The sequence below is a fragment of the Pseudomonas fildesensis genome (genome assembly GCF_001050345.1).
In the GTDB taxonomy this organism is placed as follows: Bacteria; Pseudomonadota; Gammaproteobacteria; order Pseudomonadales; family Pseudomonadaceae; genus Aquipseudomonas; species Aquipseudomonas fildesensis.
Genome location: NZ_LFMW01000013.1, coordinates 1 through 113493, shown reverse-complemented (window position 1 = coordinate 113493; position 113493 = coordinate 1). Strand labels below are relative to the sequence as shown.

The 113493-nt window shown below is 60.8% G+C and carries 106 protein-coding genes, 1 tRNA gene and 5 pseudogenes (1 of these 112 only partly in view); 60 read left to right on the top strand and 52 right to left on the bottom strand.

Annotated elements, in window-relative coordinates:
- The 4 genes in view from ACR52_RS20155 to tusD are tightly spaced (at most 1 nt apart) and all read right to left on the bottom strand, a layout consistent with a single transcriptional unit that may run on beyond the window.
- Window positions 1-216 carry the 5' portion of a TusE/DsrC/DsvC family sulfur relay protein gene (locus ACR52_RS20155; protein WP_048728503.1) on the bottom strand. The gene continues 120 nt to the left of window position 1, outside the view, so only the first 216 of its 336 coding nucleotides appear in the window; it begins with the start codon at window positions 214-216; its stop codon lies off the left edge, out of view.
- Window positions 213-491: a sulfurtransferase complex subunit TusB gene (gene tusB, locus ACR52_RS20150; RefSeq protein ID WP_048728500.1), complete on the bottom strand. Its 279-nt coding sequence runs from the start codon at window positions 489-491 to the stop codon at window positions 213-215. The genes ACR52_RS20155 and tusB overlap by 4 nt, the downstream gene beginning before the upstream one ends.
- Window positions 491-841 carry a sulfurtransferase complex subunit TusC gene (tusC, locus tag ACR52_RS20145; RefSeq protein WP_048728498.1) on the bottom strand — a complete coding sequence of 117 codons (351 nt, stop codon included), beginning with the start codon at window positions 839-841 and terminating at the stop codon, window positions 491-493. Before tusC ends, tusB begins: the two co-directional genes overlap by 1 nt.
- Before the next feature lies 1 nt (window position 842).
- The gene (tusD, locus tag ACR52_RS20140) at window positions 843-1235 is read right to left on the bottom strand and encodes a sulfurtransferase complex subunit TusD (protein WP_048728496.1); all 393 of its coding nucleotides are present in this window, start codon (window positions 1233-1235) and stop codon (window positions 843-845) included.
- Window positions 1236-1393: 158 nt separating this feature from the next.
- On the opposite strand from tusD, the gene ACR52_RS20135 reads away from it, so the two are divergent.
- Entirely contained in the window at window positions 1394-2575 is a 1182-nt protein-coding gene (locus ACR52_RS20135) for a CaiB/BaiF CoA transferase family protein (protein WP_048728494.1), read from the top strand.
- A 37-nt stretch (window positions 2576-2612) separates the two neighbouring features.
- Here the strand turns inward: ACR52_RS20135 and ACR52_RS20130 are convergent, their stop codons facing one another.
- Both ACR52_RS20130 and ACR52_RS20125 read right to left on the bottom strand, forming a co-directional pair.
- A complete protein-coding gene (locus ACR52_RS20130; protein WP_048728492.1) occupies window positions 2613-3107 on the bottom strand; it encodes a SprT family zinc-dependent metalloprotease in 495 nt (164 codons plus the stop codon).
- Window positions 3108-3236: 129 nt separating this feature from the next.
- The gene (locus tag ACR52_RS20125; protein WP_048728490.1) at window positions 3237-3839 is read right to left on the bottom strand and encodes a Yip1 family protein; all 603 of its coding nucleotides are present in this window, start codon (window positions 3837-3839) and stop codon (window positions 3237-3239) included.
- 362 nt (window positions 3840-4201) lie between these two features.
- Here ACR52_RS20125 and ttcA point away from each other — a divergent pair, with 362 nt between their 5' ends.
- Entirely contained in the window at window positions 4202-5026 is an 825-nt protein-coding gene (ttcA, locus tag ACR52_RS20120; protein ID WP_048728487.1) for a tRNA 2-thiocytidine(32) synthetase TtcA, read from the top strand.
- A gap of 67 nt (window positions 5027-5093) precedes the next feature.
- Window positions 5094-5765: a DNA-3-methyladenine glycosylase I gene (locus ACR52_RS20115; protein WP_010209632.1), complete on the top strand. Its 672-nt coding sequence runs from the start codon at window positions 5094-5096 to the stop codon at window positions 5763-5765.
- Window positions 5766-5936: 171 nt separating this feature from the next.
- Here the strand turns inward: ACR52_RS20115 and ACR52_RS20110 are convergent, their stop codons facing one another.
- From ACR52_RS20110 to arsC, 3 genes are read right to left on the bottom strand one after another with little or no spacing between them, the layout of a single operon-like run.
- On the bottom strand, window positions 5937-6356 hold the full coding sequence (locus ACR52_RS20110; RefSeq protein WP_048728482.1) for a DUF2069 domain-containing protein: 420 nt from the start codon (window positions 6354-6356) through the stop codon (window positions 5937-5939).
- On the bottom strand, window positions 6340-6954 hold the full coding sequence (gene wrbA / locus ACR52_RS20105) for an NAD(P)H:quinone oxidoreductase (RefSeq protein WP_048728480.1): 615 nt from the start codon (window positions 6952-6954) through the stop codon (window positions 6340-6342). Before wrbA ends, ACR52_RS20110 begins: the two co-directional genes overlap by 17 nt.
- Window positions 6951-7304: an arsenate reductase (glutaredoxin) gene (gene arsC / locus ACR52_RS20100; protein ID WP_048728477.1), complete on the bottom strand. Its 354-nt coding sequence runs from the start codon at window positions 7302-7304 to the stop codon at window positions 6951-6953. Before arsC ends, wrbA begins: the two co-directional genes overlap by 4 nt.
- A 115-nt stretch (window positions 7305-7419) precedes the next feature.
- On the opposite strand from arsC, the gene ACR52_RS20095 reads away from it, so the two are divergent.
- Window positions 7420-7881, top strand: coding sequence for a TlpA disulfide reductase family protein (locus tag ACR52_RS20095; protein WP_048728473.1), 462 nt, complete (start codon window positions 7420-7422; stop codon window positions 7879-7881).
- Window positions 7882-7997: 116 nt separating this feature from the next.
- On the opposite strand, the gene ACR52_RS20090 is transcribed toward ACR52_RS20095, so the two are convergent.
- From ACR52_RS20090 to ACR52_RS20070, 5 genes are all read right to left on the bottom strand, one after another.
- Window positions 7998-8402, bottom strand: a complete 405-nt coding sequence (locus ACR52_RS20090) for an META domain-containing protein (RefSeq protein WP_048728470.1) — start codon at window positions 8400-8402, stop codon at window positions 7998-8000.
- Window positions 8399-8839, bottom strand: coding sequence for a hypothetical protein (locus ACR52_RS20085; RefSeq protein WP_048728467.1), 441 nt, complete (start codon window positions 8837-8839; stop codon window positions 8399-8401). The genes ACR52_RS20090 and ACR52_RS20085 overlap by 4 nt, the downstream gene beginning before the upstream one ends.
- 71 nt (window positions 8840-8910) lie before the next feature.
- Window positions 8911-9900: a 2-hydroxyacid dehydrogenase gene (locus tag ACR52_RS20080; RefSeq protein WP_048728463.1), complete on the bottom strand. Its 990-nt coding sequence runs from the start codon at window positions 9898-9900 to the stop codon at window positions 8911-8913.
- A gap of 19 nt (window positions 9901-9919) precedes the next feature.
- Window positions 9920-12673, bottom strand: coding sequence for a response regulator (locus tag ACR52_RS20075; protein ID WP_048728459.1), 2754 nt, complete (start codon window positions 12671-12673; stop codon window positions 9920-9922).
- Window positions 12674-12932: 259 nt separating this feature from the next.
- Window positions 12933-13448: a DUF2062 domain-containing protein gene (locus tag ACR52_RS20070; protein ID WP_048728456.1), complete on the bottom strand. Its 516-nt coding sequence runs from the start codon at window positions 13446-13448 to the stop codon at window positions 12933-12935.
- A 135-nt stretch (window positions 13449-13583) separates the two neighbouring features.
- Between ACR52_RS20070 and ACR52_RS20065 the strand changes: the two genes are divergently transcribed.
- From ACR52_RS20065 to murB, 8 genes are all read left to right on the top strand, one after another.
- Window positions 13584-15809 carry a DNA internalization-related competence protein ComEC/Rec2 gene (locus tag ACR52_RS20065; RefSeq protein ID WP_236692168.1) on the top strand — a complete coding sequence of 742 codons (2226 nt, stop codon included), beginning with the start codon at window positions 13584-13586 and terminating at the stop codon, window positions 15807-15809.
- A 109-nt stretch (window positions 15810-15918) separates the two neighbouring features.
- Complete coding sequence (locus tag ACR52_RS20060) at window positions 15919-16554, top strand: MotA/TolQ/ExbB proton channel family protein (RefSeq protein WP_048728452.1); 636 nt, start codon at window positions 15919-15921, stop codon at window positions 16552-16554.
- Complete coding sequence (locus ACR52_RS20055) at window positions 16551-16979, top strand: ExbD/TolR family protein (protein WP_048728449.1); 429 nt, start codon at window positions 16551-16553, stop codon at window positions 16977-16979. Before ACR52_RS20060 ends, ACR52_RS20055 begins: the two co-directional genes overlap by 4 nt.
- The gene (lpxK, locus tag ACR52_RS20050) at window positions 16979-17989 is read left to right on the top strand and encodes a tetraacyldisaccharide 4'-kinase (protein WP_048728443.1); all 1011 of its coding nucleotides are present in this window, start codon (window positions 16979-16981) and stop codon (window positions 17987-17989) included. The genes ACR52_RS20055 and lpxK overlap by 1 nt, the downstream gene beginning before the upstream one ends.
- 24 nt (window positions 17990-18013) lie before the next feature.
- Complete coding sequence (locus ACR52_RS20045; RefSeq protein WP_003174668.1) at window positions 18014-18199, top strand: Trm112 family protein; 186 nt, start codon at window positions 18014-18016, stop codon at window positions 18197-18199.
- A complete protein-coding gene (gene kdsB / locus ACR52_RS20040; RefSeq protein ID WP_048728426.1) occupies window positions 18196-18960 on the top strand; it encodes a 3-deoxy-manno-octulosonate cytidylyltransferase in 765 nt (254 codons plus the stop codon). Before ACR52_RS20045 ends, kdsB begins: the two co-directional genes overlap by 4 nt.
- The gene (locus tag ACR52_RS20035) at window positions 18960-19424 is read left to right on the top strand and encodes a low molecular weight protein-tyrosine-phosphatase (RefSeq protein WP_048728424.1); all 465 of its coding nucleotides are present in this window, start codon (window positions 18960-18962) and stop codon (window positions 19422-19424) included. Before kdsB ends, ACR52_RS20035 begins: the two co-directional genes overlap by 1 nt.
- A complete protein-coding gene (murB, locus tag ACR52_RS20030; protein WP_048728422.1) occupies window positions 19421-20440 on the top strand; it encodes a UDP-N-acetylmuramate dehydrogenase in 1020 nt (339 codons plus the stop codon). Before ACR52_RS20035 ends, murB begins: the two co-directional genes overlap by 4 nt.
- Before the next feature lie 75 nt (window positions 20441-20515).
- Here murB and ACR52_RS20025 read toward each other — a convergent pair whose 3' ends face one another.
- On the bottom strand, window positions 20516-21187 hold the full coding sequence (locus ACR52_RS20025; RefSeq protein WP_048728419.1) for a Bax inhibitor-1/YccA family protein: 672 nt from the start codon (window positions 21185-21187) through the stop codon (window positions 20516-20518).
- Between the two features lie 152 nt (window positions 21188-21339).
- Here ACR52_RS20025 and ACR52_RS20020 point away from each other — a divergent pair.
- Window positions 21340-21430: transfer RNA gene (locus ACR52_RS20020), tRNA-Ser, on the top strand.
- Window positions 21431-21545: 115 nt separating this feature from the next.
- Here the strand turns inward: ACR52_RS20020 and ACR52_RS20015 are convergent.
- From ACR52_RS20015 to ACR52_RS19990, 5 genes and pseudogenes are all read right to left on the bottom strand, one after another.
- Window positions 21546-21980: a site-specific integrase gene (locus ACR52_RS20015; protein ID WP_177330523.1), complete on the bottom strand. Its 435-nt coding sequence runs from the start codon at window positions 21978-21980 to the stop codon at window positions 21546-21548.
- A 10-nt stretch (window positions 21981-21990) separates the two neighbouring features.
- Window positions 21991-22269 carry a hypothetical protein gene (locus tag ACR52_RS30975; RefSeq protein WP_053221252.1) on the bottom strand — a complete coding sequence of 93 codons (279 nt, stop codon included), beginning with the start codon at window positions 22267-22269 and terminating at the stop codon, window positions 21991-21993.
- A gap of 580 nt (window positions 22270-22849) precedes the next feature.
- Window positions 22850-23536: pseudogene (locus ACR52_RS20005) on the bottom strand (DNA cytosine methyltransferase); the annotation flags it as partial.
- A gap of 230 nt (window positions 23537-23766) precedes the next feature.
- Window positions 23767-23946 (bottom strand): hypothetical protein, encoded by a 180-nt coding sequence (locus tag ACR52_RS31335; RefSeq protein WP_048728414.1) that lies wholly within the window; start codon window positions 23944-23946, stop codon window positions 23767-23769.
- Window positions 23947-24485: 539 nt separating this feature from the next.
- Window positions 24486-25361 (bottom strand): hypothetical protein, encoded by an 876-nt coding sequence (locus tag ACR52_RS19990; RefSeq protein ID WP_152687652.1) that lies wholly within the window; start codon window positions 25359-25361, stop codon window positions 24486-24488.
- An 82-nt stretch (window positions 25362-25443) separates the two neighbouring features.
- Between ACR52_RS19990 and ACR52_RS19985 the strand changes: the two genes are divergently transcribed.
- From ACR52_RS19985 to ACR52_RS19970, 4 genes and pseudogenes are all read left to right on the top strand, one after another.
- Window positions 25444-25635, top strand: a complete 192-nt coding sequence (locus tag ACR52_RS19985; RefSeq protein WP_048728404.1) for a hypothetical protein — start codon at window positions 25444-25446, stop codon at window positions 25633-25635.
- Window positions 25632-25883 carry a hypothetical protein gene (locus tag ACR52_RS19980; protein WP_048728400.1) on the top strand — a complete coding sequence of 84 codons (252 nt, stop codon included), beginning with the start codon at window positions 25632-25634 and terminating at the stop codon, window positions 25881-25883. Before ACR52_RS19985 ends, ACR52_RS19980 begins: the two co-directional genes overlap by 4 nt.
- Before the next feature lie 140 nt (window positions 25884-26023).
- Complete coding sequence (locus ACR52_RS19975) at window positions 26024-26557, top strand: NADPH-dependent FMN reductase (protein ID WP_048728397.1); 534 nt, start codon at window positions 26024-26026, stop codon at window positions 26555-26557.
- Between the two features lie 4 nt (window positions 26558-26561).
- Window positions 26562-26831, top strand: a pseudogene (locus ACR52_RS19970) (phage tail tube protein); the annotation flags it as partial.
- Here ACR52_RS19970 and ACR52_RS29585 read toward each other — a convergent pair.
- The 6 genes and pseudogenes from ACR52_RS29585 to rraA form a co-directional block, all read right to left on the bottom strand.
- A pseudogene (locus ACR52_RS29585) lies at window positions 26828-27097 on the bottom strand (Y-family DNA polymerase); the annotation flags it as partial. The pseudogenes ACR52_RS19970 and ACR52_RS29585 overlap by 4 nt on opposite strands.
- A 284-nt stretch (window positions 27098-27381) precedes the next feature.
- Window positions 27382-28632, bottom strand: a complete 1251-nt coding sequence (locus ACR52_RS19965) for a PrpF domain-containing protein (RefSeq protein WP_082143188.1) — start codon at window positions 28630-28632, stop codon at window positions 27382-27384.
- A 30-nt stretch (window positions 28633-28662) separates the two neighbouring features.
- The gene (locus ACR52_RS19960) at window positions 28663-29976 is read right to left on the bottom strand and encodes an MFS transporter (RefSeq protein WP_048728392.1); all 1314 of its coding nucleotides are present in this window, start codon (window positions 29974-29976) and stop codon (window positions 28663-28665) included.
- Window positions 29973-30860 carry an amidohydrolase family protein gene (locus tag ACR52_RS19955; protein WP_236692167.1) on the bottom strand — a complete coding sequence of 296 codons (888 nt, stop codon included), beginning with the start codon at window positions 30858-30860 and terminating at the stop codon, window positions 29973-29975. Before ACR52_RS19955 ends, ACR52_RS19960 begins: the two co-directional genes overlap by 4 nt.
- 25 nt (window positions 30861-30885) lie before the next feature.
- Entirely contained in the window at window positions 30886-31716 is an 831-nt protein-coding gene (locus ACR52_RS19950) for an alpha/beta fold hydrolase (RefSeq protein WP_048728387.1), read from the bottom strand.
- 42 nt (window positions 31717-31758) lie between these two features.
- Window positions 31759-32292, bottom strand: a complete 534-nt coding sequence (rraA, locus tag ACR52_RS19945) for a ribonuclease E activity regulator RraA (protein ID WP_053221251.1) — start codon at window positions 32290-32292, stop codon at window positions 31759-31761.
- A 115-nt stretch (window positions 32293-32407) separates the two neighbouring features.
- Here rraA and ACR52_RS19940 point away from each other — a divergent pair, with 115 nt between their 5' ends.
- Window positions 32408-33151, top strand: a complete 744-nt coding sequence (locus tag ACR52_RS19940; protein WP_048728384.1) for a GntR family transcriptional regulator — start codon at window positions 32408-32410, stop codon at window positions 33149-33151.
- Window positions 33152-33443: 292 nt separating this feature from the next.
- On the opposite strand, the gene ACR52_RS19935 is transcribed toward ACR52_RS19940, so the two are convergent.
- Window positions 33444-33758: a hypothetical protein gene (locus tag ACR52_RS19935; protein ID WP_048728380.1), complete on the bottom strand. Its 315-nt coding sequence runs from the start codon at window positions 33756-33758 to the stop codon at window positions 33444-33446.
- A gap of 734 nt (window positions 33759-34492) precedes the next feature.
- Complete coding sequence (locus ACR52_RS30790) at window positions 34493-34657, bottom strand: hypothetical protein (RefSeq protein WP_161799310.1); 165 nt, start codon at window positions 34655-34657, stop codon at window positions 34493-34495.
- 346 nt (window positions 34658-35003) lie between these two features.
- Between ACR52_RS30790 and ACR52_RS19930 the strand changes: the two genes are divergently transcribed.
- A complete protein-coding gene (locus tag ACR52_RS19930) occupies window positions 35004-35321 on the top strand; it encodes a hypothetical protein (RefSeq protein ID WP_048728376.1) in 318 nt (105 codons plus the stop codon).
- Between the two features lie 475 nt (window positions 35322-35796).
- Here ACR52_RS19930 and ACR52_RS19925 read toward each other — a convergent pair whose 3' ends face one another.
- Entirely contained in the window at window positions 35797-36222 is a 426-nt protein-coding gene (locus ACR52_RS19925) for a glycine zipper domain-containing protein (RefSeq protein ID WP_048728373.1), read from the bottom strand.
- 203 nt (window positions 36223-36425) lie between these two features.
- Here ACR52_RS19925 and ACR52_RS19920 point away from each other — a divergent pair, with 203 nt between their 5' ends.
- The 3 genes from ACR52_RS19920 to ACR52_RS31330 all read left to right on the top strand — a co-directional run bounded on the left by ACR52_RS19920 (window position 36426) and on the right by ACR52_RS31330 (window position 38117).
- Window positions 36426-36620, top strand: a complete 195-nt coding sequence (locus tag ACR52_RS19920) for a hypothetical protein (protein ID WP_048728369.1) — start codon at window positions 36426-36428, stop codon at window positions 36618-36620.
- Between the two features lie 188 nt (window positions 36621-36808).
- The gene (locus ACR52_RS19915) at window positions 36809-37558 is read left to right on the top strand and encodes a hypothetical protein (protein WP_048728364.1); all 750 of its coding nucleotides are present in this window, start codon (window positions 36809-36811) and stop codon (window positions 37556-37558) included.
- Between the two features lie 289 nt (window positions 37559-37847).
- Complete coding sequence (locus tag ACR52_RS31330) at window positions 37848-38117, top strand: hypothetical protein (RefSeq protein ID WP_048728361.1); 270 nt, start codon at window positions 37848-37850, stop codon at window positions 38115-38117.
- 323 nt (window positions 38118-38440) lie between these two features.
- On the opposite strand, the pseudogene ACR52_RS31325 reads toward ACR52_RS31330, so the two are convergent.
- Together ACR52_RS31325 and ACR52_RS30960 are read right to left on the bottom strand one after the other, a co-directional pair.
- Window positions 38441-38536 (bottom strand): annotated as a pseudogene (locus ACR52_RS31325) (helix-turn-helix domain-containing protein); the annotation flags it as partial.
- A gap of 65 nt (window positions 38537-38601) precedes the next feature.
- Window positions 38602-38760 (bottom strand): hypothetical protein, encoded by a 159-nt coding sequence (locus tag ACR52_RS30960; RefSeq protein WP_173439300.1) that lies wholly within the window; start codon window positions 38758-38760, stop codon window positions 38602-38604.
- A 247-nt stretch (window positions 38761-39007) separates the two neighbouring features.
- Here ACR52_RS30960 and ACR52_RS19905 point away from each other — a divergent pair, with 247 nt between their 5' ends.
- The 3 genes from ACR52_RS19905 (at window position 39008) to ACR52_RS19895 (ending at window position 42886) form a co-directional block, all read left to right on the top strand.
- Window positions 39008-41125 carry a TonB-dependent receptor family protein gene (locus ACR52_RS19905; protein ID WP_048728360.1) on the top strand — a complete coding sequence of 706 codons (2118 nt, stop codon included), beginning with the start codon at window positions 39008-39010 and terminating at the stop codon, window positions 41123-41125.
- 277 nt (window positions 41126-41402) lie between these two features.
- The gene (locus ACR52_RS19900) at window positions 41403-41945 is read left to right on the top strand and encodes a sigma-70 family RNA polymerase sigma factor (protein WP_048728357.1); all 543 of its coding nucleotides are present in this window, start codon (window positions 41403-41405) and stop codon (window positions 41943-41945) included.
- The gene (locus ACR52_RS19895; protein WP_048728355.1) at window positions 41942-42886 is read left to right on the top strand and encodes a FecR family protein; all 945 of its coding nucleotides are present in this window, start codon (window positions 41942-41944) and stop codon (window positions 42884-42886) included. The genes ACR52_RS19900 and ACR52_RS19895 overlap by 4 nt, the downstream gene beginning before the upstream one ends.
- Before the next feature lies 1 nt (window position 42887).
- Here ACR52_RS19895 and ACR52_RS19890 read toward each other — a convergent pair whose 3' ends face one another.
- Complete coding sequence (locus tag ACR52_RS19890) at window positions 42888-44705, bottom strand: sigma-54-dependent Fis family transcriptional regulator (protein WP_048728352.1); 1818 nt, start codon at window positions 44703-44705, stop codon at window positions 42888-42890.
- A 351-nt stretch (window positions 44706-45056) separates the two neighbouring features.
- Between ACR52_RS19890 and ACR52_RS19885 the strand changes: the two genes are divergently transcribed.
- The 6 genes from ACR52_RS19885 (at window position 45057) to ACR52_RS19860 (ending at window position 51185) form a co-directional block, all read left to right on the top strand.
- The gene (locus tag ACR52_RS19885) at window positions 45057-46151 is read left to right on the top strand and encodes an ABC transporter ATP-binding protein (protein WP_048728350.1); all 1095 of its coding nucleotides are present in this window, start codon (window positions 45057-45059) and stop codon (window positions 46149-46151) included.
- Window positions 46151-47248, top strand: coding sequence for an ABC transporter ATP-binding protein (locus tag ACR52_RS19880; RefSeq protein ID WP_048728347.1), 1098 nt, complete (start codon window positions 46151-46153; stop codon window positions 47246-47248). Before ACR52_RS19885 ends, ACR52_RS19880 begins: the two co-directional genes overlap by 1 nt.
- Complete coding sequence (locus ACR52_RS19875) at window positions 47245-48111, top strand: carbohydrate ABC transporter permease (protein ID WP_048728343.1); 867 nt, start codon at window positions 47245-47247, stop codon at window positions 48109-48111. Before ACR52_RS19880 ends, ACR52_RS19875 begins: the two co-directional genes overlap by 4 nt.
- A gap of 10 nt (window positions 48112-48121) precedes the next feature.
- Window positions 48122-48922, top strand: a complete 801-nt coding sequence (locus ACR52_RS19870; RefSeq protein ID WP_003232361.1) for a carbohydrate ABC transporter permease — start codon at window positions 48122-48124, stop codon at window positions 48920-48922.
- A 10-nt stretch (window positions 48923-48932) separates the two neighbouring features.
- On the top strand, window positions 48933-49205 hold the full coding sequence (locus tag ACR52_RS19865; RefSeq protein WP_048728336.1) for a DUF2160 domain-containing protein: 273 nt from the start codon (window positions 48933-48935) through the stop codon (window positions 49203-49205).
- Between the two features lie 237 nt (window positions 49206-49442).
- Entirely contained in the window at window positions 49443-51185 is a 1743-nt protein-coding gene (locus ACR52_RS19860; RefSeq protein ID WP_048728333.1) for an ABC transporter substrate-binding protein, read from the top strand.
- Between the two features lie 44 nt (window positions 51186-51229).
- Here the strand turns inward: ACR52_RS19860 and potE are convergent, their stop codons facing one another.
- The 4 genes and pseudogenes from potE to ACR52_RS19840 form a co-directional block, all read right to left on the bottom strand.
- A complete protein-coding gene (gene potE, locus ACR52_RS19855; RefSeq protein WP_048728330.1) occupies window positions 51230-52537 on the bottom strand; it encodes a putrescine-ornithine antiporter in 1308 nt (435 codons plus the stop codon).
- A 93-nt stretch (window positions 52538-52630) separates the two neighbouring features.
- Window positions 52631-52723 (bottom strand): annotated as a pseudogene (locus ACR52_RS30465) (AraC family transcriptional regulator); the annotation flags it as partial.
- Between the two features lie 87 nt (window positions 52724-52810).
- Window positions 52811-56047: a DEAD/DEAH box helicase gene (locus ACR52_RS19845; protein ID WP_048728324.1), complete on the bottom strand. Its 3237-nt coding sequence runs from the start codon at window positions 56045-56047 to the stop codon at window positions 52811-52813.
- Window positions 56048-56192: 145 nt separating this feature from the next.
- Window positions 56193-56624, bottom strand: coding sequence for a hypothetical protein (locus ACR52_RS19840; protein WP_048728321.1), 432 nt, complete (start codon window positions 56622-56624; stop codon window positions 56193-56195).
- 166 nt (window positions 56625-56790) lie between these two features.
- Here ACR52_RS19840 and ACR52_RS19835 point away from each other — a divergent pair, with 166 nt between their 5' ends.
- Complete coding sequence (locus tag ACR52_RS19835) at window positions 56791-57804, top strand: ABC transporter substrate-binding protein (protein ID WP_048728319.1); 1014 nt, start codon at window positions 56791-56793, stop codon at window positions 57802-57804.
- A gap of 46 nt (window positions 57805-57850) precedes the next feature.
- Here ACR52_RS19835 and ACR52_RS19830 read toward each other — a convergent pair whose 3' ends face one another.
- A complete protein-coding gene (locus tag ACR52_RS19830; RefSeq protein ID WP_048728315.1) occupies window positions 57851-58639 on the bottom strand; it encodes an AraC family transcriptional regulator in 789 nt (262 codons plus the stop codon).
- A gap of 86 nt (window positions 58640-58725) precedes the next feature.
- On the opposite strand from ACR52_RS19830, the gene ACR52_RS19825 reads away from it, so the two are divergent.
- The 5 genes from ACR52_RS19825 (at window position 58726) to ACR52_RS19805 (ending at window position 64252) form a co-directional block, all read left to right on the top strand.
- Complete coding sequence (locus ACR52_RS19825) at window positions 58726-59724, top strand: bile acid:sodium symporter family protein (RefSeq protein WP_048728310.1); 999 nt, start codon at window positions 58726-58728, stop codon at window positions 59722-59724.
- Window positions 59725-60837: 1113 nt separating this feature from the next.
- Window positions 60838-61083, top strand: a complete 246-nt coding sequence (locus tag ACR52_RS19820) for a hypothetical protein (RefSeq protein ID WP_408003347.1) — start codon at window positions 60838-60840, stop codon at window positions 61081-61083.
- 142 nt (window positions 61084-61225) lie between these two features.
- Window positions 61226-62410, top strand: coding sequence for a sugar transporter (locus ACR52_RS19815; RefSeq protein WP_048728306.1), 1185 nt, complete (start codon window positions 61226-61228; stop codon window positions 62408-62410).
- 250 nt (window positions 62411-62660) lie between these two features.
- Complete coding sequence (locus ACR52_RS19810; RefSeq protein ID WP_048728304.1) at window positions 62661-63356, top strand: hypothetical protein; 696 nt, start codon at window positions 62661-62663, stop codon at window positions 63354-63356.
- Complete coding sequence (locus ACR52_RS19805) at window positions 63353-64252, top strand: hypothetical protein (RefSeq protein ID WP_048728301.1); 900 nt, start codon at window positions 63353-63355, stop codon at window positions 64250-64252. The genes ACR52_RS19810 and ACR52_RS19805 overlap by 4 nt, the downstream gene beginning before the upstream one ends.
- A gap of 41 nt (window positions 64253-64293) precedes the next feature.
- Here ACR52_RS19805 and tal read toward each other — a convergent pair whose 3' ends face one another.
- The 7 genes from tal to ACR52_RS19770 all read right to left on the bottom strand — a co-directional run bounded on the left by tal (window position 64294) and on the right by ACR52_RS19770 (window position 71441).
- Entirely contained in the window at window positions 64294-65217 is a 924-nt protein-coding gene (gene tal / locus ACR52_RS19800; RefSeq protein ID WP_048728298.1) for a transaldolase, read from the bottom strand.
- 24 nt (window positions 65218-65241) lie between these two features.
- Window positions 65242-66195: a sugar-binding transcriptional regulator gene (locus ACR52_RS19795; protein WP_048728294.1), complete on the bottom strand. Its 954-nt coding sequence runs from the start codon at window positions 66193-66195 to the stop codon at window positions 65242-65244.
- A gap of 45 nt (window positions 66196-66240) precedes the next feature.
- Window positions 66241-67041, bottom strand: coding sequence for an SDR family oxidoreductase (locus ACR52_RS19790; protein WP_048728291.1), 801 nt, complete (start codon window positions 67039-67041; stop codon window positions 66241-66243).
- Between the two features lie 18 nt (window positions 67042-67059).
- Window positions 67060-67824 carry an SDR family oxidoreductase gene (locus tag ACR52_RS19785; RefSeq protein WP_048728288.1) on the bottom strand — a complete coding sequence of 255 codons (765 nt, stop codon included), beginning with the start codon at window positions 67822-67824 and terminating at the stop codon, window positions 67060-67062.
- 102 nt (window positions 67825-67926) lie between these two features.
- A complete protein-coding gene (locus tag ACR52_RS19780; RefSeq protein ID WP_048728286.1) occupies window positions 67927-69435 on the bottom strand; it encodes a sugar ABC transporter ATP-binding protein in 1509 nt (502 codons plus the stop codon).
- 15 nt (window positions 69436-69450) lie between these two features.
- Entirely contained in the window at window positions 69451-70383 is a 933-nt protein-coding gene (locus tag ACR52_RS19775; protein WP_048728283.1) for a sugar ABC transporter substrate-binding protein, read from the bottom strand.
- A 50-nt stretch (window positions 70384-70433) separates the two neighbouring features.
- Entirely contained in the window at window positions 70434-71441 is a 1008-nt protein-coding gene (locus tag ACR52_RS19770; RefSeq protein WP_048728279.1) for an ABC transporter permease, read from the bottom strand.
- Between the two features lie 387 nt (window positions 71442-71828).
- Here ACR52_RS19770 and ACR52_RS19765 point away from each other — a divergent pair, with 387 nt between their 5' ends.
- The 3 genes from ACR52_RS19765 to ACR52_RS19755 are packed head-to-tail and all read left to right on the top strand — an operon-like array spanning window position 71829 to window position 75068.
- Complete coding sequence (locus tag ACR52_RS19765) at window positions 71829-72665, top strand: transketolase (protein ID WP_048728276.1); 837 nt, start codon at window positions 71829-71831, stop codon at window positions 72663-72665.
- Window positions 72655-73587 carry a transketolase family protein gene (locus tag ACR52_RS19760; RefSeq protein WP_048728272.1) on the top strand — a complete coding sequence of 311 codons (933 nt, stop codon included), beginning with the start codon at window positions 72655-72657 and terminating at the stop codon, window positions 73585-73587. Before ACR52_RS19765 ends, ACR52_RS19760 begins: the two co-directional genes overlap by 11 nt.
- Before the next feature lie 5 nt (window positions 73588-73592).
- Window positions 73593-75068: an FGGY family carbohydrate kinase gene (locus ACR52_RS19755; protein WP_048728268.1), complete on the top strand. Its 1476-nt coding sequence runs from the start codon at window positions 73593-73595 to the stop codon at window positions 75066-75068.
- Between the two features lie 138 nt (window positions 75069-75206).
- Here ACR52_RS19755 and ACR52_RS19750 read toward each other — a convergent pair whose 3' ends face one another.
- Window positions 75207-76151, bottom strand: coding sequence for an aliphatic sulfonate ABC transporter substrate-binding protein (locus tag ACR52_RS19750; protein ID WP_048728266.1), 945 nt, complete (start codon window positions 76149-76151; stop codon window positions 75207-75209).
- A 198-nt stretch (window positions 76152-76349) separates the two neighbouring features.
- On the opposite strand from ACR52_RS19750, the gene ACR52_RS19745 reads away from it, so the two are divergent.
- The 7 genes from ACR52_RS19745 (at window position 76350) to ACR52_RS19715 (ending at window position 85477) form a co-directional block, all read left to right on the top strand.
- Window positions 76350-77288, top strand: coding sequence for an aliphatic sulfonate ABC transporter substrate-binding protein (locus ACR52_RS19745; RefSeq protein ID WP_048728263.1), 939 nt, complete (start codon window positions 76350-76352; stop codon window positions 77286-77288).
- The gene (locus tag ACR52_RS19740; RefSeq protein ID WP_048728260.1) at window positions 77285-78610 is read left to right on the top strand and encodes an LLM class flavin-dependent oxidoreductase; all 1326 of its coding nucleotides are present in this window, start codon (window positions 77285-77287) and stop codon (window positions 78608-78610) included. The genes ACR52_RS19745 and ACR52_RS19740 overlap by 4 nt, the downstream gene beginning before the upstream one ends.
- Window positions 78611-78848: 238 nt before the next feature.
- Window positions 78849-79916, top strand: coding sequence for an ABC transporter substrate-binding protein (locus ACR52_RS19735; RefSeq protein ID WP_048728255.1), 1068 nt, complete (start codon window positions 78849-78851; stop codon window positions 79914-79916).
- Complete coding sequence (locus ACR52_RS19730) at window positions 79903-80892, top strand: ABC transporter permease (RefSeq protein ID WP_048728252.1); 990 nt, start codon at window positions 79903-79905, stop codon at window positions 80890-80892. The genes ACR52_RS19735 and ACR52_RS19730 overlap by 14 nt, the downstream gene beginning before the upstream one ends.
- Entirely contained in the window at window positions 80886-81674 is a 789-nt protein-coding gene (locus tag ACR52_RS19725; protein WP_048728249.1) for an ABC transporter ATP-binding protein, read from the top strand. The genes ACR52_RS19730 and ACR52_RS19725 overlap by 7 nt, the downstream gene beginning before the upstream one ends.
- A gap of 2 nt (window positions 81675-81676) precedes the next feature.
- Window positions 81677-83950 (top strand): molybdopterin guanine dinucleotide-containing S/N-oxide reductase, encoded by a 2274-nt coding sequence (locus ACR52_RS19720; RefSeq protein WP_048728247.1) that lies wholly within the window; start codon window positions 81677-81679, stop codon window positions 83948-83950.
- Between the two features lie 174 nt (window positions 83951-84124).
- Window positions 84125-85477, top strand: coding sequence for a Fic family protein (locus ACR52_RS19715; RefSeq protein WP_048728244.1), 1353 nt, complete (start codon window positions 84125-84127; stop codon window positions 85475-85477).
- 6 nt (window positions 85478-85483) lie between these two features.
- Here the strand turns inward: ACR52_RS19715 and ACR52_RS19710 are convergent, their stop codons facing one another.
- Window positions 85484-86026 carry a thioesterase family protein gene (locus ACR52_RS19710; RefSeq protein ID WP_048728240.1) on the bottom strand — a complete coding sequence of 181 codons (543 nt, stop codon included), beginning with the start codon at window positions 86024-86026 and terminating at the stop codon, window positions 85484-85486.
- 107 nt (window positions 86027-86133) lie between these two features.
- On the opposite strand from ACR52_RS19710, the gene ACR52_RS19705 reads away from it, so the two are divergent.
- Window positions 86134-87093 carry a GlxA family transcriptional regulator gene (locus ACR52_RS19705; protein WP_048728998.1) on the top strand — a complete coding sequence of 320 codons (960 nt, stop codon included), beginning with the start codon at window positions 86134-86136 and terminating at the stop codon, window positions 87091-87093.
- 1 nt (window position 87094) lies between these two features.
- Here the strand turns inward: ACR52_RS19705 and ACR52_RS19700 are convergent, their stop codons facing one another.
- Entirely contained in the window at window positions 87095-87958 is an 864-nt protein-coding gene (locus tag ACR52_RS19700) for a LysR family transcriptional regulator (RefSeq protein WP_048728238.1), read from the bottom strand.
- A gap of 102 nt (window positions 87959-88060) precedes the next feature.
- Here ACR52_RS19700 and ACR52_RS19695 point away from each other — a divergent pair, with 102 nt between their 5' ends.
- Complete coding sequence (locus tag ACR52_RS19695) at window positions 88061-89065, top strand: quinone oxidoreductase family protein (RefSeq protein WP_048728236.1); 1005 nt, start codon at window positions 88061-88063, stop codon at window positions 89063-89065.
- Window positions 89046-89654: a hypothetical protein gene (locus ACR52_RS31815; RefSeq protein ID WP_161799309.1), complete on the top strand. Its 609-nt coding sequence runs from the start codon at window positions 89046-89048 to the stop codon at window positions 89652-89654. Before ACR52_RS19695 ends, ACR52_RS31815 begins: the two co-directional genes overlap by 20 nt.
- Before the next feature lie 121 nt (window positions 89655-89775).
- Here the strand turns inward: ACR52_RS31815 and ACR52_RS19685 are convergent, their stop codons facing one another.
- Entirely contained in the window at window positions 89776-90498 is a 723-nt protein-coding gene (locus ACR52_RS19685) for a pirin family protein (RefSeq protein WP_048728232.1), read from the bottom strand.
- A 180-nt stretch (window positions 90499-90678) separates the two neighbouring features.
- Here ACR52_RS19685 and ACR52_RS19680 point away from each other — a divergent pair, with 180 nt between their 5' ends.
- Both ACR52_RS19680 and ACR52_RS19675 read left to right on the top strand, forming a co-directional pair.
- Window positions 90679-91629, top strand: coding sequence for a GlxA family transcriptional regulator (locus ACR52_RS19680; protein WP_048728227.1), 951 nt, complete (start codon window positions 90679-90681; stop codon window positions 91627-91629).
- A gap of 149 nt (window positions 91630-91778) precedes the next feature.
- Window positions 91779-93248 carry a winged helix-turn-helix domain-containing protein gene (locus tag ACR52_RS19675; protein WP_408003346.1) on the top strand — a complete coding sequence of 490 codons (1470 nt, stop codon included), beginning with the start codon at window positions 91779-91781 and terminating at the stop codon, window positions 93246-93248.
- Here the strand turns inward: ACR52_RS19675 and ACR52_RS19670 are convergent.
- Together ACR52_RS19670 and ACR52_RS19665 are read right to left on the bottom strand one after the other, a co-directional pair.
- The gene (locus tag ACR52_RS19670) at window positions 93195-95957 is read right to left on the bottom strand and encodes an ATP-binding protein (protein WP_048728224.1); all 2763 of its coding nucleotides are present in this window, start codon (window positions 95955-95957) and stop codon (window positions 93195-93197) included. The genes ACR52_RS19675 and ACR52_RS19670 overlap by 54 nt on opposite strands.
- A 58-nt stretch (window positions 95958-96015) precedes the next feature.
- Window positions 96016-96411 (bottom strand): helix-turn-helix domain-containing protein, encoded by a 396-nt coding sequence (locus tag ACR52_RS19665; protein ID WP_048728221.1) that lies wholly within the window; start codon window positions 96409-96411, stop codon window positions 96016-96018.
- 215 nt (window positions 96412-96626) lie between these two features.
- Between ACR52_RS19665 and ACR52_RS19660 the strand changes: the two genes are divergently transcribed.
- From ACR52_RS19660 to ACR52_RS19630, 7 genes are all read left to right on the top strand, one after another.
- Window positions 96627-97535, top strand: a complete 909-nt coding sequence (locus ACR52_RS19660; RefSeq protein WP_048728994.1) for a LysR family transcriptional regulator — start codon at window positions 96627-96629, stop codon at window positions 97533-97535.
- Between the two features lie 99 nt (window positions 97536-97634).
- Window positions 97635-98864 (top strand): formamidase, encoded by a 1230-nt coding sequence (gene fmdA / locus ACR52_RS19655; RefSeq protein WP_048728217.1) that lies wholly within the window; start codon window positions 97635-97637, stop codon window positions 98862-98864.
- A gap of 2 nt (window positions 98865-98866) precedes the next feature.
- A complete protein-coding gene (locus ACR52_RS19650) occupies window positions 98867-99214 on the top strand; it encodes an FmdB family zinc ribbon protein (RefSeq protein WP_048728214.1) in 348 nt (115 codons plus the stop codon).
- 10 nt (window positions 99215-99224) lie between these two features.
- Entirely contained in the window at window positions 99225-100268 is a 1044-nt protein-coding gene (locus ACR52_RS19645) for an aliphatic amidase (protein WP_048728211.1), read from the top strand.
- A 3-nt stretch (window positions 100269-100271) separates the two neighbouring features.
- Window positions 100272-100880, top strand: coding sequence for an AAA family ATPase (locus tag ACR52_RS19640; RefSeq protein WP_048728208.1), 609 nt, complete (start codon window positions 100272-100274; stop codon window positions 100878-100880).
- Window positions 100881-100950: 70 nt separating this feature from the next.
- The gene (locus ACR52_RS19635; protein ID WP_048728205.1) at window positions 100951-102306 is read left to right on the top strand and encodes an MATE family efflux transporter; all 1356 of its coding nucleotides are present in this window, start codon (window positions 100951-100953) and stop codon (window positions 102304-102306) included.
- A 28-nt stretch (window positions 102307-102334) separates the two neighbouring features.
- Entirely contained in the window at window positions 102335-103507 is a 1173-nt protein-coding gene (locus ACR52_RS19630) for an MFS transporter (protein WP_048728201.1), read from the top strand.
- Here the strand turns inward: ACR52_RS19630 and ACR52_RS19625 are convergent, their stop codons facing one another.
- Both ACR52_RS19625 and ACR52_RS19620 read right to left on the bottom strand, forming a co-directional pair.
- Complete coding sequence (locus tag ACR52_RS19625; RefSeq protein ID WP_048728198.1) at window positions 103508-103873, bottom strand: type II toxin-antitoxin system HicB family antitoxin; 366 nt, start codon at window positions 103871-103873, stop codon at window positions 103508-103510.
- A complete protein-coding gene (locus ACR52_RS19620; RefSeq protein ID WP_048728195.1) occupies window positions 103870-104121 on the bottom strand; it encodes a type II toxin-antitoxin system HicA family toxin in 252 nt (83 codons plus the stop codon). The genes ACR52_RS19625 and ACR52_RS19620 overlap by 4 nt, the downstream gene beginning before the upstream one ends.
- 209 nt (window positions 104122-104330) lie before the next feature.
- Here ACR52_RS19620 and ACR52_RS19615 point away from each other — a divergent pair.
- On the top strand, window positions 104331-113493 hold a 9163-nt coding region (locus tag ACR52_RS19615; protein WP_048728190.1), incomplete at its 3' end, for a non-ribosomal peptide synthetase.

Genomic DNA, 113493 nt, shown 5'->3' with positions numbered 1-113493 from the left:
GGTGTACTTGATCAGCGGGCGCGTGGCGGGGGACAGCTGGAATTCGGCGTAGAACCCGCGCAGCAGTTCGAGGATTTCCCAGTGGGACGGGGTCAACGCCAGGGATTCGGCGGCGGCCAGGGCGTTGGCCACGTCGACGGACCAGTCATTCAGGTCGACGAGGTAGCCGTCCTTGTCCAGTTCGAAGGTGCGCGCGCCTACGGTCAGGGTGTTCATAGCCAGGTGTTGACCTTGTCGTGGTCGAGCGACAGTTGCACAAAGCCCGGGTAATCCACGCTGTCGGCCCAGTCGGGCAGCGGTAAATTACGCGCCTGGCTGTCTTCGGCCAGCACAAAGACCTTCACGCCCTTGAGTTGCAGAGCCGGGTGGCGCAGCCCATAGGCGCCGTCGCCGCAGAGCAGGATTGCATCCTCGCTGCCGCAGATACGCAGGCAGCTGTCGAGGCGGCTATCAGTAAACGGGGAGTGGGACACCACATGTAAAGTCGACATCAGAGGGTTATCACCTGGTCGTAACGGTCAATCAGCTTGGAGATATCTTCACTGCTCAGCGGCTGTGCATTGACGGGGTGCGTCAGCCCGCGGGCGGTCAGGCTATGGTGGCAGGCAAACACGTCGTCGATGCCGAACAGCCCCAGCGCCTGCAGGTTGGCACCCAGGTCTTTTTGCTGCACGGCCTTGGCGTCCTGGTGCGGCGCCAACTGGAACACGCCGTCATCCATGAACAGCAGGCCGATCGGCAGATCGAACGCGCCGCCCGCCAGCACGATATCCAGCGCTTCGCGCGCGCTCGGCCCGGACCACGGGGCCTGGCGGCTGATCACCAGCAAGGATTTGGACATGTCATGGCCCTCCAAAACAAATCAGGCGGTCGGCGGTCTGGGTAGCGTCATGCAATTGCCCCAGGCCCGACAGCGCCCACGGTGCATCCAGGTTGACCGCGCTGCGTTGGTAGCGGGTGGCTTCTTCGCTGTTGAGCACGCCACGGCGCAGGGCGGCGGCGATGCACACCACGCCGTCAAGCTGGTGCGTGCTGACAAACTCACGCCATTGGCGAGCGATGTCTTGCTCATCCTGGGGGGTGACGATGTTGTTGGCGGCGCTGTACACGCCGTCCTGATAAAAAAACAGCCGCACAATCTCATGCCCGCCCGCCAGCGCCGCCTGGGCGAACAGCAGGGCGCGGCGCGAGGAGGGCGCGTGGGCGGCGGAAAACAGGGCAATCGCGAACTTCATGGAACACTCGGCAAGCAAACGTGGGCCAATGATAAAGCCGCCGCCGCGAAAAAGCCCGCCGTGATCAAAACGGTCACTGCCGGTGATCGTTCTGACGATTGCCGATCAAGGCCAACGCTGTCTACGCTGTGGGTATTCGAATCGGAAATGGAGTCTCCATGTCAGGTCCCTTGGCGTCCCTCAAAGTGTTGGATTTTTCCACCTTGCTGCCCGGCCCGTTTGCCTCGCTGATGCTGGCGGACATGGGCGCCGAGGTGTTGCGCATCGAATCGCCCACGCGCATGGACCTGCTGCGCGTACTGCCGCCCCATGACCAGGGCACTTCGGCCAGCCACGCTTACCTCAATCGCAACAAGCGCAGCCTGGCCCTCGATTTGAAGCAGGCCCAAGCGCTGGAAATTGTGCGGACGTTGGTCAAGGACTACGACATCGTCCTGGAGCAGTTTCGACCCGGCGTGATGGAACGCCTGGGCCTGGGGTATGAGGCGTTGAAGGCGATCAACCCCAAGCTGATTTATGTATCAATCACCGGCTACGGCCAGACTGGTCCCTATAAGGACCGTGCCGGGCACGATATCAACTACCTGGCGCTCGCTGGCGTTGCCAGTCACACCGGCCGTCAGGGCAGCGGGCCATTGCCGCTGGGCGTGCAGTTGGCAGATGTTGCAGGGGGTTCGCTGCACGCGGTGGTGGGCCTGCTCGCGGCGGTCATCGCTCGACAGCAGACCGGCGTCGGCCAATACCTGGATGTGAGCATGACCGATTGTTCATTCAGCCTGAACGCGATGGCCGGCGCAGGTTACCTGGCCTGTGGGGTGGAGCCGGGTTGGGAAACCCATGTGCTCAACGGTGGCAGCTTCTACGATTACTACCGTTCCCGCGATGGGCGCTGGATGTCGGTCGGCAGCCTGGAGCCTGCGTTTATGCAGCAGCTGTGCGCGGCGCTGGGGCGGCCGGAGTTGGCGGCGCAGGGCTTGTCGCAAAAGCCTGAGCAGCAAAAAGCCCTCAAGCAGGCGCTGCAGGTCGAATTTGAGAAACGTAGCTTCGAGGAGTTGTGCGCATTGTTTGCCGGGGTGGATGCGTGCGTCGAGCCGGTCTTGCGCCTGAGCGAAGCCGTGGAGCATCCGCAGTTGAAAGCGCGGGAATTGGTCAGCCAGGTGCCCCGGGGTGATGGCTCGACCCAGGCGCAGATCGCCTGCCCGCTTAAATTCTCGGAGGGCCTGCCAAAGCCCCGGCATATTGGCGTTGCCGTGGGCGCGCACAGTGATGAAGTGCTGGGTGAGCTGGGGTTTAGTGTTCAGCGGATAGCGGATTTGCGGCAGATCAAGGTTGTCGGGTGACTTGCTCCCGATGAGGCCCTAACAGGCACCGAAAATTTCACTCGACGCGGGTTTCGCCGCTGAACACCAAGGTTTGCCGACAACGCCTGCATAAATACCGCCGCCCCTGGCTCACCATCCCATGGCGCTGTGACGAAAACGGGAAGTCGCTGTCGGCGCACGGGCAGCGGTAGATGTAGCGGGTCACCTGACGGCGTTTGATTTCATAGGTATGGCATCGGTCCGGCGGTAATTCATAAACCCCGCGCATGATCAGTTGCCACTCCTCGCCATGGGGCTGGATACGTTCGCCAAACAATTGATGGGCAATCAGGTGCGCCACTTCATGGGCCACGGTCTGTTTCAGGAAGTGTTGGCTGTTTTCACGGTACAACTGTGGGTTGAAGCGCAGCAGGTTCTCGTGCAAATGCGCGACACCGGCCTTCTGGCCCCGTAGCTTGAGGCTGACCTGGGGGCGTTTGAAGCTTCGTTTGAAAAAGGATTCTGCTTGTAGGAAACACTCTTCGACGCGGGTATTGAGTTGCTCGGGCATGCTGTACAAATCTCCAGAGGTGCCCAGTATGCCGCAAAGCCGGGTGTTTCCGAATCTGTCAGGCGCCGAATGGTCATGCATCACGCACAAAGCCACCTTGCGGTGGCCTTGCCTCAGGGTGGAAACGGCTTAGCTGGTGTAGATCGGGCCTACGCCCAGGCCCCAGACGATCACGGTAAACGCCATGATAGCCACCAGTACCACCAGGCCCACGGCCAGCACCGAGCTGGAAAACAGGAAGCCTTCGTCCGGGTCGATGCTCATGAAGGTCGGCAAACCCACATAAAGCAGGTACACCGTGTAACAAATGGCCGCCGTACCGACGACCATTCCCAGCCACATATGCGGGTAGAGCGCCGCCAGTCCGCCGATAAACAGCGGTGTCGCGGTGTAGGTGGCAAAGGCCACGCACCGCGCCATGCTGGGGCAGGCGTCGTAGGTTCGGGCCATCCAGTGAATGAACGCGCCCATCACCGCTACGCCGCCGAGCATGGCTGCGTATGACATGAGCGTCATCCACAGCGCGCTTTCCTGCGTCAGCATGACCGGGGAGCGGTTGCCGATGACCCAGCCGACCTGGGTGGTACCGATAAAGGCTGATACGGCGGGGATCGCCGCGAGAATCAGCGTGTGAGTGAGGTACATGTGGCCGATGCTTTCTTCTTTATCGCCACGAATTTCCCGCCATTCCTGGTCGGGATGGGTAAAAAGCCCCACGACGTGATGGATCATGCCAGTCACTCCTGTCGTTATTACCATCGCCCCCCATCGGAGCGCCCACGGGCCAAATGGCCTGAAAGGTCTGGATAGATATGTGCGACCTCATGTCGCAGTATAGGAAGTGATGACCGGAAAAACTGTAGGGCCTTAGAGCAAATTGCGCTGTAAACATGGGCCCTAATCGCGCGCAGGTCTGTCACATCCCTTGTAGAAGCCGGGTTGCCGGCGAGGGCATCACCTCGGTGTACCTGATGAGCCGAGTCGCCTGCATCGCCAGCAGGCTGGCTCCTGCATTGGATCGCCGTCGCCCATTGCCGTATTTTTGCGTAAAATACCGCGCTTTTCGTCACACACCTCTAGCGGATCCAAGCGCCATGGGCACTCTTACGGTCAACCAGAACAAACTGCAAAAACGCCTGCGTCGCCTGGCCGGTGAAGCGGTCGCTGATTTCAACATGATCGAAGACGGCGACAGGGTCATGGTCTGCCTCTCAGGCGGCAAAGACAGCTATACGATGCTCGATGTGCTGCTGCACCTGCAAAAGGTCGCGCCGATCAAGTTCGAGATCGTTGCCGTCAACATGGACCAGAAACAGCCAGGCTTTCCCGAAGGCGTGCTGCCGGCCTACTTGAAAGCGTTGGGCGTCGAGTACCACATTGTCGAGAAAGACACTTACTCGGTGGTCAAGGAGCTGATCCCGGAGGGCAAGACCACCTGCTCGCTGTGTTCGCGCCTGCGCCGTGGCACGCTCTACACCTTTGCCGATGAGATCGGTGCGACCAAGATGGCCCTGGGTCACCACCGGGATGACATCGTCGAGACCTTTTTCCTCAATATGTTCTTCAACGGTGCCCTCAAGGCCATGCCGCCCAAGCTTCGTGCCGATGACGGGCGCAACGTGGTGATTCGCCCGCTGGCGTATTGCAACGAGAAAGACATCCAGGCCTATTCCGACTTCAAGCAATTCCCGATCATCCCGTGCAACCTCTGCGGTTCCCAGGAAAACCTGCAGCGCCAGGTGGTCAAGGAGATGCTGCTGGATTGGGAGCGCAAGACCCCAGGGCGCACCGAAAGCATCTTCCGCAGCCTGCAGAACGTGATGCCGTCGCAGTTGGCTGACCGAAGCCTGTTTGACTTCACTAGCCTGCGTATCGACGAAGCGGCGGCTTCGCGCTTCGTCAGCGTAGTGAACCTCTAACGCTGTTCAACGCTCTGAAAGACGGCGCTCACGGGCGCCGTTGTCATTTCAATCCCCAGGAGAGGGCATGCGCGATTACAAGTGGCTGCACGAATATTGCCTGAACCGCTTCGGTTCAGCGGCCGAGCTGGAAGCCCATCTGCCAGTCCCCAAGACGCCGGCGCAATTACGCAAGATCAGCGATGACCGTTACCTGTCGACATTGGCGCTGCGCGTCTTCCGCGCAGGGCTCAAGCACAGTGTGGTCGACGCCAAGTGGCCGGCGTTCGAGCAGGTGTTTTTCGGCTTTGACCCGGAAAAGGTTGTGCTGATGGGCGCCGAGCATCTGGAGCGCCTGATGCAGGACACGCGCATCATCCGCCATCTGGGCAAGCTCAAGAGCGTGCCGCGCAATGCGCAGATGATTCTGGACATTGAGCAGGAGAAGGGCAGTTTCGGTGCATTTGTCGCCGATTGGCCGGTGACCGATATCGTCGGGTTGTGGAAGTACCTGAGCAAGCACGGCCATCAGTTGGGCGGGCTGTCGGCGCCACGCTTTTTGCGGATGGTCGGCAAGGATACGTTTGTGCCGAGTTATGACGTGGTCGCGGCGTTGAATGCGCAGAAGATCGTCGACAAGGCACCGACCAGCCTGCGCGACCTGGCGACGGTGCAGGGCGCGTTCAACCAGTGGCACGCCGAGAGTGGGCGGCCGATGTGTCAGTTGTCGATGATGTTGGCGTACACCGTTAACCACTGACGGACTCTTTCTGTGGCGAGCGGGCTTGCCCCGCGTTGGGCTGCGAAGCGGCCCCAAAACCTGGCGACCGAATTCCGACTGGATGAACTGGGGGCCTGTCTTGGGGGCCGCTTCGCAGTCCAACGCGGGGCAAGCCCGCTCGCCACAATAAGTACGAGAATCCTTGGGTGATTAGGCTGGCAGGGGATCTGCGGCCAACCGCCGATTCAACTGATGCCGCCAACGCACATACAGCAACGCCGTGCAAAACACCGCCAGACTCGCGAGCATCTCGAGCACCCCGAACCACTGCCGGTTCGGGTCGTACGCCGCCAGTGCGCCCTTGATGAAGTACAGGTTCACCACAAAACACATCCACGAATGCCCGCGCGCGCTGCCGATGATCATCCCCGGCGCCAACAACAGCAGTGGCACCAGTTCGATTAGCAGGATCACCCACGGGCGCGCACCGTGCAGATCAGCGATGAACAGGTAGTACACGCACAACAGTCCCACCAAACTGAAAAACGCCAGCAGGCTCAATGCCCGTGCGACTTTTACCCGCGGTTCCAGCCATGCCTGGGGCGGCAGTACCTTAGGCTTCCTGGCCACGGCCGTTCTCCAGCAGCGTGGCGGTTTTCGCCAGGCGCAGGCCGAGGGCCCGGCACAGGGTGATCTCATGTTGATCGAGCATGCGCTTGCCGTCAGGCCCTGCGTGGTGACTGGCGCCGTAGGGCGTGCCGCCGCCCTGGGTGTCGAGCAGTGCCTGCTCGCTGTAGGGCAGGCCGGTGATCAGCATGCCGTGGTGCAGCAATGGCAGCAGCATCGACATCAGCGTTGTTTCCTGGCCGCCGTGCAGGCTGGCGGTGGAGGTGAACACGCCGGCCGGCTTGCCGACGAGCGCGCCGGTGAGCCACAGGTTGCTGGTGCCGTCGATAAAGTATTTCAACGGCGCGGCCATGTTGCCGAAGCGGGTCGGGCTGCCCAGGGCCAGGGCCGAGCAGTTTTTCAAGTCATCAAGGCTTGCGTACAGCGCGCCTTCGTCTGGAATGCTTGGCGCTACAGCTTCACACTCGGTGGAGATCGCCGGCACGGTGCGCAACCGCGCTTCCAGGCCGCCCTGCTCGATGCCCCGGGCAATTTGCCGGGCCATTTCGCTGACCGAGCCGTTGCGGCTGTAATACAACACCAGCACATAGGGTGCAGTCACGGCAGAATCTCCAGCACTTTTTCTGGCGGGCGGCCAATGATGGCTTTTTCAGCCGTTTCCAGGATCGGGCGTTCCATCAACTTCGGGTGCGTGGCGATGGCAGTGATCAGTTGCGCTTCGCTCAGGCTGGCATCGGCGAGGTTGAGGGTTTTGTATTCGTCTTCGCCGGTGCGCAGCAGTTGGCGCGCGCTGATTCCGAGTTTGCCGAGCAGGGCCTTTAATTGCGAGGCGTTCAGCGGGGTTTCCAGGTAGCGAACCACTGTGGGGGCGAGGTCGCGTGCTTCCAGCAGTTCGAGCGCACCGCGGGATTTCGAGCAGCGCGGGTTGTGATAAAGCGTCAGATCGGTCATGTGCGGGTCGCATCTTGCGTAAGGTGGCGGGTATTCTACTCGCGCTGCGCCCGGTCCTTAAACCGTAAGAGGCGATAGGTCGCAGCCAACGTTCATTTTTGCGAAGGATTACCCCATGACAAGGCGACTGATCGGTGCATTGGCGATCATCACAACCCTGCTGCTCAGCGGCTGCGGCAATGACTACGGCGTTGACCAGAACGGCCAGAAAGTGGCGGCCGAACGCCTGGACAAGCAGTGGCTGGTGGTTAATTACTGGGCGGAATGGTGTGGCCCGTGCCGCACGGAAATTCCGGAACTCAACGCTTTGGCGCAACAGTTGAAAGCACAGAATGTGGGCGTGTTCGGGGTCAACTTCGACAATGTGCAAGGTGTGGAGCTGAAGGACGCCAGCGACAAGCTGGGCATCAAGTTCACGGTGCTGGCGCAGAACCCGGACGTGATCTTCGATATTCCGCGCAGTGAAGCATTGCCGGTGACCTACATCATCGATGACAAGGGCAAGGTGCGCGAACAGTTGATGGGCGAGCAGACAGCGGAAGGGGTGTTGGCCAAGCTCAAGGCCTTGCGCGGTTGATTCTGTAGGCGCTGGCTTGCCGGCGTGCAGGCGACTCGGTGTATCTGTGGCGCCGAGGTGATGCGATCGCCGGCAAGCCAGCGCCTACAGAAAATAAAGGTCGACGCAGAGGCGGGTTAGCCCTCTTCAAGCCACAAGCGAATGGGCTTGCCCTCCATCGGCCAGAAACGGGTCTGCTCGATCGGCGAGATGTCCCAGCGCTGCACGTCCTGCAGGGCCTGGAAGAAGCGGTGCTCCTGCTCCATCAAGGCTTCGGCGCAGAGTTTGCGGGTACTGCCAACCTTGCCGAAGCTGAGTTTGTTGCCCTCAAGCGTGTACGGCGCAAACCAGTGGTTGCAGCCGCCATTGCCATAGGCGCGGCCATCGGCGCCGAGGGTGACGGTCAGGTGCGCGTAATCCATCAGCGGCCGCTCACCAATCCATTCCACCACGTAGCTGTGATCCTGCTTGAGCTTGACCGCATCACCGGCGCAGCCCGTCAGGGCCGCCCCGATGGCGGCGAGCAGAAGCAGGCCCTTCATTGCGCGGCCTTCTGGCATTTCGGGCAGCGGTGTTTGTCGCCTTCGCTGGCCCAGCCCAATTCTTTGATGCGCGCGTTGGCGGCCGGCGGTAGTGGCTCTTTGGTCAGCTTGGTTTCCACCGCGAACTCAAACTCAAGCACGGCGTCGCAGCTGTCGCAGTTGACCTTCCAGGTGTGAATTTCCAGCTCGCCGAACTTTGGCCCCTGGGCCATGGCGACCCACTGGCCCGCCGGGCGGATGGAGTAGCGTGCGTCACCTTCTACGGTGAGGCGCATCGACAGGGTTTTACTGCCGCGCAAGGTGACGACCAGTACGTCGCCATTTTTGATCGAGCCACCGTTGCCAGTGACCTGGTAACGGCCCGGCACCAGGGCGCGGCATTCGATCAGGGTGTGTTGCGGGCTCAGCAAGCTGAAGCGGAAATCGTGTTCGGCCATGGATCCTCCAAATAGGCGCGGCATCCTATCACGGGTGCCGGCCTATCATGAGCGCGGTATGTGACCGCTGATCATCCTTCGACGAGGTTTTGCGCGTTGCCATCCGCCCACGCCACAATGTTGGCCAAGGTGGTGCTGGCGATCGCCGCCAGGGCCTCACGGGTGAGGAAGGCCTGGTGTGCGGTGATGATCACGTTGGGGAAGGTCAGCAGGCGGGCGAGTACGTCGTCCTGCAGGGGCAGGTCCGAGCGGTCCTCGAAAAACAGCTGGGCTTCTTCCTCGTACACATCCAGCCCCAGGTAGCCAAGCTGGCCGTCCTTGAGGGCTTCGATCAGCGCCGGGGTGTCCACCAGGCCACCGCGCCCGGTGTTGATCAGCATCGCGCCGGGCTGCATCTGTGCCAGGGAGCGCGCGTTGATCAGGTGCTTGCTGTCGGCAGTCAATGGGCAGTGCAGGCTGATGATCTGCGCTTGCGCCAGCAGGTCGGGCAGGCTCACGTAATGCGCGCCGAGGGCCTGTACCTGCGGGTTGGGGAAGGGGTCATAGGCCAATAATGTGCAACCGAAGCCTGCCATGATTTTGGCGAAGGTTGCGCCGATCTGCCCGGTGCCAACCACGCCCACTGTCTTGCCCACCAAGTCGAAGCCGGTCAGCCCGTGCAGGCTGAAATCGCCGTCGCGTGTGCGGTTGTAGGCGCGGTGCAGGTGGCGGTTGAGCGCGAGGATCAGCGCCACGGCATGTTCGGCCACGGCGTGGGGCGAGTAAGCCGGTACACGTACGATGGTCAGGCCAAGGCGTTTGGCGGCGGACAGGTCGACATGGTTATAACCGGCCGAGCGCAACGCAATCAGGCGCGTCCCGCCGCTGGCCAAGTGTTCCAGCACCGCGGCGCTGAGGTCATCGTTGATAAAGGCGCAGACCACCTCGTGGTGTTCGGCCAGGGCCACCGTGTCGAGGTTGAGGCGTGCGGGCTGGAATTGCAGTTCCATGCCCTGCGCAAGCGGCTCGCCGAGAAAGCTGTCGCGGTCGTAGGTCTGGCTGCTGAAAAGAATGACGCGCATCAAAGGGGTCCTTTTTGATTCAAACGCTGACTCGCGCCTCACTGGCCAACCGGGCAATCGCCATATCCAACTCGTCCAGCGCGGCCATGGCTTTGGCATCGTCCTGCTTGAGCAAGGTTTCAGCACGCTGGCAGGCGGCGCGCAATTGTGGCACGCCACAGTAACGGGTGGCGCCGTGCAGGCGGTGGACGCGTTCGATCAACGCGTGGTTGTCATTGGCTTCGCGGGCAACGGTGATGGCCAGGCGGTCGGCTTCCAGAGAGGCCAGCAACATGGCGAGCATATCCGCCGCCAGGTCGGACTTGTTGGCGGCCAGGCGCAGGCCTTCCTCGTGGTCCAGTACCAGCAATTGCACGCGCGGGGCAAGGTTGTCTGTCGAGCGCTCGGGCACCTGGTTGCGCAGGGCCAGGCCGGTCCACTTCAGCACCACTTGGGCCAGTTGCCGCTCGCTGATGGGTTTGGTCAGGTAGTCGTCCATGCCGCTTTGCAGCAGGGCGCGTTTTTCGTTGGCCATGGCGTGGGCGGTGAGGGCGACTATCGGCAGTGGCGTGCCGTGGCGCTCGCTTTCCCACTGGCGAATGGCCTCGGTGCTTTGGCGCCCGTCCATGCCGGGCATCTGCACATCCATCAACACCAGGTCGAAGGTTTCCTGCTTGACGGCGTCGATGGCCGAGTAACCGCTTTCCACTGCCTGGACCTTGGCGCCCATGTCTTCCAGCAGGGTCTGCACCAGCAACAGGTTCGCCGGGTTGTCATCCACACAGAGCACGCGGGGTGCGCGGCTGGACAACGGCTCGCCCGGCTCGCTGCGGGAGGGACGCGGGCTGATCAGGTCGGACAGTGCACGGCGCAGCTTGCGCGTACACGCCGGCTTGGCCTGCAATTGGCTGTTGGGGTTGGGCACCGACTGGTTGAACAGCATCTGCTCGGTGGTCGGGCACAGCACCAGCACCTTGCAGCCCAGGTGTTCGAGGTCCCAAAGGTGCTGGTTGAGGCGCTCGGGCGGAATGTCATTGGCGGTGACACCGAGCACTGCCAGGTCAATCGCCTGCTCGGTCTGATGGGCGCTGGTGATGCCGTTGGTCAGGCTTTCCAGGGTGTTGAACGGCGTGACTTCCAGGCCGCAGTCTTCCAACTGATGTTGCAGGGCCTGGCGCGCCAGTTCGTGGTTTTCCAGGACGGCCACGCGGCGGCCGAGCAGCGGCGCGCAGGGCAGGTCTTCGACGTCGTCGCGGGTCTTGGGCAGGTTCAGGCTGATCCAGAATTCCGAGCCTTCGCCCGGCGTGCTGTCGACGCCGATTTCGCCGCCCATCTGCTCGATCAGGCGCTTGGAAATCACCAGGCCCAGGCCCGTGCCACCGGGCTGGCGTGACAGCGAGTTGTCGGCCTGGCTGAACGCCTGGAACAGCGCGCGCACATCCTGGTTGGACAGGCCGATGCCGGTGTCCTGCACGCTGATGCGCAGTTGCACGCTGTCTTCCTGTTCGTCCTCGATCATCGCACGGGCAACGATGGTGCCTTCGCGGGTGAACTTGATCGCGTTGCTGATCAGGTTGGTGAGGATCTGCTTCAGGCGCAGCGGGTCGCCGACCAGCGCCAGCGGGGTGTCGCGGTACACCAGGCTGACCAGTTCCAACTGCTTGGCATGGGCGGCGGGGGCGAGGATGGTCAGGGTGTCTTGCAGCAGGTCCCGCAGGTTGAAGGGCACGCTGTCGAGGACCAGCTTGCCGGCTTCGATCTTCGAGAAATCAAGGATTTCGTTGATGATGCCCAGCAGGTTGTCGGCTGACTTTTCGATGGTGCCCAGGTAGTCGAGTTGGCGGGGCGTCAGTTCGCTTTTTTGCAGCAGGTGGGTAAAACCGAGAATGCCGTTGAGCGGCGTGCGGATTTCATGGCTCATGTTGGCCAGGAACTCCGACTTGATCCGGCTGGCCTCCAGGGCCTCCTTGCGCGCGAGGTCCAGCTCGATGTTCTGGATCTCGATGGTTTCCAGGTTCTGGCGCACGTCTTCGGTGGCCTGGTCGATGCTGTGTTGCAGTTCTTCCTGGGCGTTTTGCAGGGTCTCGGCCATGCGGTTGATGCCCGACGCGAGCTGGTCCAGTTCCTGGCTGCCCAGCGGTGGCAGGCGGGTTTGCAGGTTGCCGTCCTTGAGCTGGGCGACAGCCTGTTTGATCTGGCCAATCGGCGAGTTGATCGTGCGGCTGATGCGCAGGGCCAGCGCGGCGGTGCAGATCAGGCCGATGGCGATCAGCAGCAGGCTGGCAAACAGGCTGCGATAACCGCGCAGCAACATGACATTGTGGGACAGTTCTACCTCGACCCAGCCCAGCAGGCGGTCGGATTCATCGGGGATCAGGTCGCCCGCCAAGTTGCGATGATGGCCAAATACCGGCATCAAATAGCGGGTGGCGTCGTTGCCGGTGCGTTGCAGCAGGTGGGAGCTGTTGCCGGTCGGTGGCTGATTGAGCATGGACGGGCCGGCGTGCGCCAGGGATGAGCGGTCTGGCGCGAGGAACGACACGGTGCGCACGTCGGTCTGTTCCAGTGATTGGGTGGCGATGCGTTCCAGCAGGCCGGTGTTGTTGCTGCTCAGGGCCGGGGCCACCAGTGGCGCCAGCTGCTCGGCGATCATTTCGCCGCGTTGCAGCAATTGGGTTTGTAACTCCGAGAGCTGCATCCAGGTGAAATAACCCCCCAACAACAAGGCCATCAGGCTGGTCGGTAATAAGGTCAGCAACAGTACGCGGCCTTTTATCCCCATTCTTCTAAGCACGCCACTCTCCTGCTTTCACACTGATATCAATCGTCCGCGCAGGCATCCGGCCCACACCAAGTGCGCAGTGTAGCCATTTGCGTCGCCTGGAATCTCGCAAATTAGTCATAGATGGCTATCTGCGGGCTCAGGCCCTGGAAAATAGCCTGCTTAGGGGGAAACGACATTCAACGTTGGAGGGGCGCCGTGATGGCGAGTGCTTGCACTTTTGGCCGGAGGATCGGGGCGGGTGTATCTGCGGTTGTGGGCTCGCCAAGTATCAACCGCGCCGCTGTTTGCGCTTCTTCCACTGGTGCGCCACCCACCAGCGCCAGTAACCCATGGTCAGGCAATAGGCCAGTGCGCCCAACACCAACCCCAACACCACCGAACCGAGCAGGAACGGCTGCCACAGCGTGCTCAGCTGGCCGCTGATCCATTCCCAGGTCAGGTCATCGGGCAGGCTGCGGGGCGGCACATTCATCAGCCACGCGCCGGTCATGTACGTGCACAGGAACACCACCGGCATGGTAATCGGGTTGGTCAGCCATACCAGGCTGACGGCGATGGGCATATTGCCGCGCACCGCAATCGCCAGCACCGCGGCCAATAACATCTGCAAGGGAATCGGGATAAACGCCGCGAACAAACCCACCGCCATGGCACGTGCCACCGAGTGCCGATTCAGGTGCCAGAGGTTCGGGTCATGCAGCAAAGTGCCAAGAAACTGTAATGACTTGTGTTCCCTGATACTGGTGGGGTCAGGCATGTACCGTTTGAAAAAGCGCCGGGGCATAAGGGTTCCAGGTCAGTTCGAGGGGCAAGTATGCCCGCATTCTATAAACAGAAAATTCAGACTTTGTGACAAAACATCATAGGCGACGCTGTCTGTCCGGCTAAAACTGAGTGAATCATTTGCAAGGGATGATTCATGAAGACAGGGATGTTTGCGTTGGCACTGGGGCTGCTTGCCCTGCGTTTTCTACCTGCGTTGCCGTCTTTCGGGTGGCTGTTGGCCATGTTGCTGCTGGCGTTGATGCTGTTGCCGTTTCGCACGTCCCCACTGGCGTTCTTCCTGCTGGGCCTGAGTTGGGCATGTATCAGCGCGCAGTGGGCATTGGATGATCGGCTGCGGCCGGCACTCGACGGCCAGACGCGTTGGGTGGAGGGCCGTGTGGTCGGGTTGCCGCAACAGACGGCGACGGGTGTGCGTTTCGAACTGGCCGACAGCCGGTCGCGTAACGCTCGGCTGCCCAAGCGCATTCGGCTGTCCTGGCATGGAGGGCCGCCGGTGCGCAGTGGTGAGCGCTGGCGCCTGGCCGTGACGTTCAAACGACCGTCCGGCCTGCTCAACTTCCACGGTTTTGACCATGAAGCCTGGCTGCTCGCCCAGCGTATCGGCGCCACTGGGTCGGTGAAAGACGGTGACCGCCTGACACCGGCCCGCAATGCCTGGCGCGATACGGTCCGCCAACGGCTGCTGGCCGTGGATGCGCGAGGCCGAGAGGCTGGCCTGGCGGCGTTGGTGCTGGGCGATGGTTCCGGGCTGGCAGCCGAGGATTGGCGAGTGTTGCAGGACACGGGCACGGTGCATTTGCTGGTGATTTCCGGCCAGCACATCGGCTTGCTGGCGGGCTTGATCTACGCATTGATCGCGGGGCTGGCCCGCTACGGCTGCTGGCCCCGAACCTGGCCGTGGTTGCCTTGGGCGTGTGGCCTGGCATTTGCTGCCGCCCTGGGATACGGCTTGTTGGCAGGATTCGGCGTGCCGGTGCAGCGGGCTTGCGTCATGGTGGGGCTGGTGCTGCTGTGGCGGTTGCGCTTCCGTCATCTTGGGATCTGGTGGCCGTTGCTGTTGGCCATGAATGGGGTGCTGGTTCTTGAACCATTGGCCAGTCTGCAGCCGGGATTCTGGTTGTCGTTTGCGGCCGTTGCGGTGCTGGTCCTGTCGTTCGGTGGGCGCTTGGGGCCGTGGAGTGTGTGGCAGGCCTGGACCCGTCCCCAGTGGTTGATTGCCATAGGTCTGTTCCCGGTATTGCTGGTGCTCGGTCTGCCCATCAGCCTCAGTGCGCCGGTGGCCAACCTGTTTGCCGTGCCGTGGATCAGCCTGGTGGTATTACCCCTGGCGCTGCTGGGGACGGCGCTGCTGGCGGTGCCGTTTGTGGGGGAGGGTGTGTTGTGGTTGGCAGGTGGCGCGCTGGATGGGTTGTTCAGTGGCTTGGCGCTGCTGGCAGGCCAACTGCCCGCGTGGATACCGGCTGAGGTGCCTCTGGGTTACTGGCTGGTGAGCCTGGCCGGCGCGGTGTTATTGCTGTTGCCCAAGGGTGTGCCGTTTCGCTTGCTGGGATGGCCGATGCTGTTGTTGGCGGTGTTTCCACCGCGCGAGCCGGTGCCTTATGGGCGAGTGGAGGTGGTACAACTGGATGTCGGCCAGGGGCAGGCGTTAATCCTGCGCACCCGCCATCACACCTTGCTCTACGATGCAGGCCCGCGCTCGGGAGAGACTGACCTCGGCGCGCGCGTGGTCTTGCCGTCATTGAAGAAGCTCGGCGTAGGGTCTCTGGACATGATGTTGCTCAGCCACGCCGATGCCGATCATGCCGGCGGTGCGGCCGCTGTCGCCCGCGGGCTGCCGATCAAGCGTGTAGTGGGCGGCGAAACCCGCGGGTTGCCAGCGTTTCTCGACACTCAGGCGTGTATCAGCGGTGAGCGGTGGGAGTGGGACGGCGTGTCATTCGAGCTATGGCAATGGCCTGAAGCCATTAGCGGTAACCCGAAATCCTGTGTATTGCAGGTCCAGGCCAATGGCGAGCGTCTGTTGCTCACCGGCGATATCGATCGCGCCGCGGAACAGGCGCTCCTAAGCTCGTCATTGGCGGTAACGACCGATTGGCTGCAAGCCCCCCATCACGGCAGTCGCAGTTCTTCGTCCAGGCCTTTTCTACAGCGACTGGCGCCGCAGTCGGTGCTGATCTCCCGGGGGCGCGGCAATGCGTTCGGCCATCCTCACCCGCAGGTGGTGGAGCGCTATCGGGCGCTCGGTAGCCAGGTGTATGACAGTGCCGAGCAAGGTGCAGTACGTCTGCAATTAGGGGCTTTCCTGCCACCGGTTGTTGCTCGTAGTCAACGCCGTTTCTGGCGCGAACCGTTACCCTGATCCTTCGATTCCAAAGGCCGTCACCCGCGATAGTCCGGTCGGTGGCCGACGAACCCCGCTGTCGTACCTATATGGTAAAGTGGCGCACTTTTTTGAGGGGGCATTCACTGTGTGGGAATTGGTCAAATCCGGCGGCTGGATGATGTTGCCGATCATCATGAGCTCCATCGCCGCACTCGGCATCGTTGCCGAACGCCTGTGGACCCTGCGCGCCAGTCGCGTCACGCCCGAGCATCTGTTGGGGCAGGTCTGGGGCTGGATCAAGAACAAGCAGCTCGACAAGCAGAAACTCAAGGAGCTGCGCGCCGATTCACCGCTGGGTGAAATCCTCGCCGCCGGGCTGGCCAACTCCAAGCATGGCCGCGAGATCATGAAAGAGTGCATTGAAGAGGCGGCGGCCCGGGTCATTCATGAGCTGGAGCGCTATATCAATGCCTTGGGGACCATCGCGGCGATGGCACCGTTGCTCGGTCTGCTGGGCACGGTGCTGGGCATGATCGATATTTTCAGCTCGTTCATGGGCTCGGGCATGACCACCAACGCCGCAGTGCTGGCCGGCGGTATCTCCAAGGCCTTGATCACCACGGCTGCCGGGCTGATGGTCGGTATTCCTTCGGTGTTCTTCCACCGTTTCCTGCAACGCCGCATCGATGAGTTGGTGGTAGGCATGGAGCAGGAAGCCATCAAGCTGGTGGAAGTGGTGCAGGGCGACCGAGACGTGGATCTGGTCGAGGGTAAAGCGTGAAATTTCGCCGCAAGCAACGGGAAAATGTCGATATCAACCTAGCGTCGCTGATTGACGTGGTGTTTATCCTGCTGCTGTTTTTTGTCGTGACCACGACGTTTACCCGCCAAACCGAACTGCGCGTTGATTTGCCGGAAGCGGTCAGCGGCTCGCCGGCCGAGGACCAGGAGGTCAAGCAACTGGACATCGCCATCAGCGCCGACGGGGTGTTTTCGGTCAACAACCAGTTGCTCGAGAAAAACGACCTCGCCAGCTTGATGGACGCCTTGCAGAAGGAATCCGGTGGCGACACCAAAATGCCCTTGTCCATCAGTGCCGACGGCAAGACTCAGCATCAAGCCGTGATCACAGCAATGGATGCCGCCGGCAAGCTCGGTTTCAGCCACCTGCGCATGACCACCGTCGAGGCGGCGAGCCCACCCTGATGGCCATGTCCGATCGTTTGCTCAAGGCCTGGTACGAGGGCCATCCGGCACTCGCGCTGTTGCGCCCGCTGGAATCGCTGTATCGCCGCGTGGTGCAGCGCAAGCGCGCGCGTTTCCTGGCGGGTGAGGGTCAGATCTACCAGTCACCGGTGCCGGTGGTGGTGGTCGGTAACATCACCGTGGGCGGCACCGGCAAGACGCCGTTGATCCTGTGGTTGATCGAGCACTGCCGGCGCTGTGGTTTGCGCGTGGGCGTGGTCAGTCGCGGCTATGGCGCCAAGCCGCCGCAATTGCCGTGGCGGGTGTCAGCCACTGACAGCGCTGAGGTGGCCGGCGACGAGCCGCTGTTGATCGTGCAGCGCAGCGGCGTGCCGCTGATGATCGATCCGGACCGCAGTCGCGCGGTCAAGGCCCTGCTGGCCAGCGAAACCCTGGACCTGATTCTCTCCGACGATGGTCTGCAGCACTACCGTCTCGCCCGCGATCTTGAGCTGGTGCTGATAGACGCCGCCCGTGGCCTGGGCAATCGCCGTTGCCTGCCTGCCGGGCCGTTGCGTGAACCGGTGGAGCGCCTGCAGAGCGTTGATGCGCTTCTGTACAACGGCGCCGGCTCGGATCGAGACGATGGTTTTGCCTTCCGCCTGCTACCCACGGCACTGGTCAACCTGCAAAGCCGCGAGCGCCAGCCGGTCGAGCACTTCCCGGCGGGCCAGCAGGTGCATGCGGTCGCCGGCATCGGTAACCCGCAACGTTTCTTCAATACCCTTGAAACGCTACACTGGCAGCCCATACCCCATGCTTTTGCCGACCACGCGCCCTACAGTGCCGAGGTCTTGAGTTTTACGCCGTCATTGCCGCTGGTCATGACCGAGAAGGACGCGGTGAAGTGCCGCGCCTTCGCCCGGCCTGACTGGTGGTACCTTGCGGTGGACGCGGTACCGTCGCCGGCGTTTATCGTCTGGTTCGACACGCAGCTGATGCGCCTGTTACCCGCCCGTCTCTTGCCTTAAAACGCTTCTTTCCAGGACACACTCATGGACACCAAACTGCTCGATATCCTCGCTTGCCCAATCTGCAAAGGCCCGCTCAAGCTCAGCGCCGACAAAACCGAGCTGATCAGCAAGGGTGCCGGCCTCGCTTACCCGATCCGCGACGGCATCCCGGTCATGCTGGAAAGCGAAGCCCGGACCCTGACCACCGATGAGCGCCTGGATAAATGACCACTGCCTTTACCGTTGTTATTCCCTCGCGTTATGCATCGACCCGCCTGCCGGGCAAGCCGCTGCAACTGATCGGCAACAAGCCGATGATCCAGCTGGTGTGGGAACAGGCCTGTAAAAGCAGCGCCCAGCGCGTGGTAGTCGCCACCGATGACCCGCGCATCATCGAGGCCTGCAAAGGTTTTGGTGCCGAAGCGGTGCTGACCCGTGAAGACCACAACTCCGGCACGGACCGCTTGGCCGAAGTGGCTGCAAAGCTTGGCTTGGCGCCTGACGCTATTGTGGTCAACGTACAAGGTGACGAACCGCTGATCCCGCCAAGCGTGATCGACCAGGTGGCTGCCAACCTGGCTGCCCACGGTGAAGCGCGCATGGCGACCCTGTCCGAACCGATCGAAGACATCGATACGCTGTTCAACCGGGGCGTGGTGAAAGTGGTCACCGATATGAATGGCCTGGCGCTGACGTTCAGCCGTTCGATCCTGCCTTGGGCACGGGACGCGTTCGCCAAGAACCCCGACGTGCTGCCGGAGGGTGTGCCGTACCGCCGCCATATCGGCATCTACGCCTACCGCGCCGGTTTCCTGCATGACTTCGTCAGCTGGGGCCCGTGCTGGCTGGAAAATACCGAATCCCTGGAGCAGCTGCGTGCCCTGTGGCATGGCGTGCGCATCCATGTGGGCGATGCCCTGGAAGCACCACCTGCCGGTGTCGACACCCTGGAAGACCTCGAGCGCGTCCGTCGCCTGCTGGGGGCCTGATGGAGGTCCTGTTTGTCTGCCTGGGCAACATCTGTCGTTCGCCCACCGCAGAAGGCGTGCTGCGCCATAAGTTGCGCGAAGCGGGTTTGGCTGGCCAGGTCGACGTGGCGTCTGCCGGTACCGGCGACTGGCATGTCGGCAACCCACCGGACCAGCGCAGCCAGCGTGCTGCATTGGTGCGGGGTTACGATTTATCGTCCCAGCGCGCGCAGCAGGTCTCCCGTGCCGATTTTGCGCGGTATGACCTGATCCTGGCCATGGACCTCAGCAACCTGCGCAACCTCAAGGCGTTGCAGCCGGCGCAGGGCAACGCTGAGCTGGATCTGTTCCTGCGTCGCTACGACGCCGAGGTGGACGAAGTGCCAGACCCTTATTACGAAGGCGAACAAGGCTTTGAACGGGTTCTGGACCTGATCGAGCGAGCCTGTGATTTATTGGTGATCGAATTGAAGGGGCGGTTATGACCTTGCAAGTGCTTGCGCAGGTATCGCTCAAGCCATTCAACAGCTTTGGTATCGATGTGCGCGCCCGGCTGTTCGCTGAGGCCCGTAGCGACTCCGATGTGCGTGAAGCCTTGGCCTACGCGGCCGCGCAGGCGCTGCCGTTGCTGGTGATCGGCGGTGGCAGCAACTTGCTGCTGACGCAGGATATTCCGGCGTTGGTGTTGCGCATGGCGACCCAGGGTATTCGCGTGCTGAACGATGATGGCGTGCACGTGGTGGTCGAGGCCGAAGCGGGTGAAGCGTGGCACCCGTTTGTGCTGTGGACCCTCGAGCACGGCTTCTGCGGCCTGGAAAACCTCAGCCTGATCCCCGGCACCGTCGGTGCGGCGCCTATGCAGAACATTGGCGCCTACGGTGTGGAGATCAAGGACGTGTTTGCCGGCCTGACCGCCCTGGATCGCCAGACCGGCGAGCTGCGGGACTTCAGCCTCCAGGAATGCAAGTTCGCCTACCGTGACAGCCTGTTTAAACACGAGACGGGGCGCTGGTTGATTCTGCGGGTGCGTTTTGCCCTGAGCCGCGCCAGCCATCTCAAACTCGACTACGGCCCGGTGCAACAGCGCCTGGCGGGGCAGGGGATCACCGACGCTACGCCCAGCGACGTCAGCCAGGCGATTTGCAGCATTCGCCGGGAAAAACTGCCGGACCCGGCGGAGCTTGGCAATGCGGGCAGCTTCTTCAAGAACCCGCTGGTGTCCCAGGCTCTGGCCGCAGAGCTGCAGAGCCTGTATCCGGACCTGGTTACCTACCCTCAGGCCGACGGGCAGATGAAGCTCGCTGCCGGCTGGTTGATCGACAAGGCCGGCTGGAAGGGCTTTCGTGATGGCGATGCGGGCGTGCATAAAATGCAGGCGTTGGTGCTGGTGAACTATGGTGGCGCTTCGGGTCACGATATTGCGAACCTGGCGCGACGTATCCAGCAGGATATTGCCGAACGCTTCAAGGTCGAACTGGAAATGGAACCCAACCAGTACTGAGCCTTGAAACAAACAGCCTGAAAACAAAAATGCCCCGCATCTTTCGATACGGGGCATTGTTTGTTGCGGTATGAATCAGTCGTCGCGGCTCATGATGCCGAAGATCTGCAACAGGCTGATGAACAGGTTGTAGATCGATACATACAGGCTGACGGTCGCCATGATGTAGTTGCGCTCACCGCCGTGGATGATCGCGCTGGTCTGGAACAGGATGCACACCGAGGAGAACAGCACAAAACCCGCGCTGATCGCCAGTTGCAGACCGCTGATCTGGAAGAACATGCCTGCGACCACCGCAGCCAGCAACACGAAGAAGCCTGCAGTGATGAAACCACCCAGGAAACTCATGTCCTTGCGCGTAATCAGCACGTAAGCCGACAGGCCACCAAACACCAGCGCCGTCATGGCAAACGCCGAGCTGACCACTTCCGCACCGCCGGCCATGCCGAGGTAACGGTTAAGGATCGGGCCGAGGATGAAGCCCATGAAGCCGGTCAAGGCAAACGCCGACACCAGGCCCCAGGCCGAGTCACGCAGCTTGTTGGTCAGGAAGAACAGACCATAGAAGCCGATCAACACGACAAAGATATTCGGGTAGCCGACGTGCATCTGCTGGGCCACGAACGCCATCACGCCGCTGAATGCGAGGGTAAGGGCGAGCAAGCCGTACGTGTTGCGCAAGACGCGGCTGACTTCAAGCTGCTCAGCCTGCGCGTTACCATTCACTGCGTAATTCTGTTCGCGCATGGCGACACTCCTTCAGTTTTGAAACGTTCAGTCGCAAAGATCATAACAGACGCTATGTAACAAGCGATGGCGAGAGTTTGACAGTGTGTTTCATTCGGGTATTATGGCGCCCGCTGAGACAGGATGGGCTACTATAATCCTGTGATGCAAAAGGGAAATTGGCAGAGTGGTTGAATGCACCGGTCTTGAAAACCGGCGAACGTTAATAGCGTTCCCAGGGTTCGAATCCCTGGTTTCCCGCCAAGATTCAAACGAAAGCCCCGCAATGCGGGGCTTTTGCGTTTCTGGGGTTTGGGCAGGAAAAGGCGGTTTTTGGAAGGCGTTCCGAAACTTTTGGGTAGGCGTTCCGAAACTTTGCCTATTTGGAGGGCTTGGCGGTCGCACCGATCCTCCTGTAAACCCGTTTGGTGATCTCCTGTTTGCTGTGCCCGAGCAGTAGGCTTGCGTCTCCGATATCGACGATTTCCGAGGCTGCCTTAGGCCGAATGTCGCGGAATTGAAACCCTCCTATCTTGGCTGCCAGTACTGGGTCGCCCTGATCGATTGCCTTCTGCTGGGCCTTCTCCCGCGCCTTGTCCCAGCGCAGGCGCAACATCCCTTTTGTCATCCTCTTCGCGTATTTGTTTATCAGCAGGTATTTGGAAGGGTGGCAGGCATTCCTCTCGGTTATCTCCCGCACCAATCTCCCCAGGCTGTTTTCTCCCGCTTCCGTACGCATCAGGATTCTGAGCTTCTGACCGGTCTTGCCCTGTGTCACGAGGAAGTAGTCACCTTCGGTGTCGTCGCTGCACATGATCAGTACGTCACAGCCGGTTGCCGCGCCGGCCATATGGGCAAGGTGCGTACGGTTCCAGTTCCCTGGCGCACTCTGCTTCGGTCGATCCAAATACACAGAAGCCATAGCGCGGGTCTCGCTGGCCTATTGCGTTCCAGCGCTGACGATCTCCAACCGGAATGGCAGTGTCCTCGGTAGGGATCTGGAAGCCTTTCACCGCCCGCCGCGTGACCGTCTTCCGGCCTTCCAGGATGGCGCGCACCATCGGCGCCGAGAACAGGATGGGGCGTTCTTTGATTTCATTCATGGCGTCACCACCTGTTGCACCCACACGCAGATCGGGCCGTCGTCGGTATCGTGGATCGAGAAGACGAACCAGCCTTCGCCATCGGGCTTGGTTGGGTTCCAGGCTGCACAGTCGGCGATACCTTCAGCAAGCCAAGATGCCTGCACCTACTCTGATGCGTCGTATTCGAAGGCCAGCTCGCGTCGAGAGTCGCGGCAACGCATGGAATGTCGTCGTAGCTGTATCCGCCGCTCTTTCTGCCTCCGCCGGCGAGCTTCGGCGCAACAAGGAAGTGTCCTACCGCTGCGCCGTCAGGCCTTCCGCCTGCGCCTCCACTGAACGCGTGGCTGGTTAGCGTTCCGGCGACCTCTGGGTGAATGAAGAATGTCTCACTTTCGATGTCCAGCCGGCTGTCCTTGGCGGTGAGCGTTGCTGCGCGTTCGATCGAGCCGCCCAGGCTATGGCCGCCGAACGGCGGTATCCCACCGAACATATAGACTGCTGGCCCCTCGTCGCCTTCGCAGTTCGGACATCCGTACTGGCCTAGGGATTCAGCGAAGACGTATCCACATCCGCACTGGAGTGCAGGGCCGAAAGGAGCTGTTCCGGTAACGTCTTGCCCCTCGCCTCTGCGCGGCGCAGTATCCCGGCGCACGCCTTCGCGCTCAAAAAGTACCTCGTTGGGATCGAATCCGTCACGAGCACTTGCGACAACGAACACACGACGGCGTCGTTGGGCCAGGCCGAAATATTGGGCGTCCAGGATCCGCCACGCGATTGTTCTTTTGGGTCCATACACACAACCAGCGTCCTGCCATTTCTTCCCTGGAGGCTGCAGCTCGCAGTCTTCCCCAGCAAGCGCGCCAAGAACGCATCCGAAGGCGCTCCCTTTGTCACTGGGGACGCCGGGGACGTTCTCCCAGACGATGACGCTGGCGGGCTTTCGCAGGCCGGCGTGAACATAGTCAACTGCATCTGCAAGCTCCACGTATTTGATGGTTAGGGCGCCGCGCGGGTCGGTGAGGCCTTCGCGCATACCGGCGACCGAGAAGGCCTGGCGCGGGGTACCGCCGACCAGCACGTCCGGCGCGGGGATCTTTCCGGCCAGCACCAGGGCGGCCAGCTTGGTCATGTCGCCGTGGTTTGGAACATCGGGGTAGTGGTGGGCCAGGACCGCCGAGGGGAACGGTTCAATCTCGGCGAACCAGGCGCCGCGCATGCCCAGCGGGTGCCACGCTTGTGTTGCAGCCTCGATGCCGGAGCAAACAGAGCCGTAGGTGATGGTCATGGCGGTTCTCGATGTTCGTGTGGGTTACGCGGCCTGGTCTTGTTGCTTTGACGGCCATTCCGTAAACCCGACCTTTGGCGCTTTCGTCTTCGGGTTAATGATTGGCTCGCCCTGGGCATCGACCAGCGTGCGCTTGGCCTTTATCCGCATGTCTCGGCATTTGCTGCCCTTGCGTGCAAGCTCAATGAAGTGCTCTGCATACTGCGGTGCGTCGAAGAGCGTTAGCTGCTTTACCCTGACCCCCCCATGATCTGTTCGGCCTTCTGAGAAACCTTGATCAGCCAGTCATCGACCGAAAGCTCAGTCTTGTGGCCGGGGCGCTTCGGGTCGGGTCGGGTGGTTTTTACGGTCTTCCTCGCCTCGGCCATGGCGACATCGAGGGTCATTCCAAACACTGCAAAAGTGCTCATGGGTTATCTCCAAGCGTGCGCCTGCCTCGCCGGCTGGCGTGATTCGTTAAGGTGGGTGATATGCTTTGCTGCTTATCAAACAAGGAGGTGGTAATGGTCGGTAAAAAGCTTGAAGCGTTCCGCGTGTGGTTCACGCCGCGTAAGCGGCTATGGACAGGGGTAGGCCTGTTTGCAATTGCTATCGCCGTACCAATTGTCAGTCCGGGAACGACCGCCGCTTGGCTCATAGGGCCTGCGACTGTCTTTTTCTTGGGTAGCTTTATTCCCGATACGAACGGAAAGCGATAGGGCGCTGCCAGGTGGCAGATTTCGTTGATATGGGTTATTACGGGTGACCGGTAGGGGGCCGGATTAAGGAGCGAAAAGTATGAATCTTGCGGAGAAGAATGAAGTCTCTCAGTCCCTTGCGGTCGTCCAAGTGGAGAAGATTCGTTCGATTGCTGGCAGGGTGACTGACTTCAAGCTGCCCAGTCGCAAGTTCGATTAATCAGCGCCACGTTTTCGAATGCGCCAAATCGTGGCGAAAGATGGCACTAAAGTCAGTGGCTTTTTCTCTCCATATTTTTGAACAGGGACTGGAGATGGGAGGGGTCTAGGCAGTCGGGTGCTAGCTTCTGTACCTGCTTGAAATAGGCCCGAACTTTAGGGTTCGCGATATCGCCCGTAAGTGCTAACAGGTAATAACCGTCGGCGCGAAACTGTTCCAGGCTCAGAGACACTGGTTGGTAGATGTCTCTCATAGTGGTCAACGGTTGTTGATGGTTGACTTCAGGTATCTGTGAGTCTTTGAAACAGTACGAGCCTCTCGCTGGCAGTGGATAATAGTCGGAGTACGGATCTGGCTGTTCCAGAGCATTGACCAGCTGACTATGCTTGCGCAGAAGCTCGGGATCATCGAACTTGTGTCGTTGGAAAGCTTCGTCACAGTTGCGCAATACTATTACCGCTCCGGCAATCAACCCTTGATCCGAGGCGTTCTGGTAAAGCGCGCAGGCTTCTGCATGCATCGCCTCATAGCCATCTAGAAAGGTTGCCGCACGACCATCATGCAGATTCGCCAACACGAAGGACGCGACACCGTGCCCGCCGACGCTAGCCTTCCGCAGTTCTCCCTCAAAGGCCTCAAGTCCTTTCGTTGCTTCCTGTATGGATTGGCTCATTGTGAGCTTGTCGATTTTCCCCTGCTGTTCTTTTTCAATCAGCTGATCAACTCGCTGCTGTATGTCATTAGCTAAAAGCATTGCGTGCTCAAAGACAGCTTCGGTTTCGGGGGATGGCGCAGCCTGCACTTCAGCACACAGAGCGATGCTGAAAAGTAGGATTGAAAGATGAAGTTTCAAAGGCGTTTCTTCCCTGATTGCAGTTGTTCGAGTCTCCATTACTGTAATGGACCCAACCGAGGTGGGGTAGTTCACGTGCTGGTCCGGTACTCGAGCATGAGGCGCAGTTATGGTGAGGTTTCCGATGGGTGCAGAGTTTCATTGTAGAGGGTCATACATGACCAACGTCACCCGCCTGCGGCACGTGCTGCCAATGAGCCCAGGCATCAATGCTGCGGTAACCGCTCTTGACAAGGCCATTGCCGAAGCCGTGGACGCCGCCAAGGAAGCTGGGCTGCCCCAGGGCCTGATCGTTGGATTGCTCCACGGTCACGCCCATGCACAGACACACCAAATGGTGACCGAATGACCGTCAAGGCTCTTGAGTTCAAGCGGGAAGACTGGCGCGATGCCGCCAAGACCCTGCGCAAGATCCCCGATGATCTTGATGCCGGTGAGCATCCCGAATGCACGGTAGGCGCCTTGACGCTGATCGGAGCCAAAGGAGAGGTGACCGTCTTCGGCCTCGGCCCTAAGTGCGACGACCTGCAATGCTTGGGTGCGATGCGCCTGGGTGAGCAGAAGCTGATTGACGTGCTGCTGGATTGCCAAGACTAAGGATTCCCCATGGCAACGAAGCAACCCGACTGGGAGGCAATCGAACGCACCTACCGGACAGTGTTTCTGTCGTGTCGAAGCTGGCCCTGATTCATGTATGCGACACTGCGCCATCTCACTAGGGAATGGAATGTTTACAAATGGTCCAATTATTAGCGGTGTCCGGAAGCATTCGCGCAGCATCTTCTAACTCCGCACTACTGCGTGCTGCTGAGGCGCTGAGTCCTGACGGGGTGTCGATCAAGCACTACCTGGCGGTTGGTCAATTACCTCACTTCGATCCGGACCTGGCTGATGAACCGCCTAAGATCGTCGCAGAGTTACGGGCTTTGATAGGCAAGGCAGACGGTATCCTCATTTCGTGTCCTGAGTATGCTCGTGGAATACCTGGCTCTTTCAAGAATGCGTTGGATTGGCTTGTGGCGAGCCATGAATTCCCGGGTAAGCCGGTTGCACTGTTTAACGCTTCACCTCGTGCGAGTCATGCCCAGGAGGCGCTTCGGCTGGTGCTGAATACCATGTCCGCGGTAGTTGTAGAGCCTGCGTCGATAACTGTGAACTTGCTCGCTAAAGGAATGGATGAGGCCGGCATCGCAGCGAGCCCAGAGATCAGTAAGCAAATCGTCTCGGCATTAGCTGCATTCAAGATTCACATAGAGGTCATGCAGGAATAGCGAAGGTATCGGCTCTGTCCGCGAGGTGACGGCTTTCACCGAGATCTCGCAGGTCACCGAAATGAACTCGGCCGGTAGCGATCAGCAGTTCCTTACCTTTGGTTTCGTGGCCGACGACAACGACCGCCAGATGCCGGCCACCAAGAATCCGATCACGCTGACTTACACCGTCGCTGACGATCCGTCCAAGCCCTATGTGGCTGTCTGCGAGGCGGCGGACGATGACAAACAGCCTCGTTTGCTCCGCCTGAACCTCCCGGATGGTAGTAGCATTACCTGCGCGATGCCCCAGACTTCTCCTACATCCGTATTACGCAGCGTCCAGTCGCGTTTGAACGGATCGCATATATCTACTACGCCACCAGTAATATCCAACAACCGCTTGGCGGTATGGTTGGCGAGCTTGGCCAGGGTTTTGGTGCGTGCAATGCCCACGCCGACAGGGATGCCCGTGCGTTTGAGAAGTGCAGAGCGCATCTGTCGACCAAACGCGGACAAGTCACCGTCAATGCCCGTCAGATCGGCAAACGCCTCGTCAATGTAAAGGAAAGATGTCAACCCATGGACATGAGTGAAACCCGCGCCAACTCTAGTTTCCCGCTGAATACACCATGGCCATGGATATCCACCTATGTAGTGCTTTCAGAGTCTAATTTGTCCATACCGACATCTGCTGTTGACTGCGGACAGCACCGCTGCTGGCCTGGTGGAATCATTCATGACAGGCAGCTATCAGCCAAAAGCAGCCATTAGGGCTCACGCTAGGTCACCTCCTACAATAATGCGTCGGTCGCGTGCTGACTCAAAACACTCGAAGATGACGCTCAATCGATCACCGATTTCGCCGCTCTCTCCATCGCTTCGATCAATTGCGCTGACGCTCGATAAAGGGGGACATGGCCGCGCATCAAGATTTGGGTATTGCGTCGGTAAGCAGCGGCGCGAATGTCTATGCTATCGGCATGAGCCTTGACACTGACCGTGGTGTCCAACTTGCCAGCCGGATTCTCGATACTCACCTCCACATCCGAGTACGTCGCTGATGCGCTTTTCAGACCCACGGCCACCGCATGGGCGGTGCTTCCCGCTAGCAGGCATGCGGCTGCGAGACAGCAGCCGCCAGAGACGGCCATCGAAGCGTGCCCCGTCTGGGGCGTGAAATACCGGACTGCAATGTGCCCGCCGTGACGGGGTGCGCCGACGATGCACACTTTGGGAATGGTTTCACTTCGTTCGAGTTCGGCCAGGCTCATGAGCTCGCCGTCGCGACGCCGAAGCTGCATCTTCAAACCCGCCTCAATCCAGACTTGCCTTAGCTTCGCCATGAACACAGCGTCGGCTTCGAGTTCTGAAATGGCTTCGTGGCCTGTTTTGCCAAAGCTGGCGGCATCGGCAATTACCATGGGCACAGCCACGTCCACACACGAAACATTGTGCCCGGCGACTGTGTCCAGGACGTTGCCTGTAGGTAAAAGAGCGCCGGTCTTGTTGCCTACCGGTGACTGCAAGAAAAGATCGACGCGGGGAAACGCGCCGGTAACCCCTGGAATTTCAGCATTCACAAATCCGCCCCGGGAATCCTGGGACATCCGTGCGACAGTAAGAACGCCCGTGTTGGTGTTCTTGATTTCGATGTCGAAGCTCTCAGCCGCAGGCACTTCGATCAAGCCCATGTCGATAGCCCAGAGCGGCAACGCGGAAGACATGTTGCCGCAGTTCACGCTCCAGTCTATGTCGCTATGATCACTGGCCAGTTGGGCAAGCGTACTGACGATCTGAGGCCCCGAAGGCGTGTACTCCATCCGTGCCAAAAACACTTTATTGCTGGTAGCAGGGCCCCGGCCCAGACCGGTTATCTGCCGATTACCCTGCTGACTTCCAGCAAGAGGTACTCCCATGAGATGGCGCAGTAACTCTCCTCGCAGCCTCGCATCACTGGGTAGCAAGGGCTCCCAAATCACCACCCCCGTCGAAGTACCACCTCTCATGTAATGCACTGGCAACTCCATCACGCCAGCATGCATCCGAGCGCTAAAGCCATTCTGGGAGACGGGAAACATAGGTGATTTGAACATCGACAACTCCACACATCATTGAGGCAGCCCTTAACTAGGCTTCTGCACGGATTCAGAAGTATTGGTCGCAGCGCCGTCTCTGAGTGGCGCCAGGCGTTTGGCCAGAACCAATGCTGCAACGACGCTTAACGCCAATGGCAAGGATGTAGCCACGATACCCAGGGTAAAGGAACCAGTTTGGTCTTTAATAAGACCAATTACGTAAGGCCCTATGAATCCGCCGAGATTGCCAAACGCATTGATGAACGCTATACCCGCCGCCGCCGCTGAGCCGGTGAGAAAGCTGCCCGGTAAAGTCCAGAATATCGGTCGCGCTGCAATCACACCCAAGGTGCTGATTGAAATGCCCACCATGGCTCCGGACAGTGTGGGCACAGCTGCAGCTATCAACAGGCCTATCGCACCCAGCAAGCAGCTGGCAGCCACATGGAGGGAACGGTTAGGGCTTTTATCGGATAAAGCGCCCCAAGCGATCATTCCTATAATCGCGACACCGTAAGGGATCATCGACATCAGTCCGATGTGGAAACTGCTCAAGCCGTGCCCTTTGAGGATCTGCGGCAGCCAAATCGCAATCCCATAGGAGCCGACGGCGAATCCCAAATGAATAACACCCATGAGCATCACGTTCAGGCTTTTGAAGGCGTCCTTGAAGCTGGAGAGATGACCGCCCGTTTTTTCCACGGAGAGCTTGGAAATCAGCCAATCCTTTTCCTCTGGAGTGAGCCACTTGGCTTCAGACGGCCTGTCGGTGAGATACACCAGCACCACTACGCCCAAAATGATCGCTGGAATGCCTTCGATGATGAACATCCACTTCCAGCTGGCGATACTCCAGAAACTGGCGGTTTCGAGCAAAAAACCAGACAGCGGCGCGCCAATAAGAGCAGACAGGGGAATCGCGGTCATGAACAATGCTGTCAATCGCCCGCGATACTCCTGCGGAAACCAATAGCTTATGTAGAGCACCATACCGGGAAAAAAGCCCGCTTCGGCGATTCCCAGCAAGAATCGCAAAGCCATGAATGATATTGGCCCCTGAACAAAGGCAAAGCAGGTAGAAACGATCCCCCAGGTAATCATGATTCTGGCAATCCAGCGACGTGCTCCTACCCGATGAAGGGCCATATTGCTGGGCACTTCACAGAGAAAGTAACTGATGAAGAACAGTCCTGCTCCCCATCCGAATACTGTTGCAGTGATTCCAACATCTTCGTTCATGTGTAATGCAGCGAAACCCACGTTAATACGGTCTAGATAATTGACCAGGTAACAAACCAGCATCAGCGGAATCAGCCGCAATCCAACTTTCTTGATGGTGCGTTTCTCAATCGACGTGTTCATAGGGCACCATCTCCGCGCGTGGTCAGTTTGACTTGATCGGTAACCGGCAAGCGATAAAGACTGCGCCCGTTACTCCAAAGCGCCTTACGCGCCAACTCTTGCCCCAGGATAGATTTGATAAGTTCTATATCGGTAGCCTGGAATGGCCGCTTGGTGCGTGTGGACGGCATATCCGACCCGAACATCAAAGCGTCAGGGCTGCGCCGGGCAATACGTTCGAGTGCGCGAGGCACATCCAGATCGACCCTCCCAAATCCTGAAGCCTTGACCTTGGCACCGGCGTCAACCAGATCCAATAGCACAGGCAAGCCCGCTTCGGTCATACCGAGATGATCAATAACTAGGCCACGCAGATGACTCAGCTGCGGCACATGCGCTCGTATTTGGGAAGCATCCAGATAGACTTCTGGATGCCATCCTGCAAGATCGAATGCTCGCTGGGAGAGCGCCACCAGTTGATCCATCGAAATTTCATCACCACGATAAATATTGAAGCGAATGCCGCGAACCCCAAACTTCGCAAGCCTAAGGATTTCCGCGTCCGAAACGTCCATAGGCAATTGGGTGATTCCGACCCATTCAGTTCCCAGCTTGGTGAGTGCGTCGCATAACCAATCCTGCCGGTAGCCTTGGAACGAGCTGCCGACCAAAACGCCCGAGCAAATCCCTAATGGGGTCGCAAGCCGCTGGTAATCAGCCTGGGAAAACGTAGGTGGCGTGTACCCACCATTAGCGTCTATCGGGTAAGCAGGGTCGAACAAATGAAAGTGTGCATCGAATACGGGCTCGTATGAAGTTTCCCCAGCTGCGAACAGATCGCGCAGCGGAATGCACGCAAGTGCGGCAGCCGACCCCATCAAAAAACTTCTTCTTTTTATTGTCATTGTCGAATCCTTCAGTGATACCGGGTTACAGCGATGCCAAAATAGAGTCGATGTTCGCAGCCACAGATCCCGGCGTTTCGATGGGTGTGTAGTGCCTCGCTTCAGGGATGACCTGGAGCACTGAATTCGGCAGCAGCCGCTGAATGTCCATCGCCATAGAAATCGGAGTGGCGTAGTCATCCTCTCCGACGACGATCCGCGCAGGCCCTTTATAGCGGGGCAGCAGCCTCCTTTCGTCGGCTTTGCCCAACATCAGGCATGCCTGGTGGTAGGCCATGGTGTCATTGGCCAGGAAGACGTCGAGCGCTCGACTGACCACCTGTGGATGAAGTTGGCGGTATTGCGCACTGAACCAGCGCTCACACTGAAAATCTGCCAGCGAGGCCATCCCGTCGCGCAACGCTTGCTCGCCTCGGTCTGACCATTTCGAGAGAGCTCCGTCGCCGTAGCGGGCTGTGGTGTCGATGGCGACTAGGCCAGCCACTCGCTCCGGGTATCGACCAGCCATTCCCAAGGCTATGGTGCCACCCATGGAACAGCCCACCACCACGGCCCGATCTACCTTCAGGTGGTCAAGGACGCTGCACATGTCCTCGCTGAAGCGAGCGATATCGTAAGGCCCCACTGGCTTGTCAGATTGACCATGACCACGACAGTCGACAGCGTAGACATTGGCCTGCGTTTGTAATGCTCGGACAGTGTCAGTCCACATCTGAGAGTCCATAGCCAAAGCATGAATCAACACGACTGTGGGGGCAGTATCAGCGGCATGTTTCAAACGTCTGACGGCCAACCGGCATCCATCTTGGGTGTGCACGAAGAGCAGAGGGTTATCTATTTCGGAGTTTAAGTTCATATCTTTCCTTGTCGCACTTCCAGCTAACGCCTAGAAACGCTTTTATTGTTCTGTCAGTGCTTCTGCCGGGAGTTCGAGTGCGCGCTTGGAAACGATCAGACCGTCGCTATCCACATAGACCCAGTCGCCCTGCGCGATGGTTATATTCAGGAAACTGACGGCGCCGCCGAGATGCCCCGCACCTGTCTTCAGAGGCCTGAGGGGTACGGTCCCTAACGCGAACACCGCGAAAGGCAGTAAGGCTAGGAGCTCTCGGTCCCTTACATAGCCATTGATCACTAGCCCAGCCCAACCGTTGTTCATTGCCTTGGCCGTCTGGACGTCACCCAGCAGGGCACGGTTTGCAGATGCCCCTCCATCGATCACAAGCACCTGGCCATTGCCTGGGGAAGACACCAGTTCCCGGATCAGCACGTTGTCGTCGACGCATGTGACTGTCATGGCACGGCCAGCGCAGGTGCGTTTGCCGCCCAGGGAGACAAGGCCCGGAAAAGCTTGCTGGATGTTGGGCCCGATGGAATCCCAGTAGAGATCGCACAGATCCGCCGTTGAAACGCGGCTTGAGCAGGTCGTCATAAGTATCTCCTAGGTAGTTCTGTACAGAAGTATAGATTTATTGAGCGGCCTGTCAACGTCTGGTAATGTGCTCTCCCTATTTACCGCGCCACGCTTAAACTCAAGGATTAGTGAAATGGTTTCTGATCACGCTTCTAGCCAAAAGCCGGATAGCCGCCTGCCCCGCTACGTGCAGATCCGCGACGACCTGGCGCAAAGAATCAATCAGAGGACTTGGGCGACTGGCATAGCGTTGCCTTCAGAAGACAAACTCGCCGCAGAGTATTCAGTTTCGGTAAGCACAATGCGGAAGGTGCTTGACGCGTTAGTGCAGGACGGTTTGGTCGAGCGTATCCGAGGGCTGGGAACGTTTGTGTCGCGTTCTTTCGAACGTTCCTCGATGCTGCGCTTCGTGCGATTCAGGGGGACAAAAGGAAACGAATTGCCCACCGCCCAAATCCTCGCGACAAAAATCCTGCCCCCTCCAGAAAAAGCTGCGCAGCAATTACGGCTCGCGCCTGGGCAAACCGCGCTCTACATGCATCGATGCAGATCTTTCGGCGGGGAAATTGTGCTGGTGGAGCATATCTGGCTGCCGTTACCGAAATTTGAGAAGTTGTCTGCGTATCTTGAATCTAACTCTCCGGTCTTGCTGTACCCCGTGTACGAATCCGAATGCGATGTACTCGTGGCCCGCGCGGTCGACGATCTCACCGCACAGCCACTGACCTACCAGGATGCCAAACTCTTCCAACTCGCTCAGGGGACGATGGCAATCCAGATCGAAAGAACGATGCACGATCATGTTGGCGCACCTGTCGAATGGAGACTGTCGTATATACCTGCCGACAGATTTCATTACACGGTGGAGATCAAGTAGTTCAGGATTTGTTAGCGAGCAACGGCAAATAAAAAACCTTCCACATGCAATAAATCTTTTTCAACACCAATTTATGGGCTGCATCAGCGGCATCGTCGGTGCGGAAGTCAGATTTCATTAAGAACGGACATCGCTTAGACCAACCACCAGTTTTGAGACCCGGCATACCTGATACCGCCCAGGTGACGGCTGGAGGATGTATGTCCAACATGCCTTGAAAGCGGGCGAGGTGATCTCTATCGCATCAGGGATCCAATGCCGATCCCTCGTTGGCGGGCGATGTGTTGTCGCCTCAACGTGCCGACGCACATGCGTTCAGCTCATGCCTAGTGTCCAGTGCACAGAGATCGAAGCCGTCACTGCGGGTGTAGCCTGCGCGCTTCATACACTCGAAGCGTTCTGCTCTCTGCTCGAGCGTGGCCTTGGGGTCAATGCCGTAGCGATTCGTTGAACCGCACGCCAACATCGAGGAGAGCACCTGCCGCTCGTCCTCACCAGGCTTCTTCCAGAGTTCCACTTCATCCGTGGGTGGCTGAAACGGCTTGGCAAAACAGGCCGTGACGAGCGGTAGCAGCATGAATGCAAGTGCAACAGGTTTGAGCCACATTAAGAGTTTCCTTATTTTCCACGACTGACAGGCACCAACACATACTTCTTTTCTTTCATGTCGCGCCATTAGCTCATGCAGGCAGGCTCGCCTTTGCCATAACAACTGCACAATGTAGTTGATCCGCTGAAGACGTTGTTCAGTTCCTTTAGCGGATCGCCTCTGGGTGCTCGAGTCTGCGCGAGTTTCTGCGTCTTTCAAGGCGGCGTCCCCATATCACTCTTCGGGTGCTGCAGTGATAGTCGGGGTTTCGTGATCTCCTAGTGAAAAGCAATCGACGGGCCTAACAGCGATAAAAAAGGATGCAACGTAAGCTAGGTTATCGGAGGTTTGAGGGGGCATCTCAATGGTTGTCTGGCTTTGACTTAGACAGATGAGTGAACTGCTCCAATGCGTTTTGGAAGTCCTCAAGGGTAATGGTCAGCAGACTCGGCGGATTGAAGAGAGCCTTGTTATTGGCGGCACTGTTACTTGCTCCGATATCTGCTCTTACGGCCGGGCACGGTTGGTATGGAGCGCTCATCTTTCCGGAAGACGTTGAGATTATGTCGGACTAGGGCTCGCCATAGGGCTGTGCGGGTCGCTTGATCGAACCAGTCCGCGCCTGGGCCTCTGCGCAAGTCTCATCACAGACGTGGCATATGCCGTCATGCACACAATGGGTTTTGCCGCTGGTGTTGGTTTGCTCCGCTGGATCAGCGACGTAGCGGTGCCCACCCGCTCATCCGCTGCGATCACAGTTCATTCTCTCGGCGTTCGGCAGCAACGCAGCGTTTAGCAGCATGCAGGAAGAGGCGAGTGGCGTTGTCGTAGTCTTCAGCGAGAACCACTACCGGTTGGAACACAGCCTTGCTCTCGCTTTCGACCCCTGGGATGAAACCCTTCAACTTCCAACGCATTACTTCGCTCACTGTTTCTCGCCTGCAAGGATACGGTCCGGTGCTGGGAGTACGAGGGAATTTGGCGGCTAACGACAGGCTGTCGTTGGCGCTGGTTGTTCAGAATGGTTAACGGAACGTATGATCGGAGCGAGCACCTTGTTTGGTGCTGAGACTCACACCCTTTGAAGGACATGAGCATGGAAAAGCACTTCGGTAATTCAGGCCTGTTCAAGGCTGCTTCGTATCACTGCAACAAGCTTTTGGGCAGCGGCATCGCTAGCTGGGAGCTGAAAAATATTGCTCTGAATACGAAGGAGTTTTTGATATGTCCAAAGAACTACTCGGAGTTTCTGCTCTAGGGTTGATGGTGATCGGTGAGTTTTGTGCAATCTACAGTGAGGTGGTAACCGCCAAGCTTGCCCAAACAGGGAACGGCTCATGGGAAGGTTTCATACTTCCCGTTGTGCTTATGTGTTTTGCAGGACTTTGTCTTCTGGGCGCCTATTGGCTGGGGTACGTTGCTGTTGGTGATATCTGGATCGTCACCGTGGTCTCAGTCACTTCTTTGTTGCTTCTTGAGCCCGTAGTGGTCTGGTCTCTGTTTCATGAAGCACCAGGACGAGGCGCACTCATTGGGTTCGTCTTGGGAGCCTTGGGAATGCTTTCCACTGTATTGCTTTAACTTAGCCCTCTGGCCCAGCAATCAAACGCTGGGTCAGCTCACCGCAGTTGCATCAACGAGCGTCGGAGAACGCCGACGTCCCGCTCAACTGACTCATGCGAAGGCCACACATTATTGGTCGCCTCGTTCGATATAGATAAGCCTACATGGGCCTCCGTCAAGCGACCTGCATAAAAACAAAGTGCAAAAGAACCTGGGACACCGTTGATGCTGACGCCGCTGTACGAGCGCCATATATAGCCATTTCCATGATCCAGTTCTGCTAGATAGAATGGTGCCAGCATCGACACTGCGCTATCTGATGTGAGGGGGCTGTCGATCACAGTACTCTTCATAACAAAACGCCCCAGGCCAGCAAGGCCCAGGGCGGTGAAGATGTCAAAAAGCAGGTATTCGGTTAATCGCAAGGCTGCTGCGCTTAAGTGAACAGCATTGCGCACATTAGCGGGTTTTCGATTTCAATGGCATCAACTCATCAATGGCGCTTGTTCTTGTGCTTGTTGTTGCCTTTATGCTTCTTGCCGTCTGACCGATGACCGCTTTCGTCATCCGCTAGGTTATTGCCTAGCGCACCACCAGCGGCACCACCGAGCCCTGCGCCGATAGTCGAACCGGTTGTGCCACCAAGGCGATTGCCTATGAGCGAGCCGCCAGCAGAACCAACCCCGCCACCTATCGCGGCTTCTGCTCTATTGCCTCTTTGAGCGCCAACTGCGCCACCTGCGGCGCCACCCAAGCCTGCGCCTACCGCTGCGCCAGTTGATCCCCCCAGCTGTTGGCCCACGATGTTGCCCAGTGCACCACCAACGCCACCGCCAAGAGCGGCTGTGCCATCTCCGGCGGCCATCGCTCCTTGCGAAATCAGGACACCCAAAGCCAGGGCAGGCAGTGATATTTTCATTTTTTAAACCTCTATGGGTTGTCTACAGCGGATCACGGTTGAAGTGCGCTTAGCATTAGGATTGGAACGAAAGCTCGAAGTTCTGCGCGGGCTTCGCCGGGATGCCAATGGTTGTAACAAGGTGTGCCGCGTGCAGTTAGGCGTCCTCAGGGGCTGACCCCTGTTTCCTATGCTTCACCGCTTATCAAACAAGGAGATTGGTAATGGCCAGTAAAAAGCTTGAAGCGTTCCTGGAGTGGTTCACGCCTAAGCGCCGTCGTCGTACAGGCGGCGCCTTACTTATGGTGTGGGTCGTCGGTCTGATTGTGTACCCAAGCTCTCAATGGGTCTACGTCATGATTCCCGGGGTCATCATTTTTTTCAATGCCTGGCCGACTGACGCTCACGAAAAGCGTTAAGACGTCACCTTTCAGAGCGCGACTGAAGCGGTCGCCGACGCGATTCAGTGGGTCAAGGAGACGAAAACCACCGCCCGTTGAAATGTAAGAATGGGCTTGCTCATCGCACTTTTTTTCATTCTCTCGATCTATGTCTGTCCTGACCCCACTCATTTCCCGTGTGGACAGAAAAACCAGACAAGGTGCCGATGGATCGCAAACTCGTTCTTTTTGCCACTCGACGGATACGCCAGCCGCTGCTGCTGGCGGCCGTTTTGATGCTCTGCGCCACCGCTTGCAGCCAACAACAAGGACGCGATATCGCCCGGCAGTTCAGCAACGGCAAACCGGATGAGTTCTTTCAGACCAGCGTCGATCGCATGGCGACCCTGGGCATGCGCGACAACCTGCAAAGCCTGTATTTGCTGATGAACAAGCTCTACCTGCGCAACCCCAACCAGTGGCGTCAGTCGGGATACCTGGACGCGGTGAGCGCTGCGCGGGAAATTCGTCTGGCGATCGAAAATCGTCAACCCTTGCCCGCCCTGGGCGACCGGCGTGATTTGGTGGCACTCAGTTACTCCTTGAGCCCGGAGTTTCGCGGCGACCGTGTGGGAGCCTTTATCTACGCGATCGGCAGCATGCTGGTGACCGCCCACGGTGGGCGCACCCAGTTTTATATCTCCGACTCGATCAACCCTCAGTTTGTCAGCAATGCTGCGCGTAACATCGAGAAGGCCACCTGGCTGCTCAGCCAGCGCCAGGATGCCAATGGGGTGCTGCTGTTGTTTTCCAACGAGATATCGGAGGAGGGCAGCAACCTGAGTTTCGCCGTCGAGTTCGGCAAGATCGTCGCGCGGCTCGATCTGCTGACCCAGTTGCTCGATGAGCGCTACCGACGCATTGGTCTTAATTACGCGCAAAGCCTGTTGTTGATGAATTTCCTGCCGGTGCAGTGATTGTGTTGCTGGGGCGGCCGCGAGTGCGTACCACTTCCTGGTTTTAGCTGATCGTGGGGCGGTGTGGCGGGGTGCTCACCTCACAGCGCAATTCTGGCAAGGCGCGGTGTGGGTGACTGGCGGTTCGCTGATTGGCTGGCAGGCGACTCGAGGGCGCGCTGCCTGAATAGGCAGGGCAGTGCGCTGTTTCCGTTTCATCTGTAGGAAATGGCCTATCTTGCGTTTCGCCGCTTGAAACGACCCCCGGTCGGCAATAGCCTCGGATTTTTCCTAGCTATGAGGCCCTCCCTTGGGTAAGCGAAAAACGGTTTGGCCCACTGATCGCGAAATTCGGCTGCGGTTTATCCTGTTTGCTGTGATCCATGCTGCGAGTATTCAGGGTGTCTCTGCCGAGCTGTTATTGCCAGCGCACAAATTGCTGCGCGACTCGCCGACAGAGGCTCAGTTGCGTGAGTCCCTCAGCGAGATTCTGGCCACTGACGAAATGTATGGTTTCAGGTTTCCCGCGGATTCAGAGGCGGATGAACTGCTGCGGGCATTGGAGCGAGCTGCCGATTGAGGAAAAGGCGGCGCTATTTCAAGGGTGGTTAGATCGTTTATTTCCTTAAGAATGGTGCCAATTCCTCAATCGAATATCCATTGCAGCGCTTTCGACTCATCAATGGATAGCGTCGACGCGATAACGTCTATCTGGTTGTCATTGCAGCGTGCGTAGCTGTTTTGATCGCCTAAGCGTGTCCCCGAACATCCAGTTCTGCCGCTCTGCCACCGTCTTGCGCCGTTATCTGGCATCTCCCTCGCCACAAGTACAGTGCGCCCCCTTAACTGACTGGCATTACGGTCAGTCGCCTGGTTTTCCTGGATGCCCGGGCCGTGTCCTTAGGAGACTTCTTCACCGAGGGTGCGCAAGCGGATCTCGTAAAACTCGGACTGGCGCGCCGTGTCGTAGGGAAACATCGCCCGGCTAACGAACGCACCGTCGGTACCGGGTTTGGGCAGGGGTTCAGGTGGTTCGGGAATCACATGCAAAAAATTCATCGGCTTTACGCCCGGCGAGTTTCGCTGGACGTCGAGGCGTGCGTGGTAAACACCGACAACCCGGCACGCGCGGCGTACATCGCCCACATCAACTCGGCCGCTGCCCGCGCCTGGCGGCGTTTGCGGTGGAGGGTGAAGTCGATGACGGTGGCGGATGTTTGCATGGGGACGGTCTCGTGGTGCGTGGGTGACTCAGTGGCTCCACAGTAATGCGTGTCGGTTATTTCTATAAATACTGAGTTTGCATGTGTTAATTCGATTTTGGACTTAAAAGATAAAACCGGTCCGACACTGTTGTGGGAAGGGTCTGGTCCGTTAATAAAGCGTGACCTGGCGGACATGCCTGTCTTCCCATCCCTGTTCGCGTGGTGGGCTCGGCCTTTCACGCTCCCGAATTTCAAGGACCTGCCCATGCTGCTGCGACCCCCTCCGTTCCTGTTTGCCGCGCTGACGCTCAGTTCATGGGTGCAAGCCGAAGCATTGCAATTGGCACCGGTCGAAGTCACCACGGCTGAAGCCAGCGCCGGCGAAGTGGCCCAGGCGCAGCTCAAGAGTGTACCCGGTGGCACCAACTTCATTGACATGAACAGCGTCCAGCAGGGGCGGGTGAGCACCAATGAGGATGTGTTCAAGTACCAGGCCGGTGTGTACGCCAAGGCGGCGAATAACGAAGGGGTGAAGCTCTCGATTCGTGGCTCGGGCCTGAACCGCAGCCCGGGCTCCCATGCGTCGGGGCTTTATGAAATGTTCGACGGCCTGCCGCTCACCGGCCCCGGCGGCACGCCCTATGAACTCAAGGACCCGTTGTGGCAGAGCCGGGTTGAAGTGCTGCGCGGCGCCAACGGGTTTGATCAGGGCGCGCTGGCGCTGGGCGGCGCGGTCAACTACGTCACGCACACCGGCTACGACGCGCCGAAGTTGCAGGTGCGCTACGAAGCGGGCAGTCGTGGATACGCCCAGCGCGAGATCAGTTCGGGCCAGGTGCTGGGGGATGCTGACTATTACATCAGCCTCACCGACTCGGAGTCCGATGGTTACCAGCACCAGAGCGCCGGCACGGGCAAGGGCATTGCGGCCAACTTCGGCTATCGCTTCAACCCGGAACTGGAAACGCGCTTTTACTTCCGGTACCGCGAAACCACCAACGACACACCGGGCAAACTCACGCGTTACCAGATCAGCCACGATCCGCGTGCCGCCAACAGCGTCAACGTCGCCCGAGACTCCAAGCGCCTGCAGCCGGGCTCTACGTGGATCGCCAACAAGACCACGTTGCAGTTGGATGACAGCTCCCGTGTCGAGGTCGGCCTGGCCTATCACGATTACCCCATGGACCTGCGCGAAGGCACCAACCGCCTGAAAGTCGCTTACACCGATATCAGCGGCACGTTGAATTACATCCGCCAGGACACGTTGTTCGGGCATGACAGCAAAACCACCCTCGGTTTGCGTACGACACAAGCGATGCCCAACAACGGCGCGTCGGAATATGTACGTACGCCTGCGAATAACACCGCCATCTACGCGCCCGGCACCAAGACCCGCGACTACACCTACCTCGGTTCCGACACTGTGCTGCATATCGGCAACGACCTGGAACTGGTCCCGGACCTGTGGCTGACGACCGGCCTCGCCGCGATCTACACCCGCCGCGAAACCCAGGTCACCTATCCCGAAGGCCAGGCGCCGCTCAGTCAACATGACTGGGACTACGCGCCGCGCATTGGCCTGCGCTATGACTTCAACCCGCAGTTGCAGGTGTACGGCAACCTGAGCCGCTCGGTCGAGCCGCCACATGCGTGGTCGATGATCTGGGGTTCCAACAAATATTTCCCAACCGGCAGCGGCCCGGCCACCGGTCTACAGCGTGAAGGCGTGAGCCTGAAAAACCAGACCGCCACCACCCTGGAAATCGGCGGCCGTGGCGAGGAATGGTTCGGCCAGTGGGACCTGGCGCTGTACCGCTCCGAAGTGCGTCACGAGTTGCTCACCGTCGAAACCCTGGCCCAAACGTCGTCCAGCAATGCAATCGTCGCCGAATCAAACGCGAGCCCCACCGTGCATCAAGGCGTGGAACTGAGCCTGCTCAGCCCACTCTGGGACGGCGGCCGCACCGGTAAGCTGGCCCTGCGCCAGGCCTACACTTTCAGTGATTTCCACTACCGCGACGATGATCGTTTCGGCGACAACACCTTGCCGGGTATCCCCAAGCACTACTACCAGGCGCAACTGCGCTACAGCCACCCGACCGGTTTCTACACCAGCCTCAACACCGAGCATTCTTCACGCGTGGCGGTGGACTATGCCAATTCCTACTATGCCGCCGCCTATACCCTACTCGGCGCTACCTTCGGCTACGACGCGCCCAAGCAGGACTGGCAAGCCTGGGTCGACCTGCGCAACCTCACCAACCGTCGCTATGCCAACACTGTCACGCCGGGTTACGACGACAAGGGCCTGGACGTCGCCCGCTCCACGCCCGCCGATGGGCGTGGCATCTACACCGGCGTGTCGTGGAGTTGGCGTTGAGCTGACGAGCCTAAAGGTTGGAGCCAACCGACCCCTTGTGGCGAGCGGGCTTGCCCGCGTTGGGGGGCGAAGCAGGCCCAATAGGATGAACGCGGTTCGCCAGGTACACCTGCGGCGCTGGTTTGGGGACGCTTTGCGGCCCAACGGGACGGTGCGGCGATACGACAAGCTCCCTCACCACAGGATTGTGCAAACCTGTGAGGCCCTTGCTCCCGTTTCGATTTACTGGCATTGTTTGCGCAATTGGTAATATTTCCCATTTGAGAAGTTTTTGCGCATGCATGACATTCCGGCCTCGCTGGGCGACTCAGCCCGTCAGCAGACCCTTACGGCAATGTACAGCGAGCACCACGGCTGGTTGCACGGGTGGCTGCGCAAAAAGCTCGGGTGTTCCCAGCATGCCGCCGACCTGGCCCACGACGCCTTCATCCGCGTGCTGATGCTGGCCGAACCGCAAAACATCAAGGAACCCCGCGCCTTTCTCGCAACCACGGCGGGGCGGTTGCTGATCGATGGCGCCCGTCGGCGGCGTATCGAAAGGGCCTACATGGAAGCCCTGGTAATCCAGTGCGAAGACGCCGGCATGCCCGACCCGGCCGAGATCCACGTGGCGCTGCAAGCCCTGGAGCGCATCGCCGAGATGCTCGCGGGTTTACCCGCCAAGGCCCGCGAAGCCTTCCTGTTGAGTCGCCTCGATGGGCTTACGTACAACGAGATTGCCACGCGCCTGGACGTGTCCGCCAGCAGCGTCAAAAACTACATTTCCAGCGCGTTGGTGCACTGCTACCACAGCCTGCACGCGGCAGACCCGCTGTCATGAGCTCCGAACAGATCATTCAGCAAGCGGCGAATTGGCTGACGCGCCTGCACGACGAAGACATCAGCGACATCGACCGCCACGCCTTCAATACCTGGTGCCAGACCGATCCTCGCCACGCGGTAGCCATCGACCGCATGCGCGCGTTGTGGGGCAGCCTCGACACCTTGCCCGCGCAACCGGCACGTATCGCCTTGAACCGGGCCTTCGCACCGCAGCGTTCACGATTGGCGGCGCGCAGTACCCAAATGCTCGGTGTACTCGGCGTCTTGCTGTGCGGCTGGATGGGCCTGGACCACCTGCCGGTGTGGATGGCCGACCAGCGCACCGGCGTGGGCGAACGTCGCCAGATCGCCCTCGAAGACGGCAGCCAGTTACAGCTCAACAGCAACTCGGCGGTGGACGTTAAATTCGACGGCCACCAGCGCGTGATCGAACTGCTGCAGGGCGAACTGTGGGTGGACGTGGCCAAGGACGCGCAACGGCCGTTCGTGGTGCGGACCGACCAGGGCACCGCGACGGCGCTGGGCACGCGTTACCTGGTCAAGCGTGCGGCGGATGGCTCGACGGTGGTGACGGTGATCGAGTCCACCGTGGCGGTCAAAGGCGAGGGCGCAGACGGCGTGAAAGTCACGGCCGGCCAGCGTTCGATCCTCGACCATGGCCGCGCCCAGGCCCCGCAAACCATCGCCAACGCCGACCCGGACGCCTGGACTCGCGGCCTGCTCAAGGTCAACGACCAGCCGTTGAGCGACGTGCTGCAGACCTTGGCCAGTTATCGTCATGGGCTGGTGCGCTTCGATCCCCAGGCCCTGCAAAACCTTCGGGTGTCCGGTGTGTTCAAGCTGGATGACACGGCAGCGGCGCTGGCGGCGCTGGCGGATAACCTGCCGATCCGGGTGGAGTATTTCACCGATTTGCTGGTGGTGGTCAAACCGCGCTAGCTCAGCCTTCGTTCTGGCGCAGTCGTTTATACAGGGTGTTGCGGCTCACCCCCAGCTCCCGCGCCAGGTGGGAAATATTCCCGCCTGCCGCCTTCAAACGCTGCGTCAGGTCGATGCTGCCATCCAGAAATTCACCGGTGGGCAACGGCGGCGTCACCTTCAAATCCACAAAAAAATCGTCCGGCAGATGCTCCGGACGGATCGGCTGTTCCTCCGCCATGGCCAATGCGACCTGCAACACACTGCTTACCTGACGCAAATTACCTGGCCACGGGTGTTGCTCGAACAACCCCAGCACCTCGGCGCTGAGCCCGGCCCATTGGGTCGGCTCGCGGTGCTGCTGCCACAATTGCTGGAACAGCGCTTGCTTGTCAGTACGCTCGCGCAACGGCGGGAGCTCCAGGGTCAGGCCGCCGATGCGGTAGTACAAATCCTCACGGAAACGCCCGGCCTGCACCAGTTCCCTTAGCGCCCGGTTGGTCGCCGAGATGATGCGCAAATCCACCGGGAATAGCTCGCTGCTGCCCACCGGTTGCACGCAGCGCTCCTGCAACACCCGCAACAGGCGGGCCTGGGTCGGCAGCGGCATGTCACCGATTTCATCGAGAAACAGCGTGCCTTTATCGGCCTTGCGGATCAGGCCGATACTGCCTTTCTGATTGGCGCCGGTGAAGGCGCCTTTTTCGTAGCCGAACAGCTCCGATTCCACCAGTTCGGCCGGAATCGCCGCACAGTTCACTGCGATAAACGCCTGCTGGCTGCGGGAACTGGCCTGGTGCAGGGCTTTGACAAACACCTCTTTGCCCACGCCGGTTTCACCGTGGATCAACAGTGGAATGTCTTTTTCCAGCAGACGCTCGGCCTGGCGCACGGCTTTTTCCACGCGCACATCGCCAAAATGCAGGGTCTTGAGGCCAATCGAGGCGGGTTTGGGCGGCGCGGTTTCGGTGAACACCCTGGCTTGCACTGGTATCTGCCGGGGGCGCTTCAACAAGCATTGGAATCGATTGCGTCCGGCCGCCTGCAAGGAAAATGGCAATCCCTCCGGCTGATTGAGCAGCTCCAGCAGCGACACCTTGAACAAACTGTCGATCATCACTCGCGACAGGCTGATGCCCAGCAGGTTGTCGGCACGGCGGTTGGCCGACAACACTTGGCCGCTTTCATCAAAGATCAGCAGGCCCGCCCACTGGCTGTCGAGGTTGCTCAGGCCGGTGTTGAAGGTCAGCTGGAAATGCTCGCCGCGAAACAGGTTGAGGATCAGCCGGTTTTCCACCGTCTGGCTCATCATCTTGACCATGCCCAGGGTGTGGGAGGGCGGCAGGTAGCTGTCGCTGGACACATCCAGCACCGCGATGATTTCGCGCTGGGCGTCGAAGATCGGCGCTGCCGAGCCGGTCATGAAGCGGTTGGCCTTGAGGAAGTGTTCGTCATGTTCGATATGCACCGCCTGGGCACAGGCCAGCGCCGTGCCGATGGCATTGGTGCCGCTGGAACGCTCCATCCAGCTGGCGCCGGCGCTGAAACCACGTGCCAGCTTCGGCTCGATAAAACGCTGGGTGCCCCACGACGTCAGGACCTGGCCATGGCTGTCGGCCAGCATGATCAGGCAGTTGGAATTGCTGAGAATGTTCTCGTAGTAGGGCAGCACTTCCTGGTGAGTGGTCTGCACCAGTGAATGCTGGCTCTCCAGCAACTGGCTGATGCCCTCGGCGGGAAGCTGGTCGAAGCTGGGCGTGCTCTGGTGATCCAGGCCAAACGCGCGGCAACGGCGCCAGGAGTCCTGGATGAGGGTGTCGTGAGCCAAGGGTTCGGCCATGGTGCGACCTTCTGTTTTTTATTGTTGTTATGACCCCGGAGCACATCCCTGTAGGAGCCGGCTTGCCGACGATGAGGCCCTGAAGAACTGCATCGTCCTCCAGACTGCTATCGCCGGCAAGCCGGCTCCTACATGGGGCGTGGCGGGGTGAAAAGCCTACTCAGTGTTGTTCATAACTGTTCATTGTCAACCCCGTGGCTGTTCAGTTGTTCAACCCGGCCTGTTCATTTCTGTTCACTCCTGAACATCGCATTTAACCCATTTCCTTGCAGATCAATCACCTGCCGGTTTTGGCACGAAACTCGCTCTGACGAATGACCAGATTCATTCCAATAATAAAAAGGGCGTGTCATGTCATTGACCCTGGAACATGTCTCCCGCGTCGTCGAAGGCCAGACCTGGATCGACGATGCCAACCTGCGATTCGAAGCCGGTTCCTTCAACGTCCTGCTCGGCCGCACCCTGTCCGGCAAGACCAGCCTGATGCGCCTGATCGCCGGCCTCGACAAGCCGAACACTGGCCGCATCCTGATGAACGGCGTGGATGTCACCCAAAAGCCGGTACGCCTGCGCAACGTATCGATGGTGTATCAGCAGTTCATCAACTACCCGACCATGACCGTGTTTGAAAACATCGCCTCGCCGTTGCGCCAGGCGGGCGTGTCCAACGAGCTGATCCAGAGCAAGGTGCTGGAAACCGCCAAGATGTTGCGTATTGAGAAATTCCTCCAGCGCCATCCGCTGGAGCTGTCCGGTGGCCAGCAGCAACGCACGGCCATGGCCCGAGCGCTGGTGAAAGACGCCGAACTGATCCTGTTTGATGAGCCATTGGTGAACCTGGACTACAAACTGCGCGAAGAGCTGCGTCAGGAAATGCGCGAGCTGTTCGCCGCGCGCCATACCATCGCCATCTACGCCACCACCGAACCCAACGAGGCACTGGCCCTGGGCGGTACCACCACCATCCTTCACGAAGGCCGGGTGATCCAGAGCGGCAAGGCCGCCGAGGTCTACCATCAGCCGCAGACCGTATTGGCTGCCGAGCTGTTTTCCGAGCCGCCGATCAACCTGATGCCAGGGCGCATCAGCGGTAACGAAGTGAGCTTCGCCAACTTCGTGCACTTCCCGCTGAATGTCGACCTGCGCCCCATCGGCGAGGGCGAGTTTCGCTTCGGCGTGCGCCCCAGCCATATCAGCCTGGTGCCCAGCAATGACGACGACCTGGAACTGGCCGTGACCGTGGAAGTGGCCGAGATCAGCGGCTCGGAAACCTTCCTGCATGTGCGCAGCGAACACTTCCTGTTGGTGCTGCACCTGCCGGGGGTGCACGAGTACGACGTCGACGCGCCGATCCGCGTGTATATCCCCACCCATAAATTGTTTGTGTTCGATGGGCAGGGCCGCTTGGTCCAGGCCCCCGGCCGCCGTATCGCGAGGGTTGCCTGATGGCCGAGATCCATTTGCAGAACCTGGCGCACAGCTACAGCCCTACGCCGGCAGGTCCCGAGGACTACGCGATCCGGGAAATGAACCACGTGTGGGAGCAGGGCGGCGCCTACGCTTTGCTTGGCCCGTCAGGCTGCGGCAAGTCGACCCTGCTCAATATCATTTCCGGGCTGCTCAGCCCCTCGGAAGGCCAGGTGTTGTTCGACGCCAAAGTGGTCAACGACCTCACGCCGGAAAAACGCAACATCGCCCAGGTGTTCCAGTTCCCGGTGGTGTACGACACCATGACGGTGTTCGACAACCTGGCCTTCCCGCTGCGTAACCAGGGCATGGCCGAGGCGAAAATTCACAGCAAGGTGCAGGAAATTGCCGAGGTCCTCGACCTGCAAAACCTGCTCGGCAAAAAAGCGCGCAACCTTACCGCCGATGAAAAGCAGAAAGTCTCCATGGGCCGTGGCCTGGTGCGCGACGACGTGTCGGCGATCCTGTTTGACGAACCGCTGACGGTGATCGACCCGCACCTCAAATGGAAACTGCGGCGCAAGCTCAAGCAGATCCACGAGCAGTTCAATATCACCATGGTTTATGTCACCCACGACCAGTTGGAGGCCTCGACCTTCGCCGACAAGATCGCGGTGATGTACGGCGGGCAGATCGTGCAGTTCGGTACGCCGCGCGAGTTGTTCGAGCGGCCGAGCCACACGTTTGTCGGCTATTTCATCGGCAGCCCAGGGATGAATCTGATCGAAGTGCAGGCCGAGGCGGGTGGGGTGCGTTTTGCCGGCACCCACCTGGCCTTGTCCGAAGCATTGCAGCAGCGCCTTGCCGATACGGACTACAAGAAATTGCAGGTGGGCATCCGCCCGGAGTTTATTCACGTGTGGGATGAGCCCAACCCTGACGCCCTGCAGGCCGATGTCACACACCTCGAAGACCTCGGCACCTACAAAATCATGACCCTCAACCTCGACGGCGCAACCCTGAAAGTGCGCCTGGCCGAAGACAAGCCCGTGCCCGAAGGCAACGCGTCCATCAGCTTCCCCGCGCAATGGCTGATGGTCTACGCCGACGATTACCTGCTGGAGGTGCTGCCATGAACAAGGTGCAGAACAACAAGGCCTGGTGGCTGGTGTTGCCAGTGTTCCTGCTGGTGGCGTTCAGTGCGGTGATCCCGATGATGACGGTGGTCAACTACTCGGTGCAGGACATCTTCGACCAGTCCAGCCGCTACTTCGTTGGCGCCGACTGGTACAAGCAGGTGCTGCTCGACCCGCGCCTGCATGACTCGCTGCTGCGCCAGTTCATCTATTCGGCGTGCGTGCTGTTGATCGAAATCCCGTTGGGCATCGGCATCGCCCTGACTATGCCGACCAAAGGCCGCTGGTCGTCGCTGGTGTTGATCATCCTTGCCATTCCGCTGCTGATTCCGTGGAACGTGGTGGGCACCATCTGGCAAATCTTCGGCCGCGCCGATATCGGCCTGCTCGGCTCGACGCTCAACGCTATGGGCATCAACTACAACTATGCGGCCAACACCATGGACGCCTGGGTCACCGTGCTGGTGATGGACGTGTGGCACTGGACTTCACTCGTGGCGCTGTTGTGCTACTCCGGGCTGCGTGCCATTCCGGATGTGTACTACCAGGCTGCGCGTATCGATCGCGCATCAGCGTGGGCGGTATTCCGACACATCCAGTTGCCGAAGATGAAGAGCGTGCTGCTGATCGCCGTGATGCTGCGCTTCATGGACAGTTTCATGATCTACACCGAGCCCTTTGTGCTGACCGGCGGTGGACCGGGTAACGCCACCACCTTCCTCAGTCAGACGCTGACCCAGATGGCTGTCGGCCAATTCGACCTGGGCCCGGCGGCGGCGTTTTCGCTGGTGTACTTCCTGATCATCCTGTTGGTGTCCTGGCTGTTCTACACCGCCATGACCCACTCCGACGCCAACCGCTGAGGCCGCCAACATGAGTAAACGCAAGCTTATACCGCTGCTGATCTACATCCTGTTCCTGCTGGTGCCGATCTACTGGCTGCTGAACATGTCCTTCAAGAGCAACACCGAAATCCTCGGCGGGCTGACGCTGTTTCCGCAGGACTTCACGCTGGCCAACTACAAGGTGATCTTCACCGACCCGAGTTGGTACACCGGCTACCTCAACTCGCTGTACTACGTGAGCCTGAACACGGTGATTTCCCTGAGTGTGGCGTTGCCGGCGGCCTACGCGTTTTCGCGCTACCGTTTCCTCGGTGACAAGCACCTGTTCTTCTGGCTGCTGACCAACCGCATGGCGCCGCCGGCGGTGTTCCTGCTGCCATTCTTCCAGCTGTATTCGTCCATTGGCCTGTTCGATACGCACATCGCCGTGGCACTGGCGCACTGCCTGTTCAACGTGCCGCTGGCGGTGTGGATTCTCGAGGGCTTCATGTCCGGGGTGCCGAAGGAAATCGACGAAACCGCCTACATCGACGGCTACTCTTTCCCCAAGTTCTTCGTGAAAATTTTTATCCCGTTGATTGGCTCGGGTATCGGCGTGACGGCGTTTTTCTGCTTCATGTTTTCCTGGGTCGAGCTGTTGCTGGCGCGCACGCTGACCTCGGTCAACGCCAAGCCTATCGCGGCGGTGATGACGCGAACGGTGTCGGCGTCGGGTATCGATTGGGGCGTGCTGGCAGCGGCGGGGGTGTTGACCATCCTGCCGGGCATGCTGGTGATCTGGTTTGTTCGCAACCACGTGGCCAAGGGCTTTGCCCTGGGCCGGGTCTGAGGAGTCGATGATGGAATGGATGGCCTGGACCACCCCCACTGCGCTGTTCTTTGGTGGCATCGCCCTGATTCTGGCGGGCATGACCACTTGGGAATTGCGCTCACCGAGCATCCCTCGGCGCGGTTTTCTGCCGATCAGCACCACCCGTGGTGATCGCTTGTTTATCGGTCTTCTCGGAAGCGCCTACCTGCACCTGTTGGTGATCGGCGTAACCGGCTGGAGCATCTGGGTGGCGTCCGCGCTCTCCCTGGTATGGCTGTTGTGTGTGATGCGTTGGGGCTAGGCATGCACTCTGCAGGTGCGAGCCTGTGTGGCGAGGGAGCTTGCTCCCGCTGGGCTGCGAAGCAGCCCCAAATTGGATGTTCGAGATACATCTGCTGTAACTCGGTGATCGGTTTGGGAGTGCTGCGCACGGGTGCGCCAGCCCGGTCCAGCGGGAGCAAGCTCCCTCGCCACAGCAAGCTCGCGCCTACAGGGGCGGGTGTTTCAAGCCCCGTTTGAAATTAACCAGGAGGTCTCTATGTTGAATAAAAACAATAAGCTGCGACATAGCATTTCATTGGCCGCCGTACTGGCCCTCAGCGGTTTGAGCGCCACGGCCTGGGCCGATGCGTATGAAGATGCGGCGAAAAAATGGATCGGCAGCGAGTTCAAACCGTCCACTCTCACGGCTGACCAGCAGCTTGAGGAACTGAAGTGGTTTATCAAGGCGGCAGAACCGTTCCGTGGGATGAAGATCAACGTGGTGTCGGAAACCCTCACCACCCACGAGTACGAATCCAAGGTGCTGGCCAAGGCCTTCAGTGAAATCACCGGGATCAAGCTGACCCACGACCTGCTGCAGGAAGGCGACGTGGTGGAGAAGCTGCAAACCCAGATGCAGTCCGACAAGAATATCTATGACGGCTGGGTCAACGACTCGGACCTGATCGGTACGCACTTTCGCTACGGCAAGACCGAATCCATCACCGACCTGATGGCCAACGAAGGCAAGAACTTCACCTCGCCGACCCTCGATATCAAGGACTTTATCGGCATCTCCTTCACCACCGCGCCGGACGGCAAGATCTACCAGCTGCCCGACCAGCAGTTCGCCAACCTCTATTGGTTCCGCGCCGACTGGTTTGAACGCGCCGACCTTAAAGCCAAGTTCAAGGAAAAATACGGCTATGAGTTGGGCGTGCCGGTGAACTGGTCCGCCTATGAAGACATCGCCAAGTTTTTCAGCGAAGACGTCAAGGAGATCGATGGCAAGCGCGTCTACGGTCACATGGACTACGGCAAGAAAGACCCGTCCCTGGGCTGGCGTTTCACCGATGCCTGGTTCTCCATGGCCGGCGGTGGCGACAAGGGTTTGCCCAACGGTTTGCCGGTGGACGAGTGGGGCATTCGCGTGGAGGACTGCCACCCGGTGGGCTCCAGCGTGACCCGTGGTGGCGACACCAACGGGCCAGCGGCGGTGTATGCCACGCAGAAATACGTGGACTGGATGAGAGCCTACGCGCCACCGGAAGCGGCGGGCATGACCTTCTCCGAATCCGGCCCGGTGCCGTCCCAGGGCAACATCGCCCAGCAGATCTTCTGGTATACCGCGTTTACCGCCGACATGACCAAACCCGGCCTGCCGGTGGTGAACGCCGACGGCACACCGAAATGGCGGATGGCGCCCTCGCCAGTCGGGCCTTATTGGGAAAAGGGTATGAAGAAGGGTTATCAGGACGTGGGTTCCTGGACTTTCCTCAAGTCGACGCCTGAGAAGCAGAAACTCGCGGCCTGGCTGTACGCGCAGTTCGTGACCTCGAAAACCGTTTCGCTGAAGAAAACCATCGTTGGCCTGACGCCGATTCGTGAATCGGACATCAACTCCCAGGCCATGACCGACCTGGCGCCGAAACTCGGTGGCCTGGTGGAGTTCTACCGCAGCCCGGCCCGGGTGGAGTGGACCCCGACCGGCACCAACGTGCCGGACTACCCGCGCCTGGCGCAGTTGTGGTGGAGCCACATCTCGGAAGCCGCCAGCGGCGAGAAAACTCCACAACAGGCCCTCGACGGCTTGGCCAAGGACCAGGACGCGATCATGACGCGCCTGGAGCGTTCCAAGGTGCAGCCGGTGTGTGGGCCGAAAATGAACCCCGAGCGTGACGCGCAGTACTGGTTCGACCAGCCGGGCGCACCGAAGCCGAAACTGGCCAACGAGAAACCGAAAGGGGAGACCGTGAACTACAACGACCTGCTCAAGTCGTGGGAGGCGGCGCGTAAGTAATTGCACCCAGGTAATCAACGGCACGCTTGCGTGCCGTTTTGCGTTCAGGCCTCTGTGAACCGCTTGGCCAGGAATCCATACAGCAAATACCCGAACGCCAGCACCAGCATCGCGCCAAACACCGCGTCTTCACCGCAGGCATAAATCGCATACAGTGAGTACCCTACGGCCACCAGCACCACCAGGGTATTACGTGCCTGTATCGATGCACTCACCCGTGCTTTGTGCATCATCACCAGCAAGCCGGAAAGAGCGGTCACATAGGGCACCAGGTTGGTCACTACCGCCAGATTAACCAGGCGGTTGAACTGTGCGCTGGCATTGGGCGAGATGGTCGACAAGGCAATCAGGCTCTGCAATGTCGCACACGCCACTAGCCCCAGCACGGGTGCATGCGCCCCGTTGACCCGACTGAAAAAGCGCGGAAACAGACGCTGATCTGCTGACATTTTTGCCGTTTGCGCCAGGGTGAATTGCCAGCCCAGCAATGAGCCGATGCAGGCCAGGACTGCCAGGGCCATCACGACCTTGCCCACCCAGGGGCTGAACATTTGTGCGTAAACCAGTGCAAACGGCGCAGACGAAGCGGCCAGTTCGGTGTTAGGTACGATGCCCTGGATCACCGACGTCGACAGCACATACACCACCGCCACACCAAGGGTACCGAACAGGCAGGCCAGGGGCACCGTGCGCGTGGGATTCTCGACGGCGTCATACCCCTGGGCGGCCGTCTCCATACCGAGAAAGGCCCACAGGGTCAGCGGAATACTCGCGCTTACGGCGTCCCACAGGCGCAGATCGTGCGGGTTCCAGGCGGCGCTGAATACCTGCGCTTTGAAATAGAACCATCCGATCACGCACAGTCCCACCACCGGAATGATAACGCCCCACACCGTCACCACGCCGATGCGCCCGGTGACGCGCGGGCCGCCAAAGTTGGCTGCGGTGGTCAGCCAGATCAGCGCCAGGCTGCCAATAAACAGCGGCACTTGCCCGCTGCCCAGCCACGGAATAAACGATGACAGATAGCCCACCGCCGAAATGGCGATCGCCACATTGGCGATGATCAGCGAGAGAAAATACAGAAATGAGCACATGAAGAACCCGGACTTGCCATGGGCCTCTTCGGTGTAAGCCGACATACCGCCGCTGCGCGTGCAGAAAATGCCGCATTGGGCAAAGCCATACGCAATCGCCATCGAACCGATCGCCGTGACGACCCACGACAGCAACGAAATTGCCCCAAGTTGCGCCATGCTCGCAGGCAACATGATGATCCCCGAGCCCATCATATTGATCGCCACCAGGGTGGTGAGGCCCAGCAGGCTCATCTTTTTGCTTGGTGCGGGCATCAAAGCTCCTTGTTATCAACGCGAACAGCAGATCTGCAACTCTTTGGATTTACCGGTGCTGATCTTTCGTTTCGTCCAGAACCCGCGCCGTATCTGCACCATTGCCTCCCGAGGGATGCCGGTCTCGGTCCTGTGGTTTTCAGCCTTGGTGGCCAAGGCGCGCAGTTCGATCAATTGAGCGTTCATAGTGGCCATGCTGTCCCTTCCCACGAACGCTGCGCAAGCCAAAAGCAGAAACAGGCAGGATTGAAGCAGTAATGGCTGCGTCAACCGTCATTTGAACGGAGCCAGCTCCGTCAGTACCTGTGGTACCAGTAAGTCCATTACGTCACAGAACAACAAGCGGTCGCGCCAGTCGTTGCGATCACCGATCACATAGAAGCGTCGCTTGGCTCGTGTTGCTGCAACGTTCAGTAGATTGGGCTCGCTGACCACCCAATCACGCGCAGCCGGGTTTTCACTGTTGCCACCCAGCACCATGATGACCACCGCTGCCTCTTTGCCCTGCATCGTATGGATGGTGCCGTAGACCATCTTGCGTGGAAGCAGATCCCTGAGGCGGTCCCGCACTGCTTGGAAAGGCGTAATAACAGATATGTCGGAGATGCTTACGCCGTCTGCACGAAGGCTTGTCAGCAAGCGCATCAGCGCATCTCCTTCTGCGGGAACCCAATTCCCGGTGGACCCGCCGCTGGCCTGAACCCAACCTGTAGGCAAGCTGGCGGTGGTTTCTTTTTCCGGGGGAGGGGGGCGAGTGCCAAATACCATCACCCCGTCATAGGCGATCCGGTTGGCTAGCGCGTACATCGGTCTATCACAGCGACGGTGGACCACCAGGGGCAAGCCGACCCATCGCTTATCATCCACCGGGCCCATCATGCGACCCCATTGCGTGGCTTCGTCGGCCAGAGTTTGCGCGGATTGGCGGCTTGGGAGCCAGTGCTCATCGACCCCATAGCGTGTGCGCATATGTTCCAGTACGGCATCCGATACGGTGACGATAGGCTTGAGTTGCAAAGGGTCTCCCACCAATACCGCGCGCCGAGCACGCCACAGTGCGCCCACTGCTGCCTGCGGTGTGGCCTGGCCTGCTTCATCCACCAGTAGCCAGCCGATTTCGCCTACACCCAATGAGCCGAATGAGCGCGCAAACGACGCGAAAGTGCTGCTCAAAACAGGAACAAGCATGAACAATGACGCCCAGCCAGAGCGGATTGCATCGCGGGAGAGGCCACGGAAACGGCCCCCTTGCAGTACGCTGTTAATGAAAAACAGGTTGGTGCGAATACGCTTGGCTTCGAGTTCGAACAAGCATTGATGTAGCTTGAGTGCCTGGATGAAAACGCGTGCCCGTGCCTGTCGCCACCCAGCAATCGCCCAAGGCTCAACAAGCTCTATGGCCTCACCGCGTCCGATGATGCCGTGCTTGAGCCAGGCCAACAAATGGTCGGCTTTGCAGGCCTGTGCCAGGGCAGTGATGTGTTCGCCGTGCTGGCGCTGACGTGACTGCAGGTGCACCAGCGTTGCGTTGGCTTCGCTATACAGGCCCTCAAGCAGTTTGCGTTCGGCTGCTTGGCGAAGCGTACTGCGCTTGACGCGTTCAAAGCCCTCTTGCGCGACTGAACGCCTCGCGTTGATAAGGCGGCCTACGGTGTTCCAGCTGCGTTGCGCTCCCCACAGGCTAAACAAATTGGCAAAGAAGCCTGGCGTGTCCTGCTGGTGTGATTGCAGTTCGCGCAGGCACTGTTGAAGAGCCTCCTCAGCGGGTTTGAATTCGACCTCGTCAAGGTGTGCGAGTCGCCCATCGACGTCTTTGATTTTGCCGCTCAACTGCTTGAGCGTGTCGGTCTGCTCAGTAACCTGATGGCGTAGATCATTCAGGGCCTGAATATGCGCATTGATGCGCAGGGCGTCGGCACTCAGTTGTTCGGCATGTGACTTCGCCGCGTTATAGGCGGCGACCGCCTGCTTCCAGGTTTGCAGGCGTTGAGCGGTGGTCCGCGTGACATCGACTTGAATTTTCAGCCAGCCCAGAAAGCCTTGAGGTCCCGGTTCTTCGGCGTCATCAGGCAGGTCGCCCGATTCAGATTCGTTGGGCTCCTGTTGATCCTCAAGTGCTTCGGCGTCCATAGCCGTCATCCAATCGTTGTGGTCATCGAGCGTGCTGCCGGCCTTGGGCTTTTCGGGTGATTTCCCGTAGAAATATCGGCTGATGAACGCATTACGCCGGGTTTTGCTGCCCAGCGCTGCTGAAATCAAGCCCCAGGCGGGTTTACCACTGACCAATTCGCCCAGTTCGCTAAAGTAGTCGGCTTCCGGCAGCCAGCTTGGGTCGACCTTGTCTCGTTGGGGCAGCTCCAGAGTGACGTTTTCAACAGCCCCGTTATTCGAAGACGCAATGACTATTTCAAAACCGAGCAGGGCAGGGTTGAGCTTATGGATTTTTTGGGCATCGTTACCGTCGCCGGCCTTTTCCGGTACATCGTCGATGAACGCTGCAGAGGCGCGAGGCAGGCTGGCGAGTTTATCGGCTCGCTGAGTGACCACGGCGGCTATAAGATCCCGTAGCAAGGTGGTCTTGCCAGTACCGGGCGGGCCGTTGATACCGAGTATGCCCTCGCCATCGCCCAGCGTGCGCATGATGGTGTTCACTGCCAGTTGCTGAGAATGCACCAGCCCAAGATGGTGTTCCGCAGGCCAGCATCCCGATGCGTAATGCTTGGGCGTCAATCGCTCGATGACTGACAAGCTGGCATCGTCATCATCGATGTGCAGGCGATTGTCCGGGGCGTGCCGCGCAAGGTATTGATCAAGCGCCTTGCTCGACAGGCCTTTTCGCAAGCTGTCTGACACGTCGGCGAGGTCTGAGAGCAGGAAACTGTTGAGCGGGTCGTCTTCCTGCTCCGGTTTCTTTTCCTTGACGGGGGTGGAGCGCCACCGGTGGCGAAGTTGAGCGGGCTCTGGGAAAAAATTATCCAGGCCAAGGAACTGGCGAATGTTGACCGTCAACTGGAGCAGCGCGTCCGCGTCGACCTGGCCACCCATCAGCACCTTAATGTCTTCACGCAAGCAATTCTGGTCGTCGTCGAAACCTCGGGTCCAATCCCTTTTGCTCAGCGCGCGGCCAAGGAACCAGGCTTCGCTGGAGAGCACCAGGCTGTCTTGGACCATCATGCCCTGAGCCGTGAATTTCAGAGCAAAGAGTGCAGACTCTCGGCGTTTTGGATGTTCTTTGTAGCCTTGGTCGGCGCCGTAAAGCTGCTTGAGCTCATCGGCCACTGCCTGGCTGTCGTACAGGTGGGCGAATAGGGTATGGCTCCAGACCCTCTTGCCTGGGATCTGCTGGCCTGCGACGGGACTCTCTTCAGACCAAGGCATCACCGTTCGAGCAGCGTTGACGTCGTGGAAAAACGACGAAAACAGGCCGTCGCGCTTTTCTATTTTCGGGGCTGATTGAGGTTGTAACAGCTCAACGGCGTGCCAGTAGCGGGTGATGCATTCTTGATTCATCAACTTCATTCCTTTGTGGTTGACGCCGGATTGTCCCTGTTCGGCGGCACGCTCGTGACTTTCTGATGGTACAACGCGACTCACATACCTGGAAATTGCCTGCCATCCAAGCGGAGGTCAGTTTTCTCGCAGAGTCCGAGCCTTATCAGGCTGCCGACTGTGGTAATAACCGCAGTTCTCCATCAACTTCCTTGACCAACCCACTGGCCAAAAAAAGCGGCAATAAGCGTTTGTGTAACTGCGGTTCGACAAAGTCCTTCACCCCATCTATTGCCAGGTTACCCGCGCCGGTAAGTTCGGCCTTGGTGTAGGACAACCATGCTTTCTTGAGCATCAACAGCACATCACTGCCCGCCGTGGACGCGAAGCGGCGGTGGGTGGGTTTGCCGTCAAAATTGAAAGTGTGCTGAAACGCATAGCCGGTTTCATCCCCGCCACTGGCCGTGCAACGCACACACGTGCAAGGGCCGTCGCCGAACGCGCTGCGCAGGTAGGTGTTGAAGTCCACCACGGGCTTGAGTGACAGGCGCTTATCCACCTCGAACAAGTCCCCGGTCATTTTTTCGTCAGTGTTCAACGTCCATTTCCTCGCAGGTGGTGAGCGGTTTTTCAAAGCGCCGCACGATACCAGCCGGACGCAGGTTTGGGGATCATTTGCATAACAATAGATCCCGATATTCTTTTCCAGTCTTAAAAATCGCCGCTAGGCTCCATCACCTCCTCGAAAACGCGGCAGATCCCCCATGACTTTCAAGCGTCCCTCCCTGACCCTCCTGGCCGTGTCCCTGGCCGCTGCGAGCGCTTTGCTCAGCCCTGGTGCGCAGGCCGAGGGCAAGATCAGCATCGCCCAGCAATTCGGTATCGGTTACCTGATCCTCGATGTGGTGCGCGACCAGCACCTGATCGAAAAACACGGCAAGGAACAGGGCTTGGACATCGAGGTGGAGTGGAACAGCATTTCCGGCGCCACTGCAATGAACGAATCGTTGCTGGCCGGTGCGCTGGACGTGGTCTCCGCCGGGGTGCCGCCGATGCTCACCCTGTGGGACCGCACGAAGGGCAAGCAGAACGTCAAGGCCATCGCCTCTCTGGGTTCGATGCCCAATTACCTGCTGACCAATAACCCCAACGTGAAGACCTTGAAGGACTTCACCGAGAAAGATCGCATTGCCGTGCCCGCCGCAGGTGTAGGCTTCCAGTCGCGCACCTTGCAGATTGAGACCGCCAAGCAGTTCGGCGCTGCCAACTACAAAAAGTTTGACGACATTTCCATCAGCCTGGCCCACCCCGATGCCACGGCGGCGTTGATTGCCGGTGGTTCGGAGATCAATTCGCACTTCTCCAGCCCGCCGTTCCAGTACCAGGAGCTGTTGAACCCCAACGTGCACAAGGTGCTCAGTTCCTACGACATCCTCGGCGGGCAGGCCACGTTCAACGTGCTCTACACCACGCAGAAATTCCACGACGAAAACCCCAAGACTTATAAAGCGTTCTACGACGCACTGGCCGAGGCGGAGAAGATCATCAAGGCCGACAAGCCCGCCGCCGCCAAGGCGTATATCCGCGTCGAGCAATCCAAGTTGCCGTTGGACCTGGTGGAGAAGATCGTCCAGGACCCGGAAATCGACTTCACCATCGTGCCGCAGCGCACCTACATCTATGCCGAGAAGTTGCAAGAGTTGGGCGTGCTGAAAAACAAGGCGGCGAGCTGGAAGGACTACTTCTTTGAAGAGGCCCACGGCGGGAATGGCAGCTGATCCCTAATCCTGATGTGAAATGCAGTCAAAAATCGTTGTCTGAGGGTCAGCGGAAGAATTCGCCGGGTGTGGCATCGAACTGCTGCCGAAACGCATTGATAAACGCCGATGTCGATTCATAGCCACAGCCCAGCGCCACATCCGTTACCCGCTCACCTTGCTCGAGGGCGGGCAGGGCGCTCAGCAGTCGCAGGCGCTGGCGCCAGGCGCGAAAGGTCAAGCCGGTTTCACTCAGGAACAACCGGCTGAGGGTCTTCTCGCTCACTCCCAGCTTCTGGCTCCAGTGACCCAAGGTGGTCTGCTGCTCCGGGTGCAAATTCAAGCTGCGGTAGATCTGCCGCAGTCGCGGATCCAGGGGCAGTGGCAGCATCAAATCCACTTGAGGCGCCGCCGCCAGTTGGTCCAGAACCACTTGGGCCAGCCGTCCGTCCGGACCCTCCTCGGCATATTCCACCGGCAATTCGCTGAAGCTGCGAATCAACTCGCGCAGCAAACTGCTGACTTCCAGCACCTGGCAGCGCTCATCCGCCCAGGCGGTGACGCTGCAATCGAGGTACAGGCTGCGCATCTCGGTGTGGGGCGAGCTGTACACCCGGTGCGGCATGCCCGCCGGAATCCACACCGCGCGCTGCGGTGGTGCGACGAAGCGGCCGACGTTGGTCTGGATCTCCAACACACCGGAAATCGCGTAAGACAATTGCACCCACGGGTGGCTGTGCCGGCGAGTGAGCGCGCGATTGGGCAGGGATTCCGTACGCCCGTACACCGGACGAGGCAGGCTGGAAAGCCCGGGCACACTGCGGCGCACGGTGTTGGCATGTCCTTTAGGCGGCATTTACTGGCTCATTGGCGTTAGTCGGTAACAAGCCGTTACGTTAGAGTCGTGATGACGCTCTTGGCAACCCCCGGAAGATCCTGCTTATGACCCGCCCCCGTTTTCTGCCCGACAACTTCACCCTGATCCTGATTGCCACGGTAATCCTTGCGTCCTTGCTGCCCGCCAGCGGCCAGACCGCCGTGGCTTTCGGCTGGGTGACCAACCTGGCCATCGCGCTGCTGTTTTTCCTGCATGGCGCCAAACTGTCGCGCCAGGCCATCGTCGCCGGTGCCGGCCACTGGCGCCTGCACCTGCTGGTGTTCAGCCTGACATTCGTGCTGTTCCCGCTGCTGGGCCTGGCGCTCAAGCCGGTGCTGTCGCCGTTGATCGGCAAAGACCTGTACATGGGCATGCTCTACCTCTGTGCCTTGCCGGCCACCGTGCAATCGGCGATTGCCTTCACATCGCTGGCGCGCGGCAATATTCCGGCGGCAATCTGCAGCGCGGCGGCGTCGAGCCTGTTCGGGATCTTCCTGACGCCGTTGCTGGTGACGCTGTTGCTCAACGTCCATGGCGACGGCGCATCCACCGTCGACGCGATCCTGAAGATCAGCGTGCAACTGCTGCTGCCGTTTGTGGCCGGGCAGATCGCCCGTCGTTGGATCGGCGAGTGGGTGGGCCGCAACAAATCCTGGCTGAAGTTCGTCGACCAGGGCTCGATCCTGCTGGTGGTCTACGGCGCGTTCAGTGAAGCGGTCAACGAAGGTATCTGGCACCAGATCCCGCTGTGGGAACTCGGCGGCCTGGTGGTGGCGTGCTGCGTATTGCTCGCGCTGGTGCTGGTGGCGTCCACGGTGTTGGGCAAGGCGTTCGGTTTTAATCAGGAAGACCGCATCACCATCCTGTTCTGCGGCTCGAAGAAAAGCCTGGCCACTGGCGTGCCAATGGCCCAGGTGCTGTTTGCCGGGGCGAGCATGGGCGTATTGATTCTGCCGCTGATGCTGTTTCACCAGATTCAACTGATGGTGTGTGCAGCGCTGGCCCAGCGTTATGCCAACCGGCCGGAAAGCATCCCGGAAATGATGGGCCAGGTGGACCCGTGACGGCTCGAAAGAGTCGACGAATAACCTTAAGTTAACGCAAGGCCAGACGACTGACTTTTTAACAGCCCAAGAAGGAGCGTCGGCATGAGTGTTAAAGGTATTTCGGTGTTTACTGGCCTAATACCGATCATTTAAGGCCAGACACCGTCCCTGTGGCGAGGGAGCTTGCTCCCGTTGGGCCGCGAAGCGGCCCCAAAGCCTGCCTACTCGGTCTGCCTGAATTACCTCGTTCATCCGACTGGGGCCGCTGCGCAGCCCAACGGGAGCAAGCTCCCTCGCCACAATAAGCAGTGTGTCAGCCACAATTAGGCCAAACACCGTCCCTGTGGCGAGGGAGCTTGCTCCCGTTGGGCCGCGCAGCGGCCCCAAAGCCTGCCAACGCGGTCTGCCTGAAATATCTTCGTTCATCCGACTGGGGCCGCTGCGCAGCCCAACGGGAGCAAGCTCCCTCGCCACAATAAGCAGTGTGTCAGCCACAATTAAGGCCAGACACCGTCCCTGTGGCGAGGGAGCTTGCTCCCGTTGGGCCGCGAAGCGGCCCCAAAGCCTGCCAACGCGGTCTGCCTGAAATATCTTCGTTCATGCGACTGGGGCTGCTTCGCACCCCAACGGGAGCAAGCTCCCTCGCCATAATAAGCAGTGTGTCAGCCACAATTAAGGCCAGACACCGTCCCTGTGGCGAGGGAGCTTGCTCCCGTTGGGCCGCGAAGCGGCCCCAAAGCCTGCCAACGCGGTCTGCCTGAATTACCTGTTTCATCCGACTGGGGCCGCTGCGCAGCCCAGCGGGAGCAAGCTCCCTCGCCACAATAAGCAGTGTGTCAGCCACAATTAGGCCAAACACCATCCCTGTGGTGAGGGAGCAAGCTCTTATAGAGCAAAATTTATCTTATTGATTTTAAACATAAATAATTTTCCGATTTATCGGCAGGTTCTCTGCGCGACAGCGCAGCCTGTTTGCAGGCTGGGAGGCCTCCCTCGCCACAGGTTACTTCCCGCTCTTTCTATTTCCTAACTGATCGGCATTAGATTGCGGGCCTCCGGTGTTTCTGGGTGGGCGCATGCGGTGCGGCTCAGCCCGCGAGCCATGGAACGATTCAGTTCACAGGCGCTATCGTGGAGTCAGGCTGTGCGACAAATGCGCGCAGCGGTGCGGTGATTCAATTGACGGGATGCGCCAACGCCAGCCGTGGCACCCGGGTCGACGTGCGAAGTGTGGCCCCGGTGGCCAGCGTCAAGGCACTGGGCGACCCGGCGGCCCACGTGCTGCTGGTTGCGGACAGCGGCGGCGGGCGTTATTACGACCAGCGTTATCTGCTGGTGGACGGCGGCGGCAAGCCGATTCAGCCGAAAACTACGTGATTACCCTCACCGCGCCATGAGGCATCGGGCGACGAATGCGTAGGATCTGCGCCAACAGCCGACCGAGAAACCTATAGAATGCTCGGCGGCGGCGCTTCTACGGCGTGGCCGTTTGATCATCGTCAGAGTGCCGCGCCGTTCAATGAGCCTTTCAGCCGCAACACCCCAAGCCAACTGGCAACCGGTCATCGCCCTCGCGCTGGCCGCCTTTGTGTTCAATACCACCGAATTTGTGCCGGTCGGACTGCTCAGCGCCATCGGCGCCAGCTTCGACATGCCCATCGCCAGCGTAGGCCTGATGCTCACCATCTACGCCTGGATCGTGTCCCTAACCTCGCTGCCAGTGATGCTGCTGACCCGCAACATCGAACGGCGCAAGCTGCTGATCGTGTTGTTTGGCCTGTTTATCGCCAGCCATATCCTTTCCAGCGTGGCCACCAGCTTTGGCCTGTTGATGGTCAGCCGCATCGGCATCGCCTTGTCCCATGCGCTGTTCTGGTCGATCACCGCATCCCTCGCCGTGCGCCTGGCGCCGGAAGGCAAGCAGGTGCAAGCCCTCGGCCTGTTGGCCACCGGCACGTCCCTGGCGATGGTTCTCGGCATCCCGCTCGGCCGCCTGCTGGGCGAAGCCATGGGCTGGCGCACCACCTTCCTGGTCATCGCCGCGTTCGCCGCCGCCCTGGTGTTCTGGCTGGCGCGTACCTTGCCGCTGCTGCCGAGCCAGAACTCCGGCTCTCTGCGCAGCCTGCCACTGCTGTTCAAACGCCCGGCACTGGTGGCGCTCTACGTGCTGACCGCGATGGTGGTCACCGCGCAATTCACCGCCTACAGCTACATCGAACCCTTCGTCGAAGGCGTCGCAGGCCTGAGCGGCAACGCTGTGACCCTGTTCCTGCTGGTATTTGGCGGCGCTGGCATCATCGGCTCGCTGCTGTTCAGCCTGGTGCACCGCTTCAACCCGCACATCTTTGTGATCAGCGCCGTGTTCCTGCTCACGGCGTGCCTGGCGCTGATGTTGCCGCTGAGCGGCGCCGAGTCGTACCTGGTTGGCCTCAGCGTGTTCTGGGGCATGGCAATTATGGGCTTCGGCCTGGCGATGCAGTCCAAGGTACTGGTGCTGGCACCGGACGCCACCGACGTCGCGATGGCGATGTTCTCCGGCATCTACAACATCGGCATCGGCGGCGGCGCCCTGATGGGCAGCTGGGTCGGCAGCCACTTCGGCTTCGCCTGGATCGGCGCGGCGGGCGGGTTGCTGGCGGCGGTGGCGTTGATAGGGTATTGCCTGGCGATTCGGCGGTTTGGGCAGGGTGTGGCCCAAGCCTGAGTAGGCGCTAAGCAGACGCCTAGTCTTTGCTCTTGCAACCTGCGTACAACTGCACAATGAAAGGAAACTGGACACGGGCTTTAGAAGCCCGGTCCTACCGTTGGTCGCCTTTCATTACGCAAAAAGTTATTAAGTTGACGCCATTTTCTCCTCCTTCTAATATCGCCAGCGGCTAATGGCACCACGATGGCCTTTGCCCACTACCTCACCAGGTACTGCTAGCAAACCACTCTCTAAAAGGACTTTTCCAGTGGCATTTCGCACGCTCCGAAACTGTATCGCCCTGATTTTCATCTGTTCCGGCCTGTATGGCTGCGCGGCCAACATCCAGAAGCCCGTCGAGCTCGACGCGCAGTTCTGGAGCGACAAGAGCCAGACCATCGGCGTGGCCATGACCACGCTGCCGCCCTCGGAGCTGGTGCTGGGCGGCCAACAGGGGTTGCTGGACCTGGCGATCAACAAGGGCATCAACAGCAAGCTCAGCACTCAGGTCAGTACCTGGAAGCTGCAGGACGCCGCGAGTATCCCTGACGAAATCGTCGCCAAGCTGGTCGCCAAGGGCTACAAGGCCAAGCGCGTGGACGAGTCGATCGACCTCACCAAATTCAAGGAAAACAAGTTCCGCGAAGGCTTCTTCGGCCGTGACCTGACGCCGTTGCAAGCCAAGTACGGTGTGGATCGCCTGCTGTTGATTTCCTACACGGCGAGCGGCGCGTACCGGACGTACTACAGCGTGGTGCCGACCAGCGTGCCGACCCCGCAAGTGGGCGGCATCGGCCTGGTGGTCGATCTGCGTGACAATCACCTGCTGTGGTACAAGCCGTTTGCCGTGACGCAACCGGCGCAGGGCGAGTGGGACCAACCCAACTACAGCAACTTGTCGAACGCCTACTACCAGGCCGTGGACAGCAGCCGCCAACTGGTCATCACTCCGTTCGCCCAATGAAGCAACTGGGCAGTGCGTTGCTCATCGCCAGTGGCCTGATGCTGGGAGCGTGCGCCCAGCATCAGCTGCCTGAACCCGGCTTCAATACGCCGTCCGCCCTGTCGTACATCAATACCCACGGTGCCAAGGTCGAGGTGCGGTTGCCGGCCCAGGGCTTCGTCACGGCGTCGATGGTGATTGACAGCAAGCGTGCGTCGGACGCGGCCCAAGTCAGCGACAATGTCACGCGCAGTGCCGTGAACGCGGGGGGCGTGGTGGGCTTGTTGATCGCCAGTGCCATCAATACCCAGACCGGCGTGGGTGTACTGGAGCGCGATGCGCGCAATAGCGCAGAACACGATGCCCGCCCGATGACGACGCTGCTCGCTGAGCAGAACCTGGAAGCGGCTATTTCGCGACGCTATCAACAGACCAGCCAGGCGGCGGGCCTGCCTGCGGCGCAGGGGCAGATCAGCGCGCTGGTGCTGGTCGAGCCGCGGCTGGTGCTGAGCGCGGACCGGGGCAGCTTTATCCTGGTCAACCGGGTACAGGTCCAGGACATCGCCGGGTCGGTGCTGTATCAACGGCGGATCGAAGTGGTCGGGCAGCCCTTTCGCAGTTGTGGTGCGCAATGCATCGACGACGGTCACCTGGAATGGGCCAAGGTGAACGAGCAACTCGAAGTCTGCATCGACGAGGCCATGCGCGTCTTCGCCCAGGACTTGCGCGCAGGTGAGGGCGTGGCTGACGCTGGCGAGCAGACCGTACGTTATGTACTGGACGGTCGTCGCGTGGTGGAGCGCGGTCGGTTGTTACCTTCGGCCGGTGTCTACCACCGTTACCGTAACCTGGACGGCGCGATCAAATCGGTGCCGATGCCGTTTGAAAATATGGCGGCGCAAAGCGTTTCGCCGTGAGGGGGAACTCAGGCCCCCCTCGCGCCTACAGTGCAATAGCGTTATAGCGCGGCCAGCACAGCCTCAAGCTTCTCCTGATCCCGCGCAAACTGCCGAATCCCTTCCGCCAGTTTCTCCGTCGCCATCGCATCTTCATTCGACGCCCAGCGAAATTGCGCTTCGTTCATTGGCTGACGCGCTTCGCCGTCGGTCACCGGCACCAACTTGCGCTCCAGCGTGCCCTGGTCTTCGTCGAGCTTTTGCAGCAGGTCCGGGCTGATGGTCAGGCGATCACACCCCGCCAGCTGTTCGATCTGGCTGAGGGTGCGGAAGCTCGCGCCCATCACCACGGTGCTGATCTGGTTGGCCTTGTAGTAGTTGTAGATACGCGTTACCGACTGCACGCCCGGGTCCTCAACGCCTGTGTAGTCCAGGCCGGTGTTCTTGCGGTACCAGTCGTAGATGCGGCCCACGAACGGCGAGATCAGGAACACCCCGGCATCGGCGCAGGCGACGGCCTGGGCGAAGGAGAACAGCAGGGTCAGGTTGGTCTGGATGCCGGCTTTTTCCAGGCGTTCGGCGGTGCGGATGCCTTCCCAGGTGGAGGCCAGTTTGATCAGCACGCGGTCGCGGCCGACACCGGCCTGGTCGTACAGGGCGATCAACTGGTTGGCCTTGGCCCACAGCGCGTCTTCATCGAAGGACAGGCGCGCGTCGACTTCGGTGGAGATACGCCCAGGGATTACCTTCAGAATGCCGGCACCCACCGACACGGCGAAGTGGTCGCAGGCAAGGCCTACATCGCCTTTTGACAGGTTTACGGCATTGCGCAGCAGCTCGGCGTAGTCCGGGATGGCGGCGGCCTTGAGTAGCAGCGAAGGGTTGGTGGTGGCGTCGACCGGGCGCAAGCGGCTAATGGCGTCGAGGTCGCCGGTGTCGCAGACCACGGTAGTGAATTGCTTGAGTTGTTCGAGCTTGGACGTCATGAGCGGCAGTCTCCAGAAAAGGGGTTAGTGGTTCAGGGCCTGGGCGGTGTCGAGGTCGGTGATCAGGATGTCGAGGTAGCCGCCCTTGAGCGCGCCACGAATCGCCTGGACCTTGTTCAGCCCGCCGGCCAGGCCGAGCACGCGGTGGATCGAGCGCAACTTGGGCAGCGCCACCGACACTACGAATTCTTCATCTTCTTCCAGCACCGGTTTGCCCTGTGCGTCGAAGTAGCGCAGGCAGATATCGCCGACCGCGCCACGTTCAGCCAGCAGGCGCAGCATCTCTTCGGTGTAGTAGTTGCCGCTGTTGCGCAGCAGTTGTGAGGGCTCCAGATCGCCGATGCCGACGATCGCCAGGGTGATGCTGTCAAAGCGTTGCAGCACTTCCTTGACCTCTTCCATCTCGACGATGCGCTGCTTGCTTTCCACCGATTGCTCGATGCTTTGCGACGGCAGCAGGAACGCCGGGCAGTTGAGCAGGGTGGCCAGGCGCTGGGTGAGCAGGGTGGCTTCAAAGGCGCCTTTGTTGCCGACGCCGCCCAACAGTTGTACCACTTCCTGGGCGCCTTGTTTGCCCGGTTGGGCATGCAGATGGCCGACCATGGCGCGAATGGTGCTGCTCCACGATGAAATGCCGATGTGGTCCTGGGGCGACAGACTGGTCTCCAGGTAGTGCGCGGCGGCCGAGCCGATGGCTTGCTTGATGCTTTCATCATTGCCCGGCTCAGTGGCTTCCACCACGATCACCCGCCGCACGCCGTAGCGGCGCTGCAGTTGATTTTCCAGCTCCAGGTGCAGGCCTTGCAGGCGCATTACGCTGATCTTCACCACGCCGTCCTGCAGCGCCCGACGCAGGGCGCGGCTGATAAAGGACTGGGACAAATCCAGCTGCGTGGAAATCTCGGACTGCTTGAGCCCTTCTTCGTAATAGAGGCTCGCGATCTTGGTGATCAGGCGCTGTTCTTCGATCTGGCTCATGAAGGCCTCAGTTGTTGACTCAATGGCCGTGAGGATACCAAACCCTTACGACATGATCAGGCCACCGTCGATATTGATCGCCTGCCCGGTGAGGTAGGCCGCGTCATCCGAGGCGAGGAACGCCACCAGGCCCGCGACATCCGAGGGTTTGCCGGCGCGGCGCAGGGGGATGTTCTTGACCCACTCGGCCATCAATTCACCCTTGCCGTAGCGCTTTTCATCGGTGCTGAGGATCTCGCCCCATACGCGGTCGTTGTAGTCCCACATTTCGCTTTCAATGATACCGGGGCAGAACGCGTTGACCGTGATGTTGTGCCGCGCCAGTTCCAGCGCGAGGCTTTGGGTGATTCCGATTACGCCCATTTTGCTCGCGGCGTAGTGCGGCGTGTAGATAAACCCCTGGCGGCCCTGGCCCGAGGAGGTGTTGATCAACCGCCCGCTGCCTTGCTTGACCATGTATTTGGCCGCCTCGCGGCAACCGAGCCACACGCCGGTGGTGTTGACCTGCAGCACCTTGTCGAAGTCGGCGCGGGGCATCTTGTCGTAGTGGTCGATGGTGATGATGCCGGCGTTTTGCACCGACACGTCGATGCTGCCAAAGCGCGCGTGGCCTTCGCGGTAGAGCGTTTCGATATCGGCTTCGTTCGTGACATCGATGCCCAGGGCGAGCGTGTCGACCTGGTATTCCTGGGCCAGTTGCTCGGCGGTGAAGGTCACCCGCTCCAGGTCGTTGGAGGCCAATACCAGGTTGGCGCCTTCCTGGGCGAAGCGCTCGGCAATGCCGGCGCCGATGCCACGGCAGGCGCCGGTGATCACTACGGTTTTACCGCTGAAACGTTGCGACATGACGAGGGGCTCCACTGCTTACCAGCAAACAAAACCGCCATCGACCAACAGGTCGACACCGGTGCAGAAAGACGAGGCCTGGCTGACCAGGAAAATCGCCGGGCCGACCATTTCTTCCACGCTGGCCATGCGGCCCATGGGCGTGGTCTGTTCAAAAATCTTCACCTGGTCGGCGACTTCCGGCCGTGAGTTCATCGGCGTGGCGGTGTAGCCGGGGCTGATGCAATTGACCCGCAGGCCCTTATCGGCCCATTCCATCGCCAGGCTCTTGCTGAGGTGGATCACCCCGGCCTTGGAGGTGTTGTAGTGCGCCTGCAACAGGCCACGGTTGACGATGCTGCCCGACATGGAGGCGATGTTGACGATGGCGCCTTTGCCACGGGGCAACATCACCGCAGCCTGGGCCTGGCAACTGAGGAAAATCCCGGTGAGGTTGATGTCCAGGGTGGTTTGCCAGCGTTGCAATTCCAGGTCTTCGGCAGCCTGGGCATTGGCGATGCCGGCGCAATTGACCGCCACGCTCAGCTCGCCCAATTCGCTTTCGGTGCGGGCGACGGCGGCATCCAGTGCGGCCCGTTCGGTGACTGTGCCGCTCAAGGCCAGGGCGCGGCGGCCGAGGGTTTGGATGCGTTCGACGGTGCTGGCGATACCGGGGCTGCCGGGTAGATCAAAACACGCGACATCCGCGCCGGCTTCGGCGAGACCTACGGCGATAGCCTGGCCAATGCCGCTGCCGGCACCGGTCACAAAAGCCACCTGGCCCTGAAGACTAAAAAGCTGCATGGAACACTCCATAATTCAATATTGGTTAACACCCTGTGGCGAGCGAGCAAGCTCGCTCACCACAAAGGCCTTGCTCTCACAATTGATCTTTGTTGGCTTTAATTAGGCCGTGGCCATTTCCATTACCGAAACGGGCGTTGCCTCGCCACGCTCCAGAATCCCCATCTGCCGGCCCCGGCTCATCACCATCACCCGATGGGACAGCCCAAGTACTTCATCCAGATCCGAACTCACCACAATCACCGCCATGCCCTTGGCCGCCAAATCGGCGATCACTTCATAAATCGCCGCCCGCGCGCCCACATCAATCCCGCGTGTCGGTTCATCGAGAATGAACACCTTGGGATTGCGCGCCAGCCACTTGGCGATAATGACCTTCTGCTGGTTCCCGCCGGACAGGCTGGAAATCCGCTGCTGCGGCGCACCCTTCACGCCCAACCGCGCCACCGCCGTGCGGGCAAATTCGCGCAGCGGGGCAGGGAACACCCAACCACGCTTGTCCAGCAGGTCGGTGTTGCCATAAATCAGGTTGTCTTCGATACGATGCTCGACGACCACGCCTTGCTGCTTGCGGTCCTCGGGCACCAGCACCACGCCGGCCTGAATCGCCTCGAAGGGTGAGCGCAGGCGGCGCACCTCGCCGTCGAGCACCATATGGCCCTGAATATCCTGGGCCGCACCGGCAATGGTGCGCACCAGCTCGGTCCGCCCGGCGCCGACCACACCGGCAATGCCGAACACTTCACCCGCGCGCACGCTGAAATCAATGCCATGCAGCGCAAACTCACGGCAACTCAAATCCTTGACCTGCAACATCACCCGTTCCTGCGGTGGCTGCAGCGCGGGGAAAATCCGTTCCAGGCTGCGCCCGACCATTTGCTCGACCAATTCACGCACCGGCACCTGGGCCGTGGCATGCAAGGCGATCTGGCGACCGTCGCGCAGCACCAACACGCGGTCGGCGATGCGCGCGATCTCTTCCAAGCGATGGCTGATATAGATAAACGACACGCCCTCGGCCTTGAGCCGCTCGACCTGCTGGAACAGTAGCTCGGTCTCTTCACCGCCCAACGCAGCGGTGGGTTCGTCGAGGATCAGCAGCTGTGCCTTGAGGGTCAGCGCCTTGGCGATTTCCACCAGTTGCTGGGCCGCCACGCTCAGGCCTTCGACCTTGCGCGATGCCGGCACCTTGAGCCCCAGGCGTTCCAGCTGGATCTGCGCCTGGGCCTCCATGTACTCGCGGTCGACCCGCCCGTGACGCATGGGCAGGCGGCCGACGAAGATGTTCTCGGCGATCGACAATTGCGGCAGCAGGCGGATTTCCTGGTGGATCAGGCCGATCCCGGCACCCAAGGCGGCCCCCGGCGAGCCCGGCGCATACGCCTCGCCCAGCCAGGTCATGCTGCCCCCGACTTCCGGTTGCACGAGGCCGGCGATGATCGACGACAAGGTCGACTTGCCTGCGCCGTTCTCGCCGAGCAGGGCCAGGACTTCGCCGGGGCGAATGTCCACGTTGACCTGCGACAGCACCTGCACCGGGCCATAGGCCTTGCTGATGTTGCGCAGGCACAGCACCGCGTCGGCTGCTATGTCCAGAGCTGCTGCTTGCATGACGACCTCCGAGGCTTACGGGTGCTGTTGCAGGAACGGCGCGACGTTTTCTTTGGTGGTCAGCACGGTCGGCAGCAATTGTTCCTTGGGCACGGCCTTGCCGGCTTTCAGGTCAATCGCCGAGGCCACGGCCAGGCGGCCCATTTTCTGGGTCTGTTGGGTCATGGTTGCATTCAGCACGCCGCTTTGGACGGCCTTGAGTCCGGCCACGTCGCCGTCGAAACCAACCACCACCACCTTGTGATCGAGGTTGCCGACCTTGACTGCCTGCGCAGCGCCCAACGCCATGGCATCGGCACGGCCGAAGAAGACGGTGATATTCGGGTCACGCTGGAGCAGGTCCTGGGCCACGGCGAAGCCTTTGTCCTGCGCCCATTCGGCCGGTTGCTGGGCGACGACCTTGAGGTCCGGGAAGGCTTTCAATCCCGCTTCGAAACCCTTGGCGCGATCGTTCTCCGGCGTGGTGCCGAGCTGGCCTTGCAGGATCGCGATGCGGCCTTTGCCGTCGGTAATCTTGCCGACGTATTCGGCCAGGGTCTTGGCGCCGGCCACGCTGTCGCTGGCGATAAAGGTGTCGCCCGGTGCATCGGGGGCGTTGCGGTCGACGGCGATCACCGGGATGCCCGCGGCCTTGGCGGCTTTCACCGGCACACCGGCGGCGGTGGCACCGGCCGGGATGTAGATCAGCACGTCGATCTGGCGGGTGATCAGGTCTTCAATCTGGCTGACCTGGGTCGACGAGTTGCCCTGGGCGTCCACGGTGATCACTTTGATCCCCTTGGCCTTGCCCTCGGCTTCCACTGATTGCTTGATCTGGTTGAAAAAGTCGGCCTGCAGGTTGGCCACGGCGAGGCCGATGGTCAGGTCCTTGGCCCAGGTGGTGCCGGCGGCGGTGAGTGTGGCGGCAGCGAGAGCGGTGGCCAACAGCAGTTTCTTGGGGCTGAACATGTCGGTGACTCCTGGTTTTATTGTTGGAGGGTGTCAACTGTCGAACAGGTTTAACGGGCAGTGCTGGAGCGGCGTCGCAAGGTATCGATGGTGACGGCAAGGGCGATGACCACGCCGATCACCACTTGTTGAATGAAGGGCGAGACGCCAAGCAGGTTGAGGCCATTGCGCAACACGCCAATGATCAGCACACCGACCAGCGTGCCGCCGATGCTGCCGACGCCGCCGCTGAGGCTGGCACCGCCAATCACCACGGCGGCAATGGCATCCAGTTCCAGGCTCAGGCCGGCGCTGGGTTGGGAAGAGTCGAGGCGCGCGGCGAGGGTCACGGCGGCGATGCCGGCCAACGCTCCGCTGATGGCGTACACCCACAGGGTGATCGCGCGCACCTTGATGCCGGACAGGCGCGCTACTTCCGGGCTGCCGCCCATGGCGTAGAGGTTGCGCCCGCCGGCCCGAAAGCGCAGGAATACCCAGGCCACTACCAGCATCACCAGGAACAAACCGACGGTGGCCGAGAGAAAACCGAAGTGACGCACCGTGGCCAGGCTGGTGAACCAGTCCGGGTAGCCGACGATCTGCCGGCCTTCGGTGAGAATGTTCGCCAGGCCCCGGGCCACCGACATCATGGTCAGCGTGGCAATAAAGGGCGGCAGCTTGGCATAGGTGATCAACCCGCCGGACACCAGCCCGGCCAGCATGCCGGTGGCAATCGAGACAGGAATCGCGAAACCCAGCGGCACCGCCTGATCCTGATACAGCCAGCCGAGCATCATCATCGAGAAGGCCAGCACCGAGCCGACCGACAGATCGATGCCGCCGATCACGATCACCGCCGTCATGCCAATCGCGAGGATGCCCAGCACGGTGACCTGATCAAGAATGTTCAGGCCATTGCGCAAAGAGAAGAAGAATTCGGAACTGAAGGAGAAAACCAGCACCAGCAGCACAAGGCCGATCAGCGGGCCGCCGATATTGCTGGGGAGCAGTTTCACCAGCCGTGGGCGGTGGGGCGGCTTGAGTTCGGCCGGATGCTGGACAATAGCTTTGGTGTCCACAGTGTTCTCCTGATTTATTTTTTTTGGAGTGCTTTCAGGTGCGCTGAATATTTATGCGTGCCTGACTGTTAATTCAGATTCCAGTGACACCGTGTCAAAGTCAAGCGCTTAATTTTTCATGTATACCGCTAAACCGCAGATTTTTTAAGCCGCAAAGCCACGGGCTAGAGTAGTCCGTGTAGGATTTTTGCCGTTTGTCCGCGGGGTATTTCCGAGGTTTATTTCATTTTTCCGCAGCGTGCTCACTTGACCTGATGAGCGTTCGGCGTCTAAATAGAAATATATTGTCACTGCTGAATAAATATTCAAATGCAGCTTTCGACACTTTTATCTCCAATGCATATCCCCAATGCATACCTCGCGTGGTCAGCCCACAGGAGCCGCTGCATGAATGCCTTCCAGTACGACGCCCACCAGATCAAAGAACAGGCCCGCCTGATCCGGCGCCACGTGATCCGTCTGAATGCCGACTCACCGGCGGGCGGGCATACCGGGGCCGACCTGTCGGAAACCGACATCCTCGCCACCCTGTATTTCCGCATCCTCAATACCGGCCCGGAACGCACCGAAGACCCTGAGCGCGATATCTATATCCAAAGCAAGGGCCATGGCGTCGGCGGTTTGTATTGCTGCCTGGCGCAGGCGGGCTACATCCCGACTGAATGGCTGCCGACGTACCAGCACTTCAATTCCCATCTGCCCGGCCACCCGGTGCGCCAGAAAACCCCCGGCATCGAGCTGAACACCGGCGCCCTCGGTCATGGTTTGCCCGTGGCGGTAGGGCTGGCGCTGGCGGCAAAAATGTCCGGCAGCAAAAAACGCATCTACGTGCTGACCGGCGACGGTGAGCTGGCCGAAGGCTCCAACTGGGAAGCGGCGATGGCGGCGGCCAAGTACGGCCTCGACAACCTGTTTGTGATCGTCGACAAGAACAAGCTGCAACTGGCCGGCCTGACCGCCGAGATCATGCCGCTCGACCCGCTGGATGTGAAATGGGCCGCCTTCGGCTTCAGCGTCAGCGAGTGCAACGGCAACGACGTGGGCCAGTTGATCGAAGCCCTGGAGACCATGCAGGCCAAAACCGGCAAGCCCCAGGTGCTGATCGCGCACACCATCAAAGGCAAGGGCGTGTCGTTTATCGAAGCCCGCCCCGAATGGCACCACCGTGTACCCAAGGGTGACGAAATCAACGCAGCACTGGAGGAGTTGAACCATGGCGAGTGAACATTTGGCGAGCGTCATGGTGGAAGCTTTTATTGCTGCAGTCGACGCCGGGCTGGACGTGGTGCCGGTGGTCAGCGATTCCACCTCCACGGCCAAGATCGGCCCGTTTGCCCAGCGCTTTCCCGAGCGGCTGATCAACGTCGGTATTGCCGAACAGTCACTGGTCAGCGTCGCGGCGGGCCTGGCCCTGGGCGGCAAGATCGCGGCCACCTGCAATGCGGCACCGTTTCTGATCTCGCGGGCCAACGAGCAGATCAAGGTCGACGTCTGCTACAACCAGGCCAACGTCAAAATGTTCGGCCTGAATGCCGGCGCCAGCTACGGTCCGCTCGCCAGCACCCATCACAGCATCGATGATATTTCGGTGATGCGCGGCTTTGGCAATGTGCAGATTTTCGCCCCGGCGGATGCCTTTGAGTGTCGGCAAATCGTCGATTACGCGCTGCGCTATCACGGCCCGGTGTACATCCGCCTCGACGGTAAAGCCTTGCCCGATGTGCACGCTGGCGACTATCAATTCAAACCCGGCCAGGTGGATATCCTGCGCCAGGGCGCGGACGTGAGCATCGTCGCGCTCGGCTCGGTGGCGCATGAAGCGGTGGAGGCGGCGCGGTTGCTCGCGGAGCAGGGCGTCCAGGCACAAGTGATCAACCTCTCGTCGATCCGGCCGTTGCAGCGTGATGTATTGCTCAGCGCCCTGAGCGGCACGCGCACAGTGATCAGCGTCGAAGAACACAACATCAACGGCGGTGTCGGCAGCATCGTTGCCGAAGTGCTGGCCGAGGCCGGGCTGGGTATCCGCCTGATCCGCCTGGGCATCGGCGATGGCGAATATGCCGCCGCCGGCGCACGTGAACCGACCCGCGCCTTGCATAACATCGACGCGGCTGGGATTGTGGCGGCTGCCACTCGGTTGCGGTGAATGCGATGACTAACAACACTCCGCTGATCCTGGCGATAGATGAAGGCACCAGCAACGCCAAGGCGGTGCTGGTCAACGAACTCGGGCAGGTGATCGCCCGGGGCTCGCGACCGTTGAGCATCAGTCATCCGCGCACCGGTTTTTCCGAGCAGGACCCGCTGCTGATCTGGCAGAACACCCTGGCCGCGATTGAAGAATGCCTGGCCCAGGTGGATCGCCCGATCACCGCGCTGGCCATCAGCAACCAGCGTGAATCGGTGGTGGCCTGGGATCGCCATACCGGCGAGCCTTTGTCGCCGTGCATCAGCTGGCAATGCCGACGCTCCACGGCGCTGTGCACGCAACTGCATGAGCAGGGTCATGAAGCGCTGATCCTGGAAAAGACCGGGCTGGCGCTCGACCCGATGTTTTCCGCCGGTAAATTGCGTTGGATTCTCGACAACCTGGACAACGGTCACGCCCGTGCCGCAGCCGGTGACATCTGCCTGGGCACGGTCGACAGCTGGCTGCTGTGGAAACTCAGTGGCGGCCAGGTGTTCGCCACCGACCATTCCAACGCTGCGCGCACCCAATTGTTCAACCTGCACACCTGCGCCTGGGATCCTGAACTGTTGGATCTGTTCGCGATTCCGTTGGCAGCACTGGCACCGATCCAGCCCAGCGCCGGCTTCTTCGCCGAGACCGTCGCCGTGGGCAGCTTGCCCGCCGGTATCCCGGTGATGTCGATGATCGGCGACTCCCATGCGGCGCTGTACGGGCAGGGCGGTTTCGCCCCCGGGCTGGTCAAGGCGACCCTTGGCACCGGCTCATCCTTGATGACCCCCATGAGCGGCCCGATTGCTTCAACCCACGGCCTGTCGACCACCCTGGCCTGGCATGACGGCGGCAAACCCACGTTCGGCATGGAAGGCAATATCGTCCACACCGGCGCCGCCGTGCAGTGGGCCTCGCGGCTGGTAGCGGGGGAATCCCTGGATGCCCTGACCGAACAGGCCGCGCAACTGCCGGATAATGGCGGCGTGTACTTTGTACCGGCGCTGTCCGGGCTGGGGGCGCCGCACTGGAAGGCCGATGCGCGCGGTTTGATCTGCGGGCTCACTGAAGCCACGTCCGGTGCGCATATCCTGCGCGCGTCACTGGAGTCCATCGGCTATCAGATTCGTGATGTGTTTGAGGCGATGCAGCAGGACATTGGCAGCCCATTGAAGGAACTGTGGGTGGATGGCGGCGCGACGCGTAACCGCTGGTTGATGCAGTTTCTGGCCAACCTGCTGCAACGCCCGGTGGTGCGCAGCCTGTCGCCGGAGGTGTCAGCGTTGGGGGCTGCGCATTTGGCGGGGAGGGCGTTGGGGGTTTGGTCTGATGATGAGGCACTCGTGCAATTGGAACGTCAGCGTGAGCGATTTGAACCGGTAAATGATCCGGCGATGGCGGGTCGTTATGAAGCATGGAAAAAAGCCCTGGCCCGCACCCTGTATTGATCGTTCCCACGCTCCGCGTGGGAATGCATCCTGGGACGCTCCGCGTCCCGCGAACCAACGCCAGACTTCAGCCCTGCGAAGTGGTGACGCAGGGCGTTACGCGATGCATTCCCACGCAGAGTGGGAACGAGCCGTTAGTTACGGCTTCCAGGTGTCGACATCCTTCGCATCCACCGCCTTGGGCAACAACCCCTCCTTGAAGAACGCGTCCGCAATCTTCTGCTGCTCGCCCAACTGATCAACTGTCACCGGCTGCACCTGATAACTGCGGTGCGCGTTGGCGGCCTCAACCGTCGCCACATCCAGGTTACCCCACAGCGGGCCGAGCACTCTGGCCGCGTCCTGCGGGTTGGCTTTCACCCATTTTCCCGCTTTCTCCAGCTGCTCATACACCCGCTTCAACACCTCGGGGTGCGCCTTTGCGTAGGGCGTGCCGGTCAGGTAGTAACGCTTGTAGCTGGCCAGGCCCGCGCCGTCCGCCAGGGTGCGCGTCGGCAGTTGGCGCTGCACGCCAGTGAGGAACGGTTCCCAGGTGACCCAGGCGTCGACCTTGTTGTTTTCAAATGCGGCGCGGCCATCGGCAGGGGACAGGTAAGCAGGCTCGATATCCGAGAACGCCAGGCCGGCCTTGTTCAGTGCGGCGATCAACAGATAGTGAGCGCCGGCGGCCTTGGTCACGGCGATTTTCTTGCCTTTCAAATCCCCCAGTTTTTGAATCGGCGAGTCCTTGCGCACCACGATGGCCTGGGCCGACGGCGAAGGCGCTTCCTGGGCGAAGTAAGTGAGTTTGGCCTGGGCGGCCTGGGCGAAGATCGGCACGGTGTCGGCCACATCGGCGCTGATATCCACGTTGCCCACGTTCAGCGCCTCCAGCAGCGGCAGGCCACTGGGAAACTCATGCCAGCTGACGTCGATATTGTCGGCCTTGAGGGCCTTTTCCAGGGTGCCCTGGGTTTTCAGCAGGGTGATCAGGGTCGAGGACTTCTGGTAACCGATACGTACGGTTTCCTGAGCCTGGGCACTCACCGTCAGGGAAAAGGCCAATAGCCCGATGACGGCGGCGAGGGGACGACGAATAGACATGGCGCGCTCGATCTCAACGAAATAATCCCAAGCTTAATGATCTAAAAACCATTCGATAAATACTCTTTCGATCTGAGCTTAGGGTGCTTTTTTAGCGTTTCGGCGAAACTGGCATAACCATAGAATTATATGGTTCTTTCATAATTACTCGTCATTAATATAATCAAAAAATATTTATATCCCACGCCAAGGCCTTTCATGACGCTGAAAAAACTTATCGCCGCCACCAGCCTGCTGCTTGTTGCAGCGGCGGCCCAGGCCGAGCAAACCCTCGATATCAGCTACCAGCGCTCCTCCACTTTGTGGATTCTGCTCAAGCAAAACGGCCAGCTCGAACAACGCCTGAAACCTCTGGGTTTCACCGTCAGTTGGCATGAATTCAGCACCGGCCTGCTCAGCTCACTCAACGCCGGCAGTGTCGACTTGCACGCCGATGTGGCTGACGCCTTTGCGCTGTTCACCCAGGCCGCCGATGCGCCGCTGACCTATTACGCTCAGGAAAACTCATCGCCCGGCGCCCAGGCGATCATCGTCCAGGACACGTCACCGATCCACCGCATCGCCGACCTCAAGGGCAAGACCGTCGCCGTATCCAAAGGCTCGGGCAGCAACTTCCTGCTGATCGCCGCCTTGAAAAAAGCCGGGCTGACCCTGGCCGATATCACCCCGCGCTACCTTGAAGCGCCGGACGGTGGCGCGGCGTTTGCCAACGGCAGCGTCGACGCCTGGGTAATCTGGGACCCGTTCCTCGCCACCCAGCAACTTGAACATCATGTGCGCGTGATCGCCGACGGCAAGGACGGCCTGGCCAATTACAACCGCTTCTACCTGGCCACGACGAAGTTCGCCAAGGCCCACCCGGAGGTGTTGCAAGTCACCTTCGACACCCTGCGCGAGACCGGCCAATGGGTCAAAGCCCATCCCAGGGAAGCTGCTGAAATTCTCGGCCCGCTGTGGGGCAATATCCCTCCCGCCACGGTGGAGCGCGCCAATAGCCGACGCAGCTACGACATCATCCCGGTCAAGGTGGAAAACCTTGCCGAGCAGCAGCGCATTGCCGACACCTACTACGCGGCCAAGCTGATTCCCAAAGTATTGAAGGTCAGCGACATCACCGTGTGGACGCCCACACCATGAGCCGCCAAATTCATCTGTCGGCCTTCCTGCTGAGTGGCCCGGTGGTGCACAGCCATGCGGTGTGGCGCCACCCTGAGACGGTCGGCAATTACCTCGACCCCGAGTACTACTCACGCGTCGCCAAGGTGGTGGAAGAAGGGCTGTTCGACTTCCTGTTCTTCGCCGATCGCCTGGCGGTGGGCGACCAAATGGGCGGCTCCCGTGAATTCGCCTTGCGCTACGGCGCCCAGGACGCCACGCGCCTCGACCCGTTGCCGATCCTCTCTTACCTGGTGGGCAAGACCACCAAGCTCGGCCTGGGTGCGACGCGGTCCACCACCTATTACGAACCCGCGCACATCGCCCGCGAATTCGCCACCCTCGACCACCTGTCCAAGGGCCGCGCGGCGTGGAATATCGTCACGTCGATGAACGACAGCGAAGGGCGCCTGTTCGGCAAGGACAAGCACCTGGAACACGACCTGCGCTACGACCGCGCCGACGAGTTTGTCGAAGTCGCGCTGAAACTCTGGAATAGCTGGGGCAAGGATGCGCTCAAGCTGGATCGCGAAAGGGGCGTGTTGGCCGACCCTGATTTGATCCGCTCGGTGCAGCACCAGGGCGAGTGGTTCAACGTCGAAGGCCCGCTGAATATTCCGCGCACGCCTCAGGGCCGACCGGTGTTGATCCAGGCCGGTTCGTCCGGGCGCGGACGCCGGTTTGGCGCTCGCTGGGCCGAGGCGATTTTCACCATCCACCCGCACTTGGCGGCCATGCGCGCGTTTCGCGATGACGTGCGCGCCCAGGTGGTGCAGCAAGGCCGCGATGCCGACAGTTGCAAGGTGCTGACGGCCATCATGCCGTTCATTGGCGGCAGCGAAGCCGAAGCCCGTGCCAAGCGCGACCAGCACAACGCCCTGGCGCGACCCGAATTGGGGTTGGTGACACTGGCCTCGCAATTGAATATCGATCTGTCGCCATTTCCGCTATCCGCCACCTTGGCCGAGGTCGCCAGGTCGCCGCTGATCCACCCGGCGGCCGCCGAAAAACTGTTGATGCAAGGCCCCGACATAAGCCTGGAACAACTCGGCCGCATCTTCTCCAGCAGCGTGCGGGTGCCGCAACTGGTGGGCACCGGGGCGCAGATTGCCGACCAATTGGCCGAACTGTTTGAGCAGGGCGGTTGTGATGGGTTTGTGATCTCGCCGGGGTATTTGCCGGGGTCGTTTACGGAGTTTGTCGAGAGCGTGATTCCGCATTTGCAGCGCAAGGGGTTGTTCCGCACAGCGTATGAAGGCTCGACCTTGCGTGAGCATTTGGGGCTGGCTGATCTGGAGGCTTGAAACGCTATCTACGTGGTCAGCGGGCTTGTCGTGGCGAGCGGGCTTGTTGTGGCGAGCGGGCTTGCCCCGCGTTGGGCTGCGAAGCAGCCCTAAAACCTGCCGCCACGATGTGTCTGAAAGACTGCGGTGACTGTTCTGGGGCCGCTTCGCAGCCCAACGCGGGGCAAGCCCGCTCGCCACGACAGCCCCGCTCGCCGCAGTTAGAGCTGAGTACATCAATTTTAAAGGGACATTTCGTATGGCTACTTTCGATCACTTAACCCGTCGCCGCTTGCTCGGCATGGCCGGCATCACCCTGGCCAGCCCACTGCTGATGTCGCTGCCAGGCGTGACCTTCGCCGCCGACGAACACGCCGGCCACAACACGGCCCAGGAGCCCGCCGGCACCGGTGACTTCATCCGGCTGGACGCCCCGCGCAAGTTGAAACTGGCGGTCAACCTCAACGCCGTCTGCCTGGCCCCGGTGGTGATCGCCCACGGCCAAGGCTTCTTCACCAAGCACAACCTGGACGTCGAGTTGGTCAACTTCGGCAACTCCACCGAGGTGCTGCTCGAAGCCATCGCCACCGGCAAGGCGGATGCCGGTGTGGGCATGGCCCTGCGTTGGCTCAAGGCGCTGGAGCAGGGCTTTGATGTGAAACTCACTGCAGGCACCCATGGCGGTTGCCTGCGTTTGCTCAGTGCGTTGAACGGCGGTGTGAGCAAACTCGAAGACCTCAAGGGCAAGACGATCGGCGTAACCGACATGGCCAGCCCGGACCGCAATTTCTTCTCGATCCTGCTGAAAAAGCACGGCGTCGACCCAGTGCGCGATGTGGAATGGCGCCTGTACCCGGCCGACTTGCTGGGCACTGCCCTGGAGCGCGGCGAAGTGCAGGCGGTGAGCGGCAGTGACCCGTTCATGTACCGGTTGATTAAGTCTGGTGTGGCGCGGGAGTTGTCCACCAACCTGGTCGAGGAATACGCCAACCTAAGCTGCTGCGTGGTCGGCGTTACCGGCAAACTGGTGCGCGAAGACAAACGTGTGGTCGCGGCGCTGACCCAGGCGATCCTCGAAGCCCATGACTATTCCGTGCAGCATCCCGAGGAAGTCGCAAAGGGCTTCCAGGCTTATGCGCTGAACACCTCCACCGAAGAAGTACAGGCGATCCTCCACGATCACACCCACGGCCACCATGCCGTCGGCGCAGCGCTGACCAAAGAAATCACCACCTACATCACCGACCTGAAAACCGTGGAGGTCATCAGCAAAAGCACCGACCCGGTGGAGTTTGCCAAGGAGATCACCGCCGATGTCTTCAGCTGACGCGACAACCCTGACGTCACCCCTGACACTCAAGGTCTGGTGGCAGGGCGCAGCGGTGGTGGCGGCCTGGGTGGCCGTCGCACTGTTGATCAGCTACTGGCCCAACGCGACGCGCAACTGGCCGATGACCCAGGGCTTGGCCAATCTGTGTGTGGCCGTGGCGGTGGTGTTCATCGTGCTGAGCGTGGCGGGGCGCAGGTTTTCCATCCTGGGCCAGCGCCTTCGCAACGCCGGCCCCTGGTTGATTGCCTTGCCGGTGCTGTTGGCTATTTGGGAGCTGCTCACCGCCAAACTCGCGCTGTTGCCGGTGCCGTTTTTCGCACCGCCCCAGGCCTTGCTGGCGGTGTACATCGAAGACTACGCACGTCTGGCCGACAGCCTGCTGCATTCGGCGTTGCTGCTGGGTTCGGGCGTGGCGCTGGGCGCGGCCACCGGGTTTGTCGCCGGCGTCGCCATTGGTTGGTCGACGCGCATCGGCTACTGGCTGCACCCGGTGCTGCGCATCCTCGGCCCGGTGCCGTCGACGGCCTTGTTGCCGCTGTGTTTTTTCCTGTTTCCCAGCAGCTGGAGCGCGAGCGTGTTCCTGATCGCCCTGGCCACCTGGTTCCCGGTCACGGTGCTGACGTGGTCCGGCGTGGCCAGTGTCGATAAAGCTTATTACGACGTGGCGCGCACACTTGGCGCCAAACAGGGCTTTTTGATCTTCAAAGTGGCGATCCCCGCCGCATTGCCCCATGTGTTCGTCGGGCTGTTCATGGGCTTGGGCGCTTCGTTTTCGACCCTGGTGGTGGCGGAAATGATGGGGGTGAAATCCGGCATCGGCTGGTACCTGCAGTGGGCGCAGGGCTGGGCCGCCTACGCGAATATGTACGCGGCGTTGTTGATCATGGCGCTGGCGTGTTCGGGGTTGATCACCGGGTTGTTCCTGGTGCGCGACCGGTTGCTGGCATGGCAGAAAGGAGCGATGAAATGGTAGCCCTGGAAAAGGCACCAGAAGCCTCAACAGGATTGGCGCTGCGCATCGAAAACCTCAGCCACGGCTTTGCGTTGGACGGCCAGCACCTGCCGGTGCTGGAGCGGGTTTCGCTGGACGTGGCACCGGGGGAATTTGTCGCGCTGCTCGGCCCCTCCGGGTGTGGCAAATCCACCTTGCTGCGCCTGGTAGCAGGGCTGGAACCGGCTGATTCAGGTCGACTGTTGGCGGATGGCGAGCCGATCACCGGCCCCGACCCAAGCCGCGTAGTGGTGTTCCAGGACCCGACGCTCTACCCGTGGCGCCGCGTGTGGGACAACGTCGCCCTCGGCCTGGAAGCCCAGGGCCTGCTCAAGACCCACGCGGCCAGGGTTGACGAAGCCCTGGACAAGGTCGGCCTCAGCCCATTCGCTCGCGCCTATCCGAGGCAGCTCTCCGGCGGCATGGCGCAGCGCGTGGCGTTGGCCCGTGCGCTGGTCAACCAACCGCGGCTGCTGATCCTCGATGAGCCGTTGGGCAAACTCGATTCCCTGACTCGCATCACCATGCAAAAAGAGCTGATCGACCTGTGGCAGCGCCAGGGCTATACGGCGTTGCTGGTGACCCACGATGTGGAAGAAGCCTTGCTGCTGGCCAACCGCGTGATTGTGTTCAGCGACCGTCCGGCAAAAATACAGGCGCAATTGAGCATCGATCGGCCGTATCCTCGGCACCGGGATGATCCTTATCTGGTGGACCTGCGGCGGCAGATACTGGGCCTGCTGGGGTTGGGAGAGAGCTGGTAGTCATGACGTTCACATCATTGCATTGGGGCGCCTACCGCCCGCAGGTGGTCGACGGCAAGCTAGTGTCGATGACCCCGGCGGAGTGGGACAAAGACCCTTCGCCCATCGGCGCGTCGATTCCCGAGGCGATTACTTCGCCGACGCGCATTTTGCGACCCGCCGTGCGTCGCAGTTACCTGGCCGAGCCGGGATCGCACCCGGAACTGCGTGGCAAGGAACCCTTTGTCGAAGTTTCCTGGGACGTGGCGCTGGACCTGGTGGCGCGTGAGCTGAAAAGGGTCAAGGCCGAGTACGGCAACCAGGCGATCTACGGCGGCAGCTACGGCTGGGGCAGCGCCGGGCGCTTTCATCACGCACAAAGCCAGTTGCACCGTTTTCTCAACGGCTTTGGCGGCTACGTCGCCAGCACCGACAGCTACAGCCTCGGCGCCGGGCGCGTGTTGATGCCGCATATCGTCGGCAATATGGATTGGCTGCTGGCGGCGCACACCTCCTGGAAAAACCTCGCGCAGCATTGCGAGCTGTTCGTGGCCTTCGGCGGCTTGCCGGCAAAAAACGCCCAGACCAGCCCCGGCGGCGCCAGTGATCACCTGTTGAGCGACGCGCTGGACGCGATGTCTGAGGCCGGTGTGCAATTCGTCAACGTCAGCCCGTTGCGCGACGACCTCAGCGGCCCGACGCTCAATCAATGGCTGCCGGTTCGCCCTGGCAGCGACACCGCCTTGATGCTGGCGTTGGCCTATGTGCTGGTAACAGAAGGGCTGCACAACGAGGCGTTTATCCAGCGTTACACCGTGGGCTATGAACGCTTTCGCGATTACCTGCTGGGCGCTGTCGACGGCCAGCCCAAAAACCCTGCGTGGGCCGAGGCACTGACCGATATCCCCGCGCAGCAGATCACCGACCTGGCCCGCCGCATGGGCCGCCAGCGCACGATGATCAATATCGCTTATTCCCTGCAACGCTCGGTGCACGGCGAACAGCCGTTCTGGATGACCGTGACCCTGGCCGCGCTGCTTGGGCAGATCGGCTTGCCTGGCGGTGGTTTTGGCCTGGGCTATGGCTGCATGAACAACACCGGCAGCGGTCGCAAAAGCTTCTCCGGGCCACGCTTTGCCCAGGGGGCCAACCCGGTCAAGGCGTTTATCCCGGTGGCGCGGGTCACCGACATGCTGCTCAACCCAGGCGCTACGTTCGACTACAACGGCAAGCGCCAGCAGTACCCGGATATCCGCCTGGTGTACTGGGCGGGCGGCAATATTTTCCACCATCACCAAGACCTCAATCGCCTGCTCGAGGCCTGGAAAAAACCGCAAACCCTGATCGTCCACGAACAGTACTGGACCGCCCAGGCCAAGTATTCGGACATCGTGCTACCGGCCACCACCGCCCTGGAGCGCAACGATATCGGCAGCTCGGCGTCCGACCGTTTCATGCTGGCGATGCAGCAAGCCATCACGCCCGTGGGGCAGGCGCGGGATGACTATGCGATCTTCGCTGGCGTCGCCTCGCGGCTGGGCTTTGCCGACAGTTTCACCGAAGGCCGCGATGCCGGGCAGTGGCTGCGGTTTATCTACGACGAGTCGCGCGGGCGGGCGGAAGAGCACGGGATCGAACTGCCGGATTACGATGCGTTCTGGCGCGACGGGTTGTTCGAAGTCGTGTATCCCGAGACCGATACCGTGTTGCTCAAGGCGTTTCGCGATGATCCGGTCGCCCACCCGCTGCCGACGCCGTCGGGGCGAATCGAGATTTTTTCCGAGCGCATTGCGAGCTTTGATTATGCCGACTGTCCGGGGCATCCGGTGTGGCTGGACAAACCGGTGCCCGGATTGCCCTTGCACCTGTTATCCAACCAGCCAAAGACGCGGCTGCACAGCCAGTATGACCATGGCAGCTACAGCCGTGCTTCGAAGGTCCAGCAGCGTGAACCACTGACGATCAATGTGGATGACGCGCGTGAGCGGGGGATAGTCGATGGGGATGTGGTCAAGGTCTTCAACGAGCGGGGTGCGTTTCTCGCGGGGGTGATCGTCTCTGCGGATATCCGCCCAGGTGTGGTGCAGATTGCGACGGGCGCCTGGTTTGACCCGGTGACGCCGGGAGAGCCCAACAGCCTCGACAAACACGGTAACCCCAACATGATCACCGCCGACGTCGGCGCCTCGCGTTTGTCCCAGGGCTGCTCGGCGCAGACGGCGACGGTGGAGGTGGAAAAGTGGGATCAACCCTTGCCCGATATCACCGCTTTTGATCCGCCCCCTATGACCCTGTAGGAGCTAACGATCACGCAGACTTTCGGGAGGCATGCAGCGCACCGGCAGCCTGTCGGGCGCGCGCGTTTGCTGGGGATCGCCCAGACCACCGCGCGACGGCGAATCGAGTAAGGCTTGACACTGCGAGGCATGCACGCAACGATCAACTCAATTTTCATAAATTGAGTTTCAGTTATGGCGAAGATTCAGAAACCCACCGAATTCGGGGTATTACTCAAACACTATGGTTTAGAGATTTTTGAGCTGGCACATACCTATAAGGCTGTCGATGACAAGGGGCGGTACCTGCATTGGGATGAGTTTCGTAGATACCCCGCGCCGGGTGTGAATAAAGAGGCTGCGTGGGCGGCAATCAAAATGTCCCGGGCTTGTGGGAGTAAGACCCTCGAACTTCGCAGTGAGTGCAACAGCCCGTTTTTCTTATACATCACCGATTTTTGTGATGCGGTTATTCACGGCGTTGAGTCGGTCACATCCAGATTGGGTGGGGCAGCGGCATCTTCTCCCCAGTACCGCGATAACACCAAGTACCTGGTTGATTCCCTGATGATGGAAGAGGCCATCTCCAGTGCGCAATTGGAGGGCGCCGCGACCACGCGTAAAGTCGCCAAGGATATGTTGGCCAAGGAGCGCACGCCTCAAAGCGATGATGAGCGGATGATCCTTAATAACTATCATCTGATGAAGCATGCCAAGTACAACAAGGATGAAAGTCTGTCTGTCGCGTTGATCTGTGAATTTCACGGTATTGCAACCGCGAGCATCGATGAGGAGAACGTTCATCCGGGGCACATCAGAGCAGATGACGACATTTTTGTTGGTGGGGCAGGTGATGAAGTCGTGCACCAACCACCCAAGGCCTTGCTGCTGCCGGCGAGGCTTGAGGCGCTCTGTCAATTTGTGAATGATCGACATGATGGCCAGGGCGGCAGACACTTCATCCACCCCTTAGTCAAAGCCATTATCCTGCATTTCATGGTGGGTTATGAACATCCCTTCAGGGACGGTAACGGGCGGACTGCACGCTGTTTGTTCTACTGGTTCATGCTCAAAAGTGGCTATTGGCCTTTTGAATACATTTCGATCAGTACGCTGCTGAAAGAAGCGCCCATGCAATACGGCCGGTCATATATTCATACGGAAACGGATGCTTTCGATCTGACCTATTTCGTGATTTACCAACTCCGGGTCATAGAGCGCGCTACCCATGAATTCATGCAGTATTTCGAAGACAAAAAGCGCGACGCCGTCGAACTGACGAATTGGCTGGACACGCTCAATTTAAAAGACGGTCTGAATTATCGGCAGGGCCATTTTTTGAAAAAAGTGCTCCATCACCCGGGTCGTATTTTCACGCCCAAGGAACTCACCCATGACTATGACATTTCGGAAAATACCGCACGTAAGGATCTTGAGAAGTTGGTCAGCATGAAGGTGCTGTTCCAGGTGCAGGAAGGCAAAGGGTTTCTCTACGTTGCGAGAGATGACGCGCAAGCCAATCTGGAGAAGCTCGCACCTGCGGGTTAAGTGTTTTCAACCTTGCTCCTCCCCCCGCAACTGCACACTCATTTCATCACAACTACGCGCCCAGTCCTCCAGCCACTGCGGCATGGGCGGCGATTCTTCCGCCAGGCCCAGTTCCCGCACAAACTCCGCCGGGGGCAGGGTGCCCTTGGCTGAGCGAAACAGCCCGCGCATCACTACCACGCCGACCACGCGGCCCTTCCTGACGAAACGGTGCTCCATCAGGCTCCACTTGGCGTCCCAGCCGAGCATGCGGGTGTGCACTTCGAACGCTTCGAACACCTTCAATTCCCGTCGAAACTTGCCCCAGGTATCGCCCACGATCGGCAGTGCCTTGTGGCGCAGGGCCACGCGAAAGGCACCAGTGCGCAAGACGAAATCCATGCGTGCGACATCCGCCAGGGTGAAATACCGGCCATTGGTGACATGCCGGTTGAAATCCAGGTCCAGCGGCCATACCCGCATACGCACGACCGTGGTATCCAGCCCATGCGCAGGTTTGCGCCAAGGGCGACGGCAGAGCATGTAGAGCAATCGAAACCAGAGATTCATAAGAACGCCACGCAGTTGATCAGTGGCAGCACTGTAAAGGCGTGGAATCGGCTAAGGTAGGTGCGCAAATGACTTATTACATGCGAAAAGCGCAAGCAGGCTTCTTTATGCACATTACCTTGCTCCTGGCCGATCAATGCTCCGCCGCCAGCGCCACACTGGCCCTGGAGATGCTCTGCGCTGCCAACCTGTTTGCCGACAGCCCGCCGTTTGAGATCGAGGTTGCTTCCCTCGACGGCGAGGTCGTCAGCGCCTGGGGCGGACAGTCTTTACAGGTGGATCGCTCGACAGCTCAGATCCGGCAGACCGACCTGATCCTGATCCCCGGTTTCCTCTTTACCTTGAAAGAGGCGTTGCCGATGTTTGCGGCTTACGGCCCTTGGTTGCGCGAACAGCATGCACAGGGAGCGGTGCTGGCCTCGATGTGCACGGCGGCCTTTTTGTTGGCTGAAACGGGCTTGTTGCACGGCTTGCGTGCGACTACTCACTGGGCATTTGCTGAATTTTTTCGGCGGCGCTATGCGGACGTGAGCCTGGATGACGCGCAGATTCTGTGCGAAGAAAACCGCGTGATCACCTGTGGAGGCGCGAGTGCGGCGATGGATTTGATGCTGCACCTGATCCGCCGATTCGGCTCGCCGGAACTGGCGCATACCTGCGGCAAATACCTGTTGATTGACAACGTGCGCACCGAGCAGTCGGTGTACGCCATGTGGTCGCTGCCCAAGAGCCACGGCGACGGCGAGATCCTGCGGGTGCAGCACTGGCTGGAGCAGCACTTTGCCCAGGCGCTGGTGATTGACGAGGTGGCCGGGCGTTTTGGTTTTGGCGTGCGTAATTTCAAGCGGCGCTTCAAGGAGGCCACCGGCTATACGCCCATCGCCTACGTGCAAACCCTGCGTCTGGAGCGCGCCAAGCAGCTGCTCGAGTCCACGCGCATGACCCTCGAAAGCATCACCTACGCGGTGGGTTATGAAGACAGCAACTCGTTTCGCCGCCTGTTCCAGCAGCGTGTTGGAATGCTGCCGGCGGCGTATCGCAAGAAGTTTTTAACCACCCTTGGCTGATTCAGCGGCGCAACTGCGCCTCGGCTTCGATGCACTCCACCAAAAACTCCATCACCACTTTCACCGACGGTGAGCGACGTATATCCGGATACACCGTGAGCCAGATATCGCGTACGGGACCTTCGGTGGCCGTGGGTAATCGGGCCAGCAGCGGATCGTGATCACCTACCAGGGTCGGCAATACCACCGCGCCGACCTCGGTCCTGGCCGCCATTTGCTGAGTGATTAATTCACTGGCGGCGAACACGATCGGGCGTTGACCGCGCAGTTGGTGCATCCATGCCTGCTGCGGCAAGTGATCGCGGCTGCTGTCATAGGCGATGAACGTCCATTGGGCGGCGGGCAGTTGCTTGAACGCGGGCGAGCCATACAGGCCGAAACGCACCATACCGACCTTGCGGCGAACCAATGCGTCTTCGTCAGGGCGCACGGTACGCAGGGCGATATCGGCTTCGCCCTTGTCCAGCGCCGCCAGTTGGGTGGAGGGCATCAGCACCAGGTTCAACTGCGGGTACTGGGCGCGTAACCGCGCCACATGGGGCGCGATGCAATGGTTGGCGATGGACGGCGGGCAACTGACGCGCACGGTGCCGGCGAGTTCGATGGATGCGACCCGCGACAGGCGCATCACTTCGGTGGCCATTTCGCCCATGCCTGCCGCCAGTTCGGCCAGCGCCAGGCCTTGGGCGGTCAGTGGCCGGCTGCGCGGCAGGCGGTCCACCAGTTTCACACCGAGGGCTTTTTCCAAGGCATCAACCCGACGCCCCACGGTGGCGTGTTCCACCTGCAGCTCGCGCGCGGCCGCCGACAGCGACTGGGTGCGCGCCAATACGGTGAAGTAATACAGGTCCTGCCAATCGAACATCGGGTAATTTCCGCACGGAGGCTGGGAAGGGTTGGGGAATTTTCCTACTGAAGATGTCCTTTTACCATGGCCGCTTCCCAGTGCAAACGGAGTTGTTTCCCTATGAAAGCCATCACCCTGCAAACCTACGGCGGCCCCGAAGTCGCCCAACTGCGCCACGATGTGCCCAAGCCCCAGGTCACTCCGGGGCATGTGCTGGTCAAGGTGGCCTGCGCCGGTATCAATTTCATGGACATTCACACGCGCCAGGGCAAGTACGCCCACTCGGTGACGTACCCGGTGCGGTTGCCATGCACCCTGGGCATGGAAGGTGCCGGCGTGGTGGTGGAAGTGGGCGCCGGCGTCAGCCATTTGAACGTGGGTGATCGGGTAGCCTGGTGCATCGCCTGGGGCGCCTATGCCGAGTACGCCAATGTGCCAGCTGAAAAAGTCGCCCAGATTCCCAATGCCATTGGTTTCGATCAGGCGGCTGCGGCGATGTTTCAGGGCTGCACCGCGCACTACCTGATTGACGATGTCGCGCGTTTGCACGCCGGCAGTACCTGCCTGGTTCACGCCGCGTCCGGCAGCATTGGGCAGTTACTGGTGCAGATGGCCCGTCGATTGGGCGCGACGGTGTTGACCACCGGCAGCACGCCTGAAAAATGCGCGATTGCGTTGCAGCGTGGTGCTCATCAGGCCTGGACGTACGACGAGGGCGGGTTTGTCGACCGCGTGTTGGAGGCAACCGGCGGGCAGGGGGTGGACGTGGTCTTCGATTCGCTCGGCAAAGCTACGTTGCGCGACAGTTTCCGGGCGTGCCGCACGCGCGGTTTGATCGTCAATTACGGCAATGTCTCGGGTTCGATCACCGACCTGGACCCGATTGAACTGGGCGAGGCGGGCTCACTGTGTTTGACCCGGCCCCGCTTGGCCGACCATATGGCCGATGGCCCGACTGTGCAGCGGCGTGCCAATGCGGTATTCGCGGCGATGCTGGAGGGGTCGCTGACGGTGGAGATCGAAGGGCATTACACCCTGGAGACGGTGAAGCAGGTGCATGAACGCATCGAAGCGCGGCAACAGATCGGCAAGGCCGTGCTGTGGGTTGACCGAGAACCGGTTTAACGCAGACGGAAAAAAACCGGCTGATCAGGCCGGTTTGGGGTGCCCCGCGAACAATGCGGGGTTATGCGTTGTTGCCCTGCAGACGATCAGCACCGCCTTCAGCTACACGACGTTCCAGCAGGCGATCAGCACCGCCTTCAGCGAGACCACGTTCTTGCAGACGATCAGCACCGCCTTCGGCTACACGACGTTCTTGCAGACGATCAGCACCGCCTTCGGCTACACGACGTTCCAGCAGGCGATCAGCACCGCCTTCAGCTACACGACGTTCTTGCAGACGATCAGCACCGCCTTCGGCTACACGACGTTCCAGCAGGCGATCAGCACCGCCTTCAGCTACACGACGTTCCAGCAGACGATCAGCACCGCCTTCAGCTACACGACGTTCCAGCAGGCGATCAGCACCGCCTTCGGCTACACGACGTTCCAGCAGGCGATCAGCACCGCCTTCGGCAACACGATTTTCCATCAGGCGGTCCGCGCCACCTTCAGCGACAACCGGGTGGGCGAAAGCGTTTGCAGCGAGTACCGAGAAAGCGAGGCTAAGCAAGATTTGGCGTTTCATGAGGGTGTGCTCCGAGTGTTTTAGTTTGGGTGTTGCCGGGTATGGGGTTGATGTTACGCGTTGCTTTTTTTAAGAGAACTTCATTGCGCTGATGGTGACTATCGATGCCAGCGATGGCCCGTTTCGCGGGCCATCAATGGGGCGGTCATGGCATCTGCGGCCGTTCCTGAGGGCGCAGGTCGAACACCAGCACCTCAGCGTCTTCACCGTGGCTCAGGTGGATACGCTGCTCATCGCGCACTCGGGCACCGTCACCTTCCTGCAGGCGCTGGCCGTTGATTTCAACGCTGCCCCGGGCAACGTGGATGTACACGTGACGCTCCGGTGGCAATGCCAGCGTGGCGCTTTCGTCGCCGTTGAACAGCCCGGCATATACCCGCGCATCCTGGCGTACGTTCAACGAACCCTCGGCACCGTCCGGCGAGATGATCAACTGCAAGCGCCCACGTTTCTGCGCTTCGCTGAAGTGTTCCTGCTGATAGCGTGGCTCGGCGCCCGCCACACTCGGCACGATCCAGATTTGCAGGAAATGCACACCACGGCTCTGGCTGTGGTTGAACTCGCTGTGGGCCACGCCGCTGCCGGCGCTCATCAGTTGCACATCGCCAGGGCGAATCACCGAGCCGGTGCCCAGGGTGTCCTTGTGTTCCAGGGCGCCTTCGAGCACGTAGGAGAAAATCTCCATGTCGCGGTGCGGGTGCTGGCCGAAGCCTTTACCGGCGGCGACGCGGTCATCGTTGATCACCAGCAGGTCGGAAAAGCCCTGTTCGTCGGGGTTCCAGTAGTTGGCGAACGAGAAGGTGTGAAACGACTTCAACCAACCGTGATTGGCGGCGCCGCGTTCGGAAGCTTTGCGAAGGGTCAGCATGGTCTTGTCCTCAAGTGAGAGCGGGCTGCGAGATGCAGTGCTCTTGCGTTGAGATGAAGGTTACTGGTTATCAAAATATTCATTAATAATGTGAAAACTGAATAACTGTCTCATATGGGTGGACAATATAAGGCATGGCATAATGCGCAACGCATTCCTACTTGATGGACGTCTTCCTCTATGAAAACCGTGGCCATGGCGCTGTTTCCGGACTTCCTCCTGCTCGACATGGCGGGGCCGCTTGAAGTGTTTTCAATTGCCAACCGCTACCTGTCTGCGGCGGATCATTACCGGATCCTCACCCTTGGCACCGAGCCCGGCCCGCTGCGCGCGTCCAATGGCGTGATGGTGCAGCCCGACCTGCTGCTGGACCAGGCCCATGACCCGTATGACTTGCTGCTGGTGCCCGGTGGCCCCGGCGCCTATAACGAATGCCATCCCGACCTGCTGCCCTGGCTCAATGCCGCAGCGCCAAAAGCGCGACGCTTCGGTTCGATCTGCACCGGGGCCTTTGTGCTGGGGCATGCGGGGCTGCTCGACGGCCAGCGCGTGACCACCCACTGGCATTACACCGACCGCCTGATCAAAGCCTTTCCCAAGGCCATCGTCGAAACGGATCGCATCTACCTGCAGGACGGCCGCTTGATCACCTCGGGCGGCGTCACTGCGGGCATCGACCTGGCGCTCTCCATCGTCGCCCAGGACCATGGCAAACAGGTGGCGGTGGACGTGGCCAAGGTGCTGTTGGTGGTGATGAAGCGCCAGGGCGGTCAAGCCCAGTTCAGCCCGATGACCGCTGCCGTGGCGCCCCAGGAAACCGCGATCACGCGGGTGCAGAACCATGTGCTGGAGCATCTGGGACAGCCGTTCAGCATTGATTCCATGGCGGACCTGGCCAGCATGAGCGCGCGGCACTTTGCGCGGTCGTTCGCCAAGGAGGTTGGCATGACGCCCATGGCCTTCCTGCAGGGCGCGCGCATTGACCGCGCCCGGCATCTGCTGGAAAGCACCGACCTGCCGCTCAAGACCGTGGCCTTCCACGCAGGCTTCGGCAGCGTGCGGCATATGCGCTTTCTGTTCAGTGACAAGCTCGGCCTGAACCCCACCCAATACCGTCAGCAGTTCAGTTAACGCGCGTATGTCCGTCTTGCACACCTGAATGTCCGTGATGCTCCCAGTGCCAGCATTGTCCTGTCACGGGTAGCTGGCAAGATAACGTCATGCCCATGGAAAAGGATGCGCGGACGCCCAAGGTCGGGTGTTTCAGCGCTTTGACAGGTATGAGCGACCTTCACGCGGTGGATGCCGATGGCGCGGTGCGCTTCGGCCCTTATGTCTTTCATCGGCAGCAACGCCTGGTCAGCAAGGCTGGCTGGCCGGTGCCGTTGGGTGGACGTGCGCTGGATATCCTGGCGGTGCTGCTGGAAGTGCCTGGGCAGTTTTTCAGCAAGGACACCCTGATCGCCCACGTCTGGCCGTGCAGCGTGGTGGAAGAGAACAACCTGCGCGTGCACATCGCGGCTCTGCGCCGTGCGTTGGGTGGGCAGCACTACATCCTCAATGAGCCACAGCGGGGCTACTGCTTCGCCGCACCGGTGACAGGCGCGGTACCGGCCGCGCCAACCCGGCACAACCTCGCGACCCGGCTTAGCCCGTTGATTGGCCGCGATGAGCTGCTGGGTGCCTTGGTACGCCGCCTGTCCGGGCAACGCCTGATGACCCTCACCGGTTGCGCTGGCGTCGGCAAAAGCAAACTGGCCCAGGCGCTCGCAGAGCGCGTGCTGCCGCGCTACCGCGATGGTGTGTGGTGGGTGGACCTGGCGACGGTAGAGGCGCCGCTGACGATGCTCCGTCATCTGGCCAGGACCCTCGAAATTGCCCCGTGCAGCAACACCCATGAACTGGGTAACCAATTAGCCTCGCGCCACCTGCTGCTGGTGCTTGACGGTGCCGACCTGTTGCTCGCCGCCTGCCGCCATCTGGTGCGCACGCTGCGCCAGAAGGCACCCCAGGTGACGGTGCTTTTGAGCAGCCGTGAAACGTTGCAGTTGCCGGGTGAATGGGTACAGCGCGTGCCCAGGCTGGCACTGCCGATACCATCCGCCTGGGGCGATGTCGAGCAGGCGATGGCGTACCCGGCAGTGCAGTTGTTTGTCGCGCGCGTGCGTGCCGGTCAGCAGGGTTTTGTGCTGCGGCCCCAGGACCTTGCGCCGCTGCGTGACATCTGCCGACGCCTCGACGGCATTCCCCTGGCCCTCGAACTGGCAGCAGCCCAGGTTGACGCCCTCGGCGTGCATGGCGTGCAGGCGCAGTTGCGCGGTGGCTTGCAACTGCTGACCCGTGGCCGCCGCACGGCGGTCGAGCGCCACCAATCCCTGGCCGCTGCGCTGGGTTGGACGTACGAACGCTTGAGCCTGCCGGAGCGCTGGCTGTTCCTGCAACTGGGGTTGTTCAAGATGGCGGTGACCCTGCCCACCTTGCGCGGGCTGATCGCGGGCACGGAACTGGAGCACGCCGATTTGCCTTACCTGCTCGCACGACTGGTTAACACTTCGCTGCTGGTGGTAGAGCCCGGCCTCGGTCCTGCGCGTTATCGGCTGCTCAATAGCGTGCGCAGCTACGCCCTGGCACAGCTGCGCGACCCATTGCAGGTGGCGCGTTTACAGCAGGGTTATGGGCATTACCTGGGGCCGTTTTCAGGCCGGTCGTTTGTCTTGCAACTCGTCGAGCAGGCGGCGTACGCGGAGTAGATCCTGGGTGGCAAAGCCTTCGGTAAATCGCCCGTAGACTGAACTCAACAGTTCGCGGGCGGCCTCCACTCGGCCCTGACCCTGCCACAACCGCGCCAATGCCGTTGCACTGCGCAACTCCCACGCAAGGGCGCCTTGCTGATGGGCCAGGCCCAGCGCCTCCAGCAGCAGGGCTTCAGCCGCTTGGGCATCCTGCAGCGTTTCAGCCCACACCCGCAGAATCTCTGGTGCGCACCAGCCGGCCGCGCCGCCTTTGGCACGCTCAAACATAGGTTCATCCACCTCGGCCGCACTGAAGGTCACGAGGATATCCTTGACCAGGCCCAGCCCCAGCAAATCTTCCGGCTGCGCCGTACCTTCGTAGTGCCGGGCCCACGTGAGAAACAGCTGCACCGAATGTTTTTGCGCTTGTTGCAACAACAGCTCCAGCAGCGAACGCGCCGAGGCCGTATCGCCGTTGTAGCGGGCGATCACCACGCCGGCCAGGGCCAGGGTGTAGCAGATGGAGGTGCCATGGTTGATCTGCAGCGCCAAGTCCAGCGCCTGGCGGGCGGTGCGCCAGGCGCGCTCGGGAAAACCCTGCAGCCAAAGGATGCGCGCCAGTACGGTGAGCGCGGCAACACTCTGGTCATATTGCACGCCGAATCGATGGGTAAACCGGTTGAGATGGCCGCTGTGCGCCATACGTTGGATCACTTGTTCGGCATTGTGCAGGGCCAACGCCTGATGCCCCGCGTAATGCTGTGCCAGAACCCGCAGACGCTGGGCACTCAAATCCAGCAGCGGATCGGTACGCGGGTCGAGTCGATCAAAATGCACGCTGTGGCCCAACGCTTCGCGATAGTGTCCGGCACACAGGTTGACCGCCATGTGCCCGGAGACCGCGCGCAGTTGGCCCGCGACATCCTGGCGCGCTTCGGCCAACTGCAGGGCACCGGTAAACGCGGCGATGGTCTGGGGCGCGCCGCCCTGGGCATGATAGGAAAGACTGCCCAGGGCCAATTGCAGTTGCATCGTCAACTGCGTGCACGGTGCGCTCGACTGCTGCATCAGGGCCAACGCCTTGCCCACGTAAAGCCCATGCTCACGCAACAGTGACAGCTCCTGCCACAGCGGCATCGCGCTGACCGTCAGGCGGATGCCCACCAGGTGCGCGGCCTGGTCGCCGAGGCCCCAATCGAGGGCGGCGCGGATGTCTTCGCGCAGCGGTGCGTAGCGGTCAATCCAGACCTGCGTCGCGGTCAACTCCCAATCGTCCTGCGCCTGCTCCATCAGCGCCAGGCAGCGCGCTGCGTGGCGTTCACGGGTGGCGGCGAGTTCGGCGGCGCCGCTGAGTTTTTCCAGTGCGTAGGAGCGGGTGATGTCCAGCAGGCGGTAGACCACTTCTTCATCGCCGGGCTCAACATTGAGTAGGGACTTGGCCACCAGTTGAGTAATCGAACCGAGTACTTCGGCCGGAGCGACCTGCTCCCCGGCAATCACCGCCGCCGCACTGGCCAAGCTGAATCCACCCCGAAACACCGCCAGCCGGCGCAGGCAGATTTGTTCGCAAGGTGTGAGCAGGTCGAAACTCCAGTCCAGCGTGGCACGCAGGGTTTGCTGACGGGGCAGCGCACTGCACCGGTCACGGGTCAGCAGGCGGAAGTTGTCTTCCAACTGCACCAGCAAGCCCGACAAGCCAAAGCGCTCGATCTGCGCAGCGGCCAATTCGATTGCCAGGGGAATGCCGTCCAGGCGCTGGCAGATATCAATCGCCAACGGCAGTTCGGCTTCGCTGAGTTCAAAATGGTCCTGATGGGACATGGCCCGCTCTATCAGCAATTGCAGCGCCGGGTAGCCCAAGGCCTGGGCGCGGTTGCCGGTGGCGGGCGGGCAGGCCAAGGGTTCCAGACGTTGCACGTGCTCGCCCTCAGCGCGCAGGGCTTCGCGGCTGGTGGCGAGGATGTGCAGCTTGGGCGCATGGCGCAGCAGGGTTTCACTGATCAGGGCGATGTCGTCGAGCAGGTGTTCACAGTTGTCGATCACCAGCAGCAACTGACGCTCGTGCAAGCTGCGGGCGAACGTGGCCAGCGGCTCATGGTCGGTGGCAGTGAGGTCGAGCAGGGCGGCGAGGTTGGGCAGGATCATCGCCGGCGCGCTGAGGGGCGCCAGGTCGAGCAGACGAATGCCGTCGCGGTAATGGCCGATCAGCAATTCTGCGACGCGCAGGGCGACGGTGGTCTTGCCGATGCCACCGGCGCCGGTCAGGGTGATAAAACGTTGCTGCGGCAATTGCTGCACCAGGGCGTCAATCAACGCCTGGCGGCCAATCATCCGCGTACTGCGCACTGGCAGGTTATGGCCCTGGCTGTGGGGCGCGCCGTCGGTTGGAACGCTCATCGGTTCGATGCTCAGTGGCGCCACAAAACTGTAGCCGCGCTGGGCCACAGTGACGATATAGCGCTGCCCGGCCTGGCCATCGCCCAGCGCCTTGCGCAACGCCGCCATATGTACCCGCAGGTTGCCGTCTTCCACCACGCTTTTCGGCCAGACCCGCGCGATCAGTTCCTGCTTGCTCACCACATTGCCGGCCTGTTCCAGCAGGATCAGCAGAATGTCCACCGCGCGCCTTCCCAGGCGCAATGGGCGACCCGCCTCCAGCACCAGGCGTTGGTGCGGGTGGATGCGGTACGGGCCGAAATGCACGGCCTGATCGCTGACGTCACTCATGGGGGCACATGCTCTGGGACAGGGGTTCGGCCAGCATATTCCAGGCGCGTAGCGACCACTAGGCCGCAATCACTTGCTTGTGACGCATTTGGTGGTTTCTCCAGGTCATCGGGTTGACACCTTCGCTGCGGGTGAACATATGGCAGAAGTGTGCCTGGTCGCAGAAACCGCACTCCAGGCTGATTTGCGTGAGGCTCAGGGCGGAGCCGGTGATCAGTTCCTTGGCACGCTGGATGCGCTGCTGGCGAATCCATTCCTGTGGCGAAAGCCCGGTGGTGCATTTGAAGGCGCGGGAAAAATGGCTGCGTGACAGGGCGCAGGCCTGTGCCAGGTCGGCAATCGCCAGGCTTTCGCCGAGGTTGGCGAGGATCAATTGCTTGGCGATACGCTCGCGCCGGGGGCATAGGCCGCCGGTAGCGGATAAGCGAGGAGCACAGTACTCGAGTCGGGCCATGACGAATATCCGCAGTCGATGGGAGCGTTCCCGGTGAATGGATGCAGTGTAGACCGCTTCATTCTTGGCGCTTGGCCGCCTGGCTGACGAGTTAATCGTTGTTAATTTTGCCAGCTGCAGCATTGAAAAACGTCGAAAAAAGACAGCACAGACGTGCAATCCCGATGGCTGTGCGCGTGGTTATCTGGCTTATTGCTAACCGTTTGGATATCGCCATGAACCGCAACGACCTGCGCCGCGTCGACATGAACCTACTGGTGATTTTTGAAGCGCTGATGTTCGAAAAGAACCTGACCCGGGTCGCCGAAAAGCTGTTTATGGGCCAGCCGGCGGTGAGCGCGGCGTTGGGGCGCTTGCGTGACTTGTTCGACGACCCGTTGCTGCTGCGCAACGGGCGGGGCATGGAACCTACGGCCCGCGCCGTGGCGATACTCAAGGAGTTGCAACCGGCCATGGACACCATTTCAAGCGCGGTCAGCCGCGCCAAGGATTTCGACCCTTCCACTAGTTGCGCGGTATTTCGCATTGGCCTGTCTGACGACGCCGAGTTCGGCCTGTTTCCGCCCTTGCTCAGCCAGCTGCGCGAAGAGGCACCCGGCATTATCGTGGTGGTTCGCCGGGCCAATTACCTGTTGATGTCGTCGCTGTTGGCCAGCGGCGAGATCACGGTGGGGGTGAGCTACATCACGGAATTGCCGGCGAACGCCAAGCGCAAGAAACTGCGGGATATTCCGTGCAAGGTACTGCGTGGTGATGACGGCATAGCGCCGTTGACCCTGGATGATTACTGCGAACGGCCCCATGCGATGGTGTCGTTTTCGGGGGACTTGAGCGGCAATATCGACCAGGACCTGGCGCGCATCGGCCGGGCGCGGCGGGTGGTGTTGGCAGTGCCGCAGTTCAGCGGGTTGCGCGCGTTGCTGGCCGGCACGCAGATCATTGCGACTGTGCCCGACTATGCCGCGTGTGCGTTGACCGAAGGCACCGCGTTACGCGCCGAAGACCCACCGTTTGCGATCGATGCGGCGGAGTTGTCGATGGTGTGGAGCGGGGTGCATGACAACGATCCGGCGGAGCGTTGGTTGCGGGGGCGAATTGCGGAGCATATGGCGCGGCAGCTTTGAGGGGCAGCCACCCCATACGTCATCCAACGTATTCCCCGATTTAGCTGGCCCCCTGAGACTGGATTGAACGCACCCCGTCATCCGTCCAGGAGCCAGCCCATGACCGAAACGCTGATCAAAGTCGACCTCAACCAGCCCGTCACCGAAAACGAAAACATCCATAACCGCTGGCACCCGGATATCCCGATGGCCTGCTGGGTGAAGCCGGGCGACGATTTCATCCTGGAGACCTACGACTGGACCGCCGGCGCGATCAAGAACAACGACGACGCCAGCGATGTGCGCGATGTGGACCTGTCCACCGTGCATTACCTGTCGGGCCCGGTGGGCGTGCACGGTGCCGAGCCGGGTGACCTGCTGGTGGTGGATTTGCTCGATATCGGTGCCAAGGCCGATTCCCAGTGGGGCTTCAACGGCTTTTTCTCGCGGCAGAATGGCGGCGGTTTCCTCACCGATCATTTCCCCAGCGCGCAAAAAGCGATCTGGGATTTCAAGGGCATGTTCACCAGTTCGCGGCACATTCCGGGGGTGAATTTCGCCGGTCTGATCCACCCCGGCCTGATCGGCTGCCTGCCCGACCCAGTGATGCTTGCCGATTGGAACCGCCGCGAACAGGAACTGATCGACACCAACCCCACCCGCGTTCCGCCGTTGGCCAACGCACCGCTGGCCGCCACTGCGCACATGGGCAAGCTCAAGGGCCAGGCCCGTGACGCTGCCGCCGCCACCGGCGCACGCACCGTGCCGCCGCGTGAGCACGGCGGCAACTGCGATATCAAGGATTTGTCCCGGGGTTCGAAGATCTTCTTCCCGGTGTATGTCAACGGCGCGGGACTGTCGGTAGGCGACCTGCACTTCAGCCAGGGCGACGGCGAAATCACCTTTTGCGGCGCCATCGAAATGGCCGGCTGGGTGCACATGAAAGTCGAGTTGATCAAGGGTGGCATGGCCAAGTACGGCATCAAGAACCCGGTGTTCAAGCCAAGCCCGATCACGCCGAACTACAAGAACTACCTGATCTTCGAAGGCATCTCGGTGGACGAGCAGGGCCAGCAGCACTACCTGGACGTCAACGTCGCCTACCGCCAGGCGTGTCTGAATGCGATCAACTACCTGACCAAGTTCGGCTACTCGCCGGCCCAGGGCTATGCGCTGCTCGGCTCGGCGCCGGTGCAAGGGCATATCAGCGGCGTGGTGGACATCCCCAACGCCTGCGCGACCTTGTGGTTGCCCACGGAAATCTTCGAGTTCGACATCAACCCCAACGCCAACGGCCCGACCAAATTCCTCGACGGCAGCATCGACCTGCCCATCGCCCCGGACCTCTAGCCATGCCGACCTACGAATACGCCTGCGTGGCGTGCGGCACTTTCACCCTGCTGCGCCCGATCGCCCAGCGCCACGAACCGAGCCAATGCCCTTACTGCGCGGGGGCAGGCGGGCAGCTCATGGTGTCGGCCCCGGCGCTGCAAACGCTTTCAGCCAACCAGCGCAAGGCCATCGCCGGCAACGAACGTAGCGCCCATGCGCCGCAAACCGTTGGCGAATACCAGGAGAACCGTCGACATCCGGCGGGATGCAGTTGCTGCGGCACCAGCAAAAAGGTGGTGCCGAGCAAGGCCAACCCGCTGGGCCTCAAGACCAGGACCGGGCCACGGCCGTGGATGATCAGTCACTAGGAGCGTTGTTATGCGTCATGGCGACATTTCCAGCAGCCCGGACACCGTCGGTGTCGCGGTGGTGAACTACAAGATGCCGCGCCTGCACAGCAAGGCCGAGGTCATCGAAAACGCGAAGAAGATTGCCGAGATTATCGTCGGCATGAAGCAGGGCCTGCCGGGCATGGACCTGGTGGTGTTCCCGGAATACAGCACCATGGGCATCATGTACGACCACGACGAGATGATGGCCACCGCAGCGAGCATTCCCGGCGAGGAGACCGCGATCTTCTCGGCGGCCTGCCGCCAGGCCAATACGTGGGGCGTTTTTTCGTTGACTGGCGAGCGCCACGAAGAGCATCCGCACAAGGCGCCCTATAACACGCTGGTGCTGATCAACAACCTCGGCGAAATCGTGCAGCGTTATCGCAAGTGCATTCCCTGGTGCCCCATCGAGGGTTGGTACCCCGGTGATCGTACCTATGTGTGCGACGGGCCCAAGGGCATGAAGGTCAGCCTGATCATCTGCGATGACGGCAACTACCCCGAGATCTGGCGCGATTGCGCGATGAAAGGCGCGGAGCTGATCGTGCGCTGCCAGGGCTATATGTACCCGGCCAAGGAGCAGCAGGTGCAGATGTCCAAGAGCATGGCCTGGGCGAATAATTGCTATGTGGCGGTGGCGAATGCGGCGGGGTTCGACGGGGTGTATTCGTACTTCGGCCACTCGGCGATCATCGGGTTTGACGGGCGCACGCTGGGGGAGTGTGGCGAGGAGGAGATGGGAATTCAATACGCCCAGCTGTCGGTGTCGCAGATCCGTGATGCGCGAGCCAACGACCAGTCACAGAACCATCTGTTCAAGCTGTTGCACCGGGGATATACCGGCATGCATGCCTCGGGCGATGGCGATAAGGGCTTGGCCGACTGCCCGTTCGAGTTCTACCGCACCTGGGTGCTGGACGCGCAAAAGGCCCAGGAGAATGTCGAGGCATTCACCCGCAACACCGTGGGCGTCGCCGATTGCCCGGTGGGGCAACTGCCCCATGGTGGCCAAGAAAAAAGCGCGGGGTAGGGCATGCGTTTTACCTTCGAACCGGCCCAGGTCATGGCCTTGCGCAGCCGTATTTTCGGCCAGGACGCTGCGCTGGCGCAGGTTGAAGGCTTGCTCAAGGTGGTCAAGGCCGATATCGGCGAGCGCACCCTGGACTTTCGCAACAGCCTGATCTTCATGACCAGCAATATCGGCGCGCACCAGGCGCGCCGTCATCGCCTGCGGTTCGCCCAGGGTTGGCGCCGCCTGCTGCGGGTGTTTGCGCGGGGCGAAGCGGCCGTGCTGGAAGACGCGCTGCACGCTCACTTCGAACCGGAGTTTCTGAACCGTATCGACCGTATCCTGACGTTCCAGCCCATCGACGCTCAGTGGCTGGAGGCGTTGCTGGAGGTCGAACTCGGCAAACTCAATCAACGCCTGGCGTTGCACCAGCGTTCGTTAACCGTGGATGCGCAGGCGCGGGCGTGGCTGTGCCGCCAGCACGATGTGCGGTTTGGCGCGTGGGCGTTGGGTCGACGTTTGCGGGTGGAATTGGAGCCGGCGATTGCCGAGTGCCTGTTGCACAACGATGCCCAGCGTCTGCGGGCGACGGTGCGTCATGCTTGCTTGGTCGTTGAGCCAGTGAACGGATAAAGCGCAGCAAGATAGGATCCAATTACGGTATAACCCTCGGACGCTTTTGCTATCCGAGGCCCCGTTTTTCATGCAAAGCCCTTTGCAACGCCCGTTGTGGCAGGTCTACCTGATCTTCCTGGCACCGATGGTGCTGTCCAACTTCCTGCAGAGTTTTTCCGGCACGCTCAATGGCATCTATGTCGGGCAAATGCTCGGCACCCAGGCGCTGGCGGCGGTGTCGGGGATGTTCCCCATTGTGTTCTTCTTTATTGCCCTGGTGATTGGCCTGGGCGCGGGCGCGTCGGTGCTGATCGGCCAGGCCTGGGGGGCCCAGGAGACCGGGCTGGTCAAGGCGATTACCGGTGCCACGCTGACCCTGGGTGCGCTGGTGGGCTTGATCGCAGCGGTGCTGGGCAGCCTGTTTGCCCGCCCGGCCTTGCAGGCGTTGGGGACGCCGGTGGACGTGCTCGACGATGCGGTGGGCTATGCCCAAGTGATGATGCTGATCATGCCGCTGTTGTTGGTGTTCATCCTCTATACCCAGCTGCTACGAGGCGTCAGTGACACGATTTCGCCGCTGCTGGCGCTGATGGTTTCGACCGTGGTGGGCTTGCTGCTGACTCCCGCGCTGATTCGCGGCTGGATCGGCCTGCCGCCGATGGGCATCCAGAGCGCGGTGTACGCAGGGTTGGTGGGTAACGCCTTGGCGATGCTGTTTTTGATCCTGCGCCTGCGCCACAAAAACCATGTGATGGCACCGGACCGTGAACTGCTCGCGGCCCTGCGCCTGGACCGCGCGATTCTCGGCAAGGTCCTGCGCATCGGCCTGCCTACCGGCTTACAGATGGTGGTGTTATCGCTGTCGGAATTGGTCATCCTCGCCCTGGTCAACAGCCACGGTTCCCAGGCCACGGCCGCTTATGGCGCGGTGACGCAGATCGTCAACTACGTACAGTTTCCGGCACTGTCGATTGCCATCACTGCCTCGATCCTGGGTGCCCAGGCGATTGGCGCCGGGCGCCTGGAGCGCATCGGGCCGATCCTGCGCACCGGGCTGTTGATCAATATGTGCCTGACCGGTGGCCTGATCCTGCTCGGTTATCTGTTATCCCACTGGCTGCTGGGCCTGTTCATCACCGACGACGCAGCACGGGTCAACGCCGAACACCTGTTGCACATCATGCTGTGGAGCATCCTGGTGTTCGGGTTCCAGGCTGTGATCGGCGGGATCATGCGGGCCAGCGGTGTGGTGCTGATGCCGGTGGCGATCTCGATCTTTTGCGTGCTGTGCGTGGAACTGCCGATGGCTTACCTGTTCAACGCGCACTTCGGCCTGGAAGGGGTCTGGATGGCGTTTCCGGTGACGTACCTGGCGATGCTGGTGTTGCAGACCGCGTATTACCGGTTGGTTTGGCGGCATAAGCAGATCAAGCGGTTGGTGTGATAAATCAAGGAAAGAAGGTTTTTTAGTCATGGCAAACCCCTACGCCGAGTTATTCCATGCCCCGGGCGCCCGGGCTTTTGTATTGGCAGGCATGCTTGCACGCATGCCGATCTCCATGACCGGTATCGGCCTGATCACCATGCTCTCGCAGGTGCATGGCGGCTACGGCCTGGCCGGTTCGGTAGCGGCGGTGTTTGCCCTGGCCACGGCGTTTTGTGCGCCGCAGGTATCACGGCTGGTTGACCGGCACAGCCAGGGCCGGGTGCTGCCGATCGCCGCGCTGATCGGTGGCGGGGCGTTGTTGATGTTGCTGCTGTGCACCCGTTTGCAGGCGCCGAACTGGACGTTGTTCCTGTTCGCCGCCCTGGCCGGTTGCATGCCGAGTATGTCGGCCATGGTCCGGGCGCGCTGGACCGAGTTGTACCGCGGCCAGCCCAAGCTGCAAACCGCGTTTGCCCTGGAATCGGTGCTGGACGAGGTGTGCTTTATCATCGGCCCGCCGATTTCAGTCGGCCTGAGCGTAGTGTTGTTCCCGGAGGCCGGGCCTTTGTTGGCCGCGCTGTTGCTGGCAGTGGGGGTCACCCTCTTTGTGTTGCAACGCGAAACCGAACCACCGGTGCATGAACACCATGACCATCACGGCCGCTGGCTGATCGCGTCGCCTTCGGTGCTGATCCTGATGATTCTGCTGCTGGCCATGGGCGTGATCGTCGGCGTGGTGGATGTGGTCAGCGTGGCCTTTGCCCAGCACCAGGGCCAACCGGCGGCGGCGAGCATTGTGCTGTCGGTGTACGCCATCGGTTCGTGCCTGGCGGGTCTGGCATTTGGCACGCTCAAGCTCAAGGCGCCGTTGCCCAGGCAGTTTCTGTTCTGCGGCGTGGCCACGGCATTGACCACCTTGCCGCTGCTGCTGGTGACCCATATTCCCGGGCTGGCGGCGGCGATCTTTATCTCCGGCCTGTTCTTCGCACCGACGTTGATCGTGTCGATGGCCCTGGTGGAGCAGATCGTCCCGCCGAGCCGCCTGACCGAAGGCATGACCTGGCTGATCACCGGCTTGAGCATCGGTGTGGCCATCGGCGCCGCCAGCTCCGGTTGGATGATCGATCACTTTGGCGCGGCCAGCGGGTTTTGGGTGGCGCTGGCGGCGGGGAGTGTGGTGTTGGGGTCGGCGGTGCTGGGATACCGGCGGTTAGGCTAGTCAGCCAATCGCCGGGCTTGGGTCTGGGCAGTGATGCTGCAAAAACTCATTCAGCGCCTGGCGAGTCAGGTCATTGAGCGTCACTTTTTTACGGGTCGCCGCCAGGGCTGCAGCCAGATGCAAGTCATGCCCGACCCGGACATTAAAAGAACCTTTGCAAGGTTTTTCCGGTGTTTGACCCAGGCTCTGGCAAGTCGCGAGATAGTCGTCCACCGCCTCGCGGAAGGCCGCGTCGAGTTCGGCGACGGTTTTCCCCTCGTAGCTGACCAATGCCTTGATGAACAGGATTTTGCCGAACAGGCAGTCGTCTTCGATGCTGGCCTCGATAGAGCCAATGTAGCCTTTATGTTTCAGTTGGTTGTTCACTGAATCAGGTCTCCTGATTTCAATTGCTCGATGATCTGGCGCCGAATGTAATGTTTCAGTTCATTGCCGGGGTGAGGCTTGTGCAGGGTGATCATTGCACTGGGGTCGCCTATGTCGAACTTGACGCGGCTTCCAGCCCCTTCGATCTGTGTGTAGCCCAGCCGGTGCAGCAGTGTGACGAGCTCGGGCCAGGTAAATGCCATGTGCTGGTTGAGCAGTTTGGCGAGCAGCTTTTCATTTTTGGACACGGCGTTCCCTGCGTGTAACTAAATGTAGTTGCAAAAAGTGGTCTGCGTCAATGCTAGCCCGAGTTCAGGTGTCCTTCCTGAGATTGATGTAACCCTTGATGACACCTCGCTCTGCGTCTCCCACCCCCCGCTAATTTTTCCCTCTCCGGTTCGTTTTATAGGGACGACGTGCCTTTGTGCTTCCCGCCTATTGCTCCGGACTCCAAGAAATGAATGCTGAAGACTCCTTGAAACTTGCTCGCCGGTTTATCGGGTTGCCTCTGGAAAAACGCCAGCTGTTCCTGCAGGCCTTGCAGAAGGAAGGGGTGGATTTTTCGCGGTTTCCGATTCCGGCAGGGGTAGAAGCACAGGATCGCCAGGCGCTGTCCTACGCGCAGCAGCGCATGTGGTTTCTCTGGCAACTGGACCCGGCCAGCGGCGCCTACAACCTGCCGGGCGCGGTGCGGCTTAAGGGCGCGTTGAATTCAAGCGCGATGGAGCACGCGTTCGCCAGCCTGGTAGCGCGCCATGAAACCTTGCGCACGGTGTTCCAGCGCCAGGCCGACGAGCGCCTATTGCAGGTCGCCGTCGAGCCGTCGTTGCTCGTCGAGCAGCTGGATTTCAGCGCCCTGGACACCGCTGCGCGCGAGCAGGCCGTCAACGAGGCCGCGACCCGTCAATCGCTGCTGCCGTTCGACCTGGAGAACGGCCCGCTGCTGCGGGTACAACTGCTCAAGCTGGATGAACAGGAACACGTGCTGCTGCTGACCTTGCACCACATCGTCTCCGATGGCTGGTCGATGAACGTGCTGATCGATGAGTTCATCCGCTTTTACGACGCCCACGAACGCAACGAAGCGCCGCAACTGCCACCGCTACCGATCCAGTACAGCGACTACGCCCTGTGGCAGCGCCGCTGGCTCGAAGCGGGCGAGCAGGCCCGCCAACTGGAGTACTGGCAGGCTCGCCTGGGCGATGAGCACCCGGTATTGGAACTGCCCACCGATCACCCGCGCCCGGCCATGCCCAGCTACCAGGGCACCCGCCATAACTTTGCGATCGACCCGGCGCTGGCCGTGCAACTGCGCAGGTGCGCGCAAAAGCATAACGTCACCCTGTTCATGCTGTTGCTCGGCGCGTTCAACGTGTTGCTGCATCGCTACACCGGCCAGGGCGATATCCGCATCGGCGTGCCCATCGCCAACCGCAACCGCAGTGAAGTCGAAGGGCTGATCGGCTTCTTCGTCAACACCCAGGTGCTGCGCACCGAGCTGACCGGGCAGACCCGCGTCGCTGAACTGCTGCAAGGCATCAAGGAGCACGCCCTCGGCGCCCAGGACCATCAGGAGTTGCCGTTCGAACGCCTCGTGGAAGCCCTCAAGGTCGAGCGCAGCCTGAGCCATACGCCGTTGTTCCAGGTGATGTACAACCACCAGCCGGTCGTGGCTGACATTGCGAGCGTCAGTACCGCCTCCGGCCTTGAGCTGGCGCTGGTGGAGTGGCAAGGCCGCACCACCCAGTTCGACCTGACCCTCGACACCTATGAAAAATCCGGCACGCTGCACGCCGCGCTGACCTATGCCAACGACCTGTTCGATGCCCCGTCCATCGAGCGCATGGCGCGTCACTGGATCAGCCTGTTGCAGGCTATGGTGGCCGATGGCGAACAGCGCGTGGGTGAGTTGCCGATGCTGGCCGCCGACGAGCAACACATGCTGGTTCACGCCTGGAACCAGACCGCCGAGGCGTACCCAACCGAGCGCGGTATTCATCACCTGATCGAAGACCAGGTGCAACGCACGCCAGATGCCCCGGCGCTGGTGTTCGGCGCGACCACATTGACCTACGCCCAACTCGACGCGCGCGCCAACCAACTGGCCCATGCGTTGCGCGAGCAGGGCGTTGGCCCCGATACGCTGGTGGGCATCTGCGTCGAGCGCTCGCTTGAAATGGTGATCGGCCTGTTGGCCATTCTCAAGGCCGGCGGCGCCTACGTGCCGCTGGACCCTGAATACCCCCGGGAACGCCTGGCCTACATGATCGAAGACAGCGGCATCGCGCTGCTGCTCAGCCAGCACAGCCTGCTGTCATTGCTGCCCACCGAAGGCATTCGGGTGGTTGCCCTGGACCAGGTGGCGGGCTGGCTCGACGGCTACAGCAGCGAATCGCCCAAGGTCACTCTTGGCGCGCTGAACCTCGCCTACGTGATCTACACCTCCGGGTCCACCGGCAAACCCAAGGGCGCCGGCAACAGCCATCGCGCGTTGGTCAACCGCCTGTGCTGGATGCAACAGGCCTACGGCCTGGCTGCCAGCGACGCCGTGCTGCAGAAAACCCCGTTCAGCTTTGATGTTTCGGTCTGGGAGTTCTTCTGGCCCCTGATGACCGGCGCACGTTTGGTGGTGGCTGCCCCCGGCGAGCACCGCGAACCGGCGCGCCTGATCGAAACCATCGGCCAGCACGCCATCACTACCTTGCACTTCGTGCCGTCGATGCTCCAGGCGTTTATCCATGAGCCGGGCGTGCAGGCCTGCGCCAGCCTCAAGCGCATCGTATGCAGCGGCGAAGCGTTGCCGCTGGATGCGCAAAACCAGGTATTCACCAAGCTGCCGAACGCCTCCCTGTACAACCTCTACGGTCCGACCGAAGCCGCTATCGACGTCACCCACTGGACCTGCGTCGACGAAGGCGCCGACAGCGTGCCCATCGGCCGCCCGATCGCCAACCTCGGCACCTACGTGCTGGACGCCCAGCTCAACCCGGTGCCGGCCGGCGTATCCGGCGAGCTGTACCTTGGCGGCACCGGGCTGGCGCGCAGTTACCACCGTCGCCCGGCATTAACCGCCGAACGTTTTGTACCGAGCCCGTTCGTTAACGGTGAGCGCCTGTACCGCAGCGGCGACCGCGTGCGCCAACGCGCCGATGGCGTGATCGAATACCTCGGTCGTCTCGACCACCAGGTCAAGCTGCGCGGCTTGCGCATCGAGCTGGGCGAAATCGAAACCCGCCTGATGCAACACCCGTCCGTGCGCGAAGCGGTGGTGCTGGTGCAGGGCGGCAAACAGCTGGTGGCGTACCTCGTACTGGAAGACGAAGCACCGACCGACCTCAAGGCCTGGCTGCTCAGCAGTCTGCCGGAGTACATGGTGCCGACCCATATGGTGCCCCTGGCCAAACTGCCGGTGACCGCCAACGGCAAGCTCGACCGCAAGGCCTTGCCGCTGCCGGATGCCGCGCCGCAACAGGCTTTTATCGCCCCGGAAAATGCCCTGCAAAAAGCCTTGGCGGCGATCTGGAGCGACGTGCTCGGCGTCGAACAGGTCGGCCTGGAAGACAACTTTTTTGAACTGGGCGGCGACTCGATCATCTCGATCCAGGTGGTCAGCCGCGCGCGCCAGGCGGGGATTCGTCTCAGCCCGCGCGACCTGTTTCAGTACCAGAGCGTGCGCAGTCTCGCGCTCGTGGCAAGTTTTGCGCAGGCCACGGTTATCGACCAAGGCCCGGTCACCGGCGAGGTGATCCTGACCCCGGTGCAACAAGGCTTTTTCGAGCAAGCGATCCCGGCGCGTCACCGGTGGAACCAGTCGTTGCTGCTGACCCCGCGCGAGGCGTTGGTGCCTGCACGGCTGGAGGCGGCCTTGACGCGATTGATCAACCATCACGACGCCCTGCGCCTGCGCTTCACGCAGCAGGCTGATGGCTGGCAACAAACCCATGCTGCCCCTGTCACCGAGCCGTCGCTGTGGCAATCTCACGCGACAACCGATGCTGAACTGGCAGCGCTGTGTGATGAGGCTCAACGCAGTCTCGACCTGGAACAAGGCCCGCTGTTGCGCGCGGCGCTGGTCGCCATGGCCGATGGCACTCAACGTTTGCTGTTGGTGGTCCATCACCTGGCAGTGGACGGCGTGTCCTGGCGCATCCTGCTCGAAGACCTGCAACAGGCTTACCGCGGCGCGCCACTGCCGGCCAAGACGAGCGCCTATCAGCACTGGGCGCAACAGTTGCAAACCCATGCGCACACCCTCGACGACCAGCTGCCGTACTGGCAGGCGCAGTCCAGCGACGCCGAGTTGCCGTGTGACCACCCCGAAGGCGGCCTGCAAAACCGCCTGGGCAGCAAGATCGACCTTCGCCTCAACGCCGAGCAAACCCGGCAACTGCTGCAAGACGCGCCGGCGGCCTACCGCACCCAGGTCAACGACGTGTTGCTGACCGCGCTGGCACGCGTGGTCAGCCGCTGGAGTGGTCAAGCGGCAGCGCTGATCCAACTGGAAGGCCATGGCCGCGAAGACCTGTTCGACGCGGTCGACCTGACGCGCACCGTCGGTTGGTTCACCAGCCTGTTTCCGGTGCGTTTGCAAGCCGATGGCGACCTGTCGGCGGCGATCAAATCGGTCAAGGAACAACTGCGCGCCGTGCCCGACAAAGGCCTGGGCTACGGCCTGCTGCGCTACCTTGGCACGCCGCACGCCCGTGATTCCCTCGCCGGCCTGGCCGCGCCGCGCATCACCTTCAACTACCTGGGCCAGTTTGACCGCCAGTTCGACGAATCGGCGCTGTTTGTTCCCTCCACCCAGAGCAGTGGGCAGGCCCAGGACCCGGAGGCGCCGCTGGCCAACTGGCTGACTGTGGAAGGGCAGGTGTACGGCGGTGAACTGGCCCTGCAGTGGGGCTTCAGCCGTGAGATGTTCGACGTGGCGACTGTCCAGCGCCTGGCGGATGATTTCCAGCAGGAACTGCTGGCGCTGATCGCTCATTGCGTCGACCCGAAACATGGCGGCCTGACACCGTCCGACGTGACCCTGGCACATCTGACCCAACCCCAGCTGGAGGACTTGGCACTGCCCGCACGGGAGGTGCAGGACCTGTACCCGCTGTCGCCGATGCAACAGGGCATGCTGTTCCATAGCCTCTACCAGCAGGACGAGGATGACATCTACGTCAGCCAGCTGCGCGCCGATGTGCAGGGGCTGGACGTGGCAGTTTTTCAGCGCGCCTGGGAGCAAGTGCTGGCACGGCATGACATTTTGCGCACCGGGTTTGTCTGGCAGGACGACCAGGGCCAGGCCCTGCAAGTGGTGCATCGCCAGGTCAGCTTGCCGTTCACCGAATACGACTGGCGTGGGCGTCAGGACCTTACCGTTGCCCTCGACAGCCTGGCCGCCGAGTACCATCGCGAGGGCTTCGAGCTGGCGCGTCCGCCGTTGCTGCGGGTGGCGTTGGTACGTACGCGTGAAGACCGCTGGCACTTGATCTATACCAGCCATCACATCCTGATGGATGGCTGGAGTAATGCCCTGGTCCTCAATGAAGTGTTGCAGGCCTGCAAGGGTCAGGCCCTACCGCCGGTTGGCGCGGCGTTTTCCGAGCATATCGCCTGGTTGCAACGGCAGGACCCGGCGTTGGGCGAAGTCTTCTGGCGCCAGCGCCTGGCGCAGTTGGACGAGCCGACGCACCTGGCGCGCAGTGTGGCCAAGAGCACAGCTCACAGTGCCACTGAATATGGTGAAGTCCTCTGTGAGTGGGATGCTATCCAGACTCAGCGCCTGGTGGCCTTCGCCTGTGCACACCAAGTGACGCTCAACACCCTGGTGCAATCGGCGTGGCTGTTGCTGCTGCAGCGCTACACCGGCCAGTCCAGCGTCGCCTGTGGGGTGACGGTATCCGGGCGCCCGGCAGAGCTTGCGAATGTCGAGCAGCAAGTCGGCCTGTTCATCAACACCTTGCCGCTGATTGCCGCCGCCAGCCCGGCGCAAAGCGTCAGCGACTGGGTGCGAAGCGTACAGGCACTGAACCTGGAAATGCGCGAACATGAACACACGCCGCTGTTTGATATCCAGCGCTGGGCCGGTTCTGCCGGCGAGGCGTTATTTGACACGCTGGTCGTGTTCGAAAACTTCCCGGTGGCCAAGACTCTAGAGCAGTCGGGCGAGGGCGGTTTGCGTTTCAGCAGCGTCAGTCATCAGGAGCGCACTAACTACCCGTTGACACTTACCGTGCACGGCGGCGAGCGCCTGAGCCTGCACCTGGAATACCTGCGTGCGGATTTCGCCACTGACACCGTGCAGCACATCGGCGCCTACCTGCAGGGCTTGCTGCAGCACTTTATCCATGCGCCCGAGCAAGCCGTGGGTGCCGTCCCCTTGCTACTGGACCATGAATACACCCGCGTGCTCCAAGACTGGAACCCGCGGGGTGTCGCTCTACCTGCCACGGCCAGCGTATTGCAGCGCTTTGAAGAACAAGCGGCGTTGCACCCGGAAAACATCGCGCTGATCCTGGATCAGCAGCGCATGACCTACGCCGACCTCAACGTGCGCGCCAATCGCCTGGCCCATCGCCTGATCGAGTTGGGCGTCAGCGCCGACACCCTGGTGGGCGTTGCGGTGGACCGCTCCCTGGAGATGATCGTCGGCCTGCTGGCGGTGCTCAAGTCCGGTGGTGCTTATGTGCCGCTGGACCCGAAATACCCAGCCGAGCGCCTTCAATGCATGATCGAGGACAGCGGTCTGCAATTGCTGCTGACCCAGCAGCCGTTGGTGGAGCATCTGCCGATTAGCGAGAACCTGACCCTTGTCTGCCTGGAAACCAGCGCAGACTGGCTGGCCGATTACAGCGCCGAAAACCCCGCGTCGAGGGCGCAGCCGGCCAACCTGGCCTACGTCATGTTCACCTCCGGTTCGACCGGCAGGCCAAAAGGTGTGGGCATCGACCTGGCATCCCTGGCACGGCATGTGGAGGTATTCACCGAACTGTTTGCGCTGAAAGCCGATGACCGAGTGTTGCAATTCGGCACGTTCAACTTCGATGGCTTTGTCGAGCAGCTCTACCCGGCGCTGTGCTGCGGTGCGGCGGTGGTGGTGCGCGGTGGTGAACTGTGGGATAGCGACACCTTCTACCGGCAACTGCTTGAACACGATATTTGCGTGGTCGACCTGACCACTGCCTATTGGCTGTCGCTGGTGCGTGACTTTGCAGGTCTGGGCCCGCGTGACTACGGGCGCTTGCGCCAACTGCACATTGGCGGCGAAGCCATGCCACCCGAAGGTCTCAATGCCTGGCGCGCAGCGGGCTTGCAGCATGTGCGCCTGCTCAACACCTACGGGCCTACCGAAGCCACGGTGACCGCCACCGCCCTGGACTGCGCCGCGTATGTCGATGGCCGTGAAGCCTTGCCGTCGATGATGCCGATTGGCCGAGTGCTGGATGGCCGTGCCATCTACCTGCTGGATGCCAACCTCAACCCGGTGCCAGTAGGTGTCGCCGGCGAGTTGGTGATCGGCGGGCCGTTACTGGCGCGGGGTTACTTCAATCGTCCGGACCTGACGGCCCATCGCTTCATTCCCGATCCCTTCTGCAGCGACGGCACCGGCCGTCTGTACCGCACTGGTGACCTGGCACGCTATCGCGCCGATGGGATGATTGAGTACGTGGGGCGAATCGACCACCAGGTCAAGGTTCGCGGTTTCCGCATCGAATTGGGCGAAATCGAAGCGCGTCTGCTGGCCCAGGCCAGTGTGCGCGAGGCGCTGGTGATCGCCGCGGACAACCAGTTGGTCGGCTACATCGTGGCCAGCCAGTCGTTGTCCCACACCCAGCAAGCCGAGTTGCCCACGCAGCTCAAGACCACGTTGCGCCAAGCGTTGCCGGACTACATGGTGCCGGCGCATTTGCTCCTGCTGGAGCGCCTGCCACTGAGTCCCAACGGCAAGCTGGACCGTGCCGCGCTGCCCAAGCCGGATGTCAACCAATCCCTGGCCGATTGGATTGCACCCGTCACCGAGACCCAGCAACGCGTCGCAGCCATCTGGGCCCAGGTGTTGGGCGCCGAGCGGGTAGGGCTCAACGATCACTTCTTCGAAATGGGTGGACATTCTTTGCTCGCAACGCAGGTGGTGTCGCGGTTGCGTCATGGCCTGGGTATCGAAGTGGCACTCAGGACGCTGTTTGAGCACCCGGTGCTTGGCGATTTTGTCAGCAGTCTGGCCGCCGTGAGCGCTTCAGCGCCGGCAATGGTGGCGGCGGATCGCGATCAGCCGTTGTTGCTGTCCTATGCCCAGGAACGCCAGTGGTTCCTCTGGCAGTTGGACCCGCACAGTTCGGCCTATCATGTGCCCAGCGCGCTGCGCTTGAAAGGCCCGCTGGACCGTTCTGCCCTGCAACGTGCCTTCGATACCCTGGTGGCGCGCCACGACAGTCTGCGCACGCATTTTCAGCAAGAGGCCGACCGCACGGTGCAAGTGGTCAGCCCACAGGCGCGGATCGAACTGGTGTCGGAGCTCACCGATGAAGCGCAGCTCAAATCCAGGGTTGAAGCGCTGGTGGCTCAACCGTTCGATCTGCGCCAGGGGCCGCTGATGCGTGTGAGTCTTCTGCGCCTGGCCAAAGACGAGCATGTGCTGGTCCTGGTGCAACATCACATCATCTCCGACGGTTGGTCGATGCAGGTGATGGTCGATGAGCTGGTGCAGCTCTTTACGGCCTACAGCCAAGGCCAGTCGCTGCAATTGCCGGAGATGCCGATCCAGTATGCCGACTACGCAAGATGGCAGCGCGACTGGATGGAAGCCGGTGAAAAGGCACGCCAGCTCGACTACTGGCGTGAACTGCTCGGTGGCGAGCAACCGGTGCTGGAGTTGCCGTTCGATCAGCAGCGTCCGGCGGTGCCGTCCCATCGCGGTGCGCGCTTGTATATTGCGCTGCCGACCCCACTGCTCGATAGCCTCAAGGTCTTGGCTCAGCGCGAAGGTGTGACACTGTTCATGCTGTTGTTGGCCTCTTACCACGCGTTGTTGCATCGCTACAGCGGCCAGCGGGATATCCGCGTAGGCGTCCCAATCGCCAACCGCAACCGCGTTGAAACCGAACGGCTGATCGGCTTCTTCGTCAACACCCAGGTGCTCAAGGCCGAGATCGACGAGCAGACCAGCGTTGCCCAGTTGCTGCAGCAGGTCAAACAGCGCGCGCTGGAAGCCCAGGCCCATCAGGACCTGCCGTTCGAGCAACTGGTGGAGGCTCTGCAACCTGAACGCAGCCTCAGCTTGAGCCCATTGTTCCAGGTGGTGTTCAACCACCACATCAGCCTGGCCAGCCAGCATTTGCAGCGCCTGGCGCAGTTGGACATGAGCCCGGTGAGCTGGGACGAAAGCGCCGCGCATTTCGACCTGACCCTGGATATCGAGGAGTCTGGTGACCAATTGGGCGCATCGTTGAGCTATGCCACCGACCTGTTCGCCGCGGCGACCATCGAACGCATGGCCGACCACTGGCAGAACCTGTTGCAGGCGATGGTTGCCGACCAACAGCAGCCCATCAGCCAACTGAACCTGCTGGGTCAGGATGAGCAACAACACATCCTTCAACTGTGGAACCAGACCGATGCCGGCTTCT

Bases quoted from the DNA above. Each gene is read 5' to 3' on its own strand.
- tusB (WP_048728500.1), bottom strand. From the start codon at position 491: ATGTCGACTTTACATGTGGTGTCCCACTCCCCGTTTACTGATAGCCGC.
- tusC (WP_048728498.1), bottom strand. From the start codon at position 841: ATGTCCAAATCCTTGCTGGTGATCAGCCGCCAGGCCCCGTGGTCCGGG.
- tusD (WP_048728496.1), bottom strand. From the start codon at position 1,235: ATGAAGTTCGCGATTGCCCTGTTTTCCGCCGCCCACGCGCCCTCCTCG.
- ACR52_RS20135 (WP_048728494.1), top strand. From the start codon at position 1,394: ATGTCAGGTCCCTTGGCGTCCCTCAAAGTGTTGGATTTTTCCACCTTG.
- ACR52_RS20130 (WP_048728492.1), bottom strand. From the start codon at position 3,107: ATGCCCGAGCAACTCAATACCCGCGTCGAAGAGTGTTTCCTACAAGCA.
- ACR52_RS20125 (WP_048728490.1), bottom strand. From the start codon at position 3,839: ATGATCCATCACGTCGTGGGGCTTTTTACCCATCCCGACCAGGAATGG.
- ttcA (WP_048728487.1), top strand. From the start codon at position 4,202: ATGGGCACTCTTACGGTCAACCAGAACAAACTGCAAAAACGCCTGCGT.
- ACR52_RS20115 (WP_010209632.1), top strand. From the start codon at position 5,094: ATGCGCGATTACAAGTGGCTGCACGAATATTGCCTGAACCGCTTCGGT.
- arsC (WP_048728477.1), bottom strand. From the start codon at position 7,304: ATGACCGATCTGACGCTTTATCACAACCCGCGCTGCTCGAAATCCCGC.
- ACR52_RS20095 (WP_048728473.1), top strand. From the start codon at position 7,420: ATGACAAGGCGACTGATCGGTGCATTGGCGATCATCACAACCCTGCTG.
- ACR52_RS20090 (WP_048728470.1), bottom strand. From the start codon at position 8,402: ATGAAGGGCCTGCTTCTGCTCGCCGCCATCGGGGCGGCCCTGACGGGC.
- ACR52_RS20085 (WP_048728467.1), bottom strand. From the start codon at position 8,839: ATGGCCGAACACGATTTCCGCTTCAGCTTGCTGAGCCCGCAACACACC.
- ACR52_RS20080 (WP_048728463.1), bottom strand. From the start codon at position 9,900: ATGCGCGTCATTCTTTTCAGCAGCCAGACCTACGACCGCGACAGCTTT.
- ACR52_RS20070 (WP_048728456.1), bottom strand. From the start codon at position 13,448: ATGCCCCGGCGCTTTTTCAAACGGTACATGCCTGACCCCACCAGTATC.
- ACR52_RS20065 (WP_236692168.1), top strand. From the start codon at position 13,584: ATGAAGACAGGGATGTTTGCGTTGGCACTGGGGCTGCTTGCCCTGCGT.
- lpxK (WP_048728443.1), top strand. From the start codon at position 16,979: ATGGCCATGTCCGATCGTTTGCTCAAGGCCTGGTACGAGGGCCATCCG.
- ACR52_RS20045 (WP_003174668.1), top strand. From the start codon at position 18,014: ATGGACACCAAACTGCTCGATATCCTCGCTTGCCCAATCTGCAAAGGC.
- kdsB (WP_048728426.1), top strand. From the start codon at position 18,196: ATGACCACTGCCTTTACCGTTGTTATTCCCTCGCGTTATGCATCGACC.
- ACR52_RS20035 (WP_048728424.1), top strand. From the start codon at position 18,960: ATGGAGGTCCTGTTTGTCTGCCTGGGCAACATCTGTCGTTCGCCCACC.
- murB (WP_048728422.1), top strand. From the start codon at position 19,421: ATGACCTTGCAAGTGCTTGCGCAGGTATCGCTCAAGCCATTCAACAGC.
- ACR52_RS20025 (WP_048728419.1), bottom strand. From the start codon at position 21,187: ATGCGCGAACAGAATTACGCAGTGAATGGTAACGCGCAGGCTGAGCAG.
- ACR52_RS20015 (WP_177330523.1), bottom strand. From the start codon at position 21,980: ATGTGCAGCGACGACACCGAAGGTGACTACTTCCTCGTGACACAGGGC.
- ACR52_RS30975 (WP_053221252.1), bottom strand. From the start codon at position 22,269: ATGAATGAAATCAAAGAACGCCCCATCCTGTTCTCGGCGCCGATGGTG.
- ACR52_RS31335 (WP_048728414.1), bottom strand. From the start codon at position 23,946: ATGAGCACTTTTGCAGTGTTTGGAATGACCCTCGATGTCGCCATGGCC.
- ACR52_RS19985 (WP_048728404.1), top strand. From the start codon at position 25,444: ATGACCAACGTCACCCGCCTGCGGCACGTGCTGCCAATGAGCCCAGGC.
- ACR52_RS19980 (WP_048728400.1), top strand. From the start codon at position 25,632: ATGACCGTCAAGGCTCTTGAGTTCAAGCGGGAAGACTGGCGCGATGCC.
- ACR52_RS19975 (WP_048728397.1), top strand. From the start codon at position 26,024: ATGGTCCAATTATTAGCGGTGTCCGGAAGCATTCGCGCAGCATCTTCT.
- ACR52_RS19965 (WP_082143188.1), bottom strand. From the start codon at position 28,632: ATGTTCAAATCACCTATGTTTCCCGTCTCCCAGAATGGCTTTAGCGCT.
- ACR52_RS19960 (WP_048728392.1), bottom strand. From the start codon at position 29,976: ATGAACACGTCGATTGAGAAACGCACCATCAAGAAAGTTGGATTGCGG.
- ACR52_RS19955 (WP_236692167.1), bottom strand. From the start codon at position 30,860: ATGACAATAAAAAGAAGAAGTTTTTTGATGGGGTCGGCTGCCGCACTT.
- ACR52_RS19950 (WP_048728387.1), bottom strand. From the start codon at position 31,716: ATGAACTTAAACTCCGAAATAGATAACCCTCTGCTCTTCGTGCACACC.
- rraA (WP_053221251.1), bottom strand. From the start codon at position 32,292: ATGACGACCTGCTCAAGCCGCGTTTCAACGGCGGATCTGTGCGATCTC.
- ACR52_RS19940 (WP_048728384.1), top strand. From the start codon at position 32,408: ATGGTTTCTGATCACGCTTCTAGCCAAAAGCCGGATAGCCGCCTGCCC.
- ACR52_RS19935 (WP_048728380.1), bottom strand. From the start codon at position 33,758: ATGTGGCTCAAACCTGTTGCACTTGCATTCATGCTGCTACCGCTCGTC.
- ACR52_RS30790 (WP_161799310.1), bottom strand. From the start codon at position 34,657: ATGCGTTGGAAGTTGAAGGGTTTCATCCCAGGGGTCGAAAGCGAGAGC.
- ACR52_RS19930 (WP_048728376.1), top strand. From the start codon at position 35,004: ATGGTGATCGGTGAGTTTTGTGCAATCTACAGTGAGGTGGTAACCGCC.
- ACR52_RS19925 (WP_048728373.1), bottom strand. From the start codon at position 36,222: ATGAAAATATCACTGCCTGCCCTGGCTTTGGGTGTCCTGATTTCGCAA.
- ACR52_RS19920 (WP_048728369.1), top strand. From the start codon at position 36,426: ATGGCCAGTAAAAAGCTTGAAGCGTTCCTGGAGTGGTTCACGCCTAAG.
- ACR52_RS19915 (WP_048728364.1), top strand. From the start codon at position 36,809: ATGGATCGCAAACTCGTTCTTTTTGCCACTCGACGGATACGCCAGCCG.
- ACR52_RS30960 (WP_173439300.1), bottom strand. From the start codon at position 38,760: ATGCAAACATCCGCCACCGTCATCGACTTCACCCTCCACCGCAAACGC.
- ACR52_RS19905 (WP_048728360.1), top strand. From the start codon at position 39,008: ATGCTGCTGCGACCCCCTCCGTTCCTGTTTGCCGCGCTGACGCTCAGT.
- ACR52_RS19900 (WP_048728357.1), top strand. From the start codon at position 41,403: ATGCATGACATTCCGGCCTCGCTGGGCGACTCAGCCCGTCAGCAGACC.
- ACR52_RS19895 (WP_048728355.1), top strand. From the start codon at position 41,942: ATGAGCTCCGAACAGATCATTCAGCAAGCGGCGAATTGGCTGACGCGC.
- ACR52_RS19890 (WP_048728352.1), bottom strand. From the start codon at position 44,705: ATGGCCGAACCCTTGGCTCACGACACCCTCATCCAGGACTCCTGGCGC.
- ACR52_RS19885 (WP_048728350.1), top strand. From the start codon at position 45,057: ATGTCATTGACCCTGGAACATGTCTCCCGCGTCGTCGAAGGCCAGACC.
- ACR52_RS19880 (WP_048728347.1), top strand. From the start codon at position 46,151: ATGGCCGAGATCCATTTGCAGAACCTGGCGCACAGCTACAGCCCTACG.
- ACR52_RS19875 (WP_048728343.1), top strand. From the start codon at position 47,245: ATGAACAAGGTGCAGAACAACAAGGCCTGGTGGCTGGTGTTGCCAGTG.
- ACR52_RS19870 (WP_003232361.1), top strand. From the start codon at position 48,122: ATGAGTAAACGCAAGCTTATACCGCTGCTGATCTACATCCTGTTCCTG.
- ACR52_RS19865 (WP_048728336.1), top strand. From the start codon at position 48,933: ATGGAATGGATGGCCTGGACCACCCCCACTGCGCTGTTCTTTGGTGGC.
- ACR52_RS19860 (WP_048728333.1), top strand. From the start codon at position 49,443: ATGTTGAATAAAAACAATAAGCTGCGACATAGCATTTCATTGGCCGCC.
- potE (WP_048728330.1), bottom strand. From the start codon at position 52,537: ATGCCCGCACCAAGCAAAAAGATGAGCCTGCTGGGCCTCACCACCCTG.
- ACR52_RS19845 (WP_048728324.1), bottom strand. From the start codon at position 56,047: ATGAATCAAGAATGCATCACCCGCTACTGGCACGCCGTTGAGCTGTTA.
- ACR52_RS19835 (WP_048728319.1), top strand. From the start codon at position 56,791: ATGACTTTCAAGCGTCCCTCCCTGACCCTCCTGGCCGTGTCCCTGGCC.
- ACR52_RS19830 (WP_048728315.1), bottom strand. From the start codon at position 58,639: ATGCCGCCTAAAGGACATGCCAACACCGTGCGCCGCAGTGTGCCCGGG.
- ACR52_RS19825 (WP_048728310.1), top strand. From the start codon at position 58,726: ATGACCCGCCCCCGTTTTCTGCCCGACAACTTCACCCTGATCCTGATT.
- ACR52_RS19815 (WP_048728306.1), top strand. From the start codon at position 61,226: ATGAGCCTTTCAGCCGCAACACCCCAAGCCAACTGGCAACCGGTCATC.
- ACR52_RS19805 (WP_048728301.1), top strand. From the start codon at position 63,353: ATGAAGCAACTGGGCAGTGCGTTGCTCATCGCCAGTGGCCTGATGCTG.
- tal (WP_048728298.1), bottom strand. From the start codon at position 65,217: ATGACGTCCAAGCTCGAACAACTCAAGCAATTCACTACCGTGGTCTGC.
- ACR52_RS19795 (WP_048728294.1), bottom strand. From the start codon at position 66,195: ATGAGCCAGATCGAAGAACAGCGCCTGATCACCAAGATCGCGAGCCTC.
- ACR52_RS19790 (WP_048728291.1), bottom strand. From the start codon at position 67,041: ATGTCGCAACGTTTCAGCGGTAAAACCGTAGTGATCACCGGCGCCTGC.
- ACR52_RS19785 (WP_048728288.1), bottom strand. From the start codon at position 67,824: ATGCAGCTTTTTAGTCTTCAGGGCCAGGTGGCTTTTGTGACCGGTGCC.
- ACR52_RS19780 (WP_048728286.1), bottom strand. From the start codon at position 69,435: ATGCAAGCAGCAGCTCTGGACATAGCAGCCGACGCGGTGCTGTGCCTG.
- ACR52_RS19775 (WP_048728283.1), bottom strand. From the start codon at position 70,383: ATGTTCAGCCCCAAGAAACTGCTGTTGGCCACCGCTCTCGCTGCCGCC.
- ACR52_RS19765 (WP_048728276.1), top strand. From the start codon at position 71,829: ATGAATGCCTTCCAGTACGACGCCCACCAGATCAAAGAACAGGCCCGC.
- ACR52_RS19760 (WP_048728272.1), top strand. From the start codon at position 72,655: ATGGCGAGTGAACATTTGGCGAGCGTCATGGTGGAAGCTTTTATTGCT.
- ACR52_RS19755 (WP_048728268.1), top strand. From the start codon at position 73,593: ATGACTAACAACACTCCGCTGATCCTGGCGATAGATGAAGGCACCAGC.
- ACR52_RS19750 (WP_048728266.1), bottom strand. From the start codon at position 76,151: ATGTCTATTCGTCGTCCCCTCGCCGCCGTCATCGGGCTATTGGCCTTT.
- ACR52_RS19745 (WP_048728263.1), top strand. From the start codon at position 76,350: ATGACGCTGAAAAAACTTATCGCCGCCACCAGCCTGCTGCTTGTTGCA.
- ACR52_RS19740 (WP_048728260.1), top strand. From the start codon at position 77,285: ATGAGCCGCCAAATTCATCTGTCGGCCTTCCTGCTGAGTGGCCCGGTG.
- ACR52_RS19735 (WP_048728255.1), top strand. From the start codon at position 78,849: ATGGCTACTTTCGATCACTTAACCCGTCGCCGCTTGCTCGGCATGGCC.
- ACR52_RS19730 (WP_048728252.1), top strand. From the start codon at position 79,903: ATGTCTTCAGCTGACGCGACAACCCTGACGTCACCCCTGACACTCAAG.
- ACR52_RS19725 (WP_048728249.1), top strand. From the start codon at position 80,886: ATGGTAGCCCTGGAAAAGGCACCAGAAGCCTCAACAGGATTGGCGCTG.
- ACR52_RS19720 (WP_048728247.1), top strand. From the start codon at position 81,677: ATGACGTTCACATCATTGCATTGGGGCGCCTACCGCCCGCAGGTGGTC.
- ACR52_RS19715 (WP_048728244.1), top strand. From the start codon at position 84,125: ATGGCGAAGATTCAGAAACCCACCGAATTCGGGGTATTACTCAAACAC.
- ACR52_RS19710 (WP_048728240.1), bottom strand. From the start codon at position 86,026: ATGAATCTCTGGTTTCGATTGCTCTACATGCTCTGCCGTCGCCCTTGG.
- ACR52_RS19705 (WP_048728998.1), top strand. From the start codon at position 86,134: ATGCACATTACCTTGCTCCTGGCCGATCAATGCTCCGCCGCCAGCGCC.
- ACR52_RS19700 (WP_048728238.1), bottom strand. From the start codon at position 87,958: ATGTTCGATTGGCAGGACCTGTATTACTTCACCGTATTGGCGCGCACC.
- ACR52_RS19695 (WP_048728236.1), top strand. From the start codon at position 88,061: ATGAAAGCCATCACCCTGCAAACCTACGGCGGCCCCGAAGTCGCCCAA.
- ACR52_RS19685 (WP_048728232.1), bottom strand. From the start codon at position 90,498: ATGCTGACCCTTCGCAAAGCTTCCGAACGCGGCGCCGCCAATCACGGT.
- ACR52_RS19680 (WP_048728227.1), top strand. From the start codon at position 90,679: ATGAAAACCGTGGCCATGGCGCTGTTTCCGGACTTCCTCCTGCTCGAC.
- ACR52_RS19675 (WP_408003346.1), top strand. From the start codon at position 91,779: ATGAGCGACCTTCACGCGGTGGATGCCGATGGCGCGGTGCGCTTCGGC.
- ACR52_RS19670 (WP_048728224.1), bottom strand. From the start codon at position 95,957: ATGAGTGACGTCAGCGATCAGGCCGTGCATTTCGGCCCGTACCGCATC.
- ACR52_RS19665 (WP_048728221.1), bottom strand. From the start codon at position 96,411: ATGGCCCGACTCGAGTACTGTGCTCCTCGCTTATCCGCTACCGGCGGC.
- ACR52_RS19660 (WP_048728994.1), top strand. From the start codon at position 96,627: ATGAACCGCAACGACCTGCGCCGCGTCGACATGAACCTACTGGTGATT.
- fmdA (WP_048728217.1), top strand. From the start codon at position 97,635: ATGACCGAAACGCTGATCAAAGTCGACCTCAACCAGCCCGTCACCGAA.
- ACR52_RS19650 (WP_048728214.1), top strand. From the start codon at position 98,867: ATGCCGACCTACGAATACGCCTGCGTGGCGTGCGGCACTTTCACCCTG.
- ACR52_RS19645 (WP_048728211.1), top strand. From the start codon at position 99,225: ATGCGTCATGGCGACATTTCCAGCAGCCCGGACACCGTCGGTGTCGCG.
- ACR52_RS19640 (WP_048728208.1), top strand. From the start codon at position 100,272: ATGCGTTTTACCTTCGAACCGGCCCAGGTCATGGCCTTGCGCAGCCGT.
- ACR52_RS19635 (WP_048728205.1), top strand. From the start codon at position 100,951: ATGCAAAGCCCTTTGCAACGCCCGTTGTGGCAGGTCTACCTGATCTTC.
- ACR52_RS19630 (WP_048728201.1), top strand. From the start codon at position 102,335: ATGGCAAACCCCTACGCCGAGTTATTCCATGCCCCGGGCGCCCGGGCT.